Origin of the sequence: Pantoea sp. JZ29, assembly GCF_035190385.1 — a bacterium.
Lineage (GTDB): Bacteria > Pseudomonadota > Gammaproteobacteria > Enterobacterales > Enterobacteriaceae > Pantoea > Pantoea stewartii.
Map to the genome: position 1 here is coordinate 288,357 of NZ_CP045242.1, position 115,343 is coordinate 403,699.

Below are 115,343 nucleotides of genomic sequence, written 5' to 3' on the forward strand. Positions count from 1 at the left end.
CTCAGTTCGCACTATTGCGGAAACACTTGTTGAACATGGACAACATGAACGAGACAGTGCGGCGCTCACCGATCTTGTCCGTATTGCATTGAAAGAGCATATCTGCCACCAGTATCTGCAACCGAATGGGCTAAATGTCTGGTTACTGACTCCGGAAACCGAAGAGCTCCTCCGTGATTCTTTACGTCAGGCACAAAATGAAACCTTTTTCTCGCTGGCGCAGGATTACGGCATCAGTTTACTGCATCAAATGCGCGATGCCTTCCCTCCTTATGACACGCCACAGGCGTTAATTCTTGTCGCCCAGGATTTACGGAGCCCTCTTCGCGCGCTGCTGAAAGATGAGTTCCATGCGGTGCCGGTTATCTCCTTCGCCGAATTGACCAGTAATGTTGCAATCAATGTGTTGGGGCGGATCGATTTACAGCTATCACCGCCTACGCTGCAGGAAGATGAATCATGCATGAATTACGCGTACTGACAGGCTTGCACCGCGGCGCTGCATTGCCGCTAAGTGGCGATAAATGGTGGATTGGTGCTGATGAACATGCCGATTTAGCCCTTTATGATCCGGGAATAAAGGATCGCCACTGTCAGCTGGTAAAAACCCCGCAGGGATGGGAAGTCAAAGCCTCTGACGGGCCAGTGAAAGATAACGAAGGGCAGCGCTGCGAAGCGCTGAGTAATCTGCAACCTGGCACAGCTTTTGCCGTCGGGCATATCTGGTTGAGCATCGTTGACGCAGCGACGCCCTGGCCGGAGGATGAGGCTGAACTGCTGCATGACGCGGAGTCAGCCCACGATAGTGAACCAACTTTGGTTGAGGCTTCAGCCTCAGTTCAACCCGTCTCAGAACACCTTTCGGCGAAGAAGAGCCCATTGCCATTTTGGGCGAAACTGTCTTACATGGGCCTGACGTTGCTGTTGGTTATAATGTTAGGGACCTGGATGCTGAATACCAGCATTGCCTCGCCCTCCGCGCCACCTGCTCCAGGTAAACCCTCGCTAACGAGCGTACCCCGGACGCGCCAGATTATTGCCAGCATGTTGCTCGACCGCGGGCTTAATAAACACGTTTCTCTCACTTCAGATAATCAAAGCGTAACCCTGTCAGGCGGGGTCACCGATGAAGAAAATCAGCGATTACAACGCATGCTGAAAACGCTTTATCGCCATTATGACGTACGGTTACCGATTCATAACCATGTGGGTGCCGCTAGCGTTAAGCTGCCGTTCAATATTGTGCAAATTACCAGCGGTGCTCACGCCAACATCGTCACTGACAGTGGTCAGCGTATATTTATAGGCGATGAAGTAGACCAGTTACGTCTGGTGGCAATTAACAGCGACAGCATTGAGTTTGCAGGGCGCGAAAATATCCGGGTGAAATGGTAATGGATACCTTAAGCCAGGATTTGAAACAGTGGTCGCTGAATCACCAACAGCGGCTTGCCCGTTATAAGCCCATCAGACGTTATGGAAGAGTCACCGGCATCAATGGGATTCTTATCGAATGCAGCCTGCCGGGCGCACGTATTGGTGATTTGTGCCTCATCCAGCGCAGTGAGGGTGACGCTGTGTTGTCCGAAATTGTAGGTTTTAGTGCAGAACACATTTTGCTTTCTGCACTCGGCGCTTTAGACGGCATATCTCAGGGTGCCCTTATCACACCCCTTTATCTCCCTCACAGCATCTGCGTGAGTGAACGGCTTATGGGGAGTGTACTTGATGGTTTTGGGCGCGCACTGGAACCTGGCGGCTACAGCGCCTTCGCTGAGCCGGGCCTTCAGTGCACTACCGTACCCGTCCTGAATGATGCACCTCCTCCTACAGAGCGACCGCGAATTGATACCGTTTTGCCAACCGGACTGCGGGCGATTGATGGTCTTTTGACGATAGGCAAGGGCCAGCGTGTTGGCGTTTTCGCCGGAGCGGGTTGTGGTAAAACGACGCTGCTGGCAGAACTGGCAAGAAATTCACCCTGTGATGTTATCGTCTTTGGTTTGATTGGCGAACGTGGTCGAGAGTTGCGCGAATTTCTCGATCATGAGCTGGACGATACCCTACGTAAACGTACCATTTTGCTATGCGCCACTTCAGACCGAAGCAGTATGGAGCGCGCCAGGGCCGCGTTTACAGCCACTGCCATTGCCGAGGCGTTTCGTGCTGAGGGCAAAAGCGTGCTGCTCATCATCGACTCTTTAACCCGCTTTGCCCGTGCCCAACGTGAAATAGGTCTCGCCTTAGGCGAACCGCCGGGACGTGGCGGGTTGCCGCCTTCTGTATATACGCTTCTGCCGCGCTTAGTAGAACGCGCCGGACAGACCCGGAAGGGAGCGATCACCGCGCTGTATTCGGTCTTGATCGAACAGGACTCTATGGGCGATCCGGTAGCCGATGAAGTTCGTTCACTGATTGATGGACACATTGTGCTCAGTCGCCGTCTGGCCGAGCGTAACCATTACCCTGCTATCGACATTCTGGCCAGCCTGAGCCGGACCATGAGTAACGTGGTAGATCAGGTTCACCTCAAGCAGGCGGGGAATATCCGTAGCCTCATAGCCGCCTACAAGCAGGTAGAAGTGCTGATTCGGTTAGGGGAATATCAACCCGGTCACGACATCCTGACGGATGCTGCCGTTAATGCGAACGACACCATCAACCATTTTCTGCGCCAGACAATGCGCACTCCTGAGCCTTTTGAACACATCCTCTCTCAACTTAATGAGGTCAGTGCCCATGCGCCAGAATGAAGACGATGAACTTGCTCAGGAAAACCCATTTGAAAGCCTACAAATGGCCCTGGAGACATTGATTCCCCTACGCCGCCAGCGTTTCATACGTGCTCAGCGCGTACAACGACAGCTGCAAAATAATCTGACTGAGGCTGAGTCACAGCAACACGTTGAAGAACAGCACCTTCAGCAAGCTCAGTTGCACTATCAACGACAACGTGAAGGCTTGCGTAAGCAATCGTGCCGGCAAACGCTCACGGCACAGGTTAACGCAGAGCGTACGGCTCTGGAGACCATGTGTCGGCAGCAGCAGAGCTGTCAGCAGTCAGAGCAACGCTGTCAACAGGTGGCTCATGAACTGACGCAAGCGTCTCAACATACGCGCGAACGGCAAAAAGATCTCGAAAAACTGGAATATTTAGCTGAACACCTGGAGGATGCATGAGAGAGCCATCGGGTTATCCTGACCGGTTACCGTCCCATAAACCTCAGCATCGGCTTGATGAGCGCGCAAGTAAGTCCACATCCGCGTCTTTCTTGCGCAAGCACGAGAGCAAAGAATCGCTGGCCACATTAGGTTCACTGTTTTTGGCCAGCACAACTTCGTACGAGCCCGTTAAGGATCAGCCGCCGGATGCATCGCCCTCGCCGGACTGGGACAGCCTTCATCAGGCGTTACTTGAACACATCGCTGACCATGCAAACGAAGACTGTGCTTTTACCCTTATGCTGCCTGAAGCAGGCGAAGTTGACGTCAGGCTCGCCCGTTGCCAGCCGGCCGGATGGGATATTGCGCTGCGCTTTTCGCCTCGCGTCTGGGATCACTGGCAGCGTCGTGAAAGACAGTGTCGCCGCCAGTTGAGTCAGTCTTTTGGTGCACCTGTCAGTCTCAGAATTGAACAGGGTAGCCTCTGATGGGCAAGATAACGCGACGACATTTCCCACTGGTGAGCCGGGCCAGTATGCAGTCACAGAATCAACTGGCGTGCAAATATTCATTTCCTTTCACGTTAGGTGATGAAGTCGGAGCACTGTCTCTTTTGCCTGGACACCTCTCCTCTCCGATCGCCCTGACTCACTGGTCTTGTGCACTGGGAAACTTTTCCCTGGGTGACGGCATACCGCTGCTTAATATGTTGTCGCTGTCACCTTTTACCGATCAGGATGTGCAGTCGCCTGCCTGTGAGTGGGAATTGATATTATTTAACCAATACCTCAGCCCAGAACTGGCGAACCTGTTTGGTGAAATAAAACGCTGCGACAGAGCTGAAAAGGATGTGTTAAGCACGAGGCTTATTGTCAGGCTCGGAGAGCGTCGTGTGGAAGGCAGACTTTATCTCAGCCATACGAGCCTGGCACACTGGCTCAGGCAACCCGGTTGGCAACCTCAACGATATACGCTGCCAGACACGCTGACTTACGTCAGGCCGTTAGTGCTTGGCCGCATCACTCTGCATACCTCACAGCTACATGCGCTTCAGGAAGGCGATGTGCTTGTTCCCCCCGTTAACTATTTTAGCCCGGATGGAAAAGGCTGCGTCAACATTGCTGGATATGAGCTGGTGGGGACACTGCAGTTGCCTCATCACTTTGTGATTACTCATCTGGAGAGAACCGCTTTGAACCCCTATGAAACTGAAGGCTCTGACGCTGTTTCCAAACGGGAACATCTTGCATCGGATGATCATGTCTCGTTAGCCATGCTGCCATTGTCGCTGGAAGTCCGATGTGGTCGAACACGCCTTACTTTAGGAGAACTGCAACACCTCCAGCCGGGCAGCGTGTTGACGCTCGATAACATGACGCCTGGCGAAGCTGATTTATATTACGGCGAGACATTAATCGCTCAGGGTGAACTTGTGGATGTGGAAGGGCAACTTGGATTACAGCTCACCCGTCTCCTGCTGACATTACAGCAGGTATGAGTATGAGTACTGAACAATTCGATCCCATGACCTTTGCTCTTTTTCTGGGCGCGCTGTCACTCATACCTATCCTGATGATCGTCTGTACCTGCTTTTTAAAAATCTCTATGGTGCTGTTGATCACACGTAATGCTATTGGGGTCCAGCAGGTTCCACCCAACATGGCCCTTTACGGCATTGCACTGGCGGCAACGCTGTTTGTTATGGCTCCCGTTTTTAATCAGATGCAGCAGCAGTTCAGTCAGGCGCCCGCAGATTTCTCGAATGTGGACAACCTGAGAACCAGCATCACCAATGGCGTAACACCGTTACAGAAATTTATGACGCATAATACCGATCCCGACATTTTGATTCACTTGCAGGAAAACAGTGTCAGGATGTGGCCGAAGTCCATGTCAGAAAATATCAGTAAAGACAACCTGTTACTTGTCATACCGGCTTTCGTTTTGTCGGAATTACAAGCTGGATTCAAGATTGGTTTCTTAATCTATATCCCGTTTATTGTTATCGACCTCATTGTTTCAAATGTTTTACTGGCGCTGGGGATGCAGATGGTGGCTCCGATGACACTTTCCCTGCCCTTAAAAATGTTGCTCTTTGTGCTTATCAATGGCTGGACACGCCTGCTGGATGGCCTGTTTTATAGTTATCTTTGAGGTGCAAGCATGGAAATAATGAATCTCTTTAAACAGGCGATGTTACTTGTGGTTCTGCTTTCTGCTCCGCCATTGCTGGTTGCCGTCATTGTTGGCGTGTTGGTTTCTCTGCTTCAGGCCGTCATGCAACTTCAGGACCAGACCCTGCCGTTCGCGATCAAACTCGTAGCGGTAGGCATTGCACTGGCATTGAGTGGTCGCTGGATTGGAGTTGAGTTGCTGGAGCTGGCCCAGCAGGCTATGGCCATGATTCCTCAAACTGGCGCTTAATCATGGCGAACACTGTCATCCACGTACTCTATGAATATCTTTTCGCCCTGGCGCTGAGTGCCGCACGTTTATATCCCTGTCTGATCCTGGTGCCGGTATTTTCTTTCAATATCCTTAAAGGGATTGTACGTAGCGGGGTGGTATTAGCGCTGGCAATCGTCCCGACTTTGGGTTTACAGGCACAACTGGCATTACAAATGCCAGGCTGGCCGCAACTTATTGCGCTTATCCTTAAAGAGGGGGTGATTGGAATTCTGCTGGGATTGGTGATCAGTATGCCCTTCTGGTTATTTCAGTCAGTCGGTGCTCTGTTCGATAACCAGCGTGGCGCCCTCATTGGGGGACAATTGAATCCGGCACTCGGTAGTGACGTGACACCGCTGGGTCTTCTGCTTCAACAGACACTCATACTGTTTCTCATTCTTACCACCGGATTGAGTGGCGTCACTCAGATTATTTGGGACAGCTATTCTGTCTGGCCGGTAATGCAGTGGTTGCCATTTCCGAATCATAATGGATTTGAGCAATATCTGGCTCTGCTGACTGACACGTTCAGTCATATTATTATTTATGCTGGTCCGCTGGTGGCACTACTACTCATGATGGATTTCAGTATTGCGATTCTCAGTCTGTATAGCCCTCAGCTACAGGCTTTTGTTCTGTCGGTTCCCGCAAAATGCCTCCTCGGTCTGCTGTTTTTTGTACTTTATATCCCAACGTTAAGCACGCTGGGAGAGGAACGACTGTACCTGCTACGCGATCTCAGCAAACTGATAAAAGGCTTATTGGGGGGACAGTGGCATGTCTGAAAAAACGGAAAAACCTACGGCGAAAAAACTTCAGGATGCGCGCCGTAAAGGCCAGGTTCCCCAAAGCCAGGACGTTCCGAAGCTTCTCATTTGTGCAGGCGTGGTTGAAACCGTAATGGCGCTGGATGATGTTGGCATGCAGAAGCTTCAGGCTCTTATGATGTTGCCGCTTATGCGCCTGAACCAGCCTTTTGAGCAGGTTCTCAGCGAGCTTGCTGGTAGTGCTTTGCTTATTGTTTCAACATTTTTTGGTATTACTGTGGCAGTGGCTGCGTTACTTCGTATTATCGGCGGTTGGATACAATATGGGCCTTTGTTTGCAACAGAAGCCCTCAAGCCTGATTTTAATCGCCTGAATCCCGTGAATCAGTTCAGGCAGATGTTTTCTGTGAAGAAACTCACCGACATGCTTAGTAGCGTGCTAAAAGCTGCGGCAATATGCACTATTTTTATTTTAGTGCTGAGTACCGATCTTGAGTCTCTTTCCCGTCTTGCTTATGGTGACCTGAACAGCTTTTGGCCTGCGGTGGAGGTTCTGCTCACCCGCGTTTCACGCCAGACACTGTTCACCTTATTGATAATGACCCTCCTGGACTTTGGCCTGCAGAAGTATTATTTCCTTAAGCAACAGCGTATGAGTCATCAGGACATACGTGATGAACATAAGCAATCCGAAGGTGACCCTCATATGAAAGGACATCGTCATGCTGTTGCACAAGAGTTGCTGAACGCGCCTGTACAGGCTGTGAAGCGAGAGCCGCTTGAAAAGGCTGACCTGCTTCTTGTCAACCCTACCCATTATGCTGTCGCGCTCTACTATCGTCCTGAGTTAACGCCCTTACCACGTATCATATGCAAAGGTGAGGACAGTGATGCTAAAACGCTGATTGTCCGGGCACAACAGGCTAGAATTCCCGTGATTCGCTTCATTTGGCTGGCCAGAACGCTTTATCAATCTCAGGAGGGGCAACTCATCCCCAGGCATACTTTGCAGGCCGTCGCGAGAGTATATCGTGTGTTGCGTGAACTGGATGACCCGTCTGACGAGGATGTGATCGAACTGGAGGCAGAATAATGGAACTTAATGCCGCATCTCGCCACTTACACGTTTTAATGCTGAGGTAGAGCAGATTGCTGTTAACAAGGAACAGGGTACGTGAAGATGATAATAACAGCTACTCCTCATCCTGACGATGTGGCTGAAATACATGAGAAATTGATGGCATTTAATTCCCGGTATGTCGATCCTGTTGAAAAAAAAGACATTGCTCTTTTCATTAATGATGATGATGGCAACAAAGTGGCTGGCTTAGTCGCTATTACATGGGGTAACTGGATGCATATACACTTTCTGTGGGTCGACGAATCACGTCGAAAAACAGGGCTTGGCGCGAGGATGCTGCACGCTGCAGAACAGGAAGCATTAGCACGTGGTTGTAAAGGCGTTTTCGTTGATACATTCAGTTTTCAGGCGCGTGAATTCTATGAGAAACAAGGCTACCTGTTGCAAATGACGATCGAGCAAATTCCCCATCATCATCGCCAGCACTTTTTAATTAAACAGTTAGAATGTGCGGTTTAATTATTACTCAGTGATGTTATAAAATGTTTTTAATAATGGAGAAAGAAAATGTTGCTCTCTAAGCAATCTGCTTCATCAGACAAAAAGTACAGACTGTATGCCAGTAAATTCGCCATGTTGGCTACTTTTTTATGCATCTTTTCCCAGTCTGCTTTTGCCAGTACGCTCAATACGGTTTCTGAGATTAACCAGGCGTTAATGAAAGGAAAAGACATTAATTTGTCTATCGATTTAACGCAGTGTTTCGATCGGGAAAACAATATCAAAGGTACCATGAGAGGCGGTATGAAGATTACGTCATACCTGATCAGACCTGACGGTTCTCTGGCTTTCTCAGATATGCACCAAACGGTTAATAATAAAGATAAACCGCAAGTCCAGTTTTTGCGCTACCGTTCAAAGGATGAAAACACCATAGGATTCTCCATGCGGACGTTTACTTTGCCAGACTGGAAGCCCTACGGCAATCCCGCTCAATACGAGTGTGCCATTAATAAAGGGATCGTGTTCTATTCTCACGATCAGGACTAACGGTTTTTCGGCTTAACTGCCCTACTGGTATTTATTTGCGGGTTTTTATTTCCTTGCAATTGAACAAGGTCGAAATTACACAATCAGAAATAAATAACGGGTTTTACAGAGTAGTATGAGCTAACGGGGCCTGCACTATAAGGTGGAGTCTACACATTTAGCGGCGGGCCCCCTCTTCCCCTGTCAGTCATCAATTCTTTTATTCCCGAGCTTTATTGTCAGAATTCACGTAGTGCTGTCCCTGGACTGTACAACTCGTAAAAGCCTGCCCGGACAGAGAGGGTGCCGTCGCTTCCGGCGACAGTGAGGCCTTTTCTGAACATATATGATGCTCAGCGTGACGCAGATGTGCGCCGCCTGGGCGAATGCGCATGGCTCCACCAGATCAACGCAGATCACGAGTTTAGCAACGTCCGCTGCTGGCACAAAACGGACGTTTTAATCTGAATTAACCCCTGCAGTGAGAGCCGTATTCATAATGCCGCTTCAGCGGCATGAAGGTGCCAGATGACGTAAAAGATGGCGCAGAACTGAACGGCGCCGTACGCCCGGCGTAGCCGGTTACAGACGCATAAATCGTAGCCTACCCTACCGTTCCCTGAACAGCCCTGCGAGCCTTTGGCATGCCGTTAGCCTGCAACATCATTGTCATCAGTAAAACCCGCGCACTGTCCAGAGATACGGTACCCAGTTTTCTGGCCATCCGTTCACGAAGCAGACAGGCCGCGTGATCGAATACCAGTACTTCTTCGACCTCCAGCTGCTCGGGTGGGTAATCTGTCCGCAGTTCATGCAAAGCCTGCTGAAGAAGCTCCTGACTGGTTCCGTATGCCAGCTGTTCGCCGCTGGACTGCCGTGTTTTTTGGGGCGTTTTTCGTTTGCGGGATTTCTTTATTTTTACCATGATGCTTAGCCAATAGTGAAGAACATGGCATCCCTGCACAATAAAGACTCAATCGGGGCTTACCGTAACGGAGTAATCAGCAACGATAAGTTTCAGATCCCGCGCCACGCTTTCCCGGTCACCACAGAAGACAAACGAGCCAAGACAATCCTTATGACAGAAGAACGCCCCTGACGCCACCTCGCCCAATTTGGGAAGCTGCTGCATCTTCAGCGTTGGCAGCCTGTCCACGGAAGGAACAGTCAGCCGGGAAACATAAAGTGTCTCTTTGGCAAGGTGCTTTTTAGGAAAGGTCATATATCCCCACGCCTCGCCCTGGGGTGCAAAATGGCGTCCCACTTCCAGCCCCAATTGCGTAGCCAGATGTGTGAAACGCAAATCTACTCCCCAGGCAATAGCGATCATTTCTACCGTCGCTGCCCCGCCGGGCCGGTATGCAATCTCAAGTAATTCTACCCCCTGCCCGTCATCACCAAATGCTTCAATATGATAAACGCCATCCGGACCGCCAAAAGCCGCTAACACCTTCTCAGTGAAAGGCCGCCAGATGTGCCGCAAATCGCGCTCCTCCACCGAAAAAAATCCCAGTGGATGCTCATCGAGGTAATCGATAGGTTTACCAATATATTTTCCCGCCGAGAGTAGCGCGAGCCGTCCTTCCAGCATTATCGCATCAAGCTGATAAACCGGCTGGGGATTGTAGCTCTCAAAAAAATATTGCTGCTCATCCATATCGCGATAGTCATCACCTTCGGTCGGCGTGATTGCACTGAGTTGCCCGGCATCAGTGATAATTTTCACCCCAACGGAGCCTGCCAGCGAGCGAGGTTTCATCACCAGCGGAAAACTCACATCGCCACGTTTAATCGCCTGCGGGCTGATTTCCCGTGCGGTGAGGATGCCTGCGCGACAGGCAATCTCTTTCATCTTCTTTTTATCGCGAAATCGGGCCGCCATATCAAAGGTTAGTCCCGGCAGTTGCCAGCGATGGTTGGCCCAGGCCGCAATCCATACGGCGAACTCATCATTGGGAATCACCCGCGTGACTGAAAATGACTGTGCAATCTGGCTGAACACATCTTCCACATCGTGATGGCGGGCAAAATCCCTGACGATAAAGACATCCTCGCGATGCAAATCATCTGCCGCCTGGTTTTTCAAATCTTCAAGAAGATAGATAAACCGCCACGGCCGGTTGGGATACGCTGTCTTGATGTCAGTGACCACCTCGCCGACATCCAGTTCTGATGAAACGATCAGGATGATCTGCATCTCTTTTTTACTCATTCTTTGTCACCTTGTCCTGACTGTAAGCGCGGTTTTTGTTCACAGCCGTTAAGTGACCATTCTCAATATTAAGGCTGATACTCCGGCGCAACCTGTACCAGATAATGTGCATTCAGATAATTCACATCTCTTGAAACCTGCTCGCGATCGCCACAAAATACAAAGGATCCCAGTGAGTCTTTGTAGCAATAGAACTCTCCTGAGGCGATATCTCCGGCAACGGGAACCTTATGCGACTTAAGCGTTGCCATATGCTGTAATGGCGGCAGGTGGACACGGGTGACATACAGTGTCTGAGTAGCAAGATGTTTCTTTGGAAAGGTCATATAGCCAAAGGCTTCTTCCCTGCGCTGAACGAGAAGACCAACATTAAGTCCCAGTTGCGCAGCCAGATGAATATGTTTCAGATTCAGCCCGTACACCATCTCGACCATTTCCACGATTGCCGCACCGCCGGGACGCCAGGCAATTTCGAGTAATTCCACGCCCGCACCGGAATCAGCAAAAGCTTCGATGTGGTAAACCCCCTCCGGCGCGTCGAAAGCAGCAAGAACTTTTTCGGTAAAAGGTTGCCAGACATCCTCAACGGTATGATCACAGACTGACAACACACCGACAGGCTTTTCCTGCAAAAAGTTAATCGGCTTACCTAAATATTCACCGACGGAAATAAACGAGAGACGACCATTAATCACTACACAATCAATATGATAAATTGTGTTTGGATTATATTGCTCAATAAAGTATTGCCGCTCATCCATATCGCGGTATTCCGGCGACCAGTCAATATCTATATTGGCAAGCTGCTTTGCATCAGAGACGATTTTTATGCCCATTGAGCCTGCCAGCGAACGTGGTTTTACTATCACCGGAAAGGCAACATCTCCATTTTCGATATCCTGAAGAGTTATTTCCCGCGCGGTGGCAATGCCAGCCTGCTGCGCCAGCTCTTTCATGCGTTTTTTATCGCGAAATTTCCTTGCTTCCGCGCAGGTTATTCCGGTTAATTGCCAGAAATCATTGGCAAAGGCAGCCACGTAAACCGCAAACTCATCGCAGGATATGACCAGCGAGACATCATATTGCTGATCGATCTTATGCAATACCGCCTTAATATCCTCCAACGCGGCGAAGTCACGCACAATAAAATTTTCAGGCCGCTCCTTTTCACAGGTGGCCACACCAAGATAATCCTCTATGAGATAGATAAAATGATGTGTTTTAAGCCCGTGCATGGCCTTGACGGCCTCAACCGTTTTCGCCGCATCCAGCTCGGAGGAGACAATCAATACTGTCTGAGTGGGTTGCATTTTGACATCCTGTTATTTTCCTTTTAATTGTGTAAAACGTTCTATGCCGTGATGCAGAGCCAGATGGCTCTGCGTGAGATCAAATGCTTTCTATCCATTGCATACGGGACAATGGCTGTTATGAGTAGAGTTATCAGATATAGCTCTTCAGACTTCCGCTTCGCTTCACATCCAACGTGGCGCAGTGGAATGAACCACCAAATGTCTGGAAATGCTTAAACGGACAAAGAACGGTTCTGAAACCCCATTTACGGAAGGCAGAAATCAGTGCTTCTTCATCTTTCTCAACCACCACGGTTTTTTCATCCAACATCAGTACATTCACGTGGATCCATTTTGAGGTGATGTATAAAGGATGGTCGTCCGGCAGATTAGAAGCAGGCGGATGCAATATTTCCCAGTCTCTGAAAATATCAGGGATCTGCGGTACCCAACCTTTATTAATTAATACGCGGCCCGGTGCCAACGGCAATATCGTCGTATCAATATGCATGGGACCTGGCTCTTCAAACTCATAGATATGGACGCGATAATCAGGCCCCAGCGTTCTGCGCAGCCACTCGATACCTTTATTATTGGTGACATGACTACGCTGACCTATAATGTCCCGCCCCATTCTCATAAAGTCGGCTGCGTCAAAAAGTGGCTCTACTTCGGTAATGATCGAATTAAAGGGGAGTTCCTGTTCGAAGTCATACTCTGTTTGCCATACATCATCTTTCAGCATCGGCTTGGGTGCAGAAATCCACTCCGCCCCTCTGGTGAAATAATCATTCAGGATGCTGCGAAAGGCGAAGGTTTCGAAATAACGGCTGCGCCATGACATCGGCACTTCAATGATTTTCTTTCCGATAGCAAACAGGCAGTCTCGCGGCATCGCGGAATAGAAGGTTCCACCGGTGGTAAAGTGCGGTGTGACGATCGGCTGATGATGATTTGACTCATCAGGGCGGCGTACTCTGATCCCTTCAGCTTGCAGGATTTCGGCAAAGGTATTCACTTCCTGCCTGGCTTTAACTACGAGTTCTTCCGGGAAACGTTGCCCGGAATACTCATGGAAAAAACCACTGGTTTCCTTAGGAATAATAGCTTTAAGGCCGGTGTCCCAATCCGGAACACGAATATCGTCCATAATCCCGACAATGACCTCTTCAAGTGGGTCCCATTCCGTATAAACTTCCACCGGGCTTTCATCTGTTGAAAAACAGGAGGTTTCTTCTTTTTGAAACTGCATGCTTTACCTTTAAAGTAATGTAATTTTTTGAACACTTTTCCTTAACATACTTAAACCGTCACGTTGCTGAAAAAAGCCCTTAGCAGCTGAACGAGTAACAGCAAACTGGCGGCCTGGCACAGTATTCTCCTGGCAGATGATAAATATAATCACTTGATAATTATTATAAAATCATCTGTATTGGTGGGTGGTTAAAGACGGATATGAGTTCCCGGTTAAGTTTCTTATAGGAACAATCCTGGTTAGTTATTAATTATTTTAAATAATAATTAAAAACTATTGGCAACGCCGCGGGGCTGAACAGACGGGCTGAGTTGCGCTGGCACCGGTGAGATTCCGGTGCGCCATAACCGCCATGCATGAGAAATATTTTTTCGTTGCAAAAGGACAAAAAGTACGGCAAGGCATCAGAGCCATTCAGCAACGTCACTGCGTACAGAAGCTATCATAGCGTGGTGGGCCCGGTTAACACGGGCGTAATCAGGCGGGTCTAATAGCCCCGGGACACTGAACAAACAGCGTCCGGGGTAATTTAACTGTCAGACAGCAAAATCCTTAATCATGCTTACAGCTGGATTAAAACCCCACCGCGGCTCCTGCCGGACGGCGGATGTCATTTGCACCGTACAGCCAGCCCGGTCTCAATTTCCCAGAAACGGCAGAATCATTACCGGAGTCAGCCGCTTTTTTACCCTCGCTGAGTTTTGGCGCAACCATAATCAGTTCGGTCGCGCCCCACGGGGTCTGCTCGGTCAGCTTATAACCGCGCTGGCGTAGCAGCCTTAAAGTATCAAACGACAGCCCGTGCTGCTCATAATAGACTTCATCCGGTAGCCACTGGTGGTGCACCCTCGGCGCATCCACCGCTTCCTGCGGCAACATCCCGTGATCGATGATATTGAGCGCCACCTGCAAGGATGCAGTAATGATGCGCGACCCACCCGGCGAGCCCAGCACCAGGAACACCTCGTTGTCGTGCGTCACAATGGTCGGCGCCATTGACGACAGGGGGCGTTTACCGGGAGCAATCGCATTGTTTGCTCCCTGTACCAGTCCGAACATGTTCTTCTCACCAATTTTTGTGGTGAAATCATCCATCTCATCGTTGAGGAAAAAACCGGTGCCCGGCGCCATAACCACAGCACCGAATCGCCCGTTGATGGTATAGGTGGTGGACACGGCATTACCTTGTTCATCAACCACAGAATAGTGGGTGGTTTCCGGACGCTCACCATTCACCTGTTTGCTTTCAGGTAGCCGGGATGGCGTCGCATCGGTCGGATGAATGCCCTGCCGCATTTCATCTGCATAAGATGTGCTAAGCAATTTATCTAGCGGGTTGTGGATAAACTCAGGATCGCCCAGTGAATTATTGCGATCAAAGTAAGCGATACGCATCGCTTCCGTCATCACATGAACCGAGTCGGCAGAATTAAAGCCCAGCGCACGTATGTCATAGCCAGAAAGGATATTCACCATCTCGCAAAGCGCGACGCCACCGGAGCTGGGAGGTGGGGAAGAGATAAATTCATAACCCCGATAGTGACACCGCAAAGGTGCACTTTCGGTGACATGATAACGGGCAAAGTCCGCAGCAGTAATAATTGCCCCCCCTTTCGCCGCAGCCGCCTCAACGCGCTGAGGAATCGGCTGCTTGTAAAAGTAATCCGTCCCGGACTGGGAAATATGGCTAAGAGTTTCAGCCAGTTCAGACTGTTTCAGATTGTCACCCGGCTGAAGTGGCGAACCGTCTGGCCGCAGAAACCACCTCGCCGCCTGCGCATCCGTGCGGAACCGGTTGACGGTAGTATCCAGAATATCGGTATCCGCTCGCGTCAGAATAAAGCCCTGACGGGCCAGTCTTATCGCCGGTGCCATAACCTGCTGACGGCTGAGTTTGCCATAGTGTCTCTGAACGTAATCCAGCCCCATTACCGTGCCGGGGACGGCCACCGCAGAATAACCATGCAGGCTGGCATCAGAGCGCACTTTACCCTGCGGATCAAGATACATATCGGCACGCGCAGCGGCAGGCGCGGTTTCACGGAAGTTAATAAAGGTATCTTTGCCGTCAGCAAGATGGATCAGCATAAAACCACCACCACCAATATTGCCGCAGCAAGGATTAACTACGGCCTGAGCATAGCCTACCGCGACCGCTGCATCGATGGCATTACCACCCTGTTTCAGGATATCGATGCCCACCTGAGAAGCGATCGCCTGTGAGCTTACCACCATTCCGTGGCGAGCTTCGATGGCTGGCGCAGAAGCAGCCTCAACCTGACCCGCAGTAATAACGCCAGATGTTAAAAGAAAAATGAAAAGAATATTACGTAACATGGAATAATTTCTCTTTAACCAAAAAAATATGGCGCATCCCTACGCCATAACATCATGATTATTATGTTTTATCAGCTTCACTGACCAGTAGGTAGCCACGGTTCTCAGCACCATCAAGCGTGTTCATCCCCTTAAACAGGGTCTGACTGTCGATCCAAATCCACGGATGTTCGGTATTGGATACATCCATGATCAGAAATGAATCAGATTTGGCATCATAAGCGCCCAGAGGAGAGAAATGTCCACCGCCCGACTGGCCTATGGCACTGCGTAAAAAGTTGACGATGACAAAAGAGTTATCCTGCTGCATGGCGGCAATAATCTCTTTCTTCATCTTGTCCTGCTGTGCGAGATCTTTCACCGGCACCGCTTTAACTTTTAATCCGGCATTACTGAGCAGACGACGTTCATCTTCCAGATGCAGACCATAATCAGACTGCCCGCCAGGCGTTTTCGGTTTACCGAAAATCTCAATGCGTGGTTTGCTGCTGTATTTAACTACGCTGGTCTGAGTATAACGATTCCAGAATGGCTGCCAGCCGTTATTCTTTGGAAAATAAACCCTATCCTCAGTGTTTATTAAGCTGCTATCTGGCTCAATTTTCTTATTTTTATGCAGCCGCAAGCTATTCAGCACGATAGTTGCTGAAGCAATGCCACAATAGACTTTATTATTCTGCCCTTCAAACTGCGGGGCCAGAGAAAAGAAATCCTGTTTAACCGTTGCCTGTGTTAAACGCTGAATTCCTTCTGGGCTTTGCCAGTCAACAATCTGACTGAACCCGCTGACAGGCATCAAACAAATCGTCAACAGGGCAATACGAGAGGTTATTTTTTTCATTACTGTTCCCAAATTTTATAGTGCGCATCTCAACATGCCACAAAAGAGCATTATGCAATTGAGATCGGTAAAAATTATTTCAGTAGTTGATAATAGGTAGGGTTATCGTCACACTGCCCACCGCCACATTCCAGCACCGTTGAAAGCAAATTCGCCACCATCAGCAAAGCAAAAACAGCCACAACTGCACATTGAATCAACGGATTGCGGATAGGTCCTGCCGTGGCTTTTTCAGGCGTAACCATCAGGGTAATGGCAACACCAAACACAATCGCCACCGCTAAAATAAAACTCCATGTATAAAGATGCAGACCAAGGAAAGGAAGACCATAACCTTTATCGCCCGGCAAAATATGCAGGAAAATATGGCGGGCAGCGACGGCAGCCAGCGCCAGAGCGCCAATAATCACCATGCCGTAATGCAGCTTTTTATTACCAAAACAGAGATTAAACAGTAACCCCGACCCGATAAGCAACAAAGCCGCACGTTGCAGCAGACAAAGCGGACATGGCAGATCGAAAAATCTCAGCTGAAAATAGAACGCGCAGAGTAACGCAACACTCACCAGGAGCAGCATCAACAGATTAAGCGGACGCGAAATATCTTTTTTTTCTGTAAATTGCATAGTGGCCTCTAAAACGAAAGGAGAAGTGCATCGGTGGCGTGATATTTCAACCAGGCGAGAATGATGACAAGGTCGGCAAACCAGAACAGATAAGCCAGTTTTCGTTTACCGGCCAGCGCACTGAAAATGGTTCCGCAACCCATCAGGAAGGGTAAATACATAAACATGTATGACTCCATTAATAAAAGTAAAATGCCATATCATCTTCCTCCGGCATATAATCGGATAAGGCGACAGGTCCATCCTGTGTTCACAATCCGATGAACATAACCTAAGAAACAGATGAACGGCGTTGAGTGGTGAGAATGGATATTCAGTTCCAGTGGGATTGAACAGAACAGTATTTTATTCTGCCAGAGGACCAGTAATAATTTTTTGCGAAGGGAATATGTCATTATCTGAACATGATTGACCTGCTCCCCGTTGATTAATACACCGCGATGTCAGTAATGGAGTGTGAGTAAAAATGGCGGATATGGTCACGCAGCGTGACGCTATGAAAAGGAATGATTAAGCTCACGTTCTTTCTGTATCTGACGTGTGTGCTCCGGCATCAGCTCTGTCTTTACGCGCTCAGGGCCGGACGGCTGCAGCGCCTCCTACCAGGCGGGTCGCCGCAAAGGACAAATCAGACATGGTCCGGTTTAGCTGTCCGGGCGCGAGTGGAAAAATTTTTGGCCAGACAAAAATTTCTCCGGCGAGAGGCTTCAGCCATCCCTGGACAGCCAGGCGGTTTGTGCTTGTCTCAGCCCCGGCAAAAGGACTCAGACAGGCGAACACCCCACCTGCAGAAAGCGGGAACTCGCCGCAACGGCGTGACGTGCGGAGCGCCGCAAGGTGAGAGGAGTTGCGTCAGGATGGAACCCCGCAACTGCGGAGCATGACAGCCGACCGGACGCCATACTGCTGCCCGTAAAGTGGCTTTTAGGAAAGGGAAGAAAATGAAAGTCAGAGAATGGATGTCAGAAAGGCAGGCGATGGATTACTGTGCTGAGCAGGAGAAAGGATAAGGCCGGTGCGTCAGCTCCGGCTCTGTCCAACTTTTATTCAGGCGCTACCTGAACTACTGTGTTTAAGATATTGCCTGAAAAAAACGTTTCTCAGCTCATCTTCTGTCGGTATTTCACCCTCTATAGAAAGCTTAGCGGGTAAAAGTGACATATTAGATTTCTCGCTGACAGGTTTGAGGACGGTAGAGCTACGAATCAGGCTCATGATCGCATTCTGGAAATCTCTGTCATGATGAGTAAGACTCGTTAATATGGCAATTCCGCCTTTGATATCCCGAAGCTCTCCTCTCTTTTTCGCAAGGCAAACCATATACAGATTTGATTCCGCCCGACGCCAGAAAGCCTCTGCTATTCCCGGTTCATTGATTGTTTCATAGCTTGTGATGCTTTCCCCACCCGCATTAACTTTGAATGCTGCAAGTGATATTGAAACAGACATCATTTCTCCTTTATATAACCTGGCCCACATAACGGGTTAAAGATAAAAACCTGTGTTCAATGCATAACAGAGCCGCGCAGAGGGCACAAAGTGAAACAGCGTCTTTTAACGCAGGTCGAATAAATCCAATCACACAGACTGATATCGTCCAGATGTGGAGACCACCTTTGCGCTGTCAGCAGCCTTATGGATATGGCTAAAAAACATATCCGGGACAAAAATGCTGGCCAGTCAGGAGGAAATCATGTGCGGCCTGCCTGGCCAGCATTTCTAAATTCAGCTACCGGGTCGACCTCATTTTGGCAAAACCGCGAATGACAGCTTCAGCCAGACTTGTTGCCGTATCCACAATCGGCAGCGGCTGTTGGGGATGGCTTTTAAGCAGGGGGCTTATGTCCGTGCAGGCAATAAGCAGCGCCTGTGCGCCAGCATCCTGTGCCAGGGAAATCAGCGTCCTCCACTGCGTTATCACTTCAGGATCGGAAAATCCTCTTTGCTTGACCAGCGCAATTAAACCCGTGGTGATTGCGCGTAATGGGTCAGAAGAGACACAGCGCTTTCCCGCTATATGCAGACGCTGCTGATAAAAACCCGCATCAAGCGTAGACGCAGTAGCAATCACGGCGATGTTCTCCGTTTCAGCAGGCAGGTGTTCAAGCGCACAATCGGCAATATGCAGCACAGGAATGCCGGCACTGGCCTCCTGCATCTCAGCGAAGTAGCAATGGGCAACATTACAGGGAACCGCGATCAAATTAACCCCCGCTTTTACCAGATCGCTAATCCCATCGCGCAGTGCTGCTGACATTGCGGCATCTTCAACCACCCGATCAGGAAAAAAAGGTGTCGGCAAAGAAATGATGTGCATTTTGGGATAGTCGATATCGAATCTGGCTCCGTATTGCTTTTGGCACTCATCCACCAACATATCAATAAAAGGCGCTGTAGAACGAGGCCCCATACCGGCTAACACACCAAGGCTGTAAGACATTACGCTCTCTCCCTCTGATAACGGGTAAAATTCATCATGCATAGCGCCAGCAGTAAAAAAGAAATTATCAACAGCTCAACAGATACATCAAGTGCGCTGCGAAGAGGACTCAACGTAGAAAGGGCAATCACGCACCCTGCGCCCGTCATAGCAATAGCACCTACAGCAGCGCCCGCATAACCGGCTTTCTTGCCATACAGATCCATACATCTGGCCGTGGAGCTGGGCGTCACAATGCCTTCGCCAAGCGCGACGATCATCATAGGAACAACGAATGAAATAATAGCGTTGGGTAACATTTTGCTGAGTATCAGCATTGATACAGAGCCAGTAAGGATGAGTAACACGCCTAACGTGCAAATCGTCGTCACTTCAAAACGAGCAGAGAGTTTCGAAACAATAAAGTTTCCGACCATCACACAGGGAACAATAGCCAATGGAACCAAACCAAACTCTTGTGGAGAAAGGTGAAAGTTATCCTGAAGAATGTAAGAAGCCGAAAGCAGGAATACCAGTTCTGCCGCATAGCCCAACATATTGAACAGTGCCATTCTCATGAACTCGCCGTGGCTAAAAATATCACGGTAGTTTTTCCCCAACCGGACCAGCGTAAACCTGTTCGTTTCGTCCCCTACATTCTCGTTCGTTTCAGGAAGAGAAAAATAGAGATAAACAATAAAGCAAAAGGCCACCACACACAGCGTGGCGAAATTAATCCGCCAGCCAAAAAAGCCCTGAATGGCTCCACCTGCCATAGGTGAAACCGCGGGCGTTACGGACATAAACATGACCAGTATGCCCATAAGCTTCAGTAATTTTTTGCCGTGTGACATATCCCGGGCAATGGCTCGTGCTATCGGGCCGACACAGCCTACTCCCAGACCAGTAACGATCTTTCCGGCCAGGAAAGCAGGACCGGACGTGGCCAGGAAACATGCAAGATTGCCAAGGAAAAAAATAGATAGGCCGATTAGGGCTACAGGGCGGCGGCCATAATAATCCGATAGCGGGCCATAAAAAAGCTGTGCCAGTCCAAAAGACACCAGCGTTAATGTCACTGAAAGTTGTAAAAGGGCATCAGTAGTGCCCAGTGGAGAACGCATATGGGGTAATGATGGAATAAATAACGTATTGTTAAACTGGCCCATAGCGACCAGTAAAACGATGATTATTCCAACTGAAAGGGTCCCCGACTGCTTATTTGGTAATGACGGCACCGTATTCACCTTTATCAGTAATCAACTTTATTTTTGCCAAATCATGAAAAACATCTTCAGATTTCCCTGTCAGAGTACCTATAGCTGACCAGTTGCTTTCTCCTAAGGCGGGAATAACTGTGCCCATATTCACAGCCAGATGATGTGAGGAAGCGGGCTCAGAAAGATCAAATCGTAACAGTCTTGCGCTTTCCGCCAGGCCATAAAGGATCCCTGTAACATCCTCCCGAACGGGCCTGTCAAAAAAGCTGTTCTCAATAACAGGTTTTTGCAAGACAGCGACGCTGATAGCATGTTCAAAAATTTTTACCGGACTGACATCATAGGCAAATGCAATCAACTCCATAACATTCGTTCCGCCGGGCCTGCCCATATTGGCATCAATAAGCCTGACTTCATCCCCATTAACCATAAACTCAATATGGAAAAAGCCGTAATTAAAATCTGCCCGGTCGATTAACGTACAGACAACGTTTTTACATTTCTCATAAGCCGTATTACCCATGTCATTCTGGTAGGGGAACTTATGCTGTACTTCAGTATTTCCATATTTAAAACGTTTTGTAGCGCCGATAAAATTGACCTTATTATGACAGGCATAGCCCTCAATACTGACCAGTTCTCCGTCAAAAAATTCCTGAATGATATATTGATTAGGATTGAGATAGTCAGGGATCTTCTTAATAGCGAGAGCTATCTTTTCCTTGAGTTCATCAAAAGTTTGGAAGGTGAATGTGCCTATGGCCCCCGCCGTCAGGCCTGGTTTGGCGATGAATTTTGCTGCTCCTGAAGCAGAAATAAAGTCTTCAATAGTTTTTTCAGGCGTGACCTGCCATTCAATTCCCAGAGAGGCAGGAATATATTCAGGAATAATTTCATTAACCCAGGCCTTATCCTTCAAGTTAAGCACGCTCGCTGAAACACCAGGGAGGCCAAGCTCTTTGTTTGCCGTGGCGATAATGGCCAGGCGACTGTCCAGAAGTGTGGTCAGGCCCGCAATCTTCTCTATGCCGAAAGCGTTCACCACACGTTTAATATCTTCGATGTCTGTGGTATCGCAGAATATAGCCCTTTCCTGCGCCAGCTGGATGAGGGCATCACCTTCCTGGTTCCAGTAATTAGTAAGGAAAACGGGCTCATAGCCCAGATTTCTGATTGCACGAGCAATATAGGAAACGCCCAGAAAAGACGCTTCTACAACCATGATATGTTGATTCATACGGCTTCCTTAATTTTCTTTACGTAAAGTCTTTGCAGCCAGCGGTCTTTACCATCAAATGCAGGTTTAAATAGCGAACGACCATGTAGCATTTTATTATTATCAATAATTAATGCAGACCCTGGTGAGAGCAGGGCTTCAAAAGCATGCTCATTAAAAAGGGATCTTAATTTCTCAAACAGAAACTTGGCTTCCGGCGTACCGCAATGAACTACGCCACGATTAAAATTGAAGTAATATCTTTCGCCTTTGCTGAAATCGGCTAAGGGTCTCAGGTAATAAATATCATCACCTTCTGAAAAAGAATACGGCGCTCTCACAAAATATATTTTCTCCTGAAGCAGATTTACCTCTTCTTCAGATAATTGTGCGAGTACTTTCGGCACATTAACCAATGTCGTGGGCACGTTTTGATCAGTGCGACTTCTGACGGCCGTTAACAGAAGATAGTCTGGTTTATTATCGTCAAAAGCTATTTCTGTATGAAATTCAAGATCCACTTCCGAACCTGTTCCAGAAGCGACCATTTCGTCACCTTTTACAGGATAAAGGTTGTGTATATAACGACCGCTATTTTCCTGTTCGTAAGCGTGAGGCATACCCAACAAGGAGGATAAATATATCAGCGTTTTTTCTGTGATAGAATCTCCGCTTGGAATATCTAATATTTTTTTCAGCGGTGTCTCTGGCTTACTTTCATCTATTGGAAATCCCGAGACTATGGCATAGCCCTGACGGGCTACGCACTCACGTATTTTACTCGATATTTCATCTTTGGGATCGATGATGCTTTTTATTTCTCTGTGAAGAGTGATAATAGCATCGTTAGTTAACAGCTTTTTATCAGCATAATCGTGCCTGAATCGTTCCCGACATGCTGTTGGCATCGTGATCTCCACGCTATCCTTATCCGGAACAGCGTACGAGGGCTCATATCTCTTGAGGTTTACCATCGTCATATAGCCTCGGGAAAAAGGTTAAGCCGATTCTTTTTCTTTAAAGAAAGTTTCGTTAATAGTACGGTTCGGCCCTAAGTCGTGATACTGCACGATATCAAGAATTGACTCGCAACCGCTCATAAACCTGATAATACGTTCCAGTCCGATACCAAAACCTGCGGTCTGAATTTGAGATTTATCTTTCCAGGCCGCGTATTCATTACTGTATGACTTACCAAGTTTTTTTGACTGCTCATGAATTTCCTGTGCAGTTTTAGGCCGGATGCCACCAGTGGTTAATTCACCATAACCGAAAGGCAGCATAAGATCGTAAGTATCATAGCTTCCTTTTTCATTTTGATGGTAAATAGAATCACGGACACCTTCCGGATAATCATAAATCCAGAATGGGATATCAAAAAGCTGCGTTAACTTTTCATCTTCTTCTGCAGTAAAATCTCTTTTTAGATCGGGCGAATTGCCAATTAACCGGTGACCTTCTGCAAACGTAATTGTAGGATAATTTGATTTCGCTAATGCTTTGATATTGCGTAACCCAGTTTCTGAATGCTGAAGGGTCGAATCCTCCAAAATCTCTTTTGCCATTGAGGTCAGTATTTTTTCGCCCTGCTTGAATACATCGCTCATGCTGCTGGTACGCCATTCAATTTCAAACTGGAAGAAGTTATAAAGGTGTTTTCCTGAATGTTCTTCACCATCCATCACCAGTCTCAGACAAGGCGCCACACAGTACACTTTCTCCAGAAATTCAAGCGACATTTGTTTTTCAACGACATGGCTTACCGGGAGGTAATATTTTTCTTTCCCTTTTACCTGTACCTTCCCTGGCTGATCGGCAACTATTTCCGGTAGATCTTTATCACCCAGTACTGCAATGGAATGTCTTGCGCCAGGTTCATAGCTTGAAGAAACGATGCTGGGCAGGATTTCTGTAAAATTGTTTTCTGCCGCTGCTTTTCTCAATCCATTTAACACGCGCCCACTCCAGGCATAAGTCTCTTGGTAAGAAAGATTCGGTTTAGGCATGGTAGTTCTCCTTCAATTAATTTGCCTTAGGTTTGTACGATTTTTATGCATCTCAATCTGTACATAATCGTGCGCACTGGTTGTCTCAGGAAGACTTTCCTTTCCCGTAAACAACAAGAAAAGCACAAAATACATTAGAATATTTTAAATGTTAAGTTCTGGAATGGTAATCTAAGGTTATAATTATTTAATGTCAACTACCGCTGCGCTTTTTATAAGATACTGATTAATAAGAGTTTAATGAAATTAATTACCTTTAGTTAATATAATTAACACTTTGTTACACCAGTGATATTTATATCTATGCCTGTTATTTAATTTATGTTCGGGTCATTTGTTTAAGTTTTGTCATGTTTCGGATGTGCAATAAACAGCGGTTAGGTTTGATGGCGAAGTGCCTGGCTCTGGTATTCCATGTGCGACCAGATTTTTTAACAGGCCGACTAATCAAATGATGGTCACTATGTATTAACGCTTTCAGCCGAACAGGTGATTGCGGGCATGTTAAGCGGAGACACCACGGACGCAGACAGGGAAGCGAGTTCGAACGGCGCGGCTTCCGGTAAGCGCACCTCTCATTTGTGCTTCGCTGGAATCTCATCTGTCTTTATGCTTGTAAAAATCATCAAATGACTCAGGGTTTACCTGCCTTACTGGCTCCCGATCAACTGCAAGCCGATATGACATGGATAAAAAGCCTTCCCCTGACTCGGTTTTTTCTTTTCCGGTCTGTCCTTTTATGTCGAAGGGAAGAGTTACAACTAACTCCCTTCCGAGCAAGGCATGACCGGAATAACGAGAAAGACGTCAGATGGGGTATTTGCAGTCCACAACGTGGACTGGCCACAGAACCACGGTGGCCCTTTGCCGGGGCGGCGGCAGCTGTCAGCAGCCGTTGACGTTGACGCCAGCCACCAAACTCTAGCCCGACTACCCGCCAGGAAAGGAACCGAAAGGGCCATGGCCCTGCCCGCGAAGAAGCTTTTAAGGCATTAAAAGAGAGGGAAACGCAGGATGCGGAAGCAAAGCATGACGTAAACCATACAGAGGATTGATGTCATTAGCCGCAGGGCCCACAGGGCAGAATGTTTTAAGGCCCCTGGCTGGCCATCTCAGGATTTTGCTGCACCGTACGGATCAGCACAACCGCCTGGGCTTTAAGTTTTTCCCTGCCCATATCCCAGTTATGGTACGTGGTTTCGCCCGTATGAAGGTAGTGGGCAAAAAACGCCTGAGACAGATTATGTTTTCGCGTACGTCACGGAGCTCCTGGGGCGCTATCCTGTGGGGCCGGGCGATAACGGAGAGGCTGTTCATGGCACAGAGCAGACATCCGCAGCATATAAATATCCGCCGTGAAAGCGTACCGCTCAGCGCTGCATGCCCGTTGACTGATTCGTTCTTTCCCGTCTCACTTTAACAACTGTATGAGTCAGGATAGGGCCCGTCCGGACAGGAAAAATCTGATTTTATGAGTCCGTCATAAAACCGATATACCGGAAATATAATTTCAGTTTGCTGGAACTCAGACACAGGGACTAACGACTCACATAATACTTTCCACAACAGAACGTAATCACTAAGGATAAATGATGAACATGCTCTCAACAAAATCGGTACTGAAGACAACAGCATTCGCTCTCACTGCGTTTTTGTTAAACCAGGGCGCAGCACTGGCTGAAACCCCTTCAGCATCTACACAGCCTATCCACAACGGTGCGGTTTCACAGCTGAAGAATACTGCGCACGGTAACGAAAACATGATCCTGGCCAAAGAGCCAACCCTGGCGAGTGGCCAGCGCGTCAACAATGCCTGCGACGAGTTAGATCCGTGTCCACAGGATGACATCACAGATGATGCATCGTAAGTGATTAAAAAACCGGCGGTGGCCTGTGGCCTGCAGACTCCGCACTAAAATAAAAAACCGCCTTAAGGCGGTTTTTTATTTTGATCTACGCAGATTCGTTAATCAGGATTCAGGCCAGTAACGTCATCTTCTGGCACAGAGCGCCCCCTCATTAGTCACCCAAGGTCCGTTATGAGCGAAGACCGGACGTTTTATCATTAGTCATTTTGGTTGGGACTGGTAATAAATTTCTTAACGCTACTGAAATACAGCGGGATTGAGCATGGTCTTCAGTAGGCACACTCCTATTCGTTAAACAAATGGTTGCCTTTGCTGAAGGAAAAGACATTATATCCTTTTGCGTTAAAAGGATTTTTTATGAGTGATTCTTTATGCAAATCTATTGGGCTGCTCTTGTTTCCGGCTCTTACTCAGCTTGATCTTACCGGCCCTTATGAAGTTTTCGTAAGAGCACCACATACCAAGGTTCATCTCATCTGGAAAAACCTGGACCTCGTGGTTTCTGATCGTGGTATGGCTATACAGCCAACAACCACATTCAACGCATGTCCCGAACTGGATGTAATTTGTGTCCCAGGTGGTCCAGGGCAGATAAATCTGATGGAGGACGAAGAAGTCCTTTCGTTTATCCGTACTCAAAGTAAACAAGCAAAGCTCGTAACTTCGGTATGCACCGGGTCGCTTGTTTTGGGCGCAGCAGGCCTTCTAAGGGGATACAAAGCAACTACACACTGGGCTTCTCTGGATCAGCTCGCTTTGTTAGGTGCAGAGCCAGTAAGTGAGCGCATAGTTCGTGACCGCAACCGTATAACTGGCGCAGGTGTAACTGCAGGTATAGATTTTGCTCTCAACGTCGTGTCAGAAATTTACGGTAGTGATATCGCTCAGAATATTCAATTGCATATGGAATACGACCCCGCACCTCCCTTTACCTGTGGTTCACCCCGTTCAGCATCTGAAGAACAGCTGAAAAAAGCACAGGAACAGGCCGCGCCATTTATTGAAAAGAGGCGGCAGGCTACTTTAAAAGCAGCAGCCAGACTTTAGAAATAAGGGCATCACGGAAGAAAATTATTTCCCTCTTTATTTTCCAACGTCCGCTTCTGGCACAAAGCGGACTTTTTTCTCTGAATTCACCTCTGTAGTTAGAGCCTGCATCACTATTTCGCTAAGCGATATGAAGGCGCCAGATGACGTAAAAGATGGCTCAGATGCTGAAAGGTACTGTGCGCCCGGTGTAGACGTTTAAAGTTGTACATATCCTGTCTTACGTGACATTTTACTGAATAGGCTTGCTGGCCTTCAGCAGCAGTTATTTCAAGTATCACTTTTAACCGTGTTGAGCGAGTTTTACAACGCTGGCGTCATAAAAGGAGTGTTTTCGGGGCGCTGGCCTCGGCAGCTTGCTGCTGACGTTTAACACAGAAAAAAGCGTTAAAGATGCTTATAATCGGAACGATTACATTCAGTGAGAAAATAACTCGAATTTAATAATAAAGTGGTAATGGTCAATTGCGGCTGGCAGCTCTTCCGGTCTGCCAGCCTTTTTTCGCTTCTGGAACATAGCAGAAATGCACTGAAGCTCAAATCAGGAGCAAACATCAACATCTTTCATTGCCGCTTTTAGGCAGATAATGGTCTGGTATTGAGTGTTAAATTCGCAGGTAATCGTACTGACGTTTTCATTTTTACTAAAAACGGTGTTCCTAGCGGCACGCCTTGATGTCGATATTTAACGCAAATTAGTCGTTTTTCAATATTTAAGGGTTGCAGCAGGCAGTAATCTAACTCGTTATGCCGCATCGCATTTGGCCTGAATACCGCGTGCCAAAATGCCTCCCTAAGGCACGCAGAAGTTACTTAAGCTGATTCCGGTATTACTCACATATCTGATTTGCTTTTAAGTTATGACATCTTTATGCTTAGATAGCCACCCCAGCGATGCTGCCTGCATCTTTAATCCCCATTGCCGTCACCGTATCGCCCGGTACCGTGAGATCCTTAGCGACAGTAGCATTTTAATAGCGTCAGCGATGGGCATATTTTTCATGCAGACACGCCATGTTGGGTTCTGCGTCCTCAATTTCTGACAACAGCGAGGTCAGAAACGACGCGCTGATGGAAATATTACGGCAGGCGCATCCGGAGATGCGCCTGCCAACAGACTGGAGTATGTAGATCTGTGTCAGCTTCATCGCGGCGGCAGGCCGGATGAACGAAGATGAGTTTCAACTGGGCACGGAAAGCGGTATCCGGGAGTCGGTGCACTCCGGCGAGCCCATGTTGCCGCAGTTAAGAGCGCATTTTATGTATTCACTGCTACGTTTTATGCTCGATTATGAAAATCGGAGCTGGGTCTTCAGATTCCATGGAACCCGCAAGGTAAACTTGAGAGTCTTACATTTAGTGTCTTTTTGAAGCGAATACTTGAACGCCTATTAAAGGCAGCCCATCTACCAATGATATATTTTCGATAGTATCAGCCAATTCTTTCGAGTGCGTATGAAACTCTCCGAGATTAGGATCAAATATGGTTGTTCTTTTACTGTCTGCTGATACAGAAAAGCCCAAAGCGTGTGCCATTTCCTGGCTGTATATTACCATGACCCCTTTTTTATTTTCTAAAATTGCATCACATAAGGAGCTTAACGCAGCTTCATCTGTACTCACCTGCCGCCCGGATTGCTTACACGCAATTAAGAAAGGTAAACCTGAGTTAGACTTGTCCTCCAGAACAGGTTTAAGCTTTAATCCTTTCAATTCAGCAGCTTGTAATAAACTTTCTGTGCCCGCCATTGCACCACTGAATACTCCGGGGTTTGCGGAAGCTTGTTCCAATAGAAATTTGTGCTCACTTCGATAGAAATTATGAACGGTACGAGCGTGTACTACCCCCTCAAAGGACCCCAGAAATCTCATTCTTTCTGCTGATGCGTAGGGCGTAGCGTGATCTTTTCCGGCATGAATCATGTTAATCCAGCTCAATGAAAGGCCAAAGCACATTGCTCGCTGACTGATGCCATGATTATTCGTGCAAATATCTTGATCAAATCTCGCCAATGTCATTGAAGATAGTTGAGCCGGAAGCTTTTTCCATCGGCCATCACTGAACTGTGCAGGATCAGGCATTTGATTCGCGACCGAAGCCGAAGACCCAGCCTGAACTGTGGTGAGGCTTGGGTGTTTGCCGATATGCTTAGACGTGATTGTCATATTTTCAACGCCCTATTCAAAAAGATAAGAAATTAGTGACTTCATAAGCGGTTCGGTTCCGCAGGTTTCTGAAGTTGGTCAGCCTTTTTCTCTTGGATTTGTCATATATGATGCTATCAAACTCAGGAGGCCAAGACAGTACAGCACGATGCTGCTTGCCAGGCTCTACTATCTCACCAGGCCTTAGGTTGATTTTCCATCCCACATAAGTTAACCAGCTTAGTATCCTGGCTAATCTACCCATTCAGATAACGGCTGATAAAAAAGGGCTGCTCTTTTAGTGGCCTCAGGGAGATATTTTATTTCCAAGATCTCAATCTAACTGTGTGCCCCTTCCCCCCCAGGGACCAAGGCCATCAATACTGGCGCGAACAGATTGTGCGATGTAAGGAATATCTGCGCCCCACGTTCAGCGGCCGGCGCAGCCCATAAGCGTCTGCCACCCAATGCAACACTCATTCAGCAGTTGTCTCCGACATAGCGGGCATGATAGTAACGCTCGCTCGACCATTCGCGCCGTTATGGTGACATCAAGTAGGTGCTTGTGCCGATGATCGTGGTGCAGGAAAAAGCAAAGTTGGCAATACCCATAAATGACCGACTACACTGAGCGACTCGCGCGCACTCTGAAGCGGTTTGCACGGGCTGCACGCAACGGAATCATTCCGCACTTATTTAGCTACTCGGGTAGAACATAACCACGACCGTACTCTTCAATCCATTTATGCATATTTTTATTTATCTGAAAATTTTGCTCTTGATGTTTAAATTTAAGTTTTGTCTTTAAATTTAATTCTAAAAGACCTTGTCCTGTCCAAGAATCTGCTATTGCCCCTCTGGGGAAATCTTTGCAAGGTTCAATGACAATATAGTTGTGACTTAATTTGTTATTGCTGACGATCTTGAAATTATCTAAACCTAGCCGATATTGTAGATGTAAAGCAACTTCTAACGCCTGCACATCGCAATTTGAAAATCCATTTTCCCTACATCTATCGATGCATTTTGAGATTTGTTGCGACGACATTTCAATAGCACCTCGTAATTCTCCATCGGAAGTTTTATAAATATATGATTGTTGTAGTGAAGCAAGAGACTTCAGCGTTTCTGTCGGATATGTTCTTTTCGCCGCATTTACATATTGTTCTGCTCTTCTCATTGTCATAAGCGCGTCTCCATCCAGTTTATGTGAATTGTTCATACGCCCCATCGCGGTTTGATACCCTGTAGTGGATAGCTGGGTTCTATCTGCAATTTCTCTTGTTAATGCACTCACACGTTCCGGCAATCCTAATGAGCTACTGGACGAAGATGTAGCGGGAATATTCGAAGATGAATCAGTGGAATATAACCAATATGATGTTGCTGAAGAGCTATTTATTCTATCTTTTTGAAATCTCGATAATTGTAGAAATGATAAATAACAGGTAACGATTTGGTTGTGTGTGGTAAAAGACGATTTAGTTCCATGAGTATGGCGTTTAAAGGGAATTGTTTATTTAGACATTCGATAAGAATCAGACAACCACGAGCTGTTAACAGAAGCCTTATTGAACTGACGCCGGCCCGGCGTGATCTTCTGGTTGGTCCCACACAGGTAAACAATAGTGAAAAAGGCGTAAAAAAACCGCCAGACAAGGCGGTTTTTCATAGATTTCTACCGTTAAAACGGAACGCTACTGCAAATTTTTGTTAGTCAGGAAGCATCATCGGTGGTGTCATCTGCAGGCGGGCATGGGCCTCCATCATCACATGCTGGGTTGATGCGCAGCCCTTTAGACAGTGCCAACGTTAACTGAGTAGTTTTATTCCCGGATGCCATTTTTTCAATTACTGAAGGAGCAGACACAGCAATGGTACCTGAGGACATTAAAGTTTCATGACCTGTTTCTGCCAAGGCCGTTTCCTGGAATCCGGTAAAGGTTACCAGGGCCAGAGCCGACGTTTTTAGTGCCAATGCTAACGATTTAGATTTCATGGTGTTTCCTTTAGAGCTGGTTAGTTCAAAGGACATCATCATTTTTAAAAAACTACTTTGACTATAAATGCAGACTTTGAGATTGAAGCGCCTGAATTTTTATTAAAAGATGGCCTTATAAAATCAGATTTTCCGTCTCATATCGCTGGACGTTATCTTCACTGAGTCTGGTGCGGTAGCGTCGTTATGACCTGCTCCCTGCTAATTAACTTTATTTGAAGTCTGGAACGTCCGCTGTTGGCACAAATCGGTCGGTCAGGCTGAAAACACAAACTACAAATGCCGAATCGATGACAAGAATGCTTTAGCCGATGCTAGCGAGTCACGGCCAAAGGCCGTTTTATAAGGCCATCAGCACACTGAGGCATTGGCAATAAATTTTCAGTTTGCTGGAACTCAGCCAAACAAATCTGCCATACAGCTAAAACGTTTCCCAAAAAAATGTATTGACCAAGGATAAATCATGAACATGCTCTCAACAAAATCGGTAATGAAGACAACCGCATTCGCGCTAACTGCATTTTTCCTGAATCAGGGCGCAGCACTGGCTGAAACCCCTTCGGCATCTTCGCTGCCCATCAAAAACGGTGCGGTTTCACAGCTGAAGAATACTGCGCACGGTAACGAAAACATGATTCTGGCCAAAGAGCCGACCCTGGCGAGTGGCCAGCGCGTCAACTCTGCCTGCGACGAGTTAGGTCCGTGCCCACATGACGACATCACAGATGATGCATCATAAGTGCTTAAATCTTCCGGTCGTGACCTGGTGACCCGGAGTCAGAAACAGTAAAGCCGCCGTAAGGCGGTTTTTTATTCTTAACAGCGCAGATTCGTTAAAAATACTGAGTCATTCCCAGCATGCAGGAAAGCATCGACAGAGACGGACGTGATAATTTTGACTTACTCTGATTAATCATTAATTTACAACTTTTTTGTAATTGATCTCGCTAACAATATCTCTGCTATAAGCGGGCAGCCAAAGCGGGAGCGCTCGGATAAAGAGTAAGGCGTCACACCAGGTATTGCATTGGCATGGACGGGATTTAAATATGCGGAGGTCGTAAAAATTTCCCACGCCGTGTACGCGTGATATACAGGCAAGTGCATCATGCGTTCCACCAAATTCGAGTACGTTAAAAGTGTGAAAATTAAGAGGCCAATATTATTCGTCGTATGCATTAACATTATTGAGTGCTAAATTTTTAAAGGTTAAAATTGTTGAACCTTCCAAAATATTAATTTGGTGAATAACGCTGATGTTTTAAAGGAGCATCTGATTCTGGTACAAAATAAGTTAATAGTAAGATATACGATTAACGATGCCACAAGTCAGCATTTCCCCTGCTCTTGTAATTCCTTATTCCCCTGTTCCTAATGCATTGCCTCCCCGATTAATGCTTCAGGCTTTCCCACTTCTTAGTGGATCTGAATGATATTGACGTCAGGATGCATCATTTAGCAGCTGGCATCAACGCTCATGCACGAAATTCTGTCTCTGCAATGCTGAAACTGCGCATTCTTAATCGCTCTGAATGCTGAGCGTGAAAATATTCTTCCGGCCTCTGGATTTGATGTGGAAGCGATTACGCAGTTATTCTCAACCTTCAGCGAAATAAACACCACGCAAACTGAGGTCGGGGTTGTACAGGCACACAGCAAGCCATCCTCCCGTAAAGATTCTGTCACGTCCGTATAACGCTCTCCCGGAGCCATATCCTGGCGAAAGCCGTCAAATAAAAAAACTGGTTGTTTGCCATGCAGTTGGCCTCAGAGCGTCAGGGCCGGGTAATAATTAACTCAGCCGTTATCCTTAACCGCTAAAAAAAATTTTATTTTTTACACTTTCAAGTGTATTGAAACTTTTCAGAGAGTTGACCGGAAATGTTACAGCGGCTATAACCCTATTAGGTTCGATACTAAAATCATAAGATTTTAAGTTTAACCAAGTTGCTTTGGTATAGAAATATTTCACTCTTGCCCGCGATAAGTCAGGATGTTATTCGCCTCTTCGTGGTTAAGATTTTTTCTGCACACAGCCAAGGTATTCTGAATATGTCAAATTCTGACAGCGACGCCCTACCGTTGCAAACGTGCGCAAGCGAGGACGCCCAACAACAGCGCGCCATCATTGACGTAGCGCCAGGAAAGCCAGGGATTGAAGCCCGCTGGACATCGAGTGCCAAGAGCGGAATTGGCACCGCCCTTTCACCTGATTCCCGCGTCTGGTTCACCTTAAGCCACGGCATTCTCAACGAAATTTATTATCCGCGCGTTGACAGCGCCTGCACCCGCGATTTCGGGTTCATCATCACCGCCCCTGAAGGTTATTTTTCAGAAGAAAAGCGCGATTGCTCGACAGAAACCCATACGGTCTCGCCAGGCATTCCGGCCTTTTCGATCGTTAACACGGCCCGGGATGGTCGCTACCGGCTCGAAAAAGATATCATCACGGATCCTGCCCGTGACTGTGTCCTGCAACGCATCCGTTTCACCGCGCTAAAGGGGGATGTTGCGGATTACAAGATCACCGCCCTGCTCGCTCCCCATCTGGTGAATGCCGGGCAAATGAACACCGCATGGATCAGTGAATTTGAAGACAGGCCCGTGCTTTTCGCCACGGGTCGCTCTCGTTACTTAGCGCTCGTCTGCGATATACCCTGGACGGCAATGAGCGTGGGCTTTGTCGGCACGTCAGACGGCTGGCAACAGCTGAAAAAATACGGGCGCATCGCGAACTCGTATCAGCGCGCGGACGATGGCAATGTCGCCCTTGCCGGTGAGCTGGCATTCACTAGTGCCTGCCGTGAAGCCATGCTGGCAATCGGGTTCGGCCAGACGGAATCCGAAGCCGCAGCGGCGGCAACCGCCAGTCTGAAAGCAGGCTTTGACAAAGCCCGCAAGCACTACATCAGTAACTGGCAAGCATGGCAGAACACGCTCATTCCACTCGATCAACCCGAGCGGAACGGTGTGAATACATACCGGGTGTCAACCGCAGTTCTGGCCTCGCATAAAGCAGCCGATTGCCCCGGTGCCGTTGTCGCGAGCCTGACGATTCCGTGGGGATTTTCCAGGGGCGATGACGATCTGGGAGGCTATCATCTGGTCTGGCCGCGTGACCTGGTCGAAACGGCTGGGGGATTCCTGGCAGCTGGCGATGCCAACGAAGCACTCGCCATACTGGATTATCTCCGACGCGTTCAGGAGCCCTCCGGGCGCTGGCCACAGAACCTGTGGCTCGATGGAAAACCATACTGGTCAGGTATCCAGATGGATGAGTGTGCCTTCCCTGTTCTGCTAGCCGATATGCTGCACCGACTTGGTCATCTCGATAAAAAAGCGCTGAAACACATTATGCCCATGCTGCGCGGTGCGGCCCGCTATATTTTGACCAACGGCCCGGCGACCGGCGAGGATCGCTGGGAAGAAGACGCGGGCTACAGTCCGTTTACCCTGGCGGTCGAAGTCTCCGCCCTTCTTGCTGCCGCGGACCTGCTTTCGCTAGACGGCGATGAGGTGGCTGCAAACCATCTGCGCGAAACCGCCGACTGCTGGAATGAGCAGATTGAAAAATGGACCTTTGCCGGAGAGCCCGATTTTTGCGCATCGGTTGGTATTGCCGGTCACTACGTCCGCATCGCTCCCCCCGGCGCAACGGATGAAGCAAGCGCATCCGGCGAAACCGAGATCCGCAACCAGACGCCGGATCGGGCGATTCTGTCAACCACCGATGTGCTGAGTCCGGATGCTCTGGCATTGGTGCGTTTTGGTCTGCGCGCCGCCGACGACCCGCACATCGTGGATACGGTAAAAGCAATCGACCATAGTCTGCGTGTCGAACTCCCTCAGGGGCCACTATGGTATCGGTATACCGGCGATGGCTATGGTGAGCACGAAGACGGCGCGCCGTTCGATGGTATTGGCCAGGGACGTCCCTGGCCCTTGCTGGCGGGCGAACGCGCGCATTACGAGCTGGCAGCGGGCAGGCGCGAGGTCGCGGAGGCGCTCTTATCCACGCTGGAGAAGTCGGCAGGTCCGGGCGGGTTGTTACCGGAACAGACCTGGGACGGGCCCGATATTCCTGAAAGGGAGCTGTTCTTCGGCCAGCCAGCCGGTAGCGCCATGCCACTTGTCTGGGCGCATTCCGAGCATATTAAACTCGTGCGGTCGCTCCGCGATGGCGTGGTCTTCGATATGCCACCGCAGGGCGTTGAGCGCTATATCCGGAATAAAACCGCATCGCACTTGCGTATATGGCGCTTTAACAACCGCCTGTCTTCTGTTCCTGTCGGGAAGCAACTGAGGCTGGAAACGGAAGCGAACGCACTGGTGCACTGGAGCACAGATAACTGGGCGACCATCTCTGACAGCCCGGCGATCCCTTCCGGACTTGGCACATACTATGTGGACCTGCCTTTACAGCATGAGGACGCAGGAACCCGCGTTGTCTTCACCTTCTACTGGCCTGATGTTGAAAACTGGGAACACACCGACTTCACCGTTCAGGTTGTGAATGAACCGGAAAATCAAATGCGCATTGACAGAGAGGAATGATATGCAGATTGGAATGGTAGGACTCGGCCGTATGGGCGCAAACATGGTTCGTCGTCTTCTTAAACAGGGCCATGATTGCGTGGTCTTCGACGTGAATGCCGATAACGTTGACGCACTGGTTAAAGAGGGGGCAACCGGCGCGTCGTCGCCAGCCGATCTTATTGCTAAACTGGCGGCGCCGCGCGCGGTCTGGCTCATGCTGCCTGCCGCGATCACACCGAAGATTGCGCGGGATTTCGCATCAAAGCTGAATAAAGGCGACGCCATCATTGACGGGGGCAACTCCTTTTATCGTGAAGCGATCGATCTCTCTGGAGAATTTTCCCCCCTTGGGATCGACTATATCGACGTCGGTACATCGGGTGGCGTGTGGGGCCTGGAACGTGGCTATTCCCTTATGATCGGTGGCCCGCAGGCGGCTGTGAAGCGTCTGGATCCGATTTTTGCGTCGCTCGCGCCCGGTGCCGGTCAGCACATTGAGGAAGATGCGGTCGTAGGCACAGCGCCGAGAGGCTATCTTCATTGTGGGCCGGCGGGCGCCGGACACTTCGTCAAGATGGTACATAATGGCATTGAATATGGTGTGATGGCCGCCTATGCCGAAGGCCTGAATATACTGAAAGCCGCCAATGCCGGAAACGGCGAACGGGAGGCAGATGCGGAAACCGCGCCTCTGTCCCATCCTGAATATTACCGTTTTGACATCAATCTTCCCGCCGTTGCGGAGGTATGGCGACATGGCTCGGTTATCGGTTCCTGGCTGCTGGATTTGACCGCCGAGGCGTTGAAGCAGGACCCGCACCTTAAAAACTATGATGGTCGTGTGTCAGATTCCGGTGAAGGCCGCTGGACACTGCAGACAGCGGTGGAAACGGGCGTTCCCGCGCCGGTTCTCGCGTCTGCTCTCTTCGGGCGTTTCTCTTCTCGTGGTGAAGCTCTGTTTGCTGAAAAAGTTCTTTCAGCCATGCGGCACGCCTTCGGTGGCCATCTGGAAAAAAACCGCTAAAGCGGAGGGACACAGCGATGGTACAGCAACGTTCAGAGGTACTGGTAGTGTTCGGTGTCACGGGCGATCTTGCCTATAAAATGATCTTCCCTTCACTCTATGCAATGGTGAAGCGTAACACGCTCAATACGCCCATTATCGGTGTGGCGTTTGAAGACTGGACGCGCGACCAGTTGATTGCGCGTGCAAAAGAGTCGGTTGAAAAACACGTCGATGAGTTCGATGAGGCAGTCTTTGCTGCGCTGGCGGACAGGCTGTCCTATGTTTCCGGCGATTATCGCATTCAGTCAACATTCGATGGATTGCGCGATGCGCTGGGGGACCATCATCACCCGCTCTATTACCTGGCTATACCCCCGTCGCTGTTTGAAACGGTCGTCACAGGTCTGCAAGAGGCGGGTATCGCGAAAGGCGCCCGCCTGATGGTTGAAAAGCCGTTCGGCCGCGATCTCGCGTCGGCAAAACAGCTGAACAACGTGCTTCACAACGTTTTCGATGAGGACGCGATTTTCCGTATCGATCACTTTTTGGGGAAGGAAGCCATCCAGAATCTCCTTTACTTTCGCTTTGCCAACAGCTTCCTCGAACCAATATGGAATCGCGATCATATCGAAAGCGTTCAGATTACTATGGCCGAGGACTTTGGTATTAAAGGACGCGGCAAATTTTATGATGAAGTTGGCTGCCTCCGCGATGTGATCCAAAATCACCTGGTGAATGTGCTTCTGTTGCTGACTATGGAACCTCCCGCCTCCGGCGCATCCGACGATCTGGTTGATGAGAAAGTTCAGGTGCTGAAGGCCATTCCCCCCCTGTCGGACGATGATGTGGTTCGTGGACAGTTTGCAGGCTATACCGATGAACCCGGTGTCAACCCTTCCTCTTCGACAGAGACGTTCGCTGCGGTTCGTTTCCGGATTGCGACATGGCGCTGGAGTGGTGTTCCCTTTTTTATCCGTGCCGGCAAAAATCTGCCTGCGCATGCGACGGAAGTGATCGTGCGCTTCCGGCGACCACCCGTTACACTTTTCGATGACATTGCCAACGAGGCCGCTAACTATATCCGCTTTCGCCTTGGTCCGGATATTACGATCGGCATTGGGGCGCGACGCAAGGCGGCTGGCGAAAAGATGCGAGGTGAAGCCGTTGAGCTAACGGCGCTTGACGATGGCATCGGCGATATGGCGCCCTATGAGCGGCTGATAGGCGATGCGATGGCTGGCGATCGTCAGCTTTTTACCCGACAAGACGCGGCGGAACTGGCCTGGAAGATCGTTGAGCCAGTACTGGATAAGAAAACCGTCCCCCTTTCCTACAAGCCCGGAACCTGGGGGCCGGCTACGATGGCAGACTTTGCGCCCCCCGGCGGCTGGGTCGATCCCGATTGAGTTATGGAGCACTATCAATGACGCGGCAACCTAAAAAGAAAAAAGATCAAATCGTTCTGGCCATAGACATCGGCGGAAGCCATGTAAAAATCCTCTCCAGCGCTGGCGGGGTGAAAAAGAAGGCGGACAGTGGAAAGACAATGTCTGCGGCTGAAATGGTTGCTGTGGTTAAGAGCCTGGCTGAAGGCATGACCTACGATGTGATTGCAATGGGATATCCCGGTCCGGTCGCGCATAACAAACCGCTTCGGGAACCCGCCAACCTCGGTGAGGGCTGGGTGGGATTTGACTATGCGGGTGCATTCGGTTGCCCTGTTCGTATCGTCAACGACGCCCTGATGCAGGCGCTGGGTTCCTATCAGGGCGGACGCATGCTCTTTCTCGGTCTTGGCACGGGATTAGGTGCTGCGATGATCGTTGAGAATGTCGCTCAGCCCATGGAGATTGCTCACTTACCTTATCGCAAGGGCAATAGCTATGAACATTATGTGGGTGAAGCCTATCGGATAAAAAAGGGCAACAAAAAATGGCAAGAGCGTGTTTTTGATGTTGTGGAGATGCTGACCGCCGCGTTACAGCCTGAGTATGTCGTCTTAGGCGGCGGAAACGTAGGTGAACTCGATTCACTTCCGCCCAACTGCCGGAAAGGCGACAACACGCTGGCATTCGAAGGTGGATTTCGTCTCTGGAACGACCCAAACTTGATCACGTGATCCCTGCCATTTAAGAAGGCCAGAATAGCGTTGCTGTGTTTTAGGTTTACTGCCGTGAACGTTTATTCGCGGCAGACTAACGAAAACCGCCAGCGAATGCGACATTCATGGCTGGCCGACCCGACCCGTCATTGCCGGTAACCGGCATCGGTGGGTTAAGAAAACCTGTCAGAAACCCCAAAAAAGCCTGAAAATCGCGTTTTTTATTGTTGCTTCATACTGACTGACATCACCCACTTTATCCCCTAACGCTTTCACCGGGACAGATGCAATGTCGGTTGTCACAACGCGGTACTTGCTGCCGTTAACCAGTACCTCAGGATAAAGTTCACCTGAACCCACGAACTCGCCCGGAAGAGCAAGGGGGGCGACCATTAAACGGCCTGGTGTGTCTATCAGGTAGCTTTGTACTTCAACAAGATAAGGATATTTTTTACCATTCTTGTGTGAGTAAACGTCAAATTGCATCCCTACCAGTTCCTGTACATATCAGAAAGCGATCCCTCTTCTCCCACAAAGTCAGAGAAGGCTTTCATGCTTTCACGGTTTTCTTCTTTCCAGCGTTCAGCCCGGATTCTGCGAGCCTCAGTAGTGACAAGCTCGTTAACCATTTTAGAAAGGTTTAAGCCCGCAGATGAAAATATCTCGTAGGCTTCTTTATCAATGGTGACGTTAGTTCTGTATTTCATGTACACCTCCGAAGTGTGAGTTACAAGTATACACTGCTGATACACACCAGCAAGGAACGATTTTTAGGTGTACTCTGCTTTCACGATGCGCCTGGTTTGACCCGCCCGAAAAGCGTTGTTCAGCTTGTCAGACTGCCTATAACCCAGAATGTACGATCACACTGGCCCAGAGAAAAATGTCTGCTCAGATAACAGGCTCTTTCTGAATGAGTGGCCACTTTGTTACCGTCTTGGACGGGCCAAAGCAGATAGCCGTGAAGAAAAACGAAACGGTGACGATATACTAGCTGACCATTTGTCCGCGTTTCTGATGCGGATAGGTTTCTGTTGAAACCTTTCAGCGGCAGGAAGGAAGGTGAATGCAGGAAGCGGATTAATGTAAGTGCAGGTTTAACTCTCGTTGTGCGGCAAGAGCGGAGGGACGGCAAAAAGCTCGTCCTGGTGGTCCGTCTGCCGTGGTTACTCATACACAATAAAAAAGTTTCAAGCTAGCCATTTGACTGGAGCACCGCATGTTAGACACCAGCATATACCACACCTCAGAAACAACCACCGGCGTTTCCTGCTCACCCACTAACCTGGTGACCCTCAGGGACAGAAATAATAAAACATGGATGATCCAGAAAGAGCTTATTGCATGGGTCCGTGAAGAAGAATTTTCAAAAGGCTGCCGCGTCGTTCTGTCGAACGACAAATGGTTTGACGTTCCTCTCGGTATCGATGAACTGGTAAGCGCGCTAGGTTTGCCGGTTCCACCACATACTGACGACTAAGTGGGCGCCGTGTGACAGGTGCATAAGTGCCTGTCCAAAAAATATTACAGAACTGCGATGCCATAGGTTAAGTGCGTGTGCCGCTCAAAACGTGTAGTTGAGTCTGTTGTTATCAGCATGGACATACGTAGGGTAACACCGCGTTCGCCCGGCGCAACAGCTTATCAGTCCAGTACATCCGCTCATAACCCGGCATGCGGCACTAACATACCAACGACTTTTCCAGCAAAGTAATATTTTTGCCCGCCGAGTATTCGATCCGAAATTTATCCACATACCACAAAATCAATTTCAGCCCTCTGCCGCTTTCCTGGGTCATTGTCTGGTCAGGAAAAGCATCACAACGTGCCGCCTGGAGGCGTTCAGCGGGAAATACACTCCCCTCGTCCATAAAGCGAAGCGTAATGCTGATGTCTGACGCAATAAATTCCACTGTAAACCGGCGGTGACTGTCTTCATTTAGCGCATGACGAATGATATTGGTTGCTGTCTCACACGCGGCGAGATCGAGTGAGAACCGCCACTCATCATTCACGGGTAACGCTTCCATCTTTTCCGCAAGCCATTCTGCCAGGCGAGCGAGCGAGGTCAGCGTAGCGGGAAGCGTAATATCGCTGTTCACTGACATTTCACTTATTTAACTGCGCAAGTGCCGCGGAGCGGTCCGGACAGATCCGGAAAATGCGATCCATTCTGGTGAGTGTGAACATCTTCTGGATATTGGCATTCAATGCACATAATGTCATTTCCCCTTTTCCGTTCATTAACTTAAGCAACGAAACCAGCGTTCCCAGTCCACTGCTATCGATAAAGTCAATTTTGCTAAAATCCACAATGAGGGCCTTTTTATCCTCACCAATTTCCCGCGAAACCGCTTCTTTAAAGGCTGTGGCTACCGATGCGTCCAGCCTGCGCACTGCGGGTGTAAGGATATTCACTTCAGGCTGCCGTTCTGTACCCATGTTCATAAGTTTTCTCCTTGATGCTCAATGATTAAAAGCGATACATCATCGGCCATCGCATGTTGTTCTGTGTTTTCACCACTGCGCCAACGGATGAGATGTTGGCCGAGTTGTTGCAGAAGGTCATCAGGTGCCTGTGCAATGCTGTCCTGTATGCATGTCTGCAGACGTTCCTGACCAAACTGCTCTCCGGTCAGGTTTTCGCACTCAGTAATGCCGTCACTGAACAGACAGAGTCTTTCACCTGGCGCAAGGGTAAAGGAGACGTCGGTCCAGGAAAGATGAGGCATTAAGCCCACCGGTGCGCCACCCTCGCCGACCGTTCTGATTTGCCCGTGGGGCGTTACAATGAAAGGCGTAGGATGCCCGGCCTGACATAACCGTCCTTCGCCACTAGTCAGGTTGATCACGCCATAAATCAGGGTGAAGTAACTGACAATTTCCGCCTCATCACTACAAAAGCGTTCGTTCAGAATGCGCACGACCTCCGCCGGGGAAACGACACCCTTGTCGCCATCTAAAAGAAAACGCTCTACCGTCCTGCCGTGAAGAAACTGCCGGGCGACGGCGAGCGACATCATCGCTGCACCGACGCCATGACCTGATACATCCACGCAATAAAAACCCAGATGATTATCCAGCGGAAAAACGTTAAAAATATCGCCTGAAACCCAGGCGGACGGTAAAAACAGCCAGTCGGAAAAGTAGTCACCGTAACACTGCTGATGTGCCGGAAGGACGGAGTGTTGAATCCGTGCGGCGACTTCAAGGTCCTGCTCAATTTGACGCAGCGCCTCACTGAGATGAGTATTACGCGCGGCTAACGTCGCCTCCAGAGACAGAATGCGCGTGCCGGCATGCAACCGTGCCCGCAGTTCGGATTGCTCGACAGGTTTGCTCAGAAAATCATCCACACCGGCATCAAACCCCTGCGTCAGATCGTTAGGATTTTCGCGTGCGGTGAGCAGAATGAAATAGATATAGTGACCAAGCTGACGACCACGTATCTCCCGGCAAAGCGTCAGACCGTCCATCTCCGGCATTTCCCAGTCGCTAATCACCATGCTCACCGGTTGAGTTTCAAGGATGGACAGCGCGACTATGCCATTTTCAGCCTCGCTAACCCGATAGCCCCACTGGGTCAGCATGCGTGATAACAGGCGACGATAAACCAGTGAATCCTCCACGATCAGAACGTGCGGTATCGACATGATGCCCCCTAAATCGGTAAGAACCAGATCAGGCTGATCGTGCCTTCACGAAACTTTCCGCTACCGCTCTGATGGCCGGGATAACGCGTTCCGGAATAGTTCGCATACTGTATTGAAAACGATCCTGGTGTGTAACCTGCGTAGCCGAAGCTATAACTGTAATCGCCGTTCCACGGTTGCTGCTGACTCTTATCCGGAAACCAAAATGCCGTTACACGCACGAAGAAATGTTGTTTAAACGTATAACCGCATCCGCCTAACAAGACGTTTTTATTTTGGCGAATATCGTTGCTGCTTAAGTCGTAATAGCGGGGGACCCAGCTGTAGCCTGCCTGGCAAATGATAGCGTCGCCTTTATTAATCAACAGCGCATTTTCGACCGGCTTCGGCAAGGAGAATTTATAGGCCAGCGTGATGGCTCCCTGCTCAAAATAGGTATGCCGACGACCACCCGAGGTCCAGAAGTGGTTATCACCATAATTGCTGTAAACCAGACTGAGCGTATTCGCGTGCCAGTCATCGTAACCAAAACTATAGCGATAGTCTGCCGTATAACGGCTGGTATCGCTGACAGGCAAACGTGATGTGATATTGGCAAACCAGAAACTATAAGGGGAATACTGTAGGCTCAGATTTACGGTTTGATTGATTTTTTTCTTCTGTTCCGCGCTGTCTTTGCGGTTAGGGATAGTCATCCACTGCTCTTTCAAACCCGAACTAAAACTCAGGGCACCAGAAAATGCTTTATCATTACCAGAAAAAAGTCGTCCCCAGCGACTGGTGTACACGCCCGCCTGTATCGGCTCATCGTTCTTATCGCGCAACGGTAATGTATCGTCCGTTTGGGCCGCCCCACTTTCCGTCGCGGCACTGAATAACGCGCAGATCAAGAGATATTTCTTATTCATCTGCCCTTCCTTAGTTAGGTATCCAGCGTGCAGCAACGTTATATTTTGCCATCAGCCACAGCGTGCCCAGCGCAGCCGCATGAATAAGCGTGTTTTCTAACCATGCGTGACGCCATAAATCAAACGACACAAACTGGCTGACTGCGAGCACAACATAGACATGCAAAATAAAGGTATAAAGCGAGTGCTGGCCCAGTGGAATAAGAAACCAGCCTGCAAAGCGATATATCGGCTGCCAGCACCATGTCAGAAGCAGATAGACCGTTACCATCAGGCAGATATCGTTGACGACCCTGACGGGACCCAGCCCATTTTTTGCCGCCCACGTATGGTAGAACGTATCAAAATCTGCAGCAGGAATGATGTGCATCAACAGATCGGACGGCATAAAAGGGTTGGTATGATTTTGTGCAACAAACCCCATAACTAACGCCACTACGACAAGTGCCGCCACGGTCAATTTGCCCGGCGGTGTATTTGCAAAAGAGAGCAGTTCGTCTTTATACCAGCCACTGCACATCCCCAGTACAAAAATGAATTGCCAGGCTAACAGCGGAAAAGCGAATTCGAACTCCGCCGTTGTCACGCGTACAGGCCAGCGTTGCCAGTAGCAGTAGATCAGTAACGAAAGACCCAATAACCCGTAAACTTTTCCCTTTTGCAGCATGGCTAAATAAAACGGACTGACCAGCAGGAGGCAAATATAGAGGCCAAGGATTTGCGTCTGATGAGGGCCGATTTGTAAATAGAAAACAATGTTAAACCAGGTCTCTTTTATTTGTGGTGTGACCGGATAGAGTGACCAGTGGGTGCCTGAAAAGCGATCGGTAAAATGCGTCACCTCAAAAACATTGATAAAAGGCAAATACCCTAACAGCAAAAATGACAGGATGATAAGGATATTTACCCGGTATATCTTCCATGCGCGAAGATAAAGTCCCCAGGACACTGTGAGCCAAACCACCTTTTGCAGTCTGGCACGACTAAGCATACCTAGCATAAAACCGGATAAAATAACAAACCCTTCCGCTCCGGTTACTAAACCGAATCTCTCCCAGGTGAATATGTTGAACAGGGACATTATTTCTGTATGGGCTACAACCATCATCACCAATGCAATGCCGCGCATGAAATCAATTCTTAAATCGCGGCTTCCCGCTGCGCTATAGCGCCATGTGGCTGATTTGCAGAATGATTTCTGCTTCACCGCTTGCACGACCTGGCTCATGATGAGGTTTTATTCCTGACTGAAAAACATCTGGTTAAATATTTGATAGCCTAAGGCGGGCTTTATGGCAAGTAATTAGGTGCAATGAGGATAAGCCGGGACTAATAACGAAAAAACAGATCTCGCTTCATAATTTTTTAGTTTTCTGGACACTTTTTTTTGTGCTATCTACACTTGTTTTAATTTTTGTTTTATTAGACGTTATTTTCTCGGGCAGGCTGAGCGCTGCCTGCAGGATGGCTTTATTTCATCCCTGTTGCGGAATCAGGATATCCTTTGCTATGGATTTTTACTTTTCCCGTTTTGAAAATCGCAAACCACCGGAGCCCCTCAGCACACCGACCTGGGTGATACTGACCTGGCAGGTTTTAGCGGTCGCCGCGTTAATTCTCGGCGCAAATTATATTTACTGGCGTTGGACCGCCTCGCTTAATATTTACGCGCTGTGGTATTCGATTCCGTTGGTATTGGCAGAAACGTTTGCCTGGATTGGAACGATATTATTTACGATCAATCTCTGGAAAGAAGAAGACCCGCTGCCAAACCGTCCCCCAGAGCAAATTAACGATTGCCTGCTTGCAGAGGAACAGGTTGAGAAAAGACCGCTCAAAGTCGATCTGTTTATCGCGACCTATTCTGAAGACGTTGAACTCGTCAGGCTGTCTGTTCGTGACGCTCTGAAAATGCAATACCCCTTCCCGCTTCACTATCAAATACACGTGCTCGACGATGGCCGGCGTCCGGAAATGAAAGCGGTGTGCGATGAGGAAGGCGTCAACTACATCACCCGTCAGACCAATATTGGCTACAAGGCCGGAAACCTCCGTAACGGGCTGGAAAACACGGAGGGTGATTTCCTGGTTATTTGCGATGCTGATACGAGAGTCTTCCCCACGTTGCTCAGCCACACATTGGGCTATTTTCGCGATCCAGATGTGGCGTGGGTTCAGACACCTCAATGGTTTTACGATCTCCCTGAAGGGGAAAACCTGTCAAACTGGCTGCAACGAAAAGCGGGCAAGGTGGGATATGGTCTTGGCTGGCTGACACAGAAATTTGTCGGGCCGGTCACGATTGGGCGAGATCCGTTTTTTAACGATCCACGCATGTTTTACGACGTGATTTTACGTCGGCGTAACTGGGCAAATGCGGCATTTTGCTGCGGTGCGGCTTCTGTACATCGACGAGAAGCGGTGATGCAGGCAGCCTTGCGGAGCTATGTCTGGACGGTGGAAGAAGAAATTGCTCGTCACACGCGCGACATTCATGATGCTGCCACGCGTGAAGCATTGCGTGACGCCATGCGCCCTCACGTTGCGTTTGACACAGAACTCACGCCCTATAAGTTTCACGTCTCAGAAGACATTTATACGTCCATCCTGCTTCACGGCGATGCGGGCCGGCGCTGGCGCTCTGTCATGCACCCGCGTGTTGAATCCAAGATGTTGTCTCCCCAGGATATGCTGACATGGATGATTCAGCGTTTTAAATATGCTGCGGGTTCGCTGGACATCCTGTTTCATGACAATATTTTCAGTCGCCGCCGCTTCAGGCTTTCTTTGCCGCAAACGCTTATGTATGGCACCACTTTCTGGTCGTATCTGGCCTGCATCTGGAACACCGTTTTTCTCTTTTCACCCATAATCTACCTGTTCACCGGCATTCCGCCCGTATCGGCCTGGTCAACGCCCTTTTACCTGCATTTTTTGCCTTTTTTCATTGTGTCGGAACTCGCATTTATGTTCGGGACATGGGGGATCTCTGCCTGGGACGGCAGGGCCTCATATCTTTCTTTTTTCTCCATGAACCTGCGCGCGTTGGGCACGGTACTTCGTGGTGAGCAGATAAAATTTCACGTTACGCCAAAGGAAAGACAGACAGGCCGTTTTCTGTATCTCGTCAAACCGCAAATCGCCGTTGTGGTACTGACCCTTGCCGGGCTTATATGGGGAGGGATTCAGGTTGCACGCGGTCAGGTCGATGATCCTTCAGGCTATGTCATCAACATCTTCTGGGGGGCCGTCAACATAGCCGCCATGTTGCCCTTGATTTTAGCCGCAATCTGGACGCCCGCCGACGAGAAGGAGACGAGTCAATGAGGACGAGAGATGCGCTACTTTCTGCCCGAAGTTATCTCACCATCCTGCTCGGTTTTCTGATTGGGTTTGCTATTGTCGTCTGGGTAGAAAAACAGATGCCGACACGCGTAGAAAGCAGTACGGGGGTCGCGTTAAGTGAGGATTTCCCTCCCCTGCCGACCCCACGAGAGTTGACCTTTGAAGAGGCAATTTGGGCACGGGTGGCCTGGCAATATTATGTCAATAATACACAGCCAAACGGTCTGGCTAACGCGAACGACGGTGAACCCTGGTTCAGCCTGTGGAGCATTGGTAGTTATCTGTTTGCTGTCACAGCCGCAAAGCAACTTAATGTCCTGACAACCGACGAGTTTGATGAGCGGATTGCTGCTGCACTGCTGACGCTTAGCCAAATCCCGCTCACGCCTGACGGTCTGCCAGCGGCCTATTATCATGCAGATACTTTGAAGCTGCTGGGAAAACAGGAGTCTTCCGCAATCGGTATGGGACGCCTGCTTAACGCCCTGCAAACGTTAGTGTGGCGTTATCCCCAACATGCAACCGCCGTGCGCGACCTGTTTAAACAGTGGAACGTCGGTGCGCTGATTGTAAAGAACTCGGCCAGTCAGGCTGCGGTAGCGTTACACCAGTGGGCGCTGGCAACAGATGAACCCAAAAACAGTTTTGGCTATCGCCTGTATGCCAGCCATACGCTTCGCCTTATCGACAGCGTCGCCGGACTGGCGGTGACGAACCCACCAGAGCGTCAGCAAATGATTGATATCGATGGCATCATGGTGCCTGACGAAGGATTACGCACGCCCTGGGGACGGCAGCCCTCACTGATCAGCCTGCCTTACCTGTTGACCGGACTTGAAATGGGTTTTGATGCGCAAAGCGCGGAGATCGCCTGGCGCATTATGCAAATTCAGCAGCGCCGTCACAGCCTGCGCGTCAGTAAACCGCCCATCAGTACCGATTATGCCGAACCCGCACCAGATTATGCCAACGATCTGCCAGACCGGCAGCCTGTCCAAAATCGTGATCTGCGTGATGAGGTACCCGAACAAACGGCCATCACTTCCACACGTTCTGCCTTTGCATGGTATGCCCTGTTTCGAAACCGCTGGAGTGAGGCGCTGCGCCAGCAGGTACAACCTTTACAGGTGCCCGGCAAAGGCTGGCAGCGCGGACTAAATCTGGACGGCAGCATCAACACGGTTATTGATGCAGATACCAATGCCGTGGTCCTGGAGAGCCTCGCCTATATCGTTCAGGGACAGATGCTTTGTCTGGCCTGCCTTAGCGCGCCCCCTTCTCTTACGTCTTCAGCAGGAGCTACGCCATGAAGCGGAAATGTATCCTTTTTTTCCCCGTATTAACCGGGCTCATGGCATGCTGGCTCGCGCTGGCGACAGCGCAGGCAGCGCCGGGACTACCGGCATCAGAATTTACTCCCCGAAGTGGTGAGCTGACACCACGTGAAATGACCATTGCCAAAAATGCCTGGCAATATTTTGTCGCTAACTACCAGCCCAGTACTGGGCTGGTGAACGCAGTCAACAAATATCCTTCCACGACAATGTGGGACAGCGCGTCTTATCTGGCTGCTCTGACGGCGGCGCGTGAGTTAGGCATTATTGATAAAGCCGAGTTTGATCGACGTATGTTGAAATTTCTCGCGACCCTGAACACGCTGGTGCTGTTCAGAAATGAATTGCCCAATAAAGCCTATAACACGATCAGCGGACAAAAAGTGGACTACCGAAACCAACCTGGAGAGATTGGTTTTTCGGCGCTGGATATCGGCAGAATGCTGGTATGGCTTAAAGTGATTAAAGAGCGTTATCCGGAATACAGCAACGGTATCGATAATGTCGTGCTTGGCTGGGACTTCAGCCATGCCGTTGATCCCTGTGGCACCCTGTACGGTGCTTACCTGGAAAATGGCCAGCCCAAATATGTTCAGGAAGGTCGACTGGGCTATGAGGAATACAGCGCTGCGGGTTTCCAGCTCTGGGGGTTCAATACCTGCCAGGCCAGCCGGCCACAGCCTTATGAGCTGGCAGAAATTTACTGTGTGCTGGTGCCTTATGACTCGCGCGACCCGCGAGATACGTCACAACATAACTATGTCGTGACCGAGTCCTATCTTCTGTATGGTCTGGAGTTTGGTTTTGATAAAGCGACCGACAGAGATAACAGCCCACGCAATTATTCCCATCCGTGGATGAAAAATTTTGCCGATCGGGTTTATCAGGCGCAGGAAAACCGCTATGCAATCACCGGCATTCTGACCGCGCGCTCTGAACATCAGCTCGATAAAGCCCCCTACTTTGTTTATGACACCATATTTAGTGATGGCTATAACTGGAATACGATTACGGATAAAGGACAGTTTGTACCAAATAGTGCGGCCGTATCACTTAAAGCCGCACTCGGTATGTGGGTGCTCTGGAGCTCGCCCTATACCGACAGATTGCTGAATGCCATTGAAAACGCTAATGAGGAAGGTAAAGGCTACTACGAGGGTTTATATGAAAACGGCGATGGCCCCATTAAGGAGTTCACCGCCAACAATAACGGCATCATGCTTGAAGCGTTGTTATTTAAAAAAGAAGGCAAACTGTTGCAGTTTAATAGCGACAATCCCAAAAATAGTCAGTTCGCCCCCTCGCTCTGGAACCAGAAGCTTCTCGATCAGTTTGAAGAAAATAATACCCGACGCAATCGCCCCTTCCTGAGCGACACGGCCGCCAACAGAAGCTGGTGCGAGCAGACCGGGACAGCGCAGCGCACCAAACCTGCCTGCCAGGCGTGTCAGTGTGCATCCTGCAAGACGGACGAGCCCATTAAATTGCCGCCGGTGACTGCGCAATGCTTAAAACCCTGATCTACAGGCTGGTCGCAGCGGGAATCATCGTACTGGTGATCGCACTGGCGTTGTTCAGTCGCGAAGGCGCGGGATGGCGCTGGCTGACGAAAGGCGGCTGGCATACCTCCGCTCGCATTGATAGCCTGACGCCGCAGGAACGGGAGTGGGCGGCCATTGCATGGCGCTATTTCCAGAATAATACGCAGCTGCAAACCGGCCTGGTCAATGGCAGCGATAAACAGCCGCGCGTCACGCTCTGGCAGATGGGGGATACGTTAATCGCACTTCTGTCCGCCAGGGAGTTGGATCTGGTGCCGGAAGATGAGTTTGATGCCCGGATAAGCCGCCTGCTTGGCACGCTCAATCGCCTTGCGTTGACCACCACGCGTACACCCGGCAGGCTCTATTCGAGCCAGACGGCGATGCCAATAGATTACACAGGCAAATCCATCAGCAGCGGCTGGTCGGCAAAAGATATGGCAAGGCTGATGCTCGCTTTACGGCTTACCGCCGAACGTGCACCGCACTATCGTGAGTATCTGGACAAAATCATCCTGCGCTGGAATTTCTGCTCCGTTATCAATAACGAGGGGGAATTATGGTCCGCCTCAGTACAGAACGGCCAACCTGTCGTGCGTGAAGAGCTCCGTCTGGGTGAAAGCGAATATGCCGCCAGTGCTTTTCGGCTATGGGGATTCCCGGCAAGTAAAGCATTCACGCCACCCGCAAGAAACGTCATTGTTTATCAGCGCAGCCTTAGCGTTGACGCGCGCGATCCGCGTACGACCTGGCAACCGTCATTACTCACTACGTTACCTGCCATGTTGCCCGGGCTGGAGTTCGGATGGCAGCCTCCTGGCGTGCCACCCGATGTCCAAAAATTAATGCGTACGCGAGCGGAAGGCATCTGGCTCAGTCAGAAGTCGCGCTGGGAGCGTGACAAGCTCCTGACTGCGCGAGCCGATTTTTCGCTGTCACATGCGCCCTGGCATCTTGAGGACACCGTCTGGGGAAATGGTTACGCCTGGAACACGTTGGGCGATGATGGCCGCGATTACCGCCAGCTGTCACAGGTGTCTACGAAGGCGGTTTTTATCCTCTGGACGCTGTGGAAAAACGACTATACCGATGTGCTTATGGCAGTAACGAAGCACCTTAACAGTCCACAACGCGGCTGGTTTGAGGGCCGTGTTGAAGCGACGGGGGATATCAACCCGATGATCACGCTATCCACTAATGCCATGGTCCTTGAGTCGCTCTTCTACAAACATAACGGCGGGCCGTTATTTGATAATCATTTTGATACTGATAACAGCTACTTCACTCACCGTCTGGCAGACGAATTCAATCCCCCCGGCCTGTGTCTGCCGGGTGAAAGAAAAGGGAGGTCAGCACCATGAAATTTTATCGTGATCTCTTTGAGGCCAGCGTGAGCCGTGTCTTGTCAGAGACGAACAAAAAAGACTTTTTCCTGGCGTTTTACGAGGCTTTTATTCACCGATCGCCAGAGACGGAGCAACACTTCGCCCGTCGCCCGAGCGAAGAAGGTCGACAGATGATCTATAAAAGTTTCTTTGCCATGCTCACCGTCGATGGTGCCCTTTTTGTTCCGGACTTTCTTGAGCAACTGGCGCGCAGGCAAACCCAGGATGGTCTGCGCCTGCCGCCACGTTTTTTCGCCTTCTGGCGGGAAGCCATGCTGCGCACTGTACGTGAACGGGATCCCCTCTGTGATGAGGAGATCCTCACGGCGTGGGCGATGGCGATAGCGCCCGGCCTGGAATATCTGCGACGGCAAGCCGAATTGCACTATCAGCCCGGGGGAGAATAAGCGATGGGAACTTCATCCCGTTTTGAGCCTGATGCGCTGCCTTGTGCGATCATGATTTACGATCGGGCCGAACGCCTGCTGGTGTGGAACGATAAAGTTTCGCTCTTTTATCCGGTGATTGCACCGTGGCTGGAGGCAGGCGCGTCTCTCGAAACGCTGGTAGAGAAATTTATTGAAGCGGGTTATTACATCGACTCCAGTCGTCGTCAGACGCTACGGGACGCCACCCTCCGTAATTGTCGTCAGGATAACCATTGCGAAGTCAGGCAATCCGGAAAACGCCGTCTTTATGTACAGCATCAACGCCTTCCTGAAGGAGGCATTGTCAGTCTGCATACGGATGTCACCGAGCTTGATGAAGCACAGCGCTCACGTCATCTGCTGCACAATGATTTTTTACTGACGGCCGAGTCAATCCGGATCGGCATCTGGGACTGGCACGTCTCTCATGACAGCCTGCAGGTAAATGATACATTGCTGGCAATGGTGGGGCAGTCACGCTCGCAATGGCGTTATCCGCTGCGTTTTTTGCTCAATCTGGTGCATGAAGAGGACCGCGCATCGCTGCGACAGGCGATGATGTCATCGAAACAGGATCACCGGCCTGTATTTGAATGTGAAATCCGCGTCCTGCATCAGACGGAAGGCTGGCGATGGATGCTGCTCTCCGGGCAGGTGGTGACCTTAACCATTCAGCAGGAAGCCGAAAGGGTGATTGGTACGTTGCAGGATATTACCCGCCGGAAGGAAGCAGAACTGCTTGCAATTGATGCCGCCCGCGTCGCCCGCGAAGCCAATGAAGCCAAAAGTGCGTTTCTGGCTAATATGAGTCATGAAATTCGGACACCGATGAACGGTATCCTCGGGATGACACAGCTCTGTCTGGACACCCCGCTGAGCCCTGAGCAGCGTGAGTACCTTTCGCTGGTCATGAGTTCGGCCCAGTCGTTGCTACATATAATTAATGACATTCTGGATTTCTCGCGCATTGAGTCGGGCAAGGTCATCATGGATGAAGAGTGGCTGGAAATCCGGCCCTTTATTCAGTCGTTGATTCGCCCACATATGCCTGCCGCCAGTGAAAAAGGGATAGAGCTTCTGGTGGATATTGCGCCTGCAGTCCCGGACGTGCTGAAGGCGGACGGCCCCCGACTGCGTCAAATCCTCACAAACCTGCTAGGCAACGCGCTTAAATTTACCCATCACGGCGAAGTCCTGCTGGCGATAGAGCCCGCGGCCAGTGAAGGCCACTGGCGTTTTCGTATTCGCGACAGTGGTATTGGCATACCTGCAGAGAAACAACAGGCCATCTTTGAAGCGTTCAGCCAGGCAGACAGTTCTACGACGCGGCGTTATGGTGGAACAGGGCTGGGACTAACCATTTCCGCCCGGCTGGTCGCCCTGATGGGGGGAAATCTGGAGGTGGAGAGTAAGCCCGGCGTTGGGAGCGAATTTACGTTTACGCTACCGCTGGAGGGGCAACACTCGCCGCTTACAGAACGCGCATCTGGCGTTCGGTTTAATGGCGAATGCGTGCTGGTCGTGGATGATAACAGCACTAACCTGCGGTTAGTGGATACCATGCTCCGTCAGATGGGACTGAACCCGACGTGTGTGGATAATGCCAGTAAGGCCTTACAGCTTGCCGCCGGAGAGGTATTCTGGCCACTGATCCTCATCGATGCGCAAATGCCGGACATGGATGGCATTTCGTTGGGCCTTGAGTTATCGGTTTTGCCACAGACGGCCCAGAGCAAGATTATTATGCTTAGCTCAATGAGCCGCCATTTTGACCCCAAAATGCTCAAACGAATCGGCATATCCCACTATTTGCACAAACCCGTCGCCCAGCACGAGTTGCATCAGGCAATTGCAAGCGCCCTTAAACCCGTGCCGATTGTCGAGCCGGTGCAGCCTTCTGCCGTCTCACCGAACACCTCGCAGGGACTGCGTGTGTTGCTGGCTGAAGATAATCTGGTGAATCAGAAAGTCGCCAGACGTTTGCTTGAACGCCTGGGACATCACTGTGAAGTGGTTGGCGATGGACAGGCTGCACTTGACCGCTGGCGAGCAGAACGCTGGGACATCCTCTTTATTGATCTGCAGATGCCGGAAATGGATGGAGAAAAGGCGATCCAGCTGTTACGACAAGAGGAAGTGTTGCTTGGCCGTCCCCGTCAGGCAGCCATCGTGATGACCGCGCATGCTATGCAGGGCGACAGAGAGCGCTGTCTGGCAATGGGGTTCGATGGCTATCTCGCCAAGCCTGTCAGTCAGGATGCGCTTCATGACGAAATTACCCGCATATATACGCGTGATCAGGAAGGTTTACCTGATGAGGCCCGACTGCTTAAACAGTGCGCCGATGACCCTGCTCTGGTTGAGGAATTGTTGTCTCTGTTCAGGGAAGCAATCGAAGAAACCACCGAGACGCTGTGCAAGGCAATGGAAAACAATGATCGTGAGACGTTACGTCGGGCAGCACATAAACTTCGCGGTGAAGCCGTCACACTCGATTTCACCCGCCTGGCGCAGTTACTGCAACACCTTGAGAGTCAGGCCTCATCGCTGGAACAACATGCGCTCAAGTCCCTGCAAAACGACCTGAACGAGGAATTCCGTCGCATCACGTCCTGGCTACAACACAGGAAACAGGAGGACAGCCATGATCCGTAACCTTCTTCTTTTGCTCATCTGCCTCCCACAAGCGCAGGCAATGGATCTACCGGTCACCTGGTCACTTGCGGGAAACTGGCGAGTCCATGATGCGAACGACAGCACCTTCAGGGGCGCGGACGTGCCTGCCAGTGACTGGCGCAGGTTAAAGGTTCCGGCTAACTGGTATAGCGCGGGTTACGATCATCAGGGAGCATTGTGGTATCAACATGAGTTTGATCTTCCTGAATCCGAACCCGGTATCATGGCCACGCTCGTTTTCGACGGTATCGATTACTTTGCTGATGTGACGCTTAATGGAAAGTCATTGACCCACCACGAAGGCTATTTCCAGCGTTTTGCTGTAGATGTCAGCAGCACCCTGCGTCGTCATAACCAGCTTGCCATCCGGGTCGACAGTCCCTATGAAGATCCCCAAAAAGTGTGGCCACTACATAAAACGCTTATAAAAGGGGTGCTTAATCAGCATGACACCCGGCCTGGCGGTGCATGGTCTTTACAGGGACAGGATGCGAACTCTGGCGGCATCTGGGCACCGGTGAAGCTGCATCTGAGCCGTGGTGTAACGATTGATGAAGTGATCCTGCGTCCGGACTGGCGTCAAGGACTGGAAAACCCGGCATTATCGGCGGAAATTCGTTACCGGGCCACCACTGCCGGACCTGCTACAGTGCGCCTGACAGCGGTACCCGATAACTTTAACGGCCAGACTTTTCAGCACGATTTTCCGATTACGCTGAATCACGCGACGGGTGAGCAACAGTCCTTGCGCATAACCCTGCCCATGAAGGGAGCAAAGTTATGGTGGCCGGTCGGCACCGGCAAGCCAAATCTGTACCGTGTTCGCGCCTCACTGCGTGACAGCCAGGGGCTGATGGATACCAGGGTCACCCGAACAGGGTTACGCAAACTGGAAGAGCAACCCGATAACAAAGGCTGGCTGATTAATGACAGGCGACTCTTTATAAAGGGAAGCAATTATATCGGTTCACCGTGGTTAGGAACCATGACACGGGAAAAGTATCGTCGGGATTTTGCGCTGGTACAGGCGATGAATGCCAACGCCATTCGCGTCCACGGACACGTAGCCGGCCGTCCGCTTTACGATGTCGCCGATGAAATGGGGCTGATGATCTGGCAGGATGTACCGCTGCAATGGGGATACAATGACAGCGCGGCATTTACGGACAATGCAGTTCGTCAGACCCGTGAGATGGTCGAGCAGTTTGGTAACTCCCCGGCCATTATCGTCTGGGGCGGGCACAACGAGCCGCCGTGGAATTCGCCCTGGATGGAAAAGCGGTTCCCCGACTGGAATAAAACACTGAACCGCACGCTGACGCAGAAGGTCGCGGATACGCTGGCTGAAGATACCTCCCGTATTGTGCACCGTTTTTCCGCCGTGGAAGAACACTACTGGGCAGGATGGTATTTTGGTACGCCGCGCGATCTGCTTGCCCCGGCTAAAACCGCAGTGGTGACAGAGTTTGGTGCGCAGGCGCTACCTCAACTCTCAACGCTGAAAACGATTATCCCTGCCAGCTTGTTATGGCCAAAGACGACTGCTGCGGACGATCCGGGATGGACGTTCTGGAAGTATCATAATTTCCAGCCTTTACAGACATTTAAGTTTGCCGGGATTTCGCGCGGTTCGAATATTCAGGAGATGATAGCCAATACGCAACGCTACCAGGCAAAACTGGTCTCCCTGGCTGTAGAGAGCTATCGACGACAGCGTTATCAACCGGTGACGGCCCTCTTCCATTTCATGTTTGTTGAAACCTGGCCCTCAATTAACTGGGGCGTGGTGGATTATCTGCGCCAGCCAAAGGCGGGTTATTACGCCTTGCAAACAGCCTATCAGCCTGTTCTCCCCTCTATCGAACCCGTTACCGCCACATGGCGTAAGGGAAGCGAGGCGATGGTGCGGCTCTGGGCAATTAATGATACCTGGAATGCCTGTACTGCATGTCAACTGAAGTGGCAGGTATCCCAAAAGGGAGAGGTGCTTGCCAAAGGGAGCGAAACGCTGACGCTGCCGCCTGATTCAGGTCAGATGGTGAAGGAAATAACGGTTACGCCTCAAAATTTTCATAACGTTGAGATCCGTTATCGCATTGAGAATCAAAACGGGAAAACGGTGGGCAGTAATGTCCATGAGGAAAGCATTCAACGTGACGACTGAGGTAAGTTGCCTGGAAACCCATGGTTTTTTGCGAAAACCTCTTATGGAGTTGGGCTGATGCTCCCCTGTACGGAGCACAGCCCTGTTTCACTGGCTTAGCCTCTTTGTTGCCTGCGCGATGGCAAGCAGGCGCTTTACCTCGGCGACTCCATTGTCTGTAAGCCGCGCATCTCCTGCATGATGCTTTACGGGTACGTAAAAAACACCCGGTTGTCGTTCCGGCCCGCTCCGCCCTTCCTGCTTCTCCGGCTGAGGAAAAGATCCCGGTTTACTCCTTCACCACCGCCTCCGTCTTCACCCCTGGCTGTGCGCTTGCCATTTTGCTTCGGCTCAAAAATGCATTCAGCAAAATCGCCCCGAAGGTCGCAGTGCCGATCCCGCCCATGCTGAAGCTGCCGAGCGTCAGGGTAAAGTTGCCTGCGCCTAAAACCAGCGTGACCGCGACCATGATAAGGTTGCCGTTCAGCCCCAGGTCGACGTGGTTTTGTACCCAGATGCGGGCACCTGCCACGGCAATCAGCCCAAATACCACAATGGATGCGCCGCCGAGCACCGGGCCTGGAATGGTGTGGATCAGTGCGCCAAATTTAGGTGAGAAGCCCAGCACAATGGCAATAACCGCCGCGGCGACGAAAATCAGCGTGGAGTAAATTTTGGTGACAGCCATAACACCTATGTTTTCTGCATAGGTTGTCACGCCCGTTCCGCCTGCGGAGGCGGACAGCATCGTCGCCAGTCCATCACCGACAAACGCGCGGCCCATGTAGGGATCAAGGTTTTTACCGGTCATACCAGCCACCGCTTTAATATGGCCGAGATTTTCTGCGACAAGGATTACCGCGACCGGCGCGATCATCAGCATGGCATGCGCGCTGAATACCGGCGTCGTAACGGTTGGTGCGCCAAACCAGGGTGCCTGAGCGACCGCGCTAAAATCCACTGGCGTGCCCAGTCCAAGGCCGTTGGTGATGACCATATAAATCAGATAAGCGGCCACCAGCCCCAGTAACAGCAACAGGCGCTGCACCAGACCGCGGGTGAATACGGCTACCGAACCGATGCAAAGCACGGTCATGACGGCCATCCAGTTGTCAAACGAGGAGGCGGAGACGCTGTGAATCGCAATCGGCGCGAGGTTTAGCCCAATCGCCATGACCACGGCACCGGTCACGACGGGCGGCATCAGACGTTCAATCCACCGCGTGCCAACCGCCATTACGATAAAACCGATCACCATATAGAGCAGGCCGCAGGCAATTATCCCGCCAAGGGCCACACCGATATTGGGATTCGCACCCTGACCACTGTAGCCGGTTATCGCGATAACCAGTCCGACGAAGGCGGCACTGGACCCGAGGTAACTCGGTACGCGGCCGCCTACCACCAGGAAGAACAGTAAGGTACCGATCCCCGACATCAGGATGGCCATATTAGCGTCAAAACCCATCAGTAAGGGCATGAGGACCGTGGCGCCAAACATCGCTACCGTATGTTGCAATCCCATAACGATCGTCGTGCCTGACGGCAGCCGTTCATCCGGCGCGATGACGACGCCATCCAGATTGCCTTCTCTTTTACGCCATTGTGGAAACCAGGTATTTGCCATGCACGACCCTTACTAAGTTGAGAGGAGTGAGTTAACAGGCTGTCTGACGCATCAGTGGATGATAGCGCCGGTCGAAATACACCAGTCCGTGGCCGTTGTCATTGCGCTGAATAGCAACGACTTCACAAAACAAAATATCGTGGGTGCCGACGCTGGTGATCTGCGTAATGTTGCAGTCAAACGACACCAGCGCATCGGTGAGGATCGGCGATCCGGTGGCAAGGCTGGCCCAGTCAGCGGCCGCGAAACGCGCATCCATCGGTGTCTTTCCGCCGAACAGATTGGACAGCGACGCATGACCGTCTGAGAGCGTGTTAACGCACAGCACCTGGTTTTGCGTAAACGCCGCATGGACAGAGGCCGCGCGGTTCAGACATACCAGCAACGTCGGTGGCGTATCGGTCACGCTGCATACCGCAGAGGCGGTAAAACCGGCCCGTCCACCTGCCCCGTCTGTGGTGATGATGTTGACGGCGGAACCCAGGTGCGCCATCGCATCGCGGAACTCTTGCTTTTCAACGGCAGCCTGTTTAGCAGCGGTTGCGGGCTGTGTGGCGTTCAGAGTGGATTGCATGCTCGTGTCCTCATAATGAAACAGGGTGCTTACAGCACGCGGCAGGCGCGGTCAAAGTCAAGACGCGGTGCGCGCGGATACAGTTTGCTGCTGTCGCCGTAACCGATGTTGATGAGAAAGTTGGATTTCCAGCCCGTCTGCGCCAGGAAGGTTTCATCCACTTTCGCATTGTCGAAACCAGACATCGGTCCGGTGTCCAGTCCGAGTGAGCGGCAGGCCATAATCAGATAGGCTGCCTGCAGACTGCTGTTGCGAAATGCCGTATCGTGCGCCAGCTGCGGGCTGGAGGTGAACCACGAACGCGCATCGCCGGAGGGAAACAGTTCGGGCAGTAATTCATAAAACGCAGGATCCCAGGCAATGATCGCCGTCACCGGTGCAGTCAGGGTTTTCTTCAGATTGCCGCTGGACAGCGCCGGTGCCAGTTTCTCTTTGGCCGCCTGGCTCTGGATAAACACAATGCGCACCGGGCTGCAGTTTGCAGATGTTGGCCCCATGCGCGCCAGCGCGTAAATCGTTTCCAGCTGTTCATGGGTCACCGGTTTATCCAGCCAGCCGTTATGGGTGCGGGCATCGGTGAACAGGGTTGCCAGGGCGCTGGCGGTTAAGGCTTCGGCCATGATATCTCCGTTGAAAAGGGCTCGGACACGATGTTAGCTGCATGAAAGGCATGCCGCCGCAGCCAGTCCAGTAAAATCGGGTTAAACGTATCGGGGTCGGTCACACTCATGGCGTGACCGCCATACTGCATTTGCTGGTGCTCCCCCAGAGGAAGACGGGCAGCGAGATCGGCCGAGCGCGGCCAGGGCACCAGCAAATCGTCTTTACAGCTCAGCGCCAGCGTCGGTGCGATCACCCCGTCGAGCGAGGCGGTCAGGTCAGACGTCATCAGCGCCTGTAAGCGATGCAGCAGATTTTCCATTCCCTGAAAATGCGCCACCTGATGCTGGCGCTCTTCCTGCAATAACGCCTCATGCTCAGAAAGCCAGTCGCCCGGATACAGAAACAGGGGCTGCGCCTGAACATACGCATCCACCCCGCTGTTAAGCAGCAGGTTCTGGCGGACCTCAAAGCAGCGACGCGTCTGGCTGTCGAGCGTTGCCCATCCGTTGATGACCACCAGACTTTGCAGTAAGGCCGGATAACGCAGTGCAAGATGCAGGCCAACGATGCCGCCGAGTGCGTGACCGACCAGATGGCAGCGGCGGATATCCAGCCCGTTGAGCATGCCCGCCAGCTCATCGGCCATATCCTCCATGCGGTAACCGGCCGGAACGGTGCCCTGACTCAGGCCGGTGCCGTGCTGGTCATAAATCACCACGCGAAAATACTGTGTCAGTACAGGCAGTTGCGGCTGCCAGAAACTGCCGGAACCGCCCAGCCCTGAAGAGAGCACGACCGTGTCTGCATCGGCATTATCTTTACCTAATACCTTGTAATACATGCTGTTTCCTCAGGGTTATCAGAACAGATGCCGGTAAACAGATTACTTGCCGATGTGGGCAATCGTTGCGATCTCAATCAGGGCATCCGGCTTCACCAGCCCGCACTGAATACAGAACCGCGCGGGTTTTTCACCGGGAAAATACTCGGCGTAGACCTGATTGATTGCCCCGTAATTGGCCCAGTCGGTGATAAAGATGGAATTCATGGTGACGTCCTCCATTGTGCCGCCTGCGGTTTCAATCACGTTTTTGATGATCTCCAGAACGTGACGGGTTTGTGCCGCGGCATCGCCAACGTGCACCACGTTGTTGTCTTTATCAAACGGCAGCGTCCCGGAAACGTACACCACGCCATCGGCGAGCGTGCCCGGAACAAAAGGTGCCAGTGGCACTCCACTGCCAGCGGGAATAATGGCGCTTTTAGGCATCGTTGATTGTCCTTTGTAAAAGCGGTCAGGCCGCGTGTTGTTCAGTTTTGTAACCTACAGCGTCACAGAACTGACGCACGTTAGAGACCCAGCCAAAAAAGGTTTCAATGTTATAGATCGCGGCTTTCTGTGCGAATTCCGGGCCGGCCTGGTGCGTCGCGTCTTCCAGTACGACGCCAAAATATTCCAGGAAAAAGCCATCGCGCAGGGTGGATTCCACGCAGACATTCGTGGCGATGCCGGTAAACACCAGATGATGAATGCCATAGCTGCGCAGCAGACTGTCGAGCTGGGTATTAAAGAAGCCGCTGTAACGGGGTTTGGGCAGCACAATATCGCCCGGCTGCGGCTGAAGCTCATCGACCAGATCGTAATCCCAGTCGCCTTTTGCCAGCAGTTTGCCCATCAGCTCCGGGCGTTTGCGCATGGTTTTTAGCGCATTGGATTTATGGAAGTTCGGCGACCCCGCACCGCCGGCTTCGACATACTGATTATCCCAGCCGTTCTGGAAGAAAATCACTTTGATGCCCGCCGCGCGTGCGGCGGCAATCGCCACTTTAATATTGGCGATCACCGGCGCGGTGGCAGAGACATCAAAGCCCGCCAGATCCAGGTAACCGCCCTGTGACGCATAGGCATTTTGCATATCCACGACAATCAGCGCGGTTTGCTGCGGGGTAAAAGCGATGGCTTCAGGCCGGGCTGTGAGGACCGTTTCCTCGCCGGTATTGTGGGGTTCGCGGCGGACCACTGACGGATTCTCAACAACGTTCATTATGCGACCTCTTTCTGCGCAATGCCGATGTGCTGGCGGGTTTTCATTAATGGCTGAATGTAGCGGCCAAAGTTTTCGATGCCCTCAACGAAGTCGTCAAAGGTCAGCAGGACGCCGCCAGCGCCGGGCACGGTGTCGATTTCATCGAGCATTCTGGCGACGCTGGCCCAGGAGCCGACCAGTGTGCCCATATTGATGTTGACCGCTGAGGTGGGATCCGCCATCTGACGGACATTGGTATCGCTGCCGGATTGGGTGTCCTTGCTGCTCTGATCGGTCAGCCACGCGAGCGCCTCGGCGTCAGCCCCGGCTTTATACAGCTCCCATTTGGCGCGCGCGGCCTCATCGGTTTCACCGGCGATGACCATGAACAGCACATAAGAAGATACGTCGCGGTTTTCAGCCTCTGCCGCTTTTTTCATGCGGGCGGCGGTTGGCGCGAAGGCCGTTGGTGTATTGACGCCCTTGCCGAAGCAGAAATTAAAGTCGGCATGTCTGGCAGAAAACGCCATGCCTGCATCACTTTGCCCGGCGCAGATCACTTTCATCTCGCTTTGCGGGCGGGGACTGACGCGGCAGTCGTCCATTTTGAAGAATTCGCCGTCGAGCGTGCAGTGGCCGGTGCCCCACAGATCGCGCAGCACGCTCACGTATTCGGTCAGGTAATCATAGCGGCGGGTAAAATAGTCATCGCCCGGCCACATGCCCATTTGCTCGTACTCGGGTTTTTGCCAGCCGGTGACAACGTTGACACCGAAACGGCCGTTAGAGATGGAATCAATGGTGGCGGCCATGCGCGCGACGATCGCCGGCGGCATCACCAGCGTAGCGGCCGTGGCGTAAAGTTGGATGCGAGAGGTCACGGCGGCCAGTCCGGCCATCAGCGTGAACGACTCCATATTGTGTTCCCAAAATTCGGTTTTACCACCGAAGCCGCGCAGTTTAATCATGGAAAGCGCAAAATCGAAATGGTAGTGCTCCGCTTTTTGCACGATGGTTTTGTTCAGGTCGAAGGTCGGTTTGTACTGCGGTGCAGTTTCTGAAATTAACCAACCGTTGTTGCCGATAGGAATAAAGACACCGATTTTCATCGCTCACCTCGATTAAAAGTAATACGTACCAATACAAGGGCTTACGAAAATCTCTGCGCGGCTTGAGTGCGTCCTGCGGGTTCCGAATTGCACCGTGCTGAAATCTCCAGACGCAAGAGTCTTTGCAAAGCGGGTGCCAGTTTTAAAATAAATAACCTTTTCATAGGGTTGAAAGTTTGAATGGAAGATAACTGGATTAAACGGTCCGTTTCGGACCCGTTGTTCAAAAATAACTGCACAGATAACAGGCAAGATTGAGCAAAAAGGGTGCAAATCGCTCAACTGTTGATTTCAGAGCGCGTGAATAATGAGCGTTGCGATGGTCGCCCCTGCCCCCATTTGTTATGATTCACGCCTTGCTGTTTGTCTCAGGAGATGTTGTGAAGCCATTGGTCGAACACCCGCACGCTGCCGCCGGAGAGCAAAAATCCGTTAGCCCAGGCTCCAAAACCACAACGCGACGCTCGCGGGCGGTTGCTGCCAAACGTGGCGCTATCATGACCGCCGCACTGGAATTTTTTTCACTCTATGGCTTTCACGGCACCCGGCTGGAGCAGGTTGCAGAACGGGCTGACGTCTCGAAAACCAACCTCTTTTATTACTTCCCGACAAAAGAAGCGCTCTATATTGATGTGCTGAAAGGACTGCTGGATATCTGGCTGGCGCCGTTAAAGGCGTTACAGCCCGATCAGCATCCACTGGAAGCCATTAGAGAATATATTCGCCTGAAACTCTGTGTGTCCCGCGATCATCCGCAGGCTTCGCGTCTTTTTTGCCTGGAGATGGTTCAGGGCGCGCCGTTGCTGAAACAGGAGCTGGGGGGCGGCCTGAAAACTCTGGTAGAAGAGAAATGCGATGTCATTCGGGGCTGGATTAAAGATGAGCGCATTGCGCCCGTCGATCCAATGCAGTTGATTTTTATGCTGTGGGCAACGACGCAGCACTACGCCGATTTTAGCGTGCAGGTTGAGGCAATCACCGGTAAAACGCTCAGCGATCCGGCGTTTTTCGACCAGACGGTAAAAAACCTTCAGCACATTATTACTGAAGGCATTCAGATGCGGGCTTAATCGCCTGTGCGGGGGCGTTTGTACCGACGCCTCAGCGAAAGGTTGCCAGAGATTTTGCACGACGCAGCGTCGGGTGACAGGCAGGCCGCTCATCTCTGCTGAATGGCTAGCGAAGCCCGATCAAACGGGTCGTTTGAATTAGGTATTCATCAGACTCTGTACGCCTGTGTTACCCAGTACGCGGCGCAGGAAATCCTGCGTACGCGCTTCCTGAGGCCGCAGCAGCACCTCATCCGCATGCCCCTGCTCTACAATCTGTCCGCTGTGCAGGAAACACACGCGATCGGCGACCTCTCTTGCAAACTGCATCTCATGCGTTACCACGATCATGGTCATTCCCTGCTGGGCCAGGTTGCGCATAACCTGCAGCACTTCGCCGACCAGTTCTGGGTCCAGCGCGGATGTCGGCTCATCAAAAAGAATGGCTTTCGGCTGCAGGGCCAGCGTGCGGGCAATCGCTACGCGCTGCTGCTGACCACCGGAAAGCTGCGACGGCCAGGCGGAAACTTTGTCGCCCAGCCCTACTCTTTCCAGCAGCTCTTTGGCCATCTTTTCGGCTTTACTGCGTGTCTCGCCATTGACGTAAATCGGCCCTTCCATCACGTTTTCCAGCACGCTACGGTGAGGAAACAGATTAAAGCGTTGAAAAACCATACCGATCTGGCGACGCAGCGCATTGATACGTTTGCTTTTACTGTCAACATGCTGATCAAGCACGCGGATGGTGCCGCTTTCATAGGTTTCCAGTCCGTTGATACAGCGCAACACCGTCGATTTCCCGGAGCCTGAAGGCCCGACCAGGCACACCACTTCGCCCTCTTCGACGCGAAAACTCACCCCTTTCAGCACTTCAACTGCACCAAAGCGCTTATGGACATCAAGAATTTCAATCATCTCATGCTCCTTTTTTCTGGCGATTTTCAAGGTGCCTGGTAAAAGCCAGCAACGGCATGCATAACGTCAGGTAGAGCAACGCCACCAGCGTATACACTGTGGTGTTATCAAAGGTTGAAGCCGCCAGAAGCTGGCCCTGACGGGTCATTTCGGTAACCGCGATCGTTGACGCCAGCGCTGAGTCTTTCAGCATCATGACCAGAGTATTGCTGTATGGCGGCAGCGCGACATGAAAAGCCTGAGGCAGAATGACGCGTCGCATCGCTTTAAAGAAGCTCATGCCCATAGAGCGCGCCGCCTCAAGCTGACCACGATCGACCGATTCAATACCGGAACGAAAAATCTCGGCCAGGAAGGTTGAAAAGCAAAACGCGATACCAATGACGCTGGCCTGAAAGGATGTCAGGGTAATGCCGATATCGGGAAAAACGAAATAGATGTAGAACAGCACCACAATCATCGGCAGTGCGCGAGTGATATTAATGATGACGCTGACGGGCCAGGAAATGATTTTAAAAGGACACATTTTTGCGGCAGCGAAGATCAACCCCAGCGGCGTACTGATGAGCAAGGACAGTAGCGTGATATAAATCGTCATTTCAGCCCCTTGCAAAAGAAAGGGAAGGTAAACATGAATGCTGCTCCAGTCCATTATGCGCTCCCGCCGGTGTTGAGTGTCATGCTTCAAATTCATTTAAATGAATATGTTTATCAGTAAATATTGTCAAACTTTTCATCTGATGACGTCATAGCATTAACTTATTAGTGTAATAAAGTGCATTGAAAGCCCACTGACTGGGGAAATCAAAGGGTTTTATGTTAATTTGTGAGGCGCAACATTTTTAGAAAAGAAAAGATTGACAGGCAGGAATTTAATTTCATTATAGTGAAATTAATTGTTCACATGTCAATCAGGAGTAAGTGATGTCTCTTCGGTCGCACGTTACCATGGCTTTATTCTCTGTTGCCCTTGGCCTCACTTGCAGTGCACAGGCAGCGCCACTGACGGCAGGTTCTCCGCCTTCCAGCGCGCCTACCACGTTTCTGGATACCGAAACCGGTAAAATTGAAGGCTTCATGCCGGACGTGGCTGCGGAAGTGGCCAAACGTCAGAAGCTTGACATCAACTTTACCGCGGTGCCTTTCTCGACGCTGATTCAGTCTGTAATTGCGGGCAAAATCGATATGATTGTGGCCGGGATGACACCCACACCAGAGCGCGAAAAACGTATTGCGTTCTCGCAGCCAGTCACTGCGTTTGGACCGGGGCTGGTCGTGCGTGATGACAATAAAAAAGTCTATCGCTCGCAGCAGGATCTGAAAGGCGACATCGTCGGCACCATGGCGGGCACCGATTATACGCAGGCGCTGATTAAGAGCGGTATCGCGAAAGAGGTGAAAGTGTATGACAGTCCGGCAGATATGATGCGCGATCTGTCCCTGGGCCGTATCGCTGCGGGGATGAACGATTACCCGATAATGAAATATCAGGAAAAATCTGGCGCGTACAAAGGTATGCATGTGGTGGACGGTTACAAGCCTGAGCATATCGCACCTATGGCCTTTGGCGTGAAAAAAGGGAACGATAAGCTACTTGCCGATATTAATACTGCCCTGACGGCAATGAAGGCCGACGGCACATTGCAAAAAATCAAAGCGAAGTGGGGAATGCCTTAATCGCGTGTTGATGCACGGAGGCACGCAACCTTAAGGAACATGGTGATGAAAACAGCGTTAATGCACTCAGAGGATCTGAGTGCCGTCGAGATGACGATTGGCTTACGACTAAAGCAGATACGCAAGTCGCGCAATATGACCATCAAGGCACTGGCGGAACAGGCCAATGTGTCGGCGGGAGCTATCAGCCAGATTGAGCGCAATCTGGCTAACCCCACGGTACGGGTGCTTGAGCAACTTCGCGTGGTCCTGAATGTTCCACTGACCGCTTTTCTTGAACAAAATGAAGAGATGCGACCCGGTGCTGAACATTATGTCCGGCGCTGGCGTGAGCGGCCACATTTTGAAGTTGGCAGGCAGGGCATAACCAAGGCGATGTTATCGCCTTCTGGCGAACATGATATTCAGTTTATGTATATCAGCATCCCTCCCCGCACGCGCTCGGAAGAAATGCTGACAGGCATTGGTGAAAAAGCAGGTGTAGTCATGGAAGGCCGTCTCACGCTGGAGGTGAACGGTGAGGCGACCTTCATCGAAGCGGGCGACAGTTTTCAGTTTAAAAGTCATCTTCCGCATAACATTTTTAACGACAGCGACACTGAAGCCCGCGTGTTGTGGATTATGCATATTCCGCCCCGACATCATATTTGAAACAAGGTTAACCCATGCGAATTAAGGTCGATAGCGTCAGTGACAGTTCCGTCTTCCCCACCTCTGTTGATGTTGTTGTGATAGGCGGTGGGATTGTGGGGACGTCAACGGCATATGAACTGGCGAAACAGGGGGTTTCTGTTGCGCTGTTTGAGAAAGGTGTGATTGCCGGTGAACAGTCAGGCCGAAACTGGGGCTGGGTTCGTCAACAGAACCGTGATTTGCATGAGTTACCAATGGCGATGCGAAGCCTGCAGCGCTGGGATGAGCTGAGTGGTGAAATCGGGATGGATTTGGGCTTCAGGCGCAGCGGTATCCTCTATGGCACGCTAAATGAAGCTGACCTGGCGCGCTGGGAAAAATGGGGACAGCAGGCAAAACAGATTGGCTTTACCAGCCAGTTGCTCTCCGCGCGTGAAGCACAGGAGCGCATTGGGGACAAAACTCCATGGCGAGGCGGTGTATGGTCACCGACAGATGGTCGTGCAGAACCGTCGCAGGCGGTACCGGCCATTGCGAAAGGCGCGCAAAAGCTGGGAGCCAGCATTTTTCAGCGTTGCGCGGTGCGCGCACTGGATATCAGCGCGGGCCGTGTTTCTGGCGTCTGGACAGAACGCGGACTGGTTAAAGCCAGCCGGGTAATTTGCTGCGGCGGTGCGTGGAGTTCGCGTTTCTGCAGACAATATGGCGTAGAACTCCCTGCCGCCAATATTCTGGGTACGGTATTTAAAACAACCGCCGCTCCTGAGGTCGTCACAGGCTGTCTGAGCACGCCTAATCTCTGCCTTCGCCGCCGTCTGGACGGCAGTTACACCGTTGCCGTTCCGGGCCTTGGCCAGATTGATTTAGCACCGCAGAACATCCGTTATGCTGCGAAGTTTTATCCCATGTTCCGCAGCAAGGTCGCTAAAAAACTGAAAATCCGCCTGAACGGTTCATTCTTTTCTGGTCCTGAAGCGTCTGGAAGCTGGTCGCCCGACAGGCCCTCGCCGTTTGAAAAGATCCGGGTGCTTGATCCCACGCCGGACAAGCGCATCATTCACGATGGCCTGGCCGAGTTGATTCGCGTCTTCCCCGAACTGGAGGGCATCAAAGTCGATTATGCCTGGGCCGGATGGATTGATACCACACCGGATTTGGTGCCGGTGATTGATCAGGTGAGCCAGCTCTCCGGCATGTTTATTGCCTCAGGCTTTAGTGGCCACGGTTTTGCCATCGGACCCGGTGCGGGACTGATGTGTGCACAGATGTTAACGAATAAGCCCGTTTATACGGACCTGACGCCCTACCGGCTCTCACGCTTCGAGAAAGGTAATGCGATTCGCCAACCGCAAATGATGTAACCGCGCTGATAAAAGACAGGCCATGCGAACAGCGCATGGCCGTTATCGAATGACAAACAGCCCGCTCAGGCATGTTTTTAGCGCTGTAGCGCCGCCTGATTTATCCGACGCGAAAACCCTTGCCCGGCCCTACTCAACCCGCACCTGAATATGGCCGCGGGATTTCGCACAACTCTCCAGACTCAGCGCGGCCTTTTCTGCGTGTCCGTTACTGTGAATCCCGCTTGTGATGCATAGAAAAGTAGCGGTTATCAATGCTTTCGCGGAAAAAACTATCGGGATCCACCGCGGCACAAAATCCCTGGTAAACCCGGGCAGGAACGGCCAGCCAGCGCCGGCAACTTCCGTTGCGATATTCAAGCTCGAGCACACCCGAAGTGGGATCGAATCCTGCGCTGCGAAATAAAGAAGAGTTAATATCGTGTCGTTTCATGAAAGATAGTCCGTATCGGTTAAGCCCAGGCCTGCATCATTGCCGCGCTGGCAGAGCGGCAATGTATCACAGACTTCCCCATTGTTGAGCAACCTTCAATGCGCTGACAAATAACAGTTATTGATGACACCGCGCGCTGACATGGCTTTTACCGGATCAAGCCCGTCTTCAGTAAAGGCTGGTCCTGCTAATATACACGAGCAATGTGGCAGTGATTTTTCACCAACCAGAACCACAGCTGACAGGCGTTGACGACGTCTGACAAGATCGTTGTGCTATCTTATCTGAAACCGTCCCCTCAATTTATCCTCACCAGGGGGATGTAAATAAATATTTCAAACGTAAGCGTTAACGATTTTTAAAATTCTTTTTTGTTGAGTGCGCAGTGCCGTAAAAATAAAAACTTTAGGGCTAAAAGAAAGATAAAAGGCAAATGCATCGATTAGGATTTAATGATTTTTTAATAAGAAATAATTTGAGTTAGCGCCCTATTTCCTTCTGGTCACGCCAGGGGGGGTTTATTCACAGCAGGTTTCAGCTGCACGACCGTACTTGTCTTGTCAAAGTGCACAGGTTTAGCGACACCGCCAACACGACTGCAATTTAATTTCATGATTAGCAAAGGGTTAATTTGCCCGTTTACGAATACACTCAATAAAAAGACCTGAAAAAAATGACAATCTGTTTTGCTGTTAACATTTTTTTACCAGCTTAACGAAAAATTGATGGTCATGAAATGACCATAAACCGATTTGCAACGACGCGCAAAATCAGAAAAATGCCTGATTAATGCGTTGTATCTTCATGTCTGGTATCACTTCATCAGGACAAGAAAATGGCAAGCATAAGCTCACTTGGCGCTGGTACTAACCTCGACCTCAACACGTTATATGATAATTTACAGTCAGCTGAAGAAGCGCAGTTGACCCCTATTACCACACAGCAGGCGTCATACAATGCGCAACTGACAGCCTGGGGCGTGGTACAAAGTTCAATGTCAAAATTGCAGACAGCCGCTGCGGCTTTGCAAAACGCATCAAGCATAGCGACCACGAAGGTCACCAGTACGAATACGGCGTTTACCGCCACGCTTGCCAGCAATGCCGCTGCCGGAAACTATTCCGTTGAAGTGGATCAGTTGGCCGCGTCACAGTCACTGCTCTCTAAATCAGCCAGTAGTGAAACAGCGCAGCTTGGCGACAGCAGCATGGCTTCCCGCACGATCACGATCAGCCAGCCTGGACAGAAATCCCCGCTGACCGTGACGTTAAACCAGAACCAGACAAGCCTGACTGCTATTCGTGACGCGATTAACCAGCAACAGGGCAGCGTAAACGCCAGCGTTATTATGGCGAACGACAATACCTATTATTTGTCCCTGACCGCACGTGACAGCGGGACGGCGAATGAAATGACCGTCAGTACCAACGACTCAACGTTGGCACAGTATGTCAATTACAGCAGTGGTGGCAGTAATAATGGTATGACAGAACAGGTTGCCGCTCAGGATGCGCAGATAAAAGTGAATGGTTTATCAATTACCCGCAGCAGCAACATTGTGACGGATGCACCGGAAGGTGTAACCCTGAATTTAAATAAAGTGAATACCGGCTCGCCGGAAACGTTATCCATCGCGTCAGATACATCGCCGATGTCGACAGCAATCCAGACATATGTGGATGCGTATAATTCGCTGCAAAAAACCATTGCCGATCAAACAAACTATACGCCTGTACAAGCCGGACAGGCGCAGAGTGCTGACAATGGCGATCTGCTCGGTGATAACACGTTAATGAATATTCAGACCAGCCTGCGCAGTCAGTTTTCTGATCCTCAGTCGGGTAATATTCAGGAGCTGTCTCAACTGGGCATTACACAGGATGATAAAGGTGACCTGACCGTGGACAGTACGAAACTGAATAATGCGCTGACGAATCAGCCCGCCGATGTTTTAGCGTTTCTGACCGGCGATGGAAAGACAACCGGCTTTGCGACAGAGGTGACGAATAATCTCAACCAAATGCTGGCGAGTAATGGTACCGTTTCGAACGCCACAACAGGGATTAATACGTCGTTGAAGCAGCTCTCAGATCAATACAATACTGTTAACGACCAAATCACCACGATTATGGCGCAGTATAAAACGGAATTTACCAATCTGAGTACGCTGGTTTCTTCTATGACGCAGACCGGTAACTATCTGGCTGCACAATTCGCAAAAATGTAATAACCGCCTTATCTTATTACTCTGCAGACAGATATCTTGTAAAAGATATCTGTCTGGTCATTATCTTCCCTTCATCGTTCTGCTTTACTGTTTCTGGATAGCGGCAACGCTTTACCACTCTCTTTCAGATCTGATTCATACGTAATACAGGTTTAGATTAATTTCTCCCGTTTCTGTGAAACCAGCAGCAGTGATTGGGCCGTGCTACCCTGCCCACTTGCTTTGCAATGCAATACCACTCATCCTCTCTGACCACGTTGCGCCAGGACGTAAAACGATTTTCGCATAACTTTCATTATTTCAAAGTGTTACACGGAAGTAATGATATATCTTGGCGGGCTTTTTTAGACAGGTTTAATACAGGTTTTCTTATCAATGCATAAGCAGGAAGAAAATAAAGCAACCGCCTGGCATCAGGGACTTTTTCTGATATTTAATTATCCGTGCTATTTAATATTAAATGCTGTAACAAAAAGTTTTTAAGGTTAAGGAATTAAGTAATTTGGTTGTATTTGATGTGTGGCAATAATTCTTTTTTACAAGGATACCGCAGGCGTTTCCTTTCGCTTAAAACGGCACTTCTGCTATTCACGAATTAATCTTATCTGGCGATTTTTAATTAAAGTTCTGTGGTTTCGTTTCGATAATAATAATGCGTAAATCATACGTTCTCCTTAGAAGGAATTTATCATGTCAGTGATTAACACTAACGTTCTGTCGCTCATCACTCAGAATAACCTGGATAAGTCTCAGTCTTCTCTGGGTACCGCTATTGAACGTCTGTCATCGGGCCTGCGTATTAACAGCGCAAAAGATGATGCCGCGGGTGAAGCGATTGCTAACCGTTTTACGTCAAACATCAACGGTCTGACCGTTGCTGCGCGTAACGCGAACGACGGTATTTCATTGTCTCAGACAGCGGAAGGTGCGCTGGATGAGATAAACAACAACCTGCAGCGCGTCCGCGATCTGACCGTTCAGGCGCAGAACAGCTCCAACTCTGCTTCGGATATCGATTCGATTCAGGCTGAAGTTAACCAGCGCATGCAGGAAATCGACCGCGATACCAAGCAGACCGACTTTAACGGACTCAAAGTACTGAACACCGGTTCAGGCAGCACCACCTACAACTTCCAGGTTGGTGCGCAGGATGGCCAAACGATCGGAATTACCATCAGTTCAAGTGACAGTTTTGACCTGGCCGCAGCAGGTAACGCCTCTTCTGGTAACGTGCAAAACACCAGTTCAACAACCGGTCAGACAGTGAATGGTACAGCCCGCAGCACCGCGGCTATCGGCTTTGACGTACTGAAAGGTGCCGTTACCGGTGGATCGGGTGGCACAGCATCTGGCAGCACACCGCTGGCAGATATTGATAAAGCGATTAAAGCCGTTGACAGTCAGCGTAGCCTGTTGGGTGCGTCTCAGAACCGTTTTGAGTCCACCATCAGCAACCTGAACAACACCGTCACCAACCTGACTGCTGCCCGCAGCCGTATTCAGGATGCGGACTACGCGACGGAAGTGTCGAATATGTCACGTGCTCAGATCCTCCAGCAGGCAGGTTCCTCGGTACTGGCGCAGGCCAACCAGGTGCCACAGACGATGCTGTCATTACTGCGTTAAGAGCCAATTCAGGAACCACGCCTGTTACAGGCGTGGTTCTTATCACTCAGCGGCGGTTTGTCAGCTCACCTTTCGAATGAAGTCGCTAAATGCCGCTAACTGCTTAGCCAGATGCTCTCTTGTACCCTGCTCGATCACCTCTCCGGCCTGCTCATCCACTTTATTCTGGATAACGCCCCCCATGAATTCCGGTTTGTTTAACACCATCGCATCCAGAAAAACCAAAATCTGCCGCAGATGATACTGACAGCGCGCGCCACCGATAGCCCCCATTGAACTCGTTTGAATCGCCACGGGCTTACCGGCTAAAGGCTGATTGGGCACGCGAGACAACCAGTCGATGGCATTTTTCAGTCCGCCAGGAACGGAGTAGTTGTATTCAGGGGTCACGATAATGACGCCATCAGCCTGGCGGATCTGTTCAGCCAGCGCCGTGACGGTATCTGGAATGCCTGCTTCCTGCTGGATATCCGCATCATAAAGTGGAATATCCCGGATTGACGGCAGCGCTTCTACCACCACGCCCTGCGGTGCCAGTTGCGGTAGCGCATGCGCAATCATCGCGTTGTACGATCCTTTTCTCAGGCTGCCCAGTAAGGTAACCATTTTTAACGGCTTGTCTGACATTGTCGTTCCTCTTTTCGATGGCTAAGTGCGTTTTCACGCCACGTCTGGAATATAATATGGCGTTTCTGACGGATTAAAAGTGAGTGGTTATGCGGCAATTTTTGTTGGTTTTAACATCAATTTTGGTCGTGGGCTGTGCGCCGGATCATCGCACCCGCACATCAGGCCTCGCCAATCCTGCCTCACAGCATTGTCTGGCCGTTGGCGGAAAAAGCGATATTGTAAAAACGCCAACGGGTGAAGTGGGCTACTGTACGCTGCCTTCGGGTGAACATATCGAGGAATGGACCTTGTACCGCCGTGACGCATCGAAGGGGTAAGCTGTGGTGAATTCTGACCGCTCGGTTATCAGACTGGCGACCCTGCACGATCTGGCCGGAATTACAGCCCTGCTTCAGGCAAACTCGGCCGGACGCGGCGGCACACTGAATGGGGATTTTCCTGCCGATAAAGTTGAAGGGATGCTGCGTCGCGCCGGTGCCAGGACAGTGGTTGCCCAGCGCGATGAGGCAATTACCGGCGTATTATTTAGCGCCATTCCCACTCAGCACGAACCCGAGATGATTAACGCGATGCTTCATGCGTGGCCACCGGGGTGGCACTGTTGGCTCTACGGCCCGGTTTGTATCAGTGAGGCTGAACGGGGAAAGGGATTACTAAAACGCCTTTATCACCACATGTGCCAGTATCATCAGGGCGCACCTGTGTTATTTATTCAGGCGCAAAACAGCCGTTCAATTCAGGCCCATCAACGCCTTGGCATGTACCCGGTGGCACAGTTTGCTATGAAAGATGAAGATTTTTTTGTCTATAGCCATCAGGGTTAGCAACCTCAAAACCGCCGCGCACAGCACAAAAGGAAACCTGCTTCCGATGCAGATTCTACAATAAATCTAAGACATTAACGGGGGAGAACAGGATGACAAAGATCTGTGTCACATGCGGAACCGCCTACTCGCAGATGGAAACAACCCACTGCATAATTTGCGAAGATGAACGTCAGTACGTGCCGGCTTCAGGGCAACAATGGACATCCAGTGAAGCGCTCCATGCCGCGCACAGCAATAAATGGCAGCAACCTGAAACGGGATTGTTTAGCCTGCAGTCTGTGCCTGATTTTGCCATCGGCCAGCGCGCGTTTTTGATTAAAGGACAACAGGGCAATGTGCTGTGGGACTGCATACCTAACCTTGATGCCGCCACCGTCGATATCATTCGTGCGCTGGGCGGTATCGACGCAATTGCGATTTCACATCCCCACTATTACAGCAACATGCAAGACTGGGCAGCAATATTTGATGCGCCATTGTATATCCACGCCAGCGACAGCGAATGGATTGTGCCTGACAGCCCACATCTGCAGTTATGGGATGGTGATGTGCTGACTATTCTCCCTGACATAAGTTTGTTGCGGCTGGGTGGCCACTTCGCGGGCGGCACGGTACTGCACTGGGCAAAAAATGAAGGCATCCTGTTGTCTGGCGATATTATTCAGGTTGCGCCGGGGGCAAATGCTGTGTCCTTCATGTGGAGTTATCCCAACATGCTGCCTTTACCGGCGGACAACATCAGGACAATAACCGAGCGTCTGACCCCCTTTGCCTTTGATCGACTTTATAGTGCGTTTGAAGGGCGCGATATTGCGTCTGACGCGAAACAGGTGGTGAACCGCTCAGCACAAAAATATATAGACTGCCTGCAGTAAGACAGAGCAGTGACGGACGGTTAAGCGGCCAACGCCATCACCCGCTTAACCCACGTTTTTCATTCGTCGATATATCTCAGACAGGCTTTATGACTCACCCTTACGGCGGTGAGACAGCCCCATCACCTACGCAACGATCCCTGTCAGTGGCGCTATCAACGGATTCATCTGTTGGCCGCATTCAGCAAAAACGACAACGTCATCAACGCCTGCGCGCGGGCCGCATAAGTATCGTCGTTCCGGTCTGAAGCGGCACAGAAACGTCAGGGCGAGTTCAGTTGACTCACCCTTTCGCGCGGGATCAGGGTGCCAGCGATGCACCACTGGTGGCGATAACCTCTTTATACCACCAGAAACTTTTCTTGCGGCTGCGCGCCAGCGTGCCGTTCCCATTGTCATCGCGGTCAACATAAATAAAACCATAGCGCTTGGACAGCTCGGCTCTGGAGGCGCTGACCAGATCGATGGGCCCCCAGCTGGTATAGCCCATCACCTCTACACCATCGTCAATCGCCTCGCGCACCTGTACTAAATGGTCATTAAGGTAGCTAATGCGGTAGTCATCCTGCACTACGCCGTCCGCGTCAGGTTTATCCTTCGCACCCAGGCCGTTTTCCACGATAAACAGCGGTTTCTGATAACGATCCCAGAGCACGTTGAGCAGCGTACGCAGACCGACAGGATCTATCTGCCAGCCCCATTCGGAGCTTGCCAGATGCGGGTTTGGCACCATGCTCAGGATGTTGCTCCGTGCCTGCTGATTTAACGCCTCATCGGTGGTGACACAGCCGGTCATATAGTAGCTGAACGAGATAAAGTCGACCGTTGATGTCAGCGCCTCGCGGTCGGCATCGGTGATGTCAATCTGAATACCGTTGTCACGGAAGAAGCGCAGCATATAGCCCGGGTAGGCACCGCGGCACTGCACGTCACCGAAGAACTGCCAGCTGCGGTTCTCCTGTAGCGCTTCCAGCACGTCTTCTGGCTTGCAGGTCAGCGGGTATACCAGGCCGCCCAACAGCATATTGCCGATTCTGGCATCAGGAATAATGTCATGACAGGCTTTTACCGCCAGCGCGCTGGCGACCAGTTGATGATGGATTGCCTGGTACACTTCGCCTTTATTGCTGGTTTCCGGCAGACCAACGCCAGTCAGCGGCGCGTGCAAGGACATGTTGATCTCGTTGAAAGTCAGCCACAGCTTCACCTTCTCTTTGTAGCGCGCAAACACAGTGCGGGCGTAGCGTTCAAAAAAACCGATAGTCTGACGACTTCCCCAGCCGCCGTACTGCTTTACCAGCGCCCATGGCATTTCATAATGCGACAGCGTGACAAGCGGCTTGATACCGTGCGCGGCCAGCTCGTCAAACAGCATGTCGTAAAAAGCCAGCCCTGCCTCGTTTGGCTGCTGCTCATCACCGTTCGGGAAAATACGCGTCCAGGCAATCGAGACGCGCAGGCATTTAAAACCCATTTCAGCAAAGAGTTTGATGTCTTCCGGATAGCGGTGATAGAAGTCGATAGCCACATCCTTGATACTGCTGTCTCCCGCGACGCGCTCTACCACCGGACCAAAAACCCCCTGTGGCTGAACGTCAGAAGTTGACAGCCCTTTTCCATCGTCCAGATAAGCGCCCTCTGTTTGGTTAGCGGCTAACGCCCCACCCCATAAAAAATCATCCGGGAAAGTCTTCATTATGTTCTCCTGTTATTGATGGCTTACGCAGATTAGCGGTACACCGGCATTGGCGAATGTTGCCGCCACGGTCGCTACCTCGCGGTATTCGTCGCTATTGCTGATAATAATCGGGGTCGTCAGGTCGTAACCGGCATCGATAATTGCCTGACGATCAAACTCCAGCAGCAGATCGCCCGGCTGCACGCTGTCACCTACCTTCACGTGAGCGGTAAAGGGGATGCCATTGAGCTTCACGGTGTCGATGCCCACGTGAATCATTACTTCAATGCCGCTGTCGCTGAGCAGGCCAATGGCATGTTTGGTCTGAAAAAGCGAGGCAACAACGCCGGTGAAAGGGGCAACGACGTTGTTATCAGACGGAATGATAGCGGCACCGCTGCCCAGCAGGCCGCTGGCGAAGGTGGTATCCGGCACCTGGTCAAGTGCCAGAACGGTGCCGGTCATCGGCGATAACACCGTGTTTTTGCCTGCTGATGCGTGCCCGTTAGGCGTTGCGCGCGCTGGCATCCCGGCGACCAACGTCAGGCCGCAACTCAGGACCAGTGCCACCATTGTGCCGAAAAGGCCGCCCCATAGCGTGGCATCCACGCCGCCCGGCGGTATCATCTGGGCGAGGGTAAAAATATTGGCAAAGCCAAACGAATAAACGTGGGTATCGCTGAAGCCAACAATAGCTCCACCGATAGCTCCCGCCACGCAGCCAAAGATAAAGGGGCGGCGCAGCGGCAGATTGACACCATAGACCGCGGGTTCGGTAATGCCGAAGATCCCTGCCGTCACGGACGATCCGGCCAGCATTTTTTGACGCGCATCGCGGGTGCGCAGGAAGACCCCTAACGCTGCACCCACCTGACCGAAGACCGCAGGCAGTAGCATCGGCAACATAGAGTCGTGGCCCAGCACCGCCACGTTGTTGATCATCAACGGTACCAGCCCCCAGTGCAGACCAAAGATGACGCAGACCTGCCAGAGCGCGCCCATTGCCGCGCCCGCCAGCCACGGTGCCAGTGCATAGATCCACTGATAACCGTTTGCCAGCATGTGGCTGAGCCAGGTTGCCAGTGGGCCAATCACCAGGAAAGTCAGGGGGACCGTCACGCCCAGGCAAATGAGCGGCGCGAAGAAATTTTTCATCGAGGATGGCAGCAGCTTCGTACTCTGTCTTTCCAGCCAGCAGCTTACCCACGCGGCAAGAATAATCGGGATTACGGACGAGCTGTAGTTAAACCAGGTCACCGGAATGCCGAGAAACGCCTCGGTCACCGCATCCGGCTGCTGGCTGGCGTTGAACGCAGCGATCATGATCGGATGGGTCAGCGCGCCGCCAATGACCATGGTGATAAAAGGATTACCGCCGAACTTTTTCCCAGCGGTGTAGCCCAGCACTAATGGAAAAAAGAAGAACAGCGCGTCGCTGGCGGCGAACCATATTTTATAGGTGCCGCTTTCCGTGGTGAGCCAACCGCAGACCACTGCCAGCGCCAGTAACCCTTTGAGGATACCAGAGGCCGCCAGGACGCCGATAAATGGCGTAAAAATTCCGGAGACAATGTCGATCAGGCGGCCAGATAAGGTGCCCTTGTCGCCCTTTTCCTCCACGACAGGCGCGTCATCAGTCAGCCCGGCCTCGTTGCGCACCGCCTGCCAGACGTCATGGACGTGGTTCCCAATGACGACCTGAAATTGGCCGCCGCTTTCTACCACCATAATCACATCCGGGTTGTTCTTCAGCCCCTCGGCATCTGCTTTCTGCTTGTCTTTCAGTTTAAAACGAAGCCGGGTTGCGCAATGCACAAGGCTGATGATGTTCTCTTTTCCGCCAGCGTGGCTGAGAATATCCTTCGCTAAAGCCTGGTATTCCATCTCGTTTTCCTTACATCCGGTGCCTGTAGCCACCTGTTGAATTAAAAAAAAACCTGAGGGCGTCCTTCGTCAGAAGGCCGCACTCAGGTTTTGCCTGCGTAATGCAGTAACAATCCCGTGTTGAGGCTTAACGCCCCTCTTTTCTCACCCGCTCAATATGGAGGGTGAGAAACATGATTTCTTCGGTTGTCAGCTCGCGCTGATAGTTTTTATTCAGGTGCTGAGCGATTTTTCCGGCGCATTTCCAGGCCATGCCATAGTTGTCTTTGACCGCTGCATGCAAAGACACATCGTCATCCTGCACCACCGTGCGGGTCAGCATTCGCTGGGCAAAAAACTTCAGATGAGTAACGAAACGCTGATAGCTGAGCGACTCTTCGTCGTACTCCAGGTGCAGTTGATACTTCACCAGTTGCAGGATCTCCTGCATGATCCTGGTGACATGCATCACTTCAGGCATTTCACTGTCCAACTGGGCCGTAACCAGATGGAGAGCAATAAATCCCGCCTCATCCTCGGCCAAATCGACATGCAGACGTCGGGCAATAATGGCCCTCGCCTCCTGACCCAGCCCAAATTCTCTGGGATAGAGACGTTTAATTTCCCACAGCAACACATTTTTGATTGCCAGCCCTTTCTTTTGCCGCTCAATCGCAAAGTAGCAGTGGTCGGTTAAGGTGATATACAAACTATCCTGCAGCTTTCCCAGCCGCTGTCCTGCCAGCCTGATGATCTGGTCACAGGTCGTCATCACCTCAAGTGGGATCTGACTCAGCAGTTCCCCTAGCCGACGCACCAGCACGTCATTCTGCAGCGCAAACACCTTTTCAATCAGTGCGGTTTCCAGCGTGTCCCCTGCGCGCTTCTGAAAGGCCAGCCCACGCCCCATGACAACCTGTTCGGACCCACGCTCATCCAGAGCAACCACCACATTGTTATTAAGAATTTTGGCGATTTTCATCGGAACCCCAGAAACAAAAAAACCTGACATCCGGCAGAAGCCAGAAAATCAGGTTTTGCCTGCTTTTAGCAGTCACAATCCAGTGAGGGAACTCTATCAGTTTCAATTGCAACCTATCCGTATCATGCGTAAAAAACGTGACACATATCGTACTTTTGCTGTGGGGTCAGAAAGTTACCGCGGTTTTCAGCGTGGTGACCCAGGCATCCTGCGTGCGCGATACGCCGCCCGGATGGTGCCAGTACTGTATGCCCGGCTGTAGCTCCAGCCACGACAGAGGACGGAAGCGATAGTAAAACTCCCCGTTCAGGGAATGGCCCGGTACCGGATGATACATAGGATTGTTATGATCGCTCAGCCCGCTAAGTGTATTCATATAGCGCTGATTTTGGGCATAGCCAGTGCTCATATCAATCCAGCTGAGACCAAGACCCATCCAGTCTTCCGGTCGTGCGTCAAACAGTCCCCGATAGCGCACTGAGGCGGCATAAACCTGATGAATATAATTGGTACGCTGGTCGGCAAGGCTCATGCTGGCGGAGGCACTTAACCCACGATTCGAATCGTCCTTATGCTGCGTGAGTTGCTGATTCATTCCGGCGTACACAAACCAGGTACGATTGCGTTGTGTATAACCTTCTGGGTCTGTTGCCCCTGCCCCACCCGATCTTCCGTGATAAAGATCCGTTTGTGGCGCATTGGTGAATACCACGCCCAGGTTATACGCTCCGGGAAGATGATTGATCATCGGGCGCGCTTCGATTTCAACCGGAAGTAATATGCCTTTGCTGCCCTTCGTCGACCCGCTCCAGGCATGATGACGGCTGGAGGCATCCGGGTTCTGCTCCATCACTCCCCCCTTTAATGTGATGGCCGGCGTCACGTTATACGACAGCGTTGTGCCCCAGGTGTGGACGTTCCAGTTATGCCAGGTGAGCGCGTTAGCCGACTTGCCGCCGCACTGGGAAAGTAGCTGGAAGTCACAGGGAATGATCTGATCGAAGGTCTGGACCTTATTCATCATCCCGATTCGCCAGGTGATGCGGCGATCGTCAAAACTGCGGGCAAAGGTCAGCCAGCCCAGACGGGTAATGGACTGGCCGCCCCAGCTTTCCTGCGTCAGGTCGTTGATATTCACTCGCGGATCCTGCACGCGTCTGGTGGTGAGGTCATCATTGTGGTTACGATTGACGATATTCCCCTCAATTCGTGCATCGGGAATGCCTGTCCAGCGCGCCAAATCCTGAGTGAAGGTCAACGCAAACTGATCGATATAAGCCACATGCGAGTCTTGATGGTAGCCCCCGCCAGCATTCCAGCCGATTTCGTTCAGATAACCCAGATTGTAGGTAAAACCGTTATCATTAAGGATGTTACGAATACCCAACATATCGCCCAGCATGGGAGCGGGAGAAGCGTCAAAACCTAATACCGTGCCATTCCATTCCTGGCCGACTGATAGCGGTGAAACCAGCAAAAGCGCGAGTACATACTGTTTGTAGCGAGCATTTATCATCTTTCTTTACATCCTGATAAACATACATATGTGAAAATGAGGAATGTTCAGTTTGTTAGGGTGTTGCCTGTTCTTCAGGCCAAAAAAAACCTGAACGCTTAATGGGTTATCCCATATCGCGTTCAGGTTTTGCCTGTCGACCAGTAACAATCCTGAATTCAGTCGCCAAAAACCTTATCATCTGTAAGGTTTTCAGGACGCATGTATTGGCTACGTATGTGATTCAGGTAGCAGTTTTGTCGGAAGAAACAGTCGTACGCCGAGCAGAATGAGTGCATTACCTGCGCGTATCAAAAGGGGATTTCCGGCAGAACAGCCAGCAAGTGAAAACAGCATCGCCCGCCTGACAGGACGGGCGTGATGTTGCAATGCAGATATAATGAGAAGTCGTTCGTTATTTAACGCGTGTGCGCTTGCGGCACGTTACCGCTTTAGTTTAATTTGCTCAAGTCCCTGTAAAACGTTATTAATATCATCCCCACTCAGATGTTGCACATCCAGTTGGTGATGAAGAGAGGTTAAATCGCCTTTCGAAAAACTGCTCTGCGACAGTTGCTGATGAATCGCTTGCAGAATTTGTTCATCTAACTGATTGATTTGCTTTCTCAACTCAGCCAGATCTTTAGCCGGTGGGACCGACTGAGGTTTGGCCAGCCAGTCCGCCATGTAGCGATACTGAATCGCTTTGCTGGCATCCATCAACGCCTGAAAGAAGACGGTAACAGATTGGGGATCCAGCCCGGCCTGAGCCGATTTTTCCTGCGCTTCTGCCAGCACATCCTTTTCCCTGGTCAGGTCTTCAACCGGCTTGTTATGCACTTTTTTGAACGCTGCGACGTCTTTCATCAGCAGCATTCTTTCATGCAGTGCGCGTGAGAGCAGAGAGACAGGTTGAGATGCTGCAGGCGCAGCAGCAGCGGAGCCGCTAAAAATAAGGGCGGCCAGCAGAAAGGTCATATATTGCATGTTTGGTTAGCCTGTTTCCAAATAGTTGAAAAAGATTAATCATATTAAACGCACCTCTCAATAATGAAGTGTCTGTGAAACATTAGTTAATCTCTGTAATTAACTAATACAAATTATAAACACACCCAGGGTTGAAGGTCATAAATCATTAGAATACATACACTATCATTATGGCCACCCTAACCGCGCCGCTTCAATGTTAATATTTAGTCAACAAGTTGAGCGGACAATCAGTGAAAAATCAATCAACTCACTGATTAAAGCATTGAATATAGTTATAAAATTATAAATTTATGGAAGTTTGAAACAGTAAACTTTTTATTCTCATATCGCCATTAAAGGTAAAAAACGTCAGACAGAACTCGCCTCTTATTATTCGCAAGCTAATTATCATGCGCTTTATTAATGACGCTTAAAGTTTAAATTTTCCTTTTAAAACAATGAAAATGCATCACCTCCTTATTTGTGAGGATTTATTTCAAAACGTCTTTAAAGTTTTCAACGTGACAGTCGATAAGTTTTATTAAGCAGTTGAAGCCTGTTTCTCGCTGCAAATTATTTCCCTTACCGGCTATCAGGGTGGAATTATGTTTATTACGCGTACGTTTTCCGATATGAAAATGGGGAAAAAGCTGGGGCTCAGTTTTGTTGTGCTGATAGTTGCAACCCTGACCATCGCACTGTTAGCGTTTAAAGGCTTTGAAACCATTAAGGAGAATGCGCAAAAACAGGACATTACTGTCGATTTTGTCAACACACTCGGTGAAGCACGAACCAGCCGGCTGCTTTATCAGTACACGAAAGACGAACACTATGCGCAGGTTAACGCAAAAGCGCTGAACGATTTAACAGCACAGGTAAACAGACTTAAGACGTTTAGCTGGGACAGTCAGGGCGAAAACACACTTACTACTGCCGCAAACGAACTGGAAAACTACAAGACGCACCGCGAGGTTTTTTATAATGCCTCGCAAAAAACGTTTGCTGCCGCCTCCCTCATTCAAAACAATGATCTGCTGGCTGTCGGTCAGCGGCTTGATGGTATCACGATTCCCGCTCAGCCTGAGGCCATGCTTCAGGTGTTGCGCTTAGCATCGATACTGAAAGAGATCGCCGGTGATGTAGAGCGTTTTGTCGACAAACCGACCGAATCCAGTAAAAGTGAAATCAGCGACAACATTTCCACCGTTACTCAGTTGCGCGCACAGTTGCTCGCGCTGTCTGTCCCGGATATCCAGGCGGTGCTGGCGACGCAGAAAACGGATTTGGCGCAACTCAGGCAGGCCTTTACTGACTATCTGTCAGCCGTGGCGGTAGAAACAACCGCGTCGAAACAACTGAACATCACCGCCGGAAAACTGAATACGTCCGTTGCGGAGCTTTTTAACTATCAGGCGTCCGAATCCGCAAATGCATTACACAAAGCGGAAACGCAGATTGCGATTGTCGCCGCGATTTGTGTGCTGCTTAGTCTGCTGATCGCCTGGCGAATAACGCTTTCCATTACGGTTCCGTTGAAAGAAACGCTCAGCGTAGCCAAACGCATAGCGGAAGGCGATTTGACCGCCTCGCTGTCCACGGCTCGTCGTGATGAACTGGGGCAATTGATGCAGGCCGTCAGCGTGATGAACGACAGCCTGCAAAACATCATTACCCATGTACGCGACGGCGTGAACAGCGTGGCTCGCGCTTCTTCAGAGATCGCTGCCGGCAATATGGATCTGTCTTCCCGGACCGAGCAACAGTCTGCCGCCGTGGTGCAAACTGCGGCCAGTATGGAAGAGTTAACCTCCACCGTGAAACAGAATGCGGAAAACGCGCATCACGCCAGCCAACTCGCTACAGAAGCTTCTGCCAATGCCGGACGCGGCGGTGAGATCATACGAAGCGTTGTCACCACCATGCAAGGTATTACCACCAGTTCAGGTAAGATTGGCGAAATTATCAGTGTCATTAACGGTATTTCCTTCCAGACGAATATTCTGGCCCTGAACGCTGCCGTGGAGGCGGCCCGTGCCGGCGAACAAGGGCGTGGTTTTGCCGTTGTCGCTGGCGAAGTCAGAAACCTGGCGCAGCGCAGCGCTGTTGCGGCTAAGGAAATTGAGACGTTGATCCGCGATTCACTGAATCGCGTCAATGAAGGTTCGACCCTGGTGGATCAGGCGGGAACGACAATGGACGAGATCGTGCTGTCGGTGACCCAGGTTAAAGATATTATGAGCGAAATCGCGGCAGCCTCGGACGAGCAGAATCGTGGCATATCGCAGATCGCCCAGGCGATGACAGAGATGGACACCACGACGCAACAAAACGCCGCGCTGGTTGAAGAGTCCTCAGCCGCTGCCAGCTCACTGGAATCGCAGGCAGAAGCGCTGGAAAAAAAGGTTGCTGTATTCCGGGTACCCAGTAACAAGAAAAGTGTGGTGGCCAGTCAGGGTATATCGTCCGCAGCACCTAAAGTCGTGGTGTCTGCACGCCAGTCCAGCGTAACTGAAGCCAACTGGGAAACGTTCTGATACCGGAAACAGTGACGCCGGCAAGTTGCCGGCGTCACTGTGGTTGGCTGAAAAGAGCGGTGCAACACGTATCCTGAACTGATTTTGTTGCCCTGCTTTGTAACGATGCCGGTTCCGGCCATGTCATTTCAGTCGGTTTTTTGCGGCTTAATGCACATACAGAGTAATCCTGCCAGCACCAACATGACGCCGACAATCGCGCCTGTATGAAAAGGCTCAGCGAACAGCGGCAGACTGATTGCCATCAACCAGACCAGTACATAGCTGATGCTCAGCAACGGATAGGCCCGGCTGAGCGGCAGATGGCGCAGTGCCAGGAACCAGCTCACCATCGAACAGGCGTAAGCAGTCAGTCCGCCACACAGAATCAGCAGCGGCAGCCAGTTCACGGGATGCTGCATCAACACGGCCTGCAAACTGGGCAACTGAAGCATCGCCCAGCGCAGCATTAATTGAGCGAGTGTCACCAGCAAAACGCTGCATAAGGCCAGCAAATAACCCTTCATGCGTAGCTCCCTATCAGGGCGACGCCTGCGACAATCAGTACCGTGCCAGCCCATTGCAGAGGCGACATTCTTTCACGCCAGATAAACCGTGCGGCCAGGGCAACCAGAATAAAGTTAATACTCAGCATCGGGTAGGCCAGGCTTACCGGCAAACGCTGCAGCACCAGCAACCAGGCCACCATCCCCAGCGCTAACATGATAAGACTGGCCAGCAGCCAGCCGGCCAGGTTAGCCCTGTTTGTTTGCCGTGCCGCCTGTTTCTGACAGAGCTGACCTGCGCAGGTGAGTAAACTGGTCAGCAGCACCAATAATAAACTCACGATCAGTTAGCCGCATTGTATTGCAGTAACAGCATCCGACCGTTGCGATAGACCGCATCCGCTGGCGGTAAATCTGTGGGTGTCGCTTCACCGCGTTCCAGCATCATGATCAACGAGACATTGCCCTGCTTACGGTGCGCCTGAAGCCATTGCGGGAAATCCTCGCTGCTGACATAGGCAGACTGGGCATCGGGATAGCTAAGACCATACTGCAGCTCGCCCTTTTGACTGTAGGCAATGATATCGCTGCGTTTCAGCGTCCAGGCGATGGCTGACGACACGCCGGAATTATCACTTAAGATATAGCGGCTGTTCGCCAGGCTGTTTTCAATACTGCGGATGAAGACCTGGGGTTGCTTCGTATTCTCAACGCTTTCCGGAATTGCCGAACCGACACAGAGCGCCAGCGCCAAAGGGCAAAGCGCGGCGGCCAGCCAGTTGCGTTGTGGCGATTTCAGGCTGAAAGCCCCCGCGACAGCCCAGCCCGCAAACGCGATCACGGCCATAATGAGTGCAACCAGCTGATGTGCGCCATAGAGCGGACGATGGCTTAATCCCCAGGGTGCCAGCACGACCAGCAATGCAACCACACAGATCGCGCCAAACAGGATATTGATCCAGGCGTTGACTTTAAAGACGCGCGTGTTCTCACCCACTTTACGCCAGGCATAGTCCGCCATCAGCAGCGCCAGCGGCGCAAAGCAAGGCAGGATATACGTCGGCAGTTTCCCTTTCGCAATGCTGAAAAACACCAAGGGGATCACGACCCAGCTCAACAGATAAACACCACCTGAGGACTGCTGGCGTTCGGTCCAGCCTGAACGCAGTGCGCCCGGTAACAACGCCAGCCAGGGCAGCGCGCCGGCAATCAGCACTGGCAGGTAGTACCAGAAAGGTGCCTTATGCTGTGCGTTGTCTTCGGCAAAACGCTGGATATGCTCAACCCAGAAAAAGTAATGCCAGAAATCAGGTTGTTGCTGCTGAATGGCAATCGCCCAGGGGGCACTGATGGCTGCCGCACTGACAATCGCCAGTGGGCCATAAATAACCAGTTCCCGAAAACGCTGGTTCCAGATCGCCCATGGAAGGATCGCCAGTACAGGAACCGCCAGGGCAAGGAAACCTTTGGTCATAAAGCCCATGCCGCAGGCTAAGCCCAAAATCAGATAACGGAGGATACGTTGCCGCACATTTTGCGCTTCGCTGGCGAACCAGTAGCTGCACATCGCCGCAACCATCCATAACGTCAGCATCGGATCCAGCACGGCATAAGTACCAATACCGTAGACCAGAAGTGAGGTCATAAAGATAACGCTGGCCGTGAGAGCAACGGTACGGCAAGCAAACAGGCGACAACCCAGCCAGTAAATCAGGATGGCGCTCATCAGGGTTGAAAAGACCGAACCAATCCTGACGGCGAAGTTATTGTGACCAAAAATGGCCTGTCCAACAGTATTGAACCAGTAGCCGGCGATGGGTTTTTCGAAATAACGCAGACCGAAGAAGTGCGGCGTAATCCAGTTGCCGTTTTGCAGCATTTCACGGCTGATTTCGGCATAACGCGTTTCATCGGGCTGCCAGAGATTGCGGAACTCCAGAGGAAGTAAATAATAAAGAACGAAAAGTGAAACCAGTAGTACCGTCTTTTTGGTGGCAGTCATGGTGCTTACCTTGTTAAATTCTCACAACCCAACCAGCCTTCCCGGCCAGCAATGTGCCCACGAACAACCTTGCCGACAGGCAATGTGTCGAGGTCGTCAGGCAAGAGGTCGCTCAGCGGGCAAAATTGTATTCCCTGCTCGCGGGCACGCTGTAACAACGTATCGAACGCATTGAGTTGACTGATACCTTCGACTTCAGCATGGATGGTATACACCGGGGTGCCCTGATCGGCGTGGATCTGTTCCAGGATGTAATCGTTGAACCGTTCAGCACTCAGCGTGGGACCGACCACTTCGTCCCAGGTGGGTAACGTCACGGGGATCTGTACCGTACCCGGCTCGCCATTTCTCAACTGTGGGCGAAAAGGCGCGGTACCGCGGCAATCGCTGTTGTACGCAAAACCAAATGTTTGCTTGGCCTGAATAACACGACCGTCCGCGCGCCAGCCCGCCACGGCGGAACAGGTGACAGGTTTGCCGATAATGGCCTCCAGCGCATCCCGTCCTTTCGCAATCTGCTGAATAAGCTGTTCTTCATTCCAGACGCCTGCCCACGTTTGCCAGGCGAAGTGATCCCAGGCGTGCAGGCCAACTTCATGGTAATCGGCCGTCATGCGGATAATATCGCGCATCCCTGCCCCAATCTGTTTTCCTGGCCAGGCGGTCCCGGCCAACAGGATATCCCAGCCATAAAGCGATGCTGCGCGTGAGCGCAGCATTTTCCACAGAAAGCGCGGCTTCATCAGACGCCATAAATGGCGTCCCATGTTGTCAGGCCCGACACTGAAGAAAAAGGATGACTGGACATCGTGTTTCTTGAAGACCTCAATCAGCGCGGGCACGCCAAGTTTTGTCCCGCGCCAGGTATCGACATCGACACGTAGACCGACTTTCCTCATGCCTTATCGTCCTGAAGCTCAACGGTGCGCAGGAAGAAGTCGAGAGTGTTATCGATGGTCGTATTCATTTGCACTTCAGGTGTCCAGCCCAGCAGGCGTTTTGCATTACGGATTGAAGGCTTACGGTGCTCAACATCCTGATAGCCCTTGCCATAATAGCTGCTGCTTTCCACTTCACGGAAACCGGCAAACGGCGGGAAGCTGGCACGCAGCGGGTGACGCTCAAAGCTCTCCAGCAGACGTTCTGCCAGCTCTTTGATACTCGCTTCGTTGTCTGGATTACCGATGTTAATGATCTGCCCGTCGCAGTTATTGTTTTTGTTTTCAATAATTCTGAACAGGGCTTCAACACCATCACTGATATCTGTAAAACAGCGCTTCTGACGACCACCATCAAACAGCTTGATAGGCGAACCTTCCACCAGGTTTAAAATCAACTGGGTAATGGCACGCGAACTTCCGATGCGCGCGGCATTGAGGTTGTCCAGGCGCGGACCCATCCAGTTAAACGGACGGAACAGGGTGAAGCGCAGACCTTCTTTTTCACCGTAAGCCCAGATGACCCGGTCTAACAGCTGCTTGGAAACCGAGTAGATCCAGCGCTGTTTGTTAATCGGACCGACGACCAGGTTCGAGTGGTCTTCATCAAAGTTGCTGTCGGTACACATCCCATATACTTCGGACGTTGACGGGAAAATGATACGTTTGCCGTACTTCACGCAGTCGCGAACAATTTTGAGGTTTTCTTCAAAATCCAGCTCAAAGACGCGCAGCGGGTTGCGGGTGTACTCAATCGGCGTGGCGATAGCGACCAACGGCAGAATGACGTCACATTTTTTAATGTGGTATTCGATCCACTCTGAGTGAATGCTGATATCGCCTTCAACAAACTGGAAGCGCGGATGACCAACAAAGCGGCTGATCGCGTCGGAACCAATATCCAGGCCAAACACTTCGAAGTTGTCGTCCTGCAGCAGGCGCTCGGTCAGATGGTTACCAATAAAGCCGTTAACACCCAGGATCAACACGCGGGTGCGACGCTTCACGGCGGCCACAGCCTGAGAATACAGCAGTGCGCCATTTACCATGCCCAGATGTTGCGCCAGCTGAACACCGTTCATGTAAACGCTGTTCGGGGTTTGCCCCGTCTGGATTTCCAGCGCGCCTTCACCACAAGCCACGACAAAAGGATCGGCTGACAGCACGGTTCCCGGACGAGCGTTGTGCGCGGTCGTTAAAACTTTGGCTTTCCAGACCACAAACTTTGTGGTGCCGGCAAACGCAAACGCGCCCGGCCATGGATCGGTAACGGCACGGACCAGATTATTGATTTGCTTAGCAGGCAGGCTCCAGTTGATGCGACCATCTTCTGGTGTTCTGCGACCCACAACCGTGGCTTCCGCTTCGTTTTGCGGCTTGCCGACGATATTGCCCTGTTTCATCGCGGGCAAGGTGCTTTCCAGCAGCTCACTGGCGCAGTCAACCAGTTTGCGGTGCAGGGTTAACGCGTTGTCTTCTTCAGCAATGGCGATGCGCTGTTGCGCGATGATTTCACCCGCATCGGCTTTTTTCACCATGCGGTGTAAGGTCACACCGGTTTCCGTTTCGCCATTCACCAGCGCCCAGTTTAATGGCGCACGACCGCGGTATTTTGGCAGCAGTGAACCGTGCAGGTTAAAAGCGCCCTGCTTCGCGCAGTTCAGAATATCGTCACACAACAGGTTGCGGTAGTAAAAGGAGAAAATAACATCAGGTTCTGCTGATTTAATGCGATCGATCCACAGCGGATGGTTAACCTCATCCGGAGCATAAACCGGGATTGAATTTTCAGCCGCAATTCGCGCCACTGAGCCAAAAAAGTGATTTTCTGACGCCGTGTCGGCATGGGTGTAGATGGCGCTGATAGTGAAGCCTGCTTTCAAAAGCGCATTAATGCCCGCACAACCCATGTCGTGATAAGCGAAGACGATAGTTTTCATTACTCGGTTTCCTGTACAGAACGGTCTTTCTGAGGATTGATAACACGTTGAATAAAATAGCGTGGACGGGCACGTACATCGTTGTAGATACGACCAATGTATTCACCCAGCAGTCCCATGCCGATAAATTGCGCGCCGATAAAGATAAACAGGACGGCAAACAACATAAAAACACCATCGCCAGCCCAGGCTGCGCCCAGAAACAGCCGCAGCAGAATCAGAATCACGGAGAACGCAAAACCTGCAATCGCAATCAGGCTGCCCAGTACACTCAGCATGCGTAGTGGTGTGGTTGTGAGACAGGTGACAAGGTCGTACATCAGGTTAATCAGGCGCATAAAGCTGTACTTCGAACTGCCGTGTTCACGTTCTGCGTGAGTAACCGGGAGTTCAATCGTACGACGCGCAAAGGTGTTAGCCAGGATCGGGATAAACGTGCTGCGCTCATGACAGTTAAGCATGGCATCGATAATGTGACGGCGATAAGCCCGCAGCATACAACCGTAATCCCCCATCGATTTACCGGTCACGCGTTGGATCATCTGGTTGATGGTGCGTGATGCCTGACGACGGAACCAGCTGTCCTGACGATTCTGGCGTACCGTGCCGACAACGTCATAGCCTTCCTGAGCGGCGGCCACCAGACGGGGAATTTCTTCGGGTGGGTTTTGCAAATCGGCATCCAGCGTGATGATGAGATCGCCGCTGACATTGCTGAATCCCGCCATAATCGCGGAGTGCTGACCATAGTTACGGTTGAGCAAAACGGCGACAATATGACTGCCGGGCAGTGAGGCTGCATCGGCGATCATCGTCGCGGACGCATCCTGGCTGCCGTCGTCGACCAGCAGAATTTCATAGTCCAGGTTCAGGCTCTTACAGGCATCATCGGTACGCTGAATCAATGCCGGTAAGCTTTCCTGCTCATTGTAAACCGGGATGACTACCGATACTTTTTCAATCTTTTTATCGTCGAACATTTAAACCCCAGCCAGTCCACGTAGTGCGCTGATAACGCGTTCAACGTCATCGTCAGTCATGTCGGGAAACAACGGAATGGAACAAATACGCTCGCTGTTCCACTCAGTGGCAGGCAGCGATAAATGCGGATAATGCTCACGGTAATATTTGTGCGTATGCGCTGCACGGAAATGCAGCCCCGTGCCGATATCCTGTTCTTTCAGCGCCTGCATCAGTGCATCACGGGTCATACCGCACGCCTGCTCATCAACGCGAATAATGAAGAGATGCCAGGCGTGCTGATGCTGCCAGGCGGGCGGAACAAGAGGCTTAAACGGCGTATCTTTAAGGGCATCGAGGTAACGTTGCGCTATCGCCGCGCGACGCTGATTGATTTCGGGGAGCTTCTCCAGCTGAACCAGCGCAATGGCCGCGCTGATATCCGGCAGATTGTATTTAAAGCCCGGCATAATCACTTCTGCCTGCGGCTGACGGCCGTGTGTTTGACGATCAAACGCGTCGACGCCCAAACCATGAAACTTCAGGCTGCGAATGCGATCGGCCAGAGCCGCGTCGTCGGTGACGACCAGGCCACCTTCTGCGCAGGTCATGTTTTTGATGGCATGGAAGGAAAAAATAGCATTTCCCTGGCAACCCACGTGTTTACCTTTGTAGTGGGTACCGGCCGCATGCGCGGCATCTTCAATGACCGGAATGCCATGGCGTTGGCCAATAGCATAGATCGCGTCCATATCCGCAGGCGCACCCGCATAATGGACAGGGATAATCGCCCTGGTTTTCGGCGTAATCGCCGCTTCGATAGCTTCAGGGGTCACCATCAGATTATCGATATCCACATCGATCATCACCGGCGTCGCGCCAAGTAACGTGATGATATTTAATGTAGAAACCCAGGTCAGGGAAGGTGTGATGACTTCATCACCGGCTTTGATGCCCAACGCCATTAACATGACGTGCATACCGGCAGTAGCAGACGTGACGGCAATGGCGTGTTGATTGCCGGTTAACTGGCAAAATGCGCGCTCAAGTTCAGCACACTTCGGCCCGGTCGTAATCCAGCCAGACGCAAAGACCTCACGCACTGCAGACAATTCAGTCTCGCCTAAAGAAGGACGAGAAAACGGAAGAAACGCCATTAAGTAATGTCCTTAAACTGTTTTGCCTTTTTTCCAGAAGAAAGAGGATAAGTTTGAAATATGAAAACAGCCAAAATGTAATCTTATGCTCATTTTTTTCCGTTAAAATCCGCGAAAAGAGGCAAAATACACTGACCTCTGATCGTGAAGTCAAATATTAGAAAAATATTCACTTCATAACGATGCCAAATGATACGCTCGTAACCTTAACCAAACATTAAACGCTTCATTCAATTCACAAATTGACACGATCTTTATTAGGTTTACCAGATTAATCACATTAAATAAACAGATATGTTTGACAGTTTCATGAAGAGATTACCGCACATTCTGCAAATGCTGCCAGGCGGTATTTACATTGTTGACAGATAGCATCTTCTAAGGGAAAGTCAGTGTTTTGATACACGCGTTGCACTCATAATGTGACGGTGATCACTTTTCTAACTTTTAGATTTTTTTCTTATGAACAAGGAATTACGCGTCACTACATCGTCAGTTGAACCTGCTGATTCTCGCTTCTGGAATTCGATGGTGCCGGAACTGACTGTCACTAATTTTGCCAGATCCTTTGCGTTTTATGTCGATGAACTGGGGTTTACTGTGAGAATAAGACGCATTCACCCAGACTTCGCTTATCTCTGTTATGGTGAAGCGCAATTAATGATTGAACAGCAGCATGACGCGGGCTGGCACACCGCAGAGATGCAGTATCCTTTGGGACGCGGTATTAACTTCCAGATAGAAGTCTCCAATATTCAGCAGCTTCACACACGCCTGGTGAAAACGGGCACGCCCTTGTTCCGACCACTTAGCGAAAACGCCTACTATACGGGTGAGAAATATGAACGCCAGCAGGAGTTACTGGTTCAGGATCCAGATGGCTACCTGCTGCGTTTTTGTCAGGTCTTAGACTGAAAAAACATTACAGCGCGACCACCTCGCTGACCTGATGGTGAAAGACATAGGGATCGGAGATCAACCCAAACTGTTCATCATCCGCATAGGTAACTGCCACCGGGTAATCCTCGCCAGCAAACGCTTTCACTGCCGCCAGATCCCGCCAGTATGTGGCCAGAAAGAAATGCTGCCACTCTCCCTGTGCAACCTGATGAATAAAAGCGCCTGTGTTACCGGGTACCGATTCTGCATGCTGCACGCCCGTCTTCTGTAGATGCGTAAAAAATGCCTCTGCGTGCTGCTGAGGGACACAACCATGCCAGGTTCTGACAATCATCGTTTTCTCCTTTTAATGACGTAATGTCATGGTAACACGCTGTTTTTATAAAAAATTAAGACTGGCAGTGAAAAATAATGTTGTCGGCTGGCACAAATCCGAATTTGTTCTACATTTAGTGGCCCGACCAGGGGAACGACATTCATCACAGCAAAAAACAAAAACGGTAAAAATTATGGAACTGAGCAAGTTTGAGGTCAGAACGGGCCTGTGGCCACACATGCATTTCACGGATATTGAATACGATCACCGTGGCGGAAGTTACGAAATTTATGCCACCGATGTGACCAATCAAACCAAGAGTAAACTGTTTATCTGTCGTACCACGGATGAACAACAGGCGAAGCAACTGGCGGAGCAATTTAAAATCTGGCTGCCCAAAGTTAACAGCAGAAAGCGTAAAGCGACGGCGAAATCCGCACTTACCGGTTACGATCGCGTCGCGTGCCATAAAGGGTAAATACGGATTCATGCTGGCCGCCCCGTAGAAGATGAAGGCTGCTGTGGGGCGGCCTTGCACAGAAGCGATAAATCACGCGACCGATCAGGTTTGCGCCAGACATTACGCGGCGGCGTTATTAAACCGGGCGGTTTTTCATCGTATCAGTCGGACAGCCTTGTATGAACGTCACCTGGCCTGCCCGTAACCACTTCCTGCCCGGCACCATGCCAGTCTTGCCTGAGCAAACCGCTCACCCTAAAAGTGACAGTGTCATTTTTTCTGCCCCGCGCTAACGCATCGGCATCGCAGACATTCCCCACATTGAGTAACCCCCGTAATGCCTTAAACGTAAACGTCTGGCGCCGCCTGGTCAGCCGTTTGGTAACAACCTGAAAAAGCGTCTGATGTCCGTTCATTATTTCTGATTGAGCCCTTTTTCATCACGTTTTTTCATTAGGCGTATTGTTCCTCTCTCTGGCATCCTGCGCATTCCCTTCTCTTCCTCCAGCCGACATTAAACTGACCATGTCTTGCAGATTTTTTCAGGTTATTATCGTTTTGCTTAATCACATTAAATGCAGACGACACGGCTGACATGCCAATAAAGCGGTGCGGGCACATCCGGGAAATGAGGGAGAAAAAGTCAAAGTGGCCCCAATGAAGTCTAAACGTGTACTGATTATCGAAGATGATGCCGATGCAGCCGGCGTACTTGAAGCCTATCTTAAACGTGAAGGCTACACGGTGATGATTGCTGGCGATGGAATGACAGGACTTGACCACGCGCAACGCTGGCAGCCCGATCTCATTCTGCTTGATGTGATGCTGCCCGTCATGAACGGCACGGAAGTTCTGGCGGCCCTTCGACGCAGGGGAAATACACCAGTGATTATGGTGACAGCGATGGGAGATGCCCCCGACAGGATCGGCGCATTACGCTATGGTGCAGATGATTATGTGGTGAAACCCTACCATCCTGGCGAGGTCGTCGCACGTGTTCAGGCCGTTTTACGTCGCACCCAACAAAGTACCGTCCCCGACAGCACATTGTGTTGGGCGGGCCTGGAAGTCGACACTGAATCGCTGACAGCGGTAGTAAAAAATGAACAGGGTATTCAGCGGCTCGATCTGACCCCAACGGAGTTTTCGATTCTGGTGACGTTGATGCGCGCCCCAACCCGCCCGTTTAGTCGCTTATTCTTGCTTGAACACTGCCTGCCTGAAAGTGATGCGCTTGAGCGCGTGGTTGATACCCATGTTTATAACCTGCGACGCAAACTGGAAGCCGCAGGCATGTCAGATATTTTACCTGCGGTTCGCAGTGTGGGTTACAGGTTCAGACAACCATGAAACTAAAAACGCACGACTCAATGTGGCGCTGGATCTGCATCCGTATTTTGATAATCGGTCTGGGAAGCGTCATCCTTATCGCGTTTTGCATGTGGCTGCGTTTCGCGCTGCAAATGCTCTGGGTTTACTCTCGCATGCCTGCGGACGTCTGGGCGGAGTTTTCCCGCATACGGTTACACCCGGAGCAGGCACCGGCTCGCTTTCATCAGATTGTCGATCAGTGGTGGGGCGTCGGCTTTTCCGACCCGTCAATCGCCTCGGCTGACTGGCTGACGGTCGCCGTGCTGGTCGCCGTGGTGATTCCGTTCTTTATTGTAATGGGGCTGCGCTTCGCCCGACCGCTGGCGAAACAGTTTAGTCAGCTGGCGAATGCGGCACGCGATGTGGCACAGGGGAAATTCGGCACATCGGTCGGTCAGGTCGACGGCGCGCCACAGGAATTAGTGCGGTTTACGGAAGACTTTAATCTGATGACCCAGCAGTTAGCCCGTTACGAACGCGAACTTAAAGCTTCGCAGGTTGCCATTGCTCATGAACTACGATCGCCACTCACCGCAGCCATTGGCCGCTTACAAGGCATTGTCGACGGCGTATTTGCGCCGGAACCTCAGCAGTTCTCCATGATCATGAAGCAGCTGACGCAGCTGAGCCGCCTGACGGATGAACTGCACTTATTATCGTTAGCGGAAGCTGGCCAGCTTACGCTCAGCCTGAGCCGGTTTAACCTTACCGAACTGTTACGCGAACGTACGGCGTGGCTGGCGCCTCAGGCTGAAGCCGAACAGATGATGATTGAGGTGCAGTCACCCGGCCAACTCTCTTTCACTGGCGATGTCTCCCGGCTGGGCCAGGTGGTAACCATCTTAACGGAAAATGCACTGCGCTATGCCGCAGAGGGGAAACGGTTTTATGTGACCGCTCATACCTCGCCCGCCGCTGTCACACTGCAGTTTCGTGACTATGGACCGGGCGTGGATCCTCAGTTTCTGCCTGTCATTTTCGACCGTTTCACCCGGGCAGAATCGTCACGCGCACGGCATTCCGGCGGAAGCGGTCTCGGCATGTCTATTGCGAAGGCTATCGTGGAGGCGCACGGTGGGGAGATATTTGCACGTTTGCCTGCGGACGGCGGACTGCAGATTACGATCGCTTTGCCTTTAACTGACGACGCGCGCTCAATCTGAGTGCGTGCTGGCCTGTACAGGCTTTTTTGTCTGCCTTGACCATTTCTTGATAATTCATCGAAGGTTTCTGGACATAACCCGCTTTAAATGAGCCTGTCTCATTTCAGGAATACGGTTATGACAGATTTTATTCCCGCTTTTGCCCGCCAGGCGCTGCGTCATCTGAGCTTTCCGGGTTATGTGTTACCGTCACTGTTTGTCGTGGCAGGCATGCTTATCCTGTCAGGCTGCCGGGAGGAAGCGCCGCCTGCGCGTGAAGCGCCTCGTCCCGTGCGGACAGTACTGGTTCCGCCCTTCTCCAGCGGTGGACTGATGACGCAGACGGGTGAAATTCGTGCCCATGAAGAAATTTCGCTGGCTTTCAGGCTGGATGGCCGCGTCATTACCCGCACCACGGACATTGGACAGCATGTGAATGCCGGTCAGGTTCTGGCGACCTTAGACAGTAATGCCGCTCAAAACCAGCTCAGCAGTGCCACTGCCGATCTGGCGAGTGCGCGCGCTTCAGAACATGTTGCCGCACTAACGCTGCGTCGTATGCAGCAGCTGATGCCCGGTGGGGCCATTTCCCGTTCGCAGTTAGACAGTGCAAAAGGTGACTGGCAGGCGGCCGTTTCACGGCGTCAGAGCAGTGAAGCCGCGCTTAAAAATGCCCAAGATAATCTCAACTGGACGCAGCTTACCGCGCCGCGCGCCGGTGTCATTACCGCCGTCAATGTCCAGCCGGGTCAGGTGGTAAGCGCCGCGCAGTCCGTAATGACGCTTGCCGCTGATGGCGATCGCGATGCTGTCTTTGACCTTGCTGAACCCTCGCTGGCGGAGTACGCCTCCTCCACGCCCTTCAGCATTACGCTGTTATCGAACCCTGCGATAAAGACACAAGGGCATTTTCGCGATATCAGTCCGCAGGCCGATCCGCAAACCCGCACCTGGCGGCTGCGTGTCATGCTGCCTCAACCGCCGGTCGCTATGGCGTTGGGGTCGACCGTCGTGGGGGCCTTTCCCGGTAAAGCCGAACAGGTTGTTACCCTGCCCGCCAGCGCTCTCACGCGTGCCGGTGATCGTCCCGCCGTTTTTGTGGTGAACACCCAGTCCCATCAGCTTTCACTCAGGCCGGTCACGCTGGCGCGCTTCGATGCCCAACATATCTATCTCAGTGCCGGCGTGATACCGGGTGAGCGCGTAGTCACCGCAGGCGTGAAAACGCTCTTGCCAGGAGAGCGGGTACAGTCCGGGGAGGATGAAAAATGAGAAGATCGGCTGAAAGAGCCCGCTTTAATCTCTCTGCCTGGGCGTTAGCACATCAGCAACTGGTGGTGTTTTTCATGCTGTTGGTGATGACGACGGGTGTACTGAGTTACATCGATCTGCCCCGTAATGAAGATCCGGCGTTTACCATCAAAACGGCGGTCGTGTCCGCACAATGGCCCGGTGCCACTGTGGAAGACACGATGCAGTTAGTGACGGATACGCTGGAAAAAAAACTGCAGGAAACACCGTTCCTGGATTTTATCGAGAGTGAAACCCGGGCGGGAAAGGCCGTCATCTTTGTTAACCTGCGTGATGATACGCCGCCGGATCAGGTCCCGACTATCTGGTACCAGATTCGGAAAAAAATGCAGGATATCGCCTCATCGCTTCCACAAGGCGTTCAGGGTCCCGCTGTTAATGACGAATTTGGCGACACCTATGGCACGATTTATGGCTTTACGGCCGATGGCTTTAGTCCGCGAGAACTGCGGGATAAAGTCGATGAGATCCGTCGAAGCCTGATGGATGTGCCAGACATGGGTAAAATTACCCTGCCCGGCGAACAGGAAGAACACATTGTTATCGCGTTTTCGCCACGGCAGTTAGCGGGCATGGGCCTTACGCTTCGGGAGGTAAGTGATGCTCTGGCCGCGCAAAATGCCGTTGCGCCCGCAGGTGTAATACGCACTGATAAAGAAAATATTGCACTTCATGTCAGTGGTGCATTGACCTCGGCTGATAACCTTAAGGCCATTACCTTACATATCGGCCAGCGCTTTATCCCGCTGACCAGTATTGCCACGATAACGCTTCAGCCTGCTGAACCGCCGGCATCAACCTTCCGGGTCAACGGCGAGCCTGGCATTGGCCTGGCCATCTCCATGGCCCCGACGGGTAATATGCTGAAATTTGGTCAGGCCATTCATGCGCGCATGGAGACGATTGCCGCCCAGCTCCCGCACGGTATCACGATGGTGAAGATCGCCGATCAATCCACCGTTGTTAAAACCGCCGTCAGTGGCTTTGTGCGGGTGCTGGCGGAAGCGGTACTGATCGTTCTGGCAATCTCGTTTTTCTCGCTGGGTTTCCGTGCCGGGCTGGTGGTCGCCGCTGCGATTCCCCTCGTTCTGGCCATGACATTCGTCGGCATGACAGTGGCCGGTATTGGCCTGCAACGCATTTCGCTGGGGGCTCTCATTATTGCGCTGGGTTTACTGGTCGATGATGCCATGATCACGGTTGAAACCATGGTTTCCCGCCTTGAGGCGGGAGACAGCAAAGCGCAGGCCGCAACCTTTGCGTTTAAAACCACCGCGTTTCCTATGCTGACGGGAACGCTGGTGATGATCGCCGGTTTTATTCCGGTCGGTTTTGCGGCCTCCAGCGCCGGTGAATATTGTTACTCTCTTTTTGCAGTCGTGCTGATCTCGCTGCTGTGCTCCTGGGTCGTGGCGATTCTGTTTTCCCCTGTTATCGGCACCTGGCTGTTAACTGAGCAGGTGACAGCCCCATCACCACCTCCCGGTCTGATGGCCCGCTGCTATCGTCGTCTGCTTGATCGGGTTTTACACTACCGCTGGACAACCGTGATAAGCGCCTTGTTATTGCTGGGAATGGGGATTGCAGGCACTACATTGATGCAGGGCGAATTCTTCCCCGCGTCCGATCGTCCCGAGCTGTTAGTGAATCTTTCGCTGGCGGCAAATGCCTCTCAAAGTGAAACGACACGGCGTACCGCACAGCTGGAAACCCTGTTGCGCGCCGATCACGATGTCGATCACTTCTCCAGCTATGTCGGCGCAGGTGCCGTGCGGTTTTATTTGCCCATGGAAGTCTTGCTGGACAATGAAAATGTGGCGCAACTGGTTGTGGTGACTAAGAACCTGGAAGCGCGCGATCGCGTTCGACGCCGCCTGGAGGCGACACTGGCGCGGGATTTCAGCGATCTGACTGCCCGTGTGGCCCCTCTCGAACTGGGTCCCCCCGTCGGCTGGCCATTGAAATACCGCGTCACCGGCCCTGACTACAGCAAAGTACGGGACATCGCGGAAAAACTGGCTGCTCAACTTTCGCGTTCGCCGAATACGCGTGAGGTAAATATGACGGCTGGCGAGCCCGAGCGGGAAATCAATGTTGAGGTAAACCAGACTGCTGCACGCGCCGTCGGCGTCTCCTCAGAAAGCATTGCTTCCACACTAAATACTGTCATGTCCGGCAGTACCGTGACCACGGTTCGCGATCATAACCGGCTGATAGATGTGGTTCTGCGCGGCAACGATCGGGAACGACAGGACACAGCCATCTTAGACAGCCTGATGCTCAACACAGCTTCCGGGCAAAAAATTCCGCTTGGGCAGGTCGCCACACTGAAATGGCAGCTCGACGATCCGGTGATTTGGCGACGACAGCGTTTGCCCTATATCACCGTGCAAACCGATATTGCACCTGAGCAACGGGCCGAAACGGTGTCTGATCAACTGAGACCTGGCCTGGATACTCTGCGGGCAACCTTGCCCGCAGGTTACGCCATTGAAGAAGGTGGAACCGTCGCCGAGTCGAATAAAGGTAACAGTTCGGTGTTTGCCGTTTTGCCGGTCACCCTGTGCTGCATGCTTGTGTTATTGATGCTGCAGTTGAAGCGGTTCTCCAGAATGCTGCTTGCGCTGCTGATGGCACCTTTCGGCCTGCCGGGGATTGTCCTGGCAATGTTACCGGGTGGCACGCCGATGGGGTTTGTCGCACTGCTGGGCATCATTGCGCTGGCGGGCATGATTATCCGTAACGCCGTAATCATGATCAGCGAGGTAGACAGCCATGCGCAGGCTGGCATGGCACAGGGTGACGCCATCCGCCATGCCGCACTGCACCGGGCGCGTCCCATCCTGCTCACTGCCTGCGCGGCAATCTTCGGCATGTTACCTATTTCACATCAGGTTTTCTGGGGGCCAATGGCATTCGCGATCATCGGTGGGCTGATCACCGGCACATTGGTCACGCTGACCCTGCTGCCTGCCTCACTCAGCCTGATAATGGCATGGGAAAACCGCGGCGCGCCCCGATCGCGCAAATGAGGGCGGCGAATATTGTCACTGGGTTACGGATCGCAGTGCGCAACGGAATGAGGCATACGGTCCGGGTATGGAGGGCATGAATGGCGCACAAGGCCTGCACAGTATCACTAGCGTGCATCGAAGGAGAGAAACGCGTCTTATGCGCCAAAAAGAAGGCTTTTCGCCACGCAAAACGTATATCAAGAAGAAAGCGCTGCGATATCGCAGCGCTCGTGTTGTGGGCCTGAAGCGATCAGGCCCAGTGACAGCGCATCAGAAACTTTCCCAGTTAACCTTGTCTGCACCGGTGGCATTCAGTTGCGGTCTTTTTAACACAGGCGATGCATAGCTCACGGCTACAGGGGACGATACTGCCACCTGCGTGACGCTCTCGTTAACTTTGAACGTTAACACCAGTCTCGACAACGTTTCCGCCTGCTCCTGTAAAGATTTGGATGCAGATGAAGCTTCCTCAACCAGGGAGGCGTTCTGCTGCGTGACCTCATCCATCTGGCCGATAGCCTGGTGCACCTGCTCAATGCCTTTGCTTTGCTCGGCTGTAGCAGCGGCAATTTCATTAACCAGATCGGCAACCTGCTGAATAGCATGGCCCACGTTATCAGAGTTACTGCCTACGCTTGTTGCCTGCGTCAACCCCTGTTCAACCTGCGAAACAGACGTGGTGATTAACTCTTTAATTTCACGAGCCGCGGATGACGAACGTTGTGCCAGATTGCGAACTTCTGATGCCACGACCGCAAAACCACGGCCATGCTCACCCGCACGGGCAGCTTCAACGGCGGCGTTAAGGGCCAGAATATTCGTCTGAAATGCAATACCTTCGATCAGCCCTGTGATATCAGATATTTTGGCTGAGCTACCGCGAATTTCATCCATCGTGGTCAGCATCTGACTCACGGCTTCGCCGTTCTGCCTGGACAGTTTATTGGCGTTATTGGCCAGGTTACTGGCCTGGACTGCGCCCTCGGCATTTTGCCGTACGGTATCGCTGAGCGTAGCCATACTAACCGATGTCTCTTCCAGCGAGGCGGCCTGTTGCTCAGTGCGAGATGATAAATCTTCGTTGCCAGCCGCAATCTGCGTCGATCCTGTGCTGACGGATTGCGCCGCATGATTGACTGACAGCAGCGTAGTCGATACACGCTTAAGCAGATCATTAAACGCCATAGCCGTTTGACCAATCTCATCCTTTCTCAACACCGGCGCTAAGCGTGTCAGATCCAAATTGCTGCTCACTTCAGCCATGGTATCTTTGATGCTGGTAAGGCTACGTTTAATGCCAACAATAATATTTATTGAGAACGCACCGAGCAGCAAAATAACCAATAGTGATGCACAGGTCATCATCCAGACGGTCTTAGAATAAATCTGATTATTCTGTGCTCTGAGTGCATCACCAATCTGAATGTTCAGCTCAATTTGTTTAGTGAAATCAGACTCCATTTTACGTGCGGCAGCGCCAATGCCATTGTCACTTTGCAGGAGAGAAAGTGACAGTTCATTATTATGGCTACGTGACGCAGCAAGAAAAGCAGGTAACGCGCTGCGGACCGCATCGAGGTTACGATTGGCCCCAACGGTCATTTCTTTATCTTCATCACTGGAAATATCATTCGCCATATAATAATCATTTAATGACTTGATGTTATTAATAATGGTATTAATTTTTTGTTCTGCTTCAGCCTGCTTAGCGCTGTCTGTCGCCGTCTGATGGCGATACAGGGCCAGCCCCAGTTGGTTAGTTGCGCTAATTGACTTATTCAGATCTTTAATGCTGGGAATAGCATTAACCTGAACATATTCAAAGCGCGACTGAAAGCCCGAAATCACAGATAAAGAAACAGCAACAAGCGCACAAAGTGATAAAGCAAGCAAAGAAAATGCCAGCACTAAACGCTGCGTGATTGTCATAGAAAAAACTCCCCCGGATAGGTAAAAACTACAATTATTTTCACAGGCCTTTATCGGCAAATAACTAACCGGCTTTACAACGTAATTTTATTTCCAGAACCTTGAAAAAAAGAAAACAGCGACTATGACGGGATATTTTGTCACTAACAGAAACTATAGGGTTAAATGTGAACAGGTTGTTTCATTAAAATATAAATCCATGATAATAAGCGCATATTGCTACGCACCGCCTGTGCGTTAAAATAGAACGTTCTCCATAATGACAACCGCAGTTCGTGCAGCTAAGGTAGCGGTTTTTACACAGAGATAATGATGGAAAGGTTATTCGTTTATGGCACTTTGCGCCCGGGCCACAGTAATGCCCACATTCTCGACAGGGTCGGAGGCAACTGGCAGGCAGGCTTTGTAAGCGGCATTTTCTATCCTCAGGGGTGCGGGGCAGCCGCAGGCTTTCCTGGTCTGGTGCTGGATAGCCGAGGTCCGCGCGTTGAGGGTTACGTTTTTAGTTCTGATAATCTCTTATCATACTGGCCCATGCTGGACGAATTTGAATATGGGTACGATCGCCTCAGGACGGAAGTGACCCTTGAAAACGGTGACACTGTCACCGCTTACGTCTATCAACTGCAACCGCAATGCACACCGCCGCGCGCATAAACAGCTAATGCGCGTTTGTCAGCGCTTTACGCCTGAACCACTGCAGGGGGCGGGCAAACATCACCAGGTTACCGCTTAAAATGATTAGCAAGCCGGCCACACTATGACTTTGCCAAGTATAGCCTTCAAAAAGTGTGGAGAACGATAACGCGACCAGAGGGAACATAAGTGTGGTGTAGGCGGCTTTGCCCGCACTTGTGCGTTTGATCAGGGTGAAATAAGCCCAGAAAGCGATGACGGAACCAAACACCGCCAGGTAAAGTAAGGCGCCGAGATAAGTGAAGGTCCATTGCGGTGAGAAGCTGGCACCACGAATGATAGCGATAAGGCCCATAACGAGAGCACCATAAAACATGGCCCAGGCGTTGGTGGTCATCGTCTCAAGATGCCGACGCTGATGGCGCAGGCTGATCATATTGCCTAATGAAAAACCAAAGGTACCCAGTGCTGACAGCCCCATTCCCATGAGCGCGGTACTGTTCCAGTCGCTGATATGCAGATCGTGCCAGAACAGGATGACCATGCCGGTTAATCCCAGTGCGGCGGCAAACCAGAAACGGGGGAGTGGGCGCTGGCCAAAGAAAATATAACTGTTTACCGCGTTATAGAGCACGGCCATCGAAAAAATCACCGACTCCAGGCCTGTATTAATGTAAGCCGCAGCCGTGTAAAAACACCAAAAATTAAAGCAAAACACACAGCATCCCTGGATCAGACAAAACAGGTGGTCCTGCCATGCCACGCGGCGCAGGCGTCCCAGCAGCGTTAACAGGATCAGCATAATGACGCTGGCGATCGCAAACCGCCAGAATACCGAAACCGTGACATCTACAGGCCCCTGCTGTAAAAAAATAGCGATCCAGGTTGTTCCCCAAATCACGACCACAATGGCGTAAAGTATTGCGTTCATCGTTATCCCTCTGCCTCAGACTCTCTTCACTGTGACGTAATCGCGAGGGGTTGGCTTTCATCATGTTGCGGTCGGGTTGCAAAATCTTGCGCATTTTAGCGTGATACATCTGGCTACCTGACGTCTGTCATCCTAGACTGGACCTCTGTTTATCAAGCGGAAGCATGCCATGTCTCGCGTTTACGACACCTTTGAAACACTGCGTCAAAAAAAGGCCGTGCTGCGGGAATCGGTGATGCTTAATTCGGGCATCCGACTGGCCGCCTGGCACAACAAACAAGACCGCGTTACCGTTAACAGCAATCATCATACGCTCAGCCTGTATATTGCTGATGGTTATGAGAGTTACCACAAAACGGCAAACGGATGGCGCAACGGCGGCGGACCGAATAAATTTTGCCTGATGCCGCAGCACAGTGAATCGACCTGGGATGTACGCAGCGATCTCTCCTTCGTGCATCTCTACTGCACAGATGAGCACCTGCGAGAGGTCGGTGAAAAGATTTGGGATCGCAGCCCGGCCTCGTTATCCCTCGATGAAAAGATTTTTGCCAGTGATGACACGATTACGGCGTTGTATCGCCAGTTTTTACTTAGCTGCGACTGGCAGCAGCCAGCCAATCAGCTGATGCTGAGCACCGCCAGCACGTTGTTGTTAACCCATCTGATTCAACACTATTCGTGTGTCCAGTGGCGGCTTCCCTCTGTCACGGGCGGACTTGCTCCCTATGTGTTGCGCAATACCCTGGCGTTTATTGATGCGCACCTGGCTCTGCCCCTTACTCTGAACGTTCTCGCCAGCCAGGCCAGTCTGAGTGAATATCATTTTGCCCGGATGTTTCGTCAGTCACTCGGCGTTGCACCTCACCAGTACGTGATGAAGCGCCGGATGGAAAACGCGCGTCAGATGATCGTATCGACATCATTGTCGTTAACCGAGATTGCACTGGAGAATGGTTTTAACTCACTGAGCCATTTCAGTAACCGGTTTAAGCAGGTGACCGGATCGACGCCGTCGCAGTTACGCATGGCCAGCGGCCCTCAATTGTTGTGAATCGTCTCAGTCATGGACGAAGCACCCCGCGAGTTAACCTAAACCAATCCTCACACATTGGCGGTTCGTGCTTTGACGCATTGTGTAACCTGATTACACTACGTGCAGATTCATTCGGACGCCCTGTGACGGGATAACCTTCTTTTTACCCTTCCGATGAGTAAAACGCTTTCGTGATGGTTTTGCTCGCCCTGGGGCGACAGCAGGCTTCCCGTCGCGATGACTGGCCTTTTGTCCGGTTAATCATGAATCAGACCATAAGGACCACCGTCATGTTTATGTTCAAAAATGCGCTATTCCCGCCTCCCGGATGGACGGCATCCTTGCTGTAAGGCATCCGTAAAGCGTTTTTAAACGCGGAACGGCAATGCGGCGATCCTGCCTTGCACAACGGAACCACACCACTGACGTACTGGCAGACCTCACGCTGTTCCTGTGACGCGCTAACCCCTTTTTGAGTGAGGCGGCTTTACGCCTTTACCGGAAACCGGTGAGCCCCTGCTCTGCCTGAAGCCATGAAACAGACCTGTCCTGCCCCGATTTGTTGCTTTCTGCACAGTAGGGTCAGGCGCTCATCATTAACCAGGGAGGAATACTATGAATCGTTCATCCGAAACCGCGATAACCCTGATCTTTCTTTTTGTCGGCTTTATCGTGATGTCGGCAGGTATTTGGCAAATACTGACGCAGTGAGGGAAGGCAATGCGCAAGTTCACGCTTAACCAGATTTTTATTAAGGTTGTTGCCATAGCGGCCATCCTCATCCTGCTGACGATCGTGATTCGTTAACCACTCAGGACCAGACATTACCTGCGTCTGGTCCGTCAGATACCGGACCCGGTGGGCGCAGCGTAATGCCCACGACGGTGCCTGAGAACCCATTAAATTTTCTGGTCAAACATCCACTTTCGCGGAACACACGTAACCACCCCCCATAAAACCTTCGCTTTCATAATCTTGCTCAACACCGCGCTATGCCTTATGCGCTACCGTCTGCTGGCAAAGGCTGAACGCCCCTGCAACCTTTTAAAAACCCTTAACAATTCATACTTTCTTTCAACGTCTCAGGGAATAATTATGAATGTATGCCACACTTTTTTTATTGGGTGACTGGCCGTAATCATGACGATGAGTAACGCGATGGCAACGAAAAATACTGAACTGACCGGATACCGTGAAGGCGCAAAGGTGATTGAAGTCCACCCTGTGCGCAACCAGATTGATGCGATCACTGGCGTGGTTTATTCGCAGATTACAACGCTACGATCGGTCAGACCGCTTCACATGTCATTACTGGTGCCCCGCACCGATGCAGTCAAACCCGCAATTGTTTATTTTCCGGGCGGGGGGTTTACCAGTGCCGACCATGAGAAATTTATTCAGATGCGCATGGCGCTGGCAGAAGCCGGTTTTGTTGTGGCCGCAGCTGAATATCGTGTTGTACCGGATACCTTCCCTGCGCCGGTTGTTGACGGGAAAGCGGCCGTACGCTATCTGAGACAGCACGCAGAAACGTACGGTATCGATCCTCATCGTATTGGTGTTTTAGGCGATTCGGCAGGAGGCTGGCTGGCACAAATGCTGGGCATGACAAATGGTCAGACCGCTTTCGATCAGGGTGATTTCACAGAAACATCATCTGACGTCCAGGCCGCCGCCACGATTTACGGTATTTCAGATTTACGCAATATTGGTGAAGGCTTCTCTGAAGAGAATCAACAGGTCCATGCCTCACCGGCCGTCACTGAAGCCCTTTTGATTCATGGACCGGCCTTCCACGATTTTGCAGGCGCGTCTGTCATGGATGATCCTGATAAAGCCCGTCAGGCAAGTCCCATGGGCCATCTTGCGAACCCCAAACCGCCTTTCCTGATTATGCACGGTGACAAAGATTCACTCGTTTCACCGCATCAAAGTGCGCAACTCTTTGATGCGCTAAAAAAGGCAGGTGATCAGGTTGAGTATGTCGTGGTGAAAGGTGCAGAACATGGTGATGAGGTCTGGTATCAACCTGACGTCATCCGCCTGGTTGTGAACTGGTTTTCAGAGGTGCTGCACCCTGATACACGAACAGGCAGCAAGAGCACAGCCAATTTAAACGACAATTTGTAATGCACCAGGCAAACCACTTTATGTGGTTTGCCTGGTCATCAGACTGCTGACACGTCAGCCATCAGGTCAGCGACAGTCTGTTTTGCCCCTTTGTCCAGTAGATGGTGATAGGACTTAACCACCTGCTGCACAAAACAGGGATTATCGGGCAGCGTGTGGCCGAATATAGCTTCCAGTCCTAACAGCGCTTTTACCCTCGCCTCCCCTTCTATGCTGCCGTCAACGGCGGTTCGTATAGACGCCAATAAAGGATCGCAGACCTCAATCTCTTTTCCCTGGTCATCCTTACCGCTGACATAGCGCATCCATGCGGCAATACCTAATGCAAGCAGATCAAAACGGCTGCCGCGCTTGAGGTGCCAGCAAACGGAATGTAACCAACGTTGCGGTAACTTCTGGCTGCCATCCATCGCAATTTGCCAGGTACGATGCTGTAGCGCGGGATTTTCATAGCGTGCAATCAGCCGATCGGCATAATCGATCAAATCAACGTTCTTAACGGTCAGCGTCGGTGCCTGTTCTGTCAACATTAAGCGTCGTGCGGCAAGGCGAAAGTGCGGGTCCTGCATACAGTCATAAATATGCTCATAACCCGCAAGGTTGCCCAGGTAAGCCAGAAATGAATGGCTGCCGTTCAACATACGCAGTTTCATCTCTTCGTAAGGCAGCACGTCTTTGACTAACTCTGCACCGGCTTTTTCCCATGCCGGCCGCCCTGCGACGAAATTATCCTCAATAACCCACTGGCGAAAGGGCTCACAGGCTACCGCGACGGGATCGGCCATCTGAATAAGCGCCGCGATCGCGTCAAGACTCTGCGGATTCATCGCCGGTACGATACGGTCCACCATGGTTGAAGGGAACGTCACCTGCTGTTCAATCCAGTCTGCCAGGTCGTTGTCACGTTGTCGGGCAAAAGCACGCACGACCTGACCGATCACTTTTCCGTTTTCTGGAATATTGTCGCAGGACAGCACAGTAAACGCAGGCAGACCAGCAGCCTTGCGACGCGCCAGTGCTTCAACGATGATCCCTGGCGCAGAAAGCGGCTGGTGAGGCTGAGCCAGATCAGCGACAATCTGAGGATGGTCGCGCATCAGCTCGCCCGTTGCCGGTGAATGACAATAGCCTTTCTCGGTAATCGTTAAGGAAACGATGGCAATTTCGGGCTGACACAGGGCGTGAAGTACGGCTTCGGTTCCATCGACCTGAGCGTGAAGCGCCTGCTTCACCACACCAATTACGCGCCCTTCCCAGCCATGAGCCGACATTTCTGCCACGCTGTACAATAATCCCTGACGTTTCAGATCGGCAATCTGTTGTTCCCCGCCGATGAGATTAACTTCGACGTAGCCCCAGTCGCTGTTATGTTCTGCTGCAAGAACATCGGCATAGACCGCCTGATGAGCCCGATGAAAAGCACCGAATCCAAGATGGACAATACGCGGGACGAGCTTATTCCTGTTCCATTTTGGAACCGTCGCCTTCGCATTCAGTAGGGTAGTTTGCATTTCTTTCTCACCTTATTTTTTATTAGCTGCGTGGACACTGACGTTAAATAACGGCAGCACCAGGAGATCGCCTTGATGTTTTCCTGTGCGGCGCCGTTTGGATCAAGCGCCTGAGAACACCACGGCAAAAGGAAAGTTTTTAAAACAGAATTGGTGCGGGAAGCCTATCGTCAGCGGCAGAATTGTTCCACTACCATACCAGTTATAATTAAAAAATGTGATGAATGGCAATTATGTCTTTTGGCAAAATTGTATTAATTAACAAAGAAAATAAAAATCATAACTTCTTTATAACTATAAATATTACTGGCACTACAGAAGAATTAACCTTCAAACAGGCTGATGCGTATTAGCACGCTGTTTTGCGATGCGGGTGAATCACCAAAATTTAAAAAATCCGAAAGAATGCTTTTAAAAAGGGCCGACCTCATCAGGCGTCATGTATAAAAAGACTTAATCGCACCAATGGGTTTAAGAGCACTCGGGTTTGAGGATGAGTTATTTCGCTACGGACAAAACGGAAATCAGGCAGAAACTCAACGCCGTATTTGACTGACGGGACATTAACGCTGAACGCTTTTTATTCCCCCATCTGGCGTCATTCGACGTGTACGTGGTAAGGCTGTCAGTTATGCCTCTGTGGAGCCGGAGCATTTAAACCAGTCCGATACGGTGCTGTATTGATATTGCACCCGCATGCGATGACAGACACCCGTTTCCCGACGCGTCGCTGTATTAAGGTTATATCGGTTCAGGTGCCTGTTTTATCGCGAAGGTTTGCACAACCGCCCAGAAGCCGTATGCAGGGCAACGCAATCATGTCACCCTGAGCCTCCCTTCCCGCACAACGCTATGCTTGCGTAATTTGCAGCGCCATATCAATCGAGATAGCCATACTTTCGGGATTCGCTTTACCGGTCCAGGCAATGTTAAAGGCCGTGCCATGATCGGCTGAGGTGCGCAGGAACGGTAAGCCTGCGGTAATATTTACGCCGTCGTAGAAGCCCAACAACTTGAGCGGAATATGGCCTTGATCATGATACATAGCCACAACGATGTCATACATGCCCTCATTGCATTGCATAAATACGGTGTCCGGCGGGCACGGGCCATAGACGTTTATGCCCTGCGCCTTCATCGCGTCAATCGCCGGTGTCAGCACGCGAATTTCCTCATCTCCGAACAACCCATTTTCACCCGCGTGTGGGTTAACGCCCGCAACCGCAATACGCGGCTGGCTATAACCGACCCGGCGCAAAAACGTATCGGCAATTCTGATTACCGTTTCAACGCGCGCCTGGCTGAGCGTATCCAGGAATGTCCGCAGAGAAATATGCGTGCTGACGTGGATCACTTTGAGTTTATCGGTGTAGAGCACCATCGAATAATCTTTGGTGTCAGTTAATTTTGCCAGTAATTCCGTATGGCCTGGATAATGATGGCCGGCCATATGCAGCGCTTCTTTATTCAGCGGAGCCGTCGCAATCGCTTTCACGTCACCGCGCATCGCCATTTCTGTTGCACGTTTGATGCATCGATAAGCCACATCGCCCGCTTCAGGCTGCACAACCCCACACTGTAGTGCCTCAGGATGTACCACTTTCTCATCGATAATATGAATAACGCCCGGCATAAAGGTGGCTTCGGACACGTTATTAATGACGTTTAATTCCGCCTGCGGCGTTATGTTCATTGCCAGTATGCGGCGGAACGTTTGTACACAACCGATAACCACAACGGGCGAACCCGCTAACGCGCCCTCGGTTAAGGCCTTAATAATAATTTCAGGACCGATCCCAGCCGGGTCGCCCATCGTAATCGCCACAACATTCGTCACTTATTTTCTCCTCAACGACGCTCAAAATTTTTAAAGGGGGAGATTCATTACCCAAACACCGGCTTTCGTTAATCCCGCCTGACGTCAGTCACAACCGGATGCATGCCCACCAGGAACATATTCCGCCGCCCTTCTGTGCCGCGTTGCGTCCGGGCCGAGACGGTTGCAGCAGCCCATTTAGCCATCCCTGACGCCTTGTCGCTAAAATCAGCCCAGCGTGCAAACCCGCATTGCCGTCGTTGAGCGTTTTCACTCATCCGGTCAACGGTCAGAGATATGGCCCTCTTGTTTTGTCGCCCCATGTCGTCAAAAGCGCCTGAAGATCAGAGCCACAACGCACCTCATCAGTTTTTACCCCTCACCTGAATGATTATATTCAATCACATTCGATTATATGTGAGCAAGATCAATTTAATAAAGCGCCATTTTATTTATAAATTTAGCCAGTGAGTGAGCGAAGTTAAGCGGAATGAAGAATTTCAGTCATTTATGGGGAGACAGACGTGGCATTAATTAACAGCACAATATTGAGCGGTTCCGACGCGATAAAGGCACTGACGCCGGTTGTCGCGGACAAACAACACCTGCTGGTTTTGACAGACAAGAACATTGTAAATTTGCCCGCGACCACGCAAATCATGACATTGCTCAGTCAGGATGGCCGTCACGTTAAACTGATCGATGATGTTCCGGCAGAACCCACGCATACCGATGTTGAAGCAGTGCTGTCGCGTACAGCAGGTAAAACGTTTGATTTAGTGGTGGGCATTGGCGGTGGAAGCGTACTGGATGTGGCGAAGCTGCTTTCTGTGTTATGTCACGTTGCGTCACCCTCCCTTAAGGCGCTGCTTGATGGCGTGAAAATTACAGCCCGTTTACCCTCACTGCTTATTCCCTCGACGGCGGGAACGGGTTCGGAAGCAACGCCCAATGCTATTCTGGCTATCCCTGAAAAAAACACCAAATCAGGCATCATTTCCCCTGTGATGCTGCCGGACTATGTCGCATTAATTCCAGAACTGACCACCAGCATGCCTGCGCATATCGCCTCATCAACGGGCATTGATGCACTGTGCCATTTACTGGAATGTTATACCGCCACCATTTCGAACCCTGTGGGTGACAACGTTGCGCTGATGGGCCTGCATAAGCTGTTCCGGAATCTGGAAACATCCGTCACTGAACCGCATAACCTGAACGCGAAGCTGGAAATGCTATGGGCTTCTTATTATGGCGGCGCGGCAATCGCGCACGCCGGCACCCATCTTGTTCATGCGCTTTCGTATCCTCTGGGAGGCACTTATCACCTGCCTCACGGCGTCGCCAATGCCATTCTGCTGGCACCCTGTATGAAAGTGGTGCGCCCGTTTGCCATCGACAAATTTGCCACTGTCTGGGACCTGATTCCGGGCGCCGATATCACATTGACCCCGGAAGAAAAATCGCACGCGCTGGTCGACTATCTCGCCAAATTAGTTAAACGGCTCAATCTGACGGATAACCTGGAAACATTAGGCGTGCCGTCAGGTGATATTGATGCGCTGAGCGAATCTGCACTCAATGTGAAGCGTTTAATGAACAATTCACCCTGCGCTGTAAATCATCAGGATGTGGCTGATATTTACCGGACCCTGTTCCCTAAAATTTAACCGCCGAAAGGAGTGGGTAAAGATGAAAAAAATAGAAGGTGTACTTACAGCGATTGTGACGCCTTTTACTCAGGAAGGTGATCTTTATATTGATGAACTGAAACGCCAGGTTACCCGACAACTCAATGCCGGTAACGGTATTTTTTGCGGCGGCACAAATGGTGAGTTCTTTGTTCTCAACGAAAAAGAAAAGCTTACTGTTACAGAAACCTGTGTTAACGAAGTGTCGGGGCGGGCAAAGGTTGTTGCCCATATTGGTGAGATATCGACCCGGGACACCCTTCGCCTGGGTAAACAAATTGAAAAACTGGGCGTGGATGCGGTTTCAGTAATCACGCCCTATTTTGTGCCGTTAAATCAACGCGAACTGATTAACCATTACACGGCAATTGCGGATGGCCTTTCCGTACCGGTTTTTCTGTACAACATTCCGGCCAGAACAGGCAATACGATTGAACCAGAAACCGCCCGCACCCTTGCTGCCCATCCCAATATCATTGGTGTAAAAGACAGTGCCGGAAGTTATGAAAGCCTGCGCGACTATCTGGACGCGGTAAAAGAATGCGATAACTTTGACGTGCTTAACGGCCCCGATTCACTTATCCATCAAGGCTTTGTTGAAGGGTGCTCTGCCTGTATATCAGGCCTGGCTAACGTTGCACCGCACCAGATAAATGCGATCTGGTCACGCTTTCATGCCGGCGATATTGACGGATCACGTCAGGCGCAGGAACAGGTCACAGGGTTACGCACCGATCTTTATAAGGTCGCCTTTTCACCTGCAGCAGTAAAAAAAGCGCTACAAATTTTAGGCCATAACGTGGGCGAGAGCCGTTATGCCATTCATTTTGACGCTGCGCAGAAAGAGGAAATTCGCAGAATCATTAACCTGTACCTGAAATGATAATAAGAATTTATAAATTTTAAATACCGGGAGCATAAAGCGCTCCCCGAATTTATCTTGCTCTATCTGAGGCTATAATGAAAACATTCAACGCTCAGGACACCCTGATAATTATCGGCATTGTATTGGCATATATTCTTTTTACCACCTGGCTGACATTCCGGTTACGTAGTAAAAACGCGGGCGATTTTATGGAAGGCTCAAGAGCCATGCCAGCCTTTATTGTAGGTATTCTGCTGATGTCAGAATATATCGGTGCAAAATCGACTATCGGCACGGCTCAGGCCGCCTTTGAAGGTGGGATTGCCGCGTCCTGGTCAGTCATTGGCGCCGCTATTGGCTTTCCCCTTTTTGGCATGATTCTGGTAAAACGCATTTATAATACGGGTAAAATTACCATCTCGGGTGCGATTGCTGAAAAGTACGGTAACAGCACCAAAAATATTATTTCACTGATCATGATTTATGCCCTGCTTTTGGTCAATGTGGGAAATTATGTCAGTGGTGCGGCGGCAATCGCCACTGTATTACACGTGACATTGCCGGTTGCCGCTTTTATTACGGCTGTAGTCAGTACGTTCTATTTTGCCTTCGGCGGTTTAAAAGGAATCGCCTGGGTCACCATGCTACACAGCGCGCTGAAATATTTTGGTATCCTGGCTATTCTTTGGTTTGCATTGTCACAAACGGGTGGCCTCAAGCCTATGATCAATGAAATGCCCGCTTATTACTGGACCTGGGACGGTAATATCGGCGCGTCAACCATTGTCGCCTGGCTTATCGGGACGATTGGCTCGATCTTCTGCACCCAGTTTGTCATTCAGGCTATCTCGTCGACCAGAAGTGTGAAGTCGGCGCAGCGCTCGACCTGGATTGCCTTTCTGTTCTGTATGCCGATTGCGTTGGCGATTGCCGTTATCGGTGTGGCAGCCAAATATCTCCACCCCAATATTGACAGCCTGTATGCATTGCCGGTGTTTCTGCAGGATATGAATCCCTGGCTGGCTGGTCTGGTAACGACCTCACTGGTTGCCTCTATATTTGTCAGCGTCAGTACCGTTGCCCTGGCTATCGCGTCGCTGGTGGTGAAGGATTTCTATGTGCCTTATTTCAAACCCACGACAGAGCAGGAATTTAAAACCACGCGCTGGTTGTCGCTGCTGATTGGCTTTCTGCCGCTGATCTTTGTCCTGTTTGTCCCTGAAGTTCTGAAACTGTCCTTTTTTACCCGAGCGATTCGCCTGTCTATTACCGTTGTCGCGGTCATTGCCTTCTATGCCCCGTTCTACAGAAGTACTCGCGGTGCCAATGCCGGCCTGATTGGTGCGTGTGTCGTGACCTCAGTCTGGTATCTGGCAGGCGATCCGTTCGGTATTAATAACATGTATATCGCGCTACTGACGCCCGCATTGATCATGGCGATTGACCATATGATCCCCAGCAAAGCCAGAACCGCAGCGGCTGAACACGCCAGAGCTGCCGCAGGAAAAGGAGAATAAAATGACTGTAACCGTAACGCGCGATGGCATCCTGACGCCATGGGAAAAAGATGACCGCGTACTGACCGCAATGCTGCCTTCGTCATGCCCACAGAACCACGCCGCCAATATTTTACCGCTGCACGATGGTTCCCTGCTCTGCGTCTGGTTTGGCGGCACACAGGAAGGCATAGCCGATATCTCTGTCTGGTGCTCGCGCTTACCTGCAGGCAGCCATATCTGGAGTGAGGCGATAAAACTGTCCGACGATCCAACCCGTTCTGAGCAGAATCCCGTTCTGTTCCTCGCGCCCGACAACGTGCTGTGGCTGTTGTGGACCGCACAGCTGTCCGGTAATCAGGATACGGCGATTGTCCGCTACCGCCAGTCTGGCGATCTGGGTAAAACCTGGGGGCCCATTGACACGTTACTGGATAAACCGGGCACCTTTATTCGTCAGCCCATCACCGTGCTGGAAAACGGCAACTGGTTACTCCCGGTGTTTTACTGCCGCACACAGCCGGGTGAAAAGTGGGTGGGTAACGACGATATCAGTGCGGTGAAGATTTCATCCGACCAGGGTAAAAGCTGGCGGGATGTGGTTGTGCCGGAAAGCCTGGGGTGCGTGCATATGAATATCACTGCCCTGCAGGATGGTTCGCTGGTTGCCCTTTACCGCAGCCGTTGGGCAGACAATATCTATCTCAGCCGATCCACCGATGGTGGTGAGAGCTGGACAGCGCCTGAAGCCACGGTGTTACCTAACAACAATTCGTCAATTCAGGTGACGACGCTGCAAAGTGGCGAACTGGCGCTGGTGTTTAATAGCATGAGTGCAGCCGGGGCAACGGAACGTCGCGCGTCACTCTATGATGAGATCGATGACGGTGACGGCAGAAAGGAGCCAGAAGCAACCGGACGAAGCGCTTTCTGGGGGGCGCCACGCGCCCCAATGACTGTCGCAATTTCCGCCGATGGCGGCAAAACCTGGCCGTGGCAGAAAAACCTGGATGAAGGTGACGGTTACTGTATGACAAACAATTCTCAGGAAAAACTGAACCGTGAGTTTTCCTACCCGAGCATTAAACAGGATGCACAGGGTACCTTACATATCGCGTATACCTATTTCCGCCAGGCGATTAAATATGCGCGCGTCACACCCGACTGGGTGAAGGAGTAAGCAGATGATTATCGGCAATCTGAACGCCCTGCCGCTGGCAGGGTTACCCGAATCCTTACTGGCTCTGCTCCGGTTACCCGACTGTTCTCTTGAAGCACTGGCCGCAAGGGATATCGGTAGATGGCAGCCGGAAAATGCAGCGTGGTTTTGCACGATCCAACAGGCCACCACCCAGGACGCCACGCTGCGTCATACGGAATACCACCATCTTTGGACTGACATTCAGGTGATGCTGGAGGGTGAAGAGGTCATTTATGCTGGCACCCAGTCCATTGCCAGGGCCGGAGATGAAGAGCGCAAACCCGATTTGTATATCGCGCAGCCAGAACCATTACCGGTTAGCATCACTTTGCGTAAGGGAGACTTTGCGGTCTTTTTGCCCGGTG

General features: G+C 51.1%; 105 protein-coding genes (2 of these 105 cut by a window edge). 53 read left to right on the forward strand and 52 right to left on the reverse strand.

Annotation, left to right across the window (positions count from 1 at the left end; genetic code table 11):
• The 12 genes from sctV to GC090_RS21285 form a co-directional block, all read left to right on the forward strand.
• Positions 1-481 carry the final stretch of a type III secretion system export apparatus subunit SctV gene (gene sctV, locus GC090_RS21230; protein WP_324021682.1) on the forward strand. The gene continues 1,673 nt to the left of window position 1, outside the view, so only the last 481 of its 2,154 coding nucleotides appear in the window; the start codon falls outside the window, past its left edge; its stop codon occupies positions 479-481.
• Positions 460-1,395, forward strand: coding sequence for a type III secretion system inner membrane ring subunit SctD (sctD, locus tag GC090_RS21235; RefSeq protein ID WP_324021684.1), 936 nt, complete (start codon positions 460-462; stop codon positions 1,393-1,395). The genes sctV and sctD overlap by 22 nt, the downstream gene beginning before the upstream one ends.
• Complete coding sequence (locus tag GC090_RS21240) at positions 1,389-2,753, forward strand: FliI/YscN family ATPase (protein ID WP_164483375.1); 1,365 nt, start codon at positions 1,389-1,391, stop codon at positions 2,751-2,753. The genes sctD and GC090_RS21240 overlap by 7 nt, the downstream gene beginning before the upstream one ends.
• Positions 2,740-3,180, forward strand: a complete 441-nt coding sequence (locus GC090_RS21245; RefSeq protein WP_050505023.1) for a hypothetical protein — start codon at positions 2,740-2,742, stop codon at positions 3,178-3,180. The genes GC090_RS21240 and GC090_RS21245 overlap by 14 nt, the downstream gene beginning before the upstream one ends.
• The gene (locus GC090_RS21250) at positions 3,177-3,650 is read left to right on the forward strand and encodes a type III secretion system HrpP C-terminal domain-containing protein (protein WP_226376370.1); all 474 of its coding nucleotides are present in this window, start codon (positions 3,177-3,179) and stop codon (positions 3,648-3,650) included. Before GC090_RS21245 ends, GC090_RS21250 begins: the two co-directional genes overlap by 4 nt.
• Entirely contained in the window at positions 3,650-4,660 is a 1,011-nt protein-coding gene (locus tag GC090_RS21255) for a FliM/FliN family flagellar motor switch protein (protein ID WP_205954549.1), read from the forward strand. The genes GC090_RS21250 and GC090_RS21255 overlap by 1 nt, the downstream gene beginning before the upstream one ends.
• Positions 4,661-4,662: 2 nt before the next feature.
• Positions 4,663-5,316: a type III secretion system export apparatus subunit SctR gene (sctR, locus tag GC090_RS21260; RefSeq protein ID WP_033742541.1), complete on the forward strand. Its 654-nt coding sequence runs from the start codon at positions 4,663-4,665 to the stop codon at positions 5,314-5,316.
• Positions 5,317-5,325: 9 nt separating this feature from the next.
• Positions 5,326-5,586 carry a type III secretion system export apparatus subunit SctS gene (gene sctS, locus GC090_RS21265; RefSeq protein ID WP_033742539.1) on the forward strand — a complete coding sequence of 87 codons (261 nt, stop codon included), beginning with the start codon at positions 5,326-5,328 and terminating at the stop codon, positions 5,584-5,586.
• A 2-nt stretch (positions 5,587-5,588) separates the two neighbouring features.
• Positions 5,589-6,395 carry a type III secretion system export apparatus subunit SctT gene (gene sctT / locus GC090_RS21270; protein WP_324021686.1) on the forward strand — a complete coding sequence of 269 codons (807 nt, stop codon included), beginning with the start codon at positions 5,589-5,591 and terminating at the stop codon, positions 6,393-6,395.
• Positions 6,388-7,470 (forward strand): type III secretion system export apparatus subunit SctU, encoded by a 1,083-nt coding sequence (gene sctU, locus GC090_RS21275; protein ID WP_324021688.1) that lies wholly within the window; start codon positions 6,388-6,390, stop codon positions 7,468-7,470. Before sctT ends, sctU begins: the two co-directional genes overlap by 8 nt.
• An 81-nt stretch (positions 7,471-7,551) precedes the next feature.
• Positions 7,552-7,977, forward strand: a complete 426-nt coding sequence (locus tag GC090_RS21280; RefSeq protein WP_324021690.1) for a GNAT family N-acetyltransferase — start codon at positions 7,552-7,554, stop codon at positions 7,975-7,977.
• A gap of 48 nt (positions 7,978-8,025) precedes the next feature.
• Complete coding sequence (locus tag GC090_RS21285; RefSeq protein ID WP_172913328.1) at positions 8,026-8,508, forward strand: VirK family protein; 483 nt, start codon at positions 8,026-8,028, stop codon at positions 8,506-8,508.
• 583 nt (positions 8,509-9,091) lie between these two features.
• On the opposite strand, the gene GC090_RS21290 is transcribed toward GC090_RS21285, so the two are convergent.
• The 14 genes from GC090_RS21290 to GC090_RS21355 form a co-directional block, all read right to left on the reverse strand.
• A complete protein-coding gene (locus tag GC090_RS21290) occupies positions 9,092-9,412 on the reverse strand; it encodes a hypothetical protein (protein WP_172913176.1) in 321 nt (106 codons plus the stop codon).
• Positions 9,413-9,460: 48 nt separating this feature from the next.
• Complete coding sequence (locus tag GC090_RS21295; protein ID WP_324021693.1) at positions 9,461-10,699, reverse strand: ATP-grasp domain-containing protein; 1,239 nt, start codon at positions 10,697-10,699, stop codon at positions 9,461-9,463.
• A 68-nt stretch (positions 10,700-10,767) separates the two neighbouring features.
• Positions 10,768-12,009, reverse strand: coding sequence for an ATP-grasp domain-containing protein (locus GC090_RS21300; protein ID WP_277284753.1), 1,242 nt, complete (start codon positions 12,007-12,009; stop codon positions 10,768-10,770).
• Positions 12,010-12,142: 133 nt separating this feature from the next.
• Positions 12,143-13,243, reverse strand: coding sequence for an amidinotransferase (locus GC090_RS21305; protein ID WP_324021696.1), 1,101 nt, complete (start codon positions 13,241-13,243; stop codon positions 12,143-12,145).
• Between the two features lie 576 nt (positions 13,244-13,819).
• On the reverse strand, positions 13,820-15,583 hold the full coding sequence (gene ggt / locus GC090_RS21310) for a gamma-glutamyltransferase (RefSeq protein WP_324021698.1): 1,764 nt from the start codon (positions 15,581-15,583) through the stop codon (positions 13,820-13,822).
• A 61-nt stretch (positions 15,584-15,644) separates the two neighbouring features.
• Entirely contained in the window at positions 15,645-16,424 is a 780-nt protein-coding gene (locus GC090_RS21315) for a phytochelatin synthase family protein (protein WP_324021700.1), read from the reverse strand.
• A gap of 74 nt (positions 16,425-16,498) precedes the next feature.
• Entirely contained in the window at positions 16,499-17,050 is a 552-nt protein-coding gene (locus tag GC090_RS21320) for a disulfide bond formation protein B (RefSeq protein WP_324021702.1), read from the reverse strand.
• A gap of 8 nt (positions 17,051-17,058) precedes the next feature.
• Positions 17,059-17,217, reverse strand: coding sequence for a DUF5993 family protein (locus GC090_RS21325; RefSeq protein ID WP_006122093.1), 159 nt, complete (start codon positions 17,215-17,217; stop codon positions 17,059-17,061).
• A gap of 880 nt (positions 17,218-18,097) precedes the next feature.
• Positions 18,098-18,502: a hypothetical protein gene (locus GC090_RS21330; protein ID WP_164483381.1), complete on the reverse strand. Its 405-nt coding sequence runs from the start codon at positions 18,500-18,502 to the stop codon at positions 18,098-18,100.
• Positions 18,503-18,779: 277 nt separating this feature from the next.
• Positions 18,780-19,490 carry an aspartate/glutamate racemase family protein gene (locus tag GC090_RS21335; protein ID WP_172913332.1) on the reverse strand — a complete coding sequence of 237 codons (711 nt, stop codon included), beginning with the start codon at positions 19,488-19,490 and terminating at the stop codon, positions 18,780-18,782.
• Positions 19,490-20,707, reverse strand: a complete 1,218-nt coding sequence (locus GC090_RS21340; protein ID WP_172913333.1) for a multidrug effflux MFS transporter — start codon at positions 20,705-20,707, stop codon at positions 19,490-19,492. Before GC090_RS21340 ends, GC090_RS21335 begins: the two co-directional genes overlap by 1 nt.
• Positions 20,688-21,926 (reverse strand): ATP-grasp domain-containing protein, encoded by a 1,239-nt coding sequence (locus GC090_RS21345; RefSeq protein WP_172913334.1) that lies wholly within the window; start codon positions 21,924-21,926, stop codon positions 20,688-20,690. The genes GC090_RS21340 and GC090_RS21345 overlap by 20 nt, the downstream gene beginning before the upstream one ends.
• Positions 21,923-22,813 (reverse strand): TauD/TfdA family dioxygenase, encoded by an 891-nt coding sequence (locus tag GC090_RS21350; RefSeq protein ID WP_164483272.1) that lies wholly within the window; start codon positions 22,811-22,813, stop codon positions 21,923-21,925. The genes GC090_RS21345 and GC090_RS21350 overlap by 4 nt, the downstream gene beginning before the upstream one ends.
• A gap of 90 nt (positions 22,814-22,903) precedes the next feature.
• Complete coding sequence (locus GC090_RS21355) at positions 22,904-23,911, reverse strand: amino acid--tRNA ligase-related protein (protein ID WP_164483273.1); 1,008 nt, start codon at positions 23,909-23,911, stop codon at positions 22,904-22,906.
• 1,589 nt (positions 23,912-25,500) lie between these two features.
• On the opposite strand from GC090_RS21355, the gene GC090_RS21360 reads away from it, so the two are divergent.
• Positions 25,501-25,779: a hypothetical protein gene (locus GC090_RS21360; RefSeq protein WP_172913336.1), complete on the forward strand. Its 279-nt coding sequence runs from the start codon at positions 25,501-25,503 to the stop codon at positions 25,777-25,779.
• A 357-nt stretch (positions 25,780-26,136) separates the two neighbouring features.
• On the forward strand, positions 26,137-26,826 hold the full coding sequence (locus GC090_RS21365) for a DJ-1/PfpI family protein (RefSeq protein ID WP_164483275.1): 690 nt from the start codon (positions 26,137-26,139) through the stop codon (positions 26,824-26,826).
• 1,356 nt (positions 26,827-28,182) lie between these two features.
• On the opposite strand, the gene GC090_RS21370 is transcribed toward GC090_RS21365, so the two are convergent.
• From GC090_RS21370 to GC090_RS21380, 3 genes are all read right to left on the reverse strand, one after another.
• A complete protein-coding gene (locus GC090_RS21370) occupies positions 28,183-28,992 on the reverse strand; it encodes a YopT-type cysteine protease domain-containing protein (RefSeq protein ID WP_164483276.1) in 810 nt (269 codons plus the stop codon).
• A gap of 679 nt (positions 28,993-29,671) precedes the next feature.
• Positions 29,672-30,268: a hypothetical protein gene (locus GC090_RS21375; protein WP_205951539.1), complete on the reverse strand. Its 597-nt coding sequence runs from the start codon at positions 30,266-30,268 to the stop codon at positions 29,672-29,674.
• 420 nt (positions 30,269-30,688) lie between these two features.
• Positions 30,689-30,970 (reverse strand): hypothetical protein, encoded by a 282-nt coding sequence (locus tag GC090_RS21380; RefSeq protein ID WP_282499145.1) that lies wholly within the window; start codon positions 30,968-30,970, stop codon positions 30,689-30,691.
• Positions 30,971-31,433: 463 nt separating this feature from the next.
• On the opposite strand from GC090_RS21380, the gene GC090_RS21385 reads away from it, so the two are divergent.
• From GC090_RS21385 to GC090_RS21405, 5 genes are all read left to right on the forward strand, one after another.
• Positions 31,434-31,709 (forward strand): hypothetical protein, encoded by a 276-nt coding sequence (locus GC090_RS21385; protein WP_324021714.1) that lies wholly within the window; start codon positions 31,434-31,436, stop codon positions 31,707-31,709.
• A 1,313-nt stretch (positions 31,710-33,022) separates the two neighbouring features.
• Complete coding sequence (locus tag GC090_RS21390; protein ID WP_324021715.1) at positions 33,023-35,524, forward strand: glucan 1,4-alpha-glucosidase; 2,502 nt, start codon at positions 33,023-33,025, stop codon at positions 35,522-35,524.
• 1 nt (position 35,525) lies between these two features.
• The gene (gene gnd, locus GC090_RS21395) at positions 35,526-36,530 is read left to right on the forward strand and encodes a phosphogluconate dehydrogenase (NAD(+)-dependent, decarboxylating) (RefSeq protein WP_039339386.1); all 1,005 of its coding nucleotides are present in this window, start codon (positions 35,526-35,528) and stop codon (positions 36,528-36,530) included.
• A 17-nt stretch (positions 36,531-36,547) separates the two neighbouring features.
• Positions 36,548-37,918, forward strand: a complete 1,371-nt coding sequence (zwf, locus tag GC090_RS21400) for a glucose-6-phosphate dehydrogenase (protein WP_324021717.1) — start codon at positions 36,548-36,550, stop codon at positions 37,916-37,918.
• Between the two features lie 17 nt (positions 37,919-37,935).
• Positions 37,936-38,631: an ROK family protein gene (locus tag GC090_RS21405; RefSeq protein ID WP_054633989.1), complete on the forward strand. Its 696-nt coding sequence runs from the start codon at positions 37,936-37,938 to the stop codon at positions 38,629-38,631.
• 168 nt (positions 38,632-38,799) lie between these two features.
• Here the strand turns inward: GC090_RS21405 and GC090_RS21410 are convergent, their stop codons facing one another.
• Positions 38,800-39,099 (reverse strand): CcdB family protein, encoded by a 300-nt coding sequence (locus GC090_RS21410; protein WP_039339392.1) that lies wholly within the window; start codon positions 39,097-39,099, stop codon positions 38,800-38,802.
• Positions 39,100-39,101: 2 nt separating this feature from the next.
• Positions 39,102-39,320, reverse strand: a complete 219-nt coding sequence (locus GC090_RS21415) for a type II toxin-antitoxin system CcdA family antitoxin (RefSeq protein WP_006121899.1) — start codon at positions 39,318-39,320, stop codon at positions 39,102-39,104.
• A gap of 512 nt (positions 39,321-39,832) precedes the next feature.
• Between GC090_RS21415 and GC090_RS21420 the strand changes: the two genes are divergently transcribed.
• Positions 39,833-40,093 carry a hypothetical protein gene (locus GC090_RS21420; RefSeq protein WP_054633991.1) on the forward strand — a complete coding sequence of 87 codons (261 nt, stop codon included), beginning with the start codon at positions 39,833-39,835 and terminating at the stop codon, positions 40,091-40,093.
• Between the two features lie 202 nt (positions 40,094-40,295).
• Here the strand turns inward: GC090_RS21420 and GC090_RS21425 are convergent, their stop codons facing one another.
• From GC090_RS21425 to opgC, 5 genes are read right to left on the reverse strand one after another with little or no spacing between them, the layout of a single operon-like run.
• The gene (locus GC090_RS21425; RefSeq protein WP_324021721.1) at positions 40,296-40,721 is read right to left on the reverse strand and encodes an ATP-binding protein; all 426 of its coding nucleotides are present in this window, start codon (positions 40,719-40,721) and stop codon (positions 40,296-40,298) included.
• A gap of 1 nt (position 40,722) precedes the next feature.
• Positions 40,723-41,061, reverse strand: a complete 339-nt coding sequence (locus tag GC090_RS21430) for an STAS domain-containing protein (RefSeq protein WP_324021722.1) — start codon at positions 41,059-41,061, stop codon at positions 40,723-40,725.
• Positions 41,058-42,266, reverse strand: a complete 1,209-nt coding sequence (locus tag GC090_RS21435) for a PP2C family protein-serine/threonine phosphatase (protein ID WP_324021723.1) — start codon at positions 42,264-42,266, stop codon at positions 41,058-41,060. The genes GC090_RS21430 and GC090_RS21435 overlap by 4 nt, the downstream gene beginning before the upstream one ends.
• 8 nt (positions 42,267-42,274) lie before the next feature.
• The gene (locus tag GC090_RS21440) at positions 42,275-43,174 is read right to left on the reverse strand and encodes a hypothetical protein (protein WP_185200244.1); all 900 of its coding nucleotides are present in this window, start codon (positions 43,172-43,174) and stop codon (positions 42,275-42,277) included.
• 10 nt (positions 43,175-43,184) lie between these two features.
• Positions 43,185-44,402, reverse strand: a complete 1,218-nt coding sequence (gene opgC, locus GC090_RS21445) for an OpgC domain-containing protein (RefSeq protein ID WP_324021725.1) — start codon at positions 44,400-44,402, stop codon at positions 43,185-43,187.
• Positions 44,403-44,683: 281 nt separating this feature from the next.
• Between opgC and GC090_RS21450 the strand changes: the two genes are divergently transcribed.
• The 7 genes from GC090_RS21450 to GC090_RS21480 are packed head-to-tail and all read left to right on the forward strand — an operon-like array spanning position 44,684 to position 56,047.
• Positions 44,684-46,501 carry a glycosyltransferase family 2 protein gene (locus tag GC090_RS21450; RefSeq protein ID WP_324021726.1) on the forward strand — a complete coding sequence of 606 codons (1,818 nt, stop codon included), beginning with the start codon at positions 44,684-44,686 and terminating at the stop codon, positions 46,499-46,501.
• Positions 46,498-47,829, forward strand: a complete 1,332-nt coding sequence (locus GC090_RS21455) for a DUF3131 domain-containing protein (protein WP_324021728.1) — start codon at positions 46,498-46,500, stop codon at positions 47,827-47,829. Before GC090_RS21450 ends, GC090_RS21455 begins: the two co-directional genes overlap by 4 nt.
• A 41-nt stretch (positions 47,830-47,870) precedes the next feature.
• The gene (locus GC090_RS21460) at positions 47,871-49,373 is read left to right on the forward strand and encodes a DUF3131 domain-containing protein (RefSeq protein WP_044243148.1); all 1,503 of its coding nucleotides are present in this window, start codon (positions 47,871-47,873) and stop codon (positions 49,371-49,373) included.
• Positions 49,358-50,755 carry a DUF3131 domain-containing protein gene (locus tag GC090_RS21465; RefSeq protein ID WP_324021730.1) on the forward strand — a complete coding sequence of 466 codons (1,398 nt, stop codon included), beginning with the start codon at positions 49,358-49,360 and terminating at the stop codon, positions 50,753-50,755. The genes GC090_RS21460 and GC090_RS21465 overlap by 16 nt, the downstream gene beginning before the upstream one ends.
• A complete protein-coding gene (locus tag GC090_RS21470) occupies positions 50,752-51,186 on the forward strand; it encodes a globin family protein (RefSeq protein ID WP_033742509.1) in 435 nt (144 codons plus the stop codon). The genes GC090_RS21465 and GC090_RS21470 overlap by 4 nt, the downstream gene beginning before the upstream one ends.
• Positions 51,187-51,189: 3 nt before the next feature.
• Positions 51,190-53,862, forward strand: coding sequence for a hybrid sensor histidine kinase/response regulator (locus tag GC090_RS21475; protein WP_324021732.1), 2,673 nt, complete (start codon positions 51,190-51,192; stop codon positions 53,860-53,862).
• Entirely contained in the window at positions 53,852-56,047 is a 2,196-nt protein-coding gene (locus tag GC090_RS21480) for a glycoside hydrolase family 2 protein (RefSeq protein ID WP_324021734.1), read from the forward strand. The genes GC090_RS21475 and GC090_RS21480 overlap by 11 nt, the downstream gene beginning before the upstream one ends.
• A gap of 268 nt (positions 56,048-56,315) precedes the next feature.
• On the opposite strand, the gene rutG is transcribed toward GC090_RS21480, so the two are convergent.
• From rutG to rutA, 7 genes are read right to left on the reverse strand one after another with little or no spacing between them, the layout of a single operon-like run.
• A complete protein-coding gene (gene rutG, locus GC090_RS21485; protein ID WP_324021736.1) occupies positions 56,316-57,653 on the reverse strand; it encodes a pyrimidine utilization transport protein G in 1,338 nt (445 codons plus the stop codon).
• A gap of 31 nt (positions 57,654-57,684) precedes the next feature.
• A complete protein-coding gene (rutF, locus tag GC090_RS21490) occupies positions 57,685-58,227 on the reverse strand; it encodes an NADH-dependent FMN reductase RutF (RefSeq protein WP_039339420.1) in 543 nt (180 codons plus the stop codon).
• 29 nt (positions 58,228-58,256) lie between these two features.
• Positions 58,257-58,847: a malonic semialdehyde reductase gene (locus tag GC090_RS21495; protein ID WP_006121913.1), complete on the reverse strand. Its 591-nt coding sequence runs from the start codon at positions 58,845-58,847 to the stop codon at positions 58,257-58,259.
• Positions 58,832-59,671, reverse strand: coding sequence for a pyrimidine utilization protein D (rutD, locus tag GC090_RS21500; RefSeq protein WP_324021738.1), 840 nt, complete (start codon positions 59,669-59,671; stop codon positions 58,832-58,834). The genes GC090_RS21495 and rutD overlap by 16 nt, the downstream gene beginning before the upstream one ends.
• Positions 59,672-59,713: 42 nt before the next feature.
• Entirely contained in the window at positions 59,714-60,100 is a 387-nt protein-coding gene (gene rutC, locus GC090_RS21505) for a pyrimidine utilization protein C (RefSeq protein WP_006121916.1), read from the reverse strand.
• Positions 60,101-60,125: 25 nt separating this feature from the next.
• Positions 60,126-60,875: a pyrimidine utilization protein B gene (gene rutB / locus GC090_RS21510; RefSeq protein WP_006121917.1), complete on the reverse strand. Its 750-nt coding sequence runs from the start codon at positions 60,873-60,875 to the stop codon at positions 60,126-60,128.
• Entirely contained in the window at positions 60,875-61,966 is a 1,092-nt protein-coding gene (gene rutA, locus GC090_RS21515) for a pyrimidine utilization protein A (protein ID WP_324021740.1), read from the reverse strand. Before rutA ends, rutB begins: the two co-directional genes overlap by 1 nt.
• Before the next feature lie 380 nt (positions 61,967-62,346).
• Here rutA and rutR point away from each other — a divergent pair, with 380 nt between their 5' ends.
• The gene (gene rutR / locus GC090_RS21520; RefSeq protein ID WP_006121919.1) at positions 62,347-63,036 is read left to right on the forward strand and encodes an HTH-type transcriptional regulator RutR; all 690 of its coding nucleotides are present in this window, start codon (positions 62,347-62,349) and stop codon (positions 63,034-63,036) included.
• A gap of 138 nt (positions 63,037-63,174) precedes the next feature.
• Here the strand turns inward: rutR and GC090_RS21525 are convergent, their stop codons facing one another.
• Together GC090_RS21525 and GC090_RS21530 are read right to left on the reverse strand one after the other, a co-directional pair.
• Positions 63,175-63,930 carry an amino acid ABC transporter ATP-binding protein gene (locus tag GC090_RS21525; protein WP_006121920.1) on the reverse strand — a complete coding sequence of 252 codons (756 nt, stop codon included), beginning with the start codon at positions 63,928-63,930 and terminating at the stop codon, positions 63,175-63,177.
• A 1-nt stretch (position 63,931) separates the two neighbouring features.
• Positions 63,932-64,582, reverse strand: coding sequence for an amino acid ABC transporter permease (locus tag GC090_RS21530; RefSeq protein ID WP_006121921.1), 651 nt, complete (start codon positions 64,580-64,582; stop codon positions 63,932-63,934).
• Between the two features lie 272 nt (positions 64,583-64,854).
• Here GC090_RS21530 and GC090_RS21535 point away from each other — a divergent pair, with 272 nt between their 5' ends.
• The 3 genes from GC090_RS21535 to GC090_RS21545 are packed head-to-tail and all read left to right on the forward strand — an operon-like array spanning position 64,855 to position 67,601.
• Positions 64,855-65,607 (forward strand): ABC transporter substrate-binding protein, encoded by a 753-nt coding sequence (locus GC090_RS21535; RefSeq protein ID WP_205954565.1) that lies wholly within the window; start codon positions 64,855-64,857, stop codon positions 65,605-65,607.
• A gap of 45 nt (positions 65,608-65,652) precedes the next feature.
• A complete protein-coding gene (locus tag GC090_RS21540) occupies positions 65,653-66,258 on the forward strand; it encodes a cupin domain-containing protein (RefSeq protein WP_006121924.1) in 606 nt (201 codons plus the stop codon).
• Between the two features lie 14 nt (positions 66,259-66,272).
• Positions 66,273-67,601: an NAD(P)/FAD-dependent oxidoreductase gene (locus GC090_RS21545; protein ID WP_324021742.1), complete on the forward strand. Its 1,329-nt coding sequence runs from the start codon at positions 66,273-66,275 to the stop codon at positions 67,599-67,601.
• A gap of 208 nt (positions 67,602-67,809) precedes the next feature.
• Here the strand turns inward: GC090_RS21545 and GC090_RS21550 are convergent, their stop codons facing one another.
• Positions 67,810-68,034 carry a KTSC domain-containing protein gene (locus GC090_RS21550; protein WP_006121926.1) on the reverse strand — a complete coding sequence of 75 codons (225 nt, stop codon included), beginning with the start codon at positions 68,032-68,034 and terminating at the stop codon, positions 67,810-67,812.
• An 835-nt stretch (positions 68,035-68,869) separates the two neighbouring features.
• Here GC090_RS21550 and fliD point away from each other — a divergent pair.
• Positions 68,870-70,261 (forward strand): flagellar filament capping protein FliD, encoded by a 1,392-nt coding sequence (gene fliD, locus GC090_RS21555; RefSeq protein WP_033742492.1) that lies wholly within the window; start codon positions 68,870-68,872, stop codon positions 70,259-70,261.
• A 690-nt stretch (positions 70,262-70,951) separates the two neighbouring features.
• Entirely contained in the window at positions 70,952-71,887 is a 936-nt protein-coding gene (locus tag GC090_RS21560; RefSeq protein WP_006121927.1) for a flagellin N-terminal helical domain-containing protein, read from the forward strand.
• Positions 71,888-71,947: 60 nt separating this feature from the next.
• Here GC090_RS21560 and GC090_RS21565 read toward each other — a convergent pair whose 3' ends face one another.
• Positions 71,948-72,514: an NADPH-dependent FMN reductase gene (locus tag GC090_RS21565; protein WP_033742489.1), complete on the reverse strand. Its 567-nt coding sequence runs from the start codon at positions 72,512-72,514 to the stop codon at positions 71,948-71,950.
• A gap of 89 nt (positions 72,515-72,603) precedes the next feature.
• On the opposite strand from GC090_RS21565, the gene GC090_RS21570 reads away from it, so the two are divergent.
• The 3 genes from GC090_RS21570 (at position 72,604) to GC090_RS21580 (ending at position 74,219) form a co-directional block, all read left to right on the forward strand.
• Positions 72,604-72,834 (forward strand): putative hemolysin, encoded by a 231-nt coding sequence (locus GC090_RS21570; protein WP_039339430.1) that lies wholly within the window; start codon positions 72,604-72,606, stop codon positions 72,832-72,834.
• A 3-nt stretch (positions 72,835-72,837) separates the two neighbouring features.
• Positions 72,838-73,341 carry a GNAT family N-acetyltransferase gene (locus GC090_RS21575; protein ID WP_324021744.1) on the forward strand — a complete coding sequence of 168 codons (504 nt, stop codon included), beginning with the start codon at positions 72,838-72,840 and terminating at the stop codon, positions 73,339-73,341.
• Between the two features lie 92 nt (positions 73,342-73,433).
• Complete coding sequence (locus GC090_RS21580) at positions 73,434-74,219, forward strand: MBL fold metallo-hydrolase (protein WP_324021746.1); 786 nt, start codon at positions 73,434-73,436, stop codon at positions 74,217-74,219.
• 301 nt (positions 74,220-74,520) lie between these two features.
• On the opposite strand, the gene GC090_RS21585 is transcribed toward GC090_RS21580, so the two are convergent.
• From GC090_RS21585 to GC090_RS21605, 5 genes are all read right to left on the reverse strand, one after another.
• Positions 74,521-75,915 (reverse strand): glycoside hydrolase family 1 protein, encoded by a 1,395-nt coding sequence (locus GC090_RS21585; protein WP_324021748.1) that lies wholly within the window; start codon positions 75,913-75,915, stop codon positions 74,521-74,523.
• 12 nt (positions 75,916-75,927) lie between these two features.
• Positions 75,928-77,781: a PTS beta-glucoside transporter subunit IIABC gene (bglF, locus tag GC090_RS21590; protein WP_324021750.1), complete on the reverse strand. Its 1,854-nt coding sequence runs from the start codon at positions 77,779-77,781 to the stop codon at positions 75,928-75,930.
• Between the two features lie 127 nt (positions 77,782-77,908).
• Positions 77,909-78,742 (reverse strand): BglG family transcription antiterminator LicT, encoded by an 834-nt coding sequence (gene licT, locus GC090_RS21595; protein ID WP_033742480.1) that lies wholly within the window; start codon positions 78,740-78,742, stop codon positions 77,909-77,911.
• Between the two features lie 166 nt (positions 78,743-78,908).
• A complete protein-coding gene (locus GC090_RS21600) occupies positions 78,909-80,144 on the reverse strand; it encodes a carbohydrate porin (protein ID WP_324021952.1) in 1,236 nt (411 codons plus the stop codon).
• A 537-nt stretch (positions 80,145-80,681) separates the two neighbouring features.
• The gene (locus GC090_RS21605; protein WP_033742476.1) at positions 80,682-81,224 is read right to left on the reverse strand and encodes a chorismate mutase; all 543 of its coding nucleotides are present in this window, start codon (positions 81,222-81,224) and stop codon (positions 80,682-80,684) included.
• A gap of 587 nt (positions 81,225-81,811) precedes the next feature.
• Here GC090_RS21605 and GC090_RS21610 point away from each other — a divergent pair.
• Positions 81,812-83,740: a methyl-accepting chemotaxis protein gene (locus tag GC090_RS21610; protein WP_172913179.1), complete on the forward strand. Its 1,929-nt coding sequence runs from the start codon at positions 81,812-81,814 to the stop codon at positions 83,738-83,740.
• A 128-nt stretch (positions 83,741-83,868) separates the two neighbouring features.
• Here GC090_RS21610 and arnF read toward each other — a convergent pair whose 3' ends face one another.
• The 7 genes from arnF to arnB are packed head-to-tail and all read right to left on the reverse strand — an operon-like array spanning position 83,869 to position 91,222.
• Positions 83,869-84,246: a 4-amino-4-deoxy-L-arabinose-phosphoundecaprenol flippase subunit ArnF gene (gene arnF / locus GC090_RS21615; protein WP_324021753.1), complete on the reverse strand. Its 378-nt coding sequence runs from the start codon at positions 84,244-84,246 to the stop codon at positions 83,869-83,871.
• Positions 84,243-84,566 carry a 4-amino-4-deoxy-L-arabinose-phosphoundecaprenol flippase subunit ArnE gene (gene arnE, locus GC090_RS21620; RefSeq protein ID WP_006121943.1) on the reverse strand — a complete coding sequence of 108 codons (324 nt, stop codon included), beginning with the start codon at positions 84,564-84,566 and terminating at the stop codon, positions 84,243-84,245. The genes arnF and arnE overlap by 4 nt, the downstream gene beginning before the upstream one ends.
• A gap of 2 nt (positions 84,567-84,568) precedes the next feature.
• On the reverse strand, positions 84,569-86,227 hold the full coding sequence (gene arnT, locus GC090_RS21625) for a lipid IV(A) 4-amino-4-deoxy-L-arabinosyltransferase (RefSeq protein WP_324021755.1): 1,659 nt from the start codon (positions 86,225-86,227) through the stop codon (positions 84,569-84,571).
• 5 nt (positions 86,228-86,232) lie between these two features.
• On the reverse strand, positions 86,233-87,126 hold the full coding sequence (gene arnD / locus GC090_RS21630) for a 4-deoxy-4-formamido-L-arabinose-phosphoundecaprenol deformylase (protein ID WP_039339451.1): 894 nt from the start codon (positions 87,124-87,126) through the stop codon (positions 86,233-86,235).
• Positions 87,123-89,105 (reverse strand): bifunctional UDP-4-amino-4-deoxy-L-arabinose formyltransferase/UDP-glucuronic acid oxidase ArnA, encoded by a 1,983-nt coding sequence (gene arnA, locus GC090_RS21635; protein ID WP_006121946.1) that lies wholly within the window; start codon positions 89,103-89,105, stop codon positions 87,123-87,125. Before arnA ends, arnD begins: the two co-directional genes overlap by 4 nt.
• Positions 89,105-90,085 carry an undecaprenyl-phosphate 4-deoxy-4-formamido-L-arabinose transferase gene (arnC, locus tag GC090_RS21640; protein ID WP_033742463.1) on the reverse strand — a complete coding sequence of 327 codons (981 nt, stop codon included), beginning with the start codon at positions 90,083-90,085 and terminating at the stop codon, positions 89,105-89,107. Before arnC ends, arnA begins: the two co-directional genes overlap by 1 nt.
• Complete coding sequence (gene arnB, locus GC090_RS21645; protein WP_205952927.1) at positions 90,086-91,222, reverse strand: UDP-4-amino-4-deoxy-L-arabinose aminotransferase; 1,137 nt, start codon at positions 91,220-91,222, stop codon at positions 90,086-90,088.
• A gap of 528 nt (positions 91,223-91,750) precedes the next feature.
• Between arnB and GC090_RS21650 the strand changes: the two genes are divergently transcribed.
• The gene (locus tag GC090_RS21650) at positions 91,751-92,137 is read left to right on the forward strand and encodes a bleomycin resistance protein (RefSeq protein WP_324021954.1); all 387 of its coding nucleotides are present in this window, start codon (positions 91,751-91,753) and stop codon (positions 92,135-92,137) included.
• Positions 92,138-92,144: 7 nt separating this feature from the next.
• Here GC090_RS21650 and GC090_RS21655 read toward each other — a convergent pair whose 3' ends face one another.
• Positions 92,145-92,456 (reverse strand): hypothetical protein, encoded by a 312-nt coding sequence (locus tag GC090_RS21655; protein WP_006121950.1) that lies wholly within the window; start codon positions 92,454-92,456, stop codon positions 92,145-92,147.
• A 175-nt stretch (positions 92,457-92,631) separates the two neighbouring features.
• Between GC090_RS21655 and GC090_RS21660 the strand changes: the two genes are divergently transcribed.
• The 5 genes from GC090_RS21660 (at position 92,632) to GC090_RS21680 (ending at position 99,754) form a co-directional block, all read left to right on the forward strand.
• Positions 92,632-92,916, forward strand: coding sequence for a hypothetical protein (locus GC090_RS21660; protein WP_006121951.1), 285 nt, complete (start codon positions 92,632-92,634; stop codon positions 92,914-92,916).
• A gap of 639 nt (positions 92,917-93,555) precedes the next feature.
• Positions 93,556-94,248 (forward strand): response regulator, encoded by a 693-nt coding sequence (locus GC090_RS21665; RefSeq protein WP_006121952.1) that lies wholly within the window; start codon positions 93,556-93,558, stop codon positions 94,246-94,248.
• The gene (locus GC090_RS21670) at positions 94,245-95,432 is read left to right on the forward strand and encodes a sensor histidine kinase (RefSeq protein ID WP_324021758.1); all 1,188 of its coding nucleotides are present in this window, start codon (positions 94,245-94,247) and stop codon (positions 95,430-95,432) included. Before GC090_RS21665 ends, GC090_RS21670 begins: the two co-directional genes overlap by 4 nt.
• A gap of 117 nt (positions 95,433-95,549) precedes the next feature.
• Positions 95,550-96,683 carry an efflux RND transporter periplasmic adaptor subunit gene (locus GC090_RS21675; RefSeq protein WP_058708899.1) on the forward strand — a complete coding sequence of 378 codons (1,134 nt, stop codon included), beginning with the start codon at positions 95,550-95,552 and terminating at the stop codon, positions 96,681-96,683.
• Positions 96,680-99,754, forward strand: a complete 3,075-nt coding sequence (locus GC090_RS21680) for an efflux RND transporter permease subunit (RefSeq protein WP_172913183.1) — start codon at positions 96,680-96,682, stop codon at positions 99,752-99,754. Before GC090_RS21675 ends, GC090_RS21680 begins: the two co-directional genes overlap by 4 nt.
• A gap of 252 nt (positions 99,755-100,006) precedes the next feature.
• Here GC090_RS21680 and GC090_RS21685 read toward each other — a convergent pair whose 3' ends face one another.
• Positions 100,007-101,665 (reverse strand): methyl-accepting chemotaxis protein, encoded by a 1,659-nt coding sequence (locus GC090_RS21685; protein ID WP_324021761.1) that lies wholly within the window; start codon positions 101,663-101,665, stop codon positions 100,007-100,009.
• A 312-nt stretch (positions 101,666-101,977) separates the two neighbouring features.
• Between GC090_RS21685 and GC090_RS21690 the strand changes: the two genes are divergently transcribed.
• The gene (locus GC090_RS21690) at positions 101,978-102,322 is read left to right on the forward strand and encodes a gamma-glutamylcyclotransferase family protein (protein WP_324021956.1); all 345 of its coding nucleotides are present in this window, start codon (positions 101,978-101,980) and stop codon (positions 102,320-102,322) included.
• A 4-nt stretch (positions 102,323-102,326) separates the two neighbouring features.
• Here the strand turns inward: GC090_RS21690 and GC090_RS21695 are convergent, their stop codons facing one another.
• On the reverse strand, positions 102,327-103,232 hold the full coding sequence (locus tag GC090_RS21695; RefSeq protein ID WP_324021763.1) for a DMT family transporter: 906 nt from the start codon (positions 103,230-103,232) through the stop codon (positions 102,327-102,329).
• Positions 103,233-103,401: 169 nt separating this feature from the next.
• Here GC090_RS21695 and GC090_RS21700 point away from each other — a divergent pair, with 169 nt between their 5' ends.
• The 4 genes from GC090_RS21700 to GC090_RS21710 all read left to right on the forward strand — a co-directional run bounded on the left by GC090_RS21700 (position 103,402) and on the right by GC090_RS21710 (position 106,398).
• Complete coding sequence (locus GC090_RS21700) at positions 103,402-104,286, forward strand: helix-turn-helix transcriptional regulator (protein WP_039339471.1); 885 nt, start codon at positions 103,402-103,404, stop codon at positions 104,284-104,286.
• Between the two features lie 597 nt (positions 104,287-104,883).
• On the forward strand, positions 104,884-104,979 hold the full coding sequence (gene mgtR, locus GC090_RS23315; protein ID WP_110268492.1) for a protein MgtR: 96 nt from the start codon (positions 104,884-104,886) through the stop codon (positions 104,977-104,979).
• 9 nt (positions 104,980-104,988) lie between these two features.
• Positions 104,989-105,075, forward strand: a complete 87-nt coding sequence (mgtU, locus tag GC090_RS23320; RefSeq protein WP_416381889.1) for a magnesium transporter protection protein MgtU — start codon at positions 104,989-104,991, stop codon at positions 105,073-105,075.
• A gap of 333 nt (positions 105,076-105,408) precedes the next feature.
• On the forward strand, positions 105,409-106,398 hold the full coding sequence (locus tag GC090_RS21710) for an alpha/beta hydrolase fold domain-containing protein (RefSeq protein ID WP_324021765.1): 990 nt from the start codon (positions 105,409-105,411) through the stop codon (positions 106,396-106,398).
• Between the two features lie 38 nt (positions 106,399-106,436).
• Here the strand turns inward: GC090_RS21710 and GC090_RS21715 are convergent, their stop codons facing one another.
• On the reverse strand, positions 106,437-107,909 hold the full coding sequence (locus GC090_RS21715; protein WP_324021767.1) for a mannitol dehydrogenase family protein: 1,473 nt from the start codon (positions 107,907-107,909) through the stop codon (positions 106,437-106,439).
• 850 nt (positions 107,910-108,759) lie between these two features.
• On the reverse strand, positions 108,760-109,746 hold the full coding sequence (locus GC090_RS21720) for a D-threonate 4-phosphate dehydrogenase (RefSeq protein ID WP_058702533.1): 987 nt from the start codon (positions 109,744-109,746) through the stop codon (positions 108,760-108,762).
• Between the two features lie 503 nt (positions 109,747-110,249).
• On the opposite strand from GC090_RS21720, the gene GC090_RS21725 reads away from it, so the two are divergent.
• The 5 genes from GC090_RS21725 to GC090_RS21745 form a co-directional block, all read left to right on the forward strand.
• Positions 110,250-111,395: an iron-containing alcohol dehydrogenase gene (locus tag GC090_RS21725; RefSeq protein ID WP_324021769.1), complete on the forward strand. Its 1,146-nt coding sequence runs from the start codon at positions 110,250-110,252 to the stop codon at positions 111,393-111,395.
• Positions 111,396-111,417: 22 nt separating this feature from the next.
• The gene (locus GC090_RS21730; RefSeq protein WP_324021771.1) at positions 111,418-112,299 is read left to right on the forward strand and encodes a dihydrodipicolinate synthase family protein; all 882 of its coding nucleotides are present in this window, start codon (positions 111,418-111,420) and stop codon (positions 112,297-112,299) included.
• Positions 112,300-112,376: 77 nt separating this feature from the next.
• Complete coding sequence (locus GC090_RS21735) at positions 112,377-113,798, forward strand: sodium:solute symporter family protein (protein ID WP_039339478.1); 1,422 nt, start codon at positions 112,377-112,379, stop codon at positions 113,796-113,798.
• Position 113,799: 1 nt separating this feature from the next.
• Positions 113,800-114,957, forward strand: a complete 1,158-nt coding sequence (locus GC090_RS21740; protein ID WP_039339480.1) for a sialidase family protein — start codon at positions 113,800-113,802, stop codon at positions 114,955-114,957.
• Between the two features lie 4 nt (positions 114,958-114,961).
• On the forward strand, positions 114,962-115,343 hold the 5' portion of the coding sequence (locus GC090_RS21745; RefSeq protein WP_054634022.1) for a NanQ anomerase/TabA/YiaL family protein. Its footprint extends 89 nt past the window's final position; the window shows 382 of its 471 coding nt (coding positions 1-382); the start codon lies at positions 114,962-114,964; its stop codon lies beyond the right edge, outside the window.

Bases quoted from the DNA above. Each gene is read 5' to 3' on its own strand.
- ggt (WP_324021698.1), bottom strand. From the start codon at position 15,583: ATGTTACGTAATATTCTTTTCATTTTTCTTTTAACATCTGGCGTTATT.
- GC090_RS21295 (WP_324021693.1), bottom strand. From the start codon at position 10,699: ATGAGTAAAAAAGAGATGCAGATCATCCTGATCGTTTCATCAGAACTG.
- GC090_RS21525 (WP_006121920.1), bottom strand. From the start codon at position 63,930: ATGATTGAAATTCTTGATGTCCATAAGCGCTTTGGTGCAGTTGAAGTG.
- GC090_RS21315 (WP_324021700.1), bottom strand. From the start codon at position 16,424: ATGAAAAAAATAACCTCTCGTATTGCCCTGTTGACGATTTGTTTGATG.
- GC090_RS21655 (WP_006121950.1), bottom strand. From the start codon at position 92,456: ATGATTGTCAGAACCTGGCATGGTTGTGTCCCTCAGCAGCACGCAGAG.
- GC090_RS21415 (WP_006121899.1), bottom strand. From the start codon at position 39,320: ATGAAATACAGAACTAACGTCACCATTGATAAAGAAGCCTACGAGATA.
- GC090_RS21440 (WP_185200244.1), bottom strand. From the start codon at position 43,174: ATGAATAAGAAATATCTCTTGATCTGCGCGTTATTCAGTGCCGCGACG.
- GC090_RS21360 (WP_172913336.1), top strand. From the start codon at position 25,501: ATGATGAACATGCTCTCAACAAAATCGGTACTGAAGACAACAGCATTC.
- GC090_RS21730 (WP_324021771.1), top strand. From the start codon at position 111,418: ATGAAAAAAATAGAAGGTGTACTTACAGCGATTGTGACGCCTTTTACT.
- GC090_RS21465 (WP_324021730.1), top strand. From the start codon at position 49,358: ATGCTTAAAACCCTGATCTACAGGCTGGTCGCAGCGGGAATCATCGTA.
- GC090_RS21560 (WP_006121927.1), top strand. From the start codon at position 70,952: ATGTCAGTGATTAACACTAACGTTCTGTCGCTCATCACTCAGAATAAC.
- GC090_RS21345 (WP_172913334.1), bottom strand. From the start codon at position 21,926: ATGAATCAACATATCATGGTTGTAGAAGCGTCTTTTCTGGGCGTTTCC.
- GC090_RS21665 (WP_006121952.1), top strand. From the start codon at position 93,556: ATGAAGTCTAAACGTGTACTGATTATCGAAGATGATGCCGATGCAGCC.
- GC090_RS21685 (WP_324021761.1), bottom strand. From the start codon at position 101,665: ATGACAATCACGCAGCGTTTAGTGCTGGCATTTTCTTTGCTTGCTTTA.
- GC090_RS21550 (WP_006121926.1), bottom strand. From the start codon at position 68,034: ATGAAACGACACGATATTAACTCTTCTTTATTTCGCAGCGCAGGATTC.
- zwf (WP_324021717.1), top strand. From the start codon at position 36,548: ATGGTACAGCAACGTTCAGAGGTACTGGTAGTGTTCGGTGTCACGGGC.
- sctU (WP_324021688.1), top strand. From the start codon at position 6,388: ATGTCTGAAAAAACGGAAAAACCTACGGCGAAAAAACTTCAGGATGCG.
- GC090_RS21675 (WP_058708899.1), top strand. From the start codon at position 95,550: ATGACAGATTTTATTCCCGCTTTTGCCCGCCAGGCGCTGCGTCATCTG.
- GC090_RS21710 (WP_324021765.1), top strand. From the start codon at position 105,409: ATGACGATGAGTAACGCGATGGCAACGAAAAATACTGAACTGACCGGA.
- rutD (WP_324021738.1), bottom strand. From the start codon at position 59,671: ATGTATTACAAGGTATTAGGTAAAGATAATGCCGATGCAGACACGGTC.
- sctS (WP_033742539.1), top strand. From the start codon at position 5,326: ATGGAAATAATGAATCTCTTTAAACAGGCGATGTTACTTGTGGTTCTG.
- GC090_RS21285 (WP_172913328.1), top strand. From the start codon at position 8,026: ATGTTGCTCTCTAAGCAATCTGCTTCATCAGACAAAAAGTACAGACTG.
- GC090_RS21250 (WP_226376370.1), top strand. From the start codon at position 3,177: ATGAGAGAGCCATCGGGTTATCCTGACCGGTTACCGTCCCATAAACCT.
- sctR (WP_033742541.1), top strand. From the start codon at position 4,663: ATGAGTACTGAACAATTCGATCCCATGACCTTTGCTCTTTTTCTGGGC.
- GC090_RS21565 (WP_033742489.1), bottom strand. From the start codon at position 72,514: ATGTCAGACAAGCCGTTAAAAATGGTTACCTTACTGGGCAGCCTGAGA.
- GC090_RS21530 (WP_006121921.1), bottom strand. From the start codon at position 64,582: ATGGACTGGAGCAGCATTCATGTTTACCTTCCCTTTCTTTTGCAAGGG.
- opgC (WP_324021725.1), bottom strand. From the start codon at position 44,402: ATGAGCCAGGTCGTGCAAGCGGTGAAGCAGAAATCATTCTGCAAATCA.
- arnB (WP_205952927.1), bottom strand. From the start codon at position 91,222: ATGGCGTTTCTTCCGTTTTCTCGTCCTTCTTTAGGCGAGACTGAATTG.
- GC090_RS21605 (WP_033742476.1), bottom strand. From the start codon at position 81,224: ATGCAATATATGACCTTTCTGCTGGCCGCCCTTATTTTTAGCGGCTCC.
- GC090_RS21690 (WP_324021956.1), top strand. From the start codon at position 101,978: ATGGAAAGGTTATTCGTTTATGGCACTTTGCGCCCGGGCCACAGTAAT.
- GC090_RS21385 (WP_324021714.1), top strand. From the start codon at position 31,434: ATGAACATGCTCTCAACAAAATCGGTAATGAAGACAACCGCATTCGCG.
- GC090_RS21430 (WP_324021722.1), bottom strand. From the start codon at position 41,061: ATGAACATGGGTACAGAACGGCAGCCTGAAGTGAATATCCTTACACCC.
- bglF (WP_324021750.1), bottom strand. From the start codon at position 77,781: ATGGAATACCAGGCTTTAGCGAAGGATATTCTCAGCCACGCTGGCGGA.
- arnF (WP_324021753.1), bottom strand. From the start codon at position 84,246: ATGAAGGGTTATTTGCTGGCCTTATGCAGCGTTTTGCTGGTGACACTC.
- GC090_RS21420 (WP_054633991.1), top strand. From the start codon at position 39,833: ATGTTAGACACCAGCATATACCACACCTCAGAAACAACCACCGGCGTT.
- rutC (WP_006121916.1), bottom strand. From the start codon at position 60,100: ATGCCTAAAAGCGCCATTATTCCCGCTGGCAGTGGAGTGCCACTGGCA.
- GC090_RS21370 (WP_164483276.1), bottom strand. From the start codon at position 28,992: ATGACAATCACGTCTAAGCATATCGGCAAACACCCAAGCCTCACCACA.
- GC090_RS21680 (WP_172913183.1), top strand. From the start codon at position 96,680: ATGAGAAGATCGGCTGAAAGAGCCCGCTTTAATCTCTCTGCCTGGGCG.
- GC090_RS21255 (WP_205954549.1), top strand. From the start codon at position 3,650: ATGGGCAAGATAACGCGACGACATTTCCCACTGGTGAGCCGGGCCAGT.
- GC090_RS21300 (WP_277284753.1), bottom strand. From the start codon at position 12,009: ATGCAACCCACTCAGACAGTATTGATTGTCTCCTCCGAGCTGGATGCG.
- GC090_RS21390 (WP_324021715.1), top strand. From the start codon at position 33,023: ATGTCAAATTCTGACAGCGACGCCCTACCGTTGCAAACGTGCGCAAGC.
- GC090_RS21495 (WP_006121913.1), bottom strand. From the start codon at position 58,847: ATGGCCGAAGCCTTAACCGCCAGCGCCCTGGCAACCCTGTTCACCGAT.
- GC090_RS21700 (WP_039339471.1), top strand. From the start codon at position 103,402: ATGTCTCGCGTTTACGACACCTTTGAAACACTGCGTCAAAAAAAGGCC.
- sctD (WP_324021684.1), top strand. From the start codon at position 460: ATGCATGAATTACGCGTACTGACAGGCTTGCACCGCGGCGCTGCATTG.
- GC090_RS21670 (WP_324021758.1), top strand. From the start codon at position 94,245: ATGAAACTAAAAACGCACGACTCAATGTGGCGCTGGATCTGCATCCGT.
- GC090_RS21735 (WP_039339478.1), top strand. From the start codon at position 112,377: ATGAAAACATTCAACGCTCAGGACACCCTGATAATTATCGGCATTGTA.
- GC090_RS21545 (WP_324021742.1), top strand. From the start codon at position 66,273: ATGCGAATTAAGGTCGATAGCGTCAGTGACAGTTCCGTCTTCCCCACC.
- GC090_RS21450 (WP_324021726.1), top strand. From the start codon at position 44,684: ATGGATTTTTACTTTTCCCGTTTTGAAAATCGCAAACCACCGGAGCCC.
- GC090_RS21305 (WP_324021696.1), bottom strand. From the start codon at position 13,243: ATGCAGTTTCAAAAAGAAGAAACCTCCTGTTTTTCAACAGATGAAAGC.
- GC090_RS21540 (WP_006121924.1), top strand. From the start codon at position 65,653: ATGAAAACAGCGTTAATGCACTCAGAGGATCTGAGTGCCGTCGAGATG.
- GC090_RS21335 (WP_172913332.1), bottom strand. From the start codon at position 19,490: ATGTCTTACAGCCTTGGTGTGTTAGCCGGTATGGGGCCTCGTTCTACA.
- GC090_RS21740 (WP_039339480.1), top strand. From the start codon at position 113,800: ATGACTGTAACCGTAACGCGCGATGGCATCCTGACGCCATGGGAAAAA.
- GC090_RS21330 (WP_164483381.1), bottom strand. From the start codon at position 18,502: ATGATGTCTGTTTCAATATCACTTGCAGCATTCAAAGTTAATGCGGGT.
- GC090_RS21480 (WP_324021734.1), top strand. From the start codon at position 53,852: ATGATCCGTAACCTTCTTCTTTTGCTCATCTGCCTCCCACAAGCGCAG.
- GC090_RS21585 (WP_324021748.1), bottom strand. From the start codon at position 75,915: ATGAAGACTTTCCCGGATGATTTTTTATGGGGTGGGGCGTTAGCCGCT.
- GC090_RS21350 (WP_164483272.1), bottom strand. From the start codon at position 22,813: ATGCCAACAGCATGTCGGGAACGATTCAGGCACGATTATGCTGATAAA.
- rutG (WP_324021736.1), bottom strand. From the start codon at position 57,653: ATGGCAAATACCTGGTTTCCACAATGGCGTAAAAGAGAAGGCAATCTG.
- GC090_RS21715 (WP_324021767.1), bottom strand. From the start codon at position 107,909: ATGCAAACTACCCTACTGAATGCGAAGGCGACGGTTCCAAAATGGAAC.
- mgtU (WP_416381889.1), top strand. From the start codon at position 104,989: ATGCGCAAGTTCACGCTTAACCAGATTTTTATTAAGGTTGTTGCCATA.
- GC090_RS21405 (WP_054633989.1), top strand. From the start codon at position 37,936: ATGACGCGGCAACCTAAAAAGAAAAAAGATCAAATCGTTCTGGCCATA.
- licT (WP_033742480.1), bottom strand. From the start codon at position 78,742: ATGAAAATCGCCAAAATTCTTAATAACAATGTGGTGGTTGCTCTGGAT.
- GC090_RS21355 (WP_164483273.1), bottom strand. From the start codon at position 23,911: ATGCCTAAACCGAATCTTTCTTACCAAGAGACTTATGCCTGGAGTGGG.
- rutA (WP_324021740.1), bottom strand. From the start codon at position 61,966: ATGAAAATCGGTGTCTTTATTCCTATCGGCAACAACGGTTGGTTAATT.
- rutF (WP_039339420.1), bottom strand. From the start codon at position 58,227: ATGCAATCCACTCTGAACGCCACACAGCCCGCAACCGCTGCTAAACAG.
- arnD (WP_039339451.1), bottom strand. From the start codon at position 87,126: ATGAGGAAAGTCGGTCTACGTGTCGATGTCGATACCTGGCGCGGGACA.
- GC090_RS21650 (WP_324021954.1), top strand. From the start codon at position 91,751: ATGGTGCCGGAACTGACTGTCACTAATTTTGCCAGATCCTTTGCGTTT.
- GC090_RS21460 (WP_044243148.1), top strand. From the start codon at position 47,871: ATGGCATGCTGGCTCGCGCTGGCGACAGCGCAGGCAGCGCCGGGACTA.
- GC090_RS21325 (WP_006122093.1), bottom strand. From the start codon at position 17,217: ATGTTTATGTATTTACCCTTCCTGATGGGTTGCGGAACCATTTTCAGT.
- mgtR (WP_110268492.1), top strand. From the start codon at position 104,884: ATGAATCGTTCATCCGAAACCGCGATAACCCTGATCTTTCTTTTTGTC.
- GC090_RS21475 (WP_324021732.1), top strand. From the start codon at position 51,190: ATGGGAACTTCATCCCGTTTTGAGCCTGATGCGCTGCCTTGTGCGATC.
- GC090_RS21695 (WP_324021763.1), bottom strand. From the start codon at position 103,232: ATGAACGCAATACTTTACGCCATTGTGGTCGTGATTTGGGGAACAACC.
- GC090_RS21570 (WP_039339430.1), top strand. From the start codon at position 72,604: ATGCGGCAATTTTTGTTGGTTTTAACATCAATTTTGGTCGTGGGCTGT.
- GC090_RS21245 (WP_050505023.1), top strand. From the start codon at position 2,740: ATGCGCCAGAATGAAGACGATGAACTTGCTCAGGAAAACCCATTTGAA.
- gnd (WP_039339386.1), top strand. From the start codon at position 35,526: ATGCAGATTGGAATGGTAGGACTCGGCCGTATGGGCGCAAACATGGTT.
- GC090_RS21455 (WP_324021728.1), top strand. From the start codon at position 46,498: ATGAGGACGAGAGATGCGCTACTTTCTGCCCGAAGTTATCTCACCATC.
- GC090_RS21580 (WP_324021746.1), top strand. From the start codon at position 73,434: ATGACAAAGATCTGTGTCACATGCGGAACCGCCTACTCGCAGATGGAA.
- GC090_RS21320 (WP_324021702.1), bottom strand. From the start codon at position 17,050: ATGCAATTTACAGAAAAAAAAGATATTTCGCGTCCGCTTAATCTGTTG.
- GC090_RS21290 (WP_172913176.1), bottom strand. From the start codon at position 9,412: ATGGTAAAAATAAAGAAATCCCGCAAACGAAAAACGCCCCAAAAAACA.
- sctT (WP_324021686.1), top strand. From the start codon at position 5,589: ATGGCGAACACTGTCATCCACGTACTCTATGAATATCTTTTCGCCCTG.
- GC090_RS21535 (WP_205954565.1), top strand. From the start codon at position 64,855: ATGTCTCTTCGGTCGCACGTTACCATGGCTTTATTCTCTGTTGCCCTT.
- GC090_RS21660 (WP_006121951.1), top strand. From the start codon at position 92,632: ATGGAACTGAGCAAGTTTGAGGTCAGAACGGGCCTGTGGCCACACATG.
- GC090_RS21425 (WP_324021721.1), bottom strand. From the start codon at position 40,721: ATGTCAGTGAACAGCGATATTACGCTTCCCGCTACGCTGACCTCGCTC.
- GC090_RS21435 (WP_324021723.1), bottom strand. From the start codon at position 42,266: ATGTCGATACCGCACGTTCTGATCGTGGAGGATTCACTGGTTTATCGT.
- GC090_RS21600 (WP_324021952.1), bottom strand. From the start codon at position 80,144: ATGCTGGGCGATATGTTGGGTATTCGTAACATCCTTAATGATAACGGT.
- GC090_RS21470 (WP_033742509.1), top strand. From the start codon at position 50,752: ATGAAATTTTATCGTGATCTCTTTGAGGCCAGCGTGAGCCGTGTCTTG.
- fliD (WP_033742492.1), top strand. From the start codon at position 68,870: ATGGCAAGCATAAGCTCACTTGGCGCTGGTACTAACCTCGACCTCAAC.
- arnT (WP_324021755.1), bottom strand. From the start codon at position 86,227: ATGACTGCCACCAAAAAGACGGTACTACTGGTTTCACTTTTCGTTCTT.
- GC090_RS21240 (WP_164483375.1), top strand. From the start codon at position 1,389: ATGGTAATGGATACCTTAAGCCAGGATTTGAAACAGTGGTCGCTGAAT.
- GC090_RS21380 (WP_282499145.1), bottom strand. From the start codon at position 30,970: ATGAAATCTAAATCGTTAGCATTGGCACTAAAAACGTCGGCTCTGGCC.
- arnC (WP_033742463.1), bottom strand. From the start codon at position 90,085: ATGTTCGACGATAAAAAGATTGAAAAAGTATCGGTAGTCATCCCGGTT.
- GC090_RS21610 (WP_172913179.1), top strand. From the start codon at position 81,812: ATGTTTATTACGCGTACGTTTTCCGATATGAAAATGGGGAAAAAGCTG.
- rutB (WP_006121917.1), bottom strand. From the start codon at position 60,875: ATGAACGTTGTTGAGAATCCGTCAGTGGTCCGCCGCGAACCCCACAAT.
- GC090_RS21410 (WP_039339392.1), bottom strand. From the start codon at position 39,099: ATGCAATTTGACGTTTACTCACACAAGAATGGTAAAAAATATCCTTAT.
- arnA (WP_006121946.1), bottom strand. From the start codon at position 89,105: ATGAAAACTATCGTCTTCGCTTATCACGACATGGGTTGTGCGGGCATT.
- GC090_RS21365 (WP_164483275.1), top strand. From the start codon at position 26,137: ATGAGTGATTCTTTATGCAAATCTATTGGGCTGCTCTTGTTTCCGGCT.